The organism is Pseudomonas sp. GW821-FHT09C08 (genome assembly GCF_059418125.1).
In genome coordinates, this window is sequence record NZ_JBWKPG010000004.1 from 373113 (window position 1) to 485505 (window position 112393).

The 112393-nt window shown below is 61.6% G+C and carries 110 protein-coding genes and 1 riboswitch (2 of these 111 only partly in view); of the genes, 76 read left to right on the forward strand and 34 right to left on the reverse strand.

What is annotated here, in order from left to right; genetic code table 11:
* Positions 1–970, forward strand: partial view of a GNAT family N-acetyltransferase gene (locus AC07OJ_RS16345; protein ID WP_282397832.1) — the 3' portion only. 155 nt of this gene lie to the left of the window's left edge; only the last 970 of its 1125 coding nucleotides appear in the window; its start codon lies beyond the left edge, outside the window; its stop codon occupies positions 968–970.
* A gap of 10 nt (positions 971–980) precedes the next feature.
* On the opposite strand, the gene aqpZ is transcribed toward AC07OJ_RS16345, so the two are convergent.
* The 5 genes from aqpZ to AC07OJ_RS16370 form a co-directional block, all read right to left on the reverse strand.
* Entirely contained in the window at positions 981–1682 is a 702-nt protein-coding gene (aqpZ, locus tag AC07OJ_RS16350; protein WP_065909644.1) for an aquaporin Z, read from the reverse strand.
* Positions 1683–1954: 272 nt separating this feature from the next.
* Positions 1955–3787, reverse strand: coding sequence for an ABC transporter ATP-binding protein (locus AC07OJ_RS16355; RefSeq protein ID WP_065909647.1), 1833 nt, complete (start codon positions 3785–3787; stop codon positions 1955–1957).
* An 82-nt stretch (positions 3788–3869) separates the two neighbouring features.
* The gene (locus AC07OJ_RS16360; RefSeq protein WP_065909649.1) at positions 3870–4433 is read right to left on the reverse strand and encodes a peptidylprolyl isomerase; all 564 of its coding nucleotides are present in this window, start codon (positions 4431–4433) and stop codon (positions 3870–3872) included.
* A 3-nt stretch (positions 4434–4436) separates the two neighbouring features.
* The gene (locus AC07OJ_RS16365; protein WP_213553478.1) at positions 4437–5240 is read right to left on the reverse strand and encodes an alpha/beta fold hydrolase; all 804 of its coding nucleotides are present in this window, start codon (positions 5238–5240) and stop codon (positions 4437–4439) included.
* A 14-nt stretch (positions 5241–5254) separates the two neighbouring features.
* Positions 5255–6178 carry a PA3225 family LysR-type transcriptional regulator gene (locus AC07OJ_RS16370; RefSeq protein ID WP_065909653.1) on the reverse strand — a complete coding sequence of 308 codons (924 nt, stop codon included), beginning with the start codon at positions 6176–6178 and terminating at the stop codon, positions 5255–5257.
* 49 nt (positions 6179–6227) lie between these two features.
* On the opposite strand from AC07OJ_RS16370, the gene AC07OJ_RS16375 reads away from it, so the two are divergent.
* The 3 genes from AC07OJ_RS16375 to AC07OJ_RS16385 all read left to right on the forward strand — a co-directional run bounded on the left by AC07OJ_RS16375 (position 6228) and on the right by AC07OJ_RS16385 (position 8362).
* Complete coding sequence (locus tag AC07OJ_RS16375) at positions 6228–6542, forward strand: 3-phosphoglycerate kinase (RefSeq protein WP_065909655.1); 315 nt, start codon at positions 6228–6230, stop codon at positions 6540–6542.
* 148 nt (positions 6543–6690) lie between these two features.
* Positions 6691–7290 (forward strand): FMN-dependent NADH-azoreductase, encoded by a 600-nt coding sequence (locus tag AC07OJ_RS16380; RefSeq protein ID WP_065909657.1) that lies wholly within the window; start codon positions 6691–6693, stop codon positions 7288–7290.
* A gap of 202 nt (positions 7291–7492) precedes the next feature.
* Entirely contained in the window at positions 7493–8362 is an 870-nt protein-coding gene (locus AC07OJ_RS16385; RefSeq protein WP_106802996.1) for a carboxylate/amino acid/amine transporter, read from the forward strand.
* On the opposite strand, the gene AC07OJ_RS16390 is transcribed toward AC07OJ_RS16385, so the two are convergent.
* On the reverse strand, positions 8359–9657 hold the full coding sequence (locus tag AC07OJ_RS16390) for a mechanosensitive ion channel family protein (RefSeq protein ID WP_495094818.1): 1299 nt from the start codon (positions 9655–9657) through the stop codon (positions 8359–8361). The two genes, AC07OJ_RS16385 and AC07OJ_RS16390, sit on opposite strands and share 4 nt — an antisense overlap.
* 193 nt (positions 9658–9850) lie before the next feature.
* Here AC07OJ_RS16390 and AC07OJ_RS16395 point away from each other — a divergent pair, with 193 nt between their 5' ends.
* Positions 9851–11197 (forward strand): DEAD/DEAH box helicase, encoded by a 1347-nt coding sequence (locus AC07OJ_RS16395; RefSeq protein ID WP_065909664.1) that lies wholly within the window; start codon positions 9851–9853, stop codon positions 11195–11197.
* A 49-nt stretch (positions 11198–11246) separates the two neighbouring features.
* Here AC07OJ_RS16395 and AC07OJ_RS16400 read toward each other — a convergent pair whose 3' ends face one another.
* Positions 11247–11522, reverse strand: a complete 276-nt coding sequence (locus AC07OJ_RS16400) for a hypothetical protein (protein WP_065909667.1) — start codon at positions 11520–11522, stop codon at positions 11247–11249.
* A 153-nt stretch (positions 11523–11675) separates the two neighbouring features.
* Between AC07OJ_RS16400 and AC07OJ_RS16405 the strand changes: the two genes are divergently transcribed.
* Positions 11676–12065, forward strand: a complete 390-nt coding sequence (locus AC07OJ_RS16405) for a transcriptional regulator (protein ID WP_495094819.1) — start codon at positions 11676–11678, stop codon at positions 12063–12065.
* A 639-nt stretch (positions 12066–12704) separates the two neighbouring features.
* Here AC07OJ_RS16405 and AC07OJ_RS16410 read toward each other — a convergent pair.
* The 3 genes from AC07OJ_RS16410 to AC07OJ_RS16420 form a co-directional block, all read right to left on the reverse strand.
* Positions 12705–13571 carry a DUF6279 family lipoprotein gene (locus AC07OJ_RS16410; protein WP_495094820.1) on the reverse strand — a complete coding sequence of 289 codons (867 nt, stop codon included), beginning with the start codon at positions 13569–13571 and terminating at the stop codon, positions 12705–12707.
* Positions 13572–13637: 66 nt separating this feature from the next.
* Positions 13638–14360, reverse strand: coding sequence for a TorF family putative porin (locus tag AC07OJ_RS16415; protein ID WP_495094821.1), 723 nt, complete (start codon positions 14358–14360; stop codon positions 13638–13640).
* Between the two features lie 207 nt (positions 14361–14567).
* Positions 14568–14747 carry a PFL_1563 family small protein gene (locus AC07OJ_RS16420; protein WP_003193095.1) on the reverse strand — a complete coding sequence of 60 codons (180 nt, stop codon included), beginning with the start codon at positions 14745–14747 and terminating at the stop codon, positions 14568–14570.
* Between the two features lie 324 nt (positions 14748–15071).
* Between AC07OJ_RS16420 and AC07OJ_RS16425 the strand changes: the two genes are divergently transcribed.
* From AC07OJ_RS16425 to AC07OJ_RS16435, 3 genes are all read left to right on the forward strand, one after another.
* Complete coding sequence (locus tag AC07OJ_RS16425) at positions 15072–15908, forward strand: CvfB family protein (RefSeq protein WP_034099624.1); 837 nt, start codon at positions 15072–15074, stop codon at positions 15906–15908.
* 113 nt (positions 15909–16021) lie between these two features.
* Positions 16022–16420, forward strand: coding sequence for a DUF2177 family protein (locus tag AC07OJ_RS16430; protein ID WP_201145680.1), 399 nt, complete (start codon positions 16022–16024; stop codon positions 16418–16420).
* 196 nt (positions 16421–16616) lie between these two features.
* Positions 16617–18059, forward strand: coding sequence for an NCS1 family nucleobase:cation symporter-1 (locus AC07OJ_RS16435; RefSeq protein ID WP_495094822.1), 1443 nt, complete (start codon positions 16617–16619; stop codon positions 18057–18059).
* Here the strand turns inward: AC07OJ_RS16435 and AC07OJ_RS16440 are convergent.
* Positions 17971–19179, reverse strand: coding sequence for an MFS transporter (locus AC07OJ_RS16440; RefSeq protein WP_495094823.1), 1209 nt, complete (start codon positions 19177–19179; stop codon positions 17971–17973). The two genes, AC07OJ_RS16435 and AC07OJ_RS16440, sit on opposite strands and share 89 nt — an antisense overlap.
* Before the next feature lie 103 nt (positions 19180–19282).
* On the opposite strand from AC07OJ_RS16440, the gene ptrR reads away from it, so the two are divergent.
* The 3 genes from ptrR (at position 19283) to AC07OJ_RS16455 (ending at position 23043) form a co-directional block, all read left to right on the forward strand.
* Positions 19283–20176 carry a putrescine utilization regulator PtrR gene (ptrR, locus tag AC07OJ_RS16445; protein WP_065909679.1) on the forward strand — a complete coding sequence of 298 codons (894 nt, stop codon included), beginning with the start codon at positions 19283–19285 and terminating at the stop codon, positions 20174–20176.
* Positions 20177–20318: 142 nt separating this feature from the next.
* Entirely contained in the window at positions 20319–20441 is a 123-nt protein-coding gene (locus tag AC07OJ_RS16450) for a PA1414 family protein (RefSeq protein ID WP_003193089.1), read from the forward strand.
* Positions 20442–20943: 502 nt separating this feature from the next.
* On the forward strand, positions 20944–23043 hold the full coding sequence (locus tag AC07OJ_RS16455; protein WP_213553250.1) for an FAD-dependent oxidoreductase: 2100 nt from the start codon (positions 20944–20946) through the stop codon (positions 23041–23043).
* A 63-nt stretch (positions 23044–23106) separates the two neighbouring features.
* On the opposite strand, the gene AC07OJ_RS16460 is transcribed toward AC07OJ_RS16455, so the two are convergent.
* The 4 genes from AC07OJ_RS16460 to speB are packed head-to-tail and all read right to left on the reverse strand — an operon-like array spanning position 23107 to position 27422.
* Complete coding sequence (locus AC07OJ_RS16460) at positions 23107–24489, reverse strand: sodium:solute symporter family protein (protein WP_106803006.1); 1383 nt, start codon at positions 24487–24489, stop codon at positions 23107–23109.
* Positions 24490–24513: 24 nt separating this feature from the next.
* Positions 24514–26028: a purine-cytosine permease family protein gene (locus AC07OJ_RS16465; RefSeq protein ID WP_106803007.1), complete on the reverse strand. Its 1515-nt coding sequence runs from the start codon at positions 26026–26028 to the stop codon at positions 24514–24516.
* 21 nt (positions 26029–26049) lie between these two features.
* Positions 26050–26472 carry a YybH family protein gene (locus AC07OJ_RS16470; RefSeq protein WP_106803008.1) on the reverse strand — a complete coding sequence of 141 codons (423 nt, stop codon included), beginning with the start codon at positions 26470–26472 and terminating at the stop codon, positions 26050–26052.
* On the reverse strand, positions 26472–27422 hold the full coding sequence (gene speB, locus AC07OJ_RS16475; protein WP_065909690.1) for an agmatinase: 951 nt from the start codon (positions 27420–27422) through the stop codon (positions 26472–26474). Before speB ends, AC07OJ_RS16470 begins: the two co-directional genes overlap by 1 nt.
* 488 nt (positions 27423–27910) lie before the next feature.
* On the opposite strand from speB, the gene AC07OJ_RS16480 reads away from it, so the two are divergent.
* From AC07OJ_RS16480 to AC07OJ_RS16510, 7 genes are all read left to right on the forward strand, one after another.
* Positions 27911–28804, forward strand: coding sequence for a LysR family transcriptional regulator (locus tag AC07OJ_RS16480; protein ID WP_017134867.1), 894 nt, complete (start codon positions 27911–27913; stop codon positions 28802–28804).
* Between the two features lie 5 nt (positions 28805–28809).
* The gene (locus AC07OJ_RS16485) at positions 28810–29415 is read left to right on the forward strand and encodes a tRNA-uridine aminocarboxypropyltransferase (protein WP_495094824.1); all 606 of its coding nucleotides are present in this window, start codon (positions 28810–28812) and stop codon (positions 29413–29415) included.
* Positions 29416–29588: 173 nt separating this feature from the next.
* A complete protein-coding gene (gene cysM, locus AC07OJ_RS16490) occupies positions 29589–30491 on the forward strand; it encodes a cysteine synthase CysM (RefSeq protein WP_065909693.1) in 903 nt (300 codons plus the stop codon).
* Positions 30491–31843 carry a 23S rRNA (uracil(1939)-C(5))-methyltransferase RlmD gene (gene rlmD, locus AC07OJ_RS16495; RefSeq protein ID WP_495094825.1) on the forward strand — a complete coding sequence of 451 codons (1353 nt, stop codon included), beginning with the start codon at positions 30491–30493 and terminating at the stop codon, positions 31841–31843. Before cysM ends, rlmD begins: the two co-directional genes overlap by 1 nt.
* 122 nt (positions 31844–31965) lie before the next feature.
* Positions 31966–34209, forward strand: coding sequence for a GTP diphosphokinase (gene relA / locus AC07OJ_RS16500; protein ID WP_065909697.1), 2244 nt, complete (start codon positions 31966–31968; stop codon positions 34207–34209).
* A 161-nt stretch (positions 34210–34370) separates the two neighbouring features.
* Complete coding sequence (mazG, locus tag AC07OJ_RS16505) at positions 34371–35204, forward strand: nucleoside triphosphate pyrophosphohydrolase (RefSeq protein ID WP_495094826.1); 834 nt, start codon at positions 34371–34373, stop codon at positions 35202–35204.
* A 25-nt stretch (positions 35205–35229) separates the two neighbouring features.
* Positions 35230–35775 carry a DUF2058 domain-containing protein gene (locus AC07OJ_RS16510; RefSeq protein ID WP_010208656.1) on the forward strand — a complete coding sequence of 182 codons (546 nt, stop codon included), beginning with the start codon at positions 35230–35232 and terminating at the stop codon, positions 35773–35775.
* Between the two features lie 633 nt (positions 35776–36408).
* On the opposite strand, the gene AC07OJ_RS16515 is transcribed toward AC07OJ_RS16510, so the two are convergent.
* The 4 genes from AC07OJ_RS16515 to purM form a co-directional block, all read right to left on the reverse strand.
* Positions 36409–36597, reverse strand: coding sequence for a hypothetical protein (locus AC07OJ_RS16515; RefSeq protein WP_065909702.1), 189 nt, complete (start codon positions 36595–36597; stop codon positions 36409–36411).
* Between the two features lie 307 nt (positions 36598–36904).
* Positions 36905–37618, reverse strand: coding sequence for a DUF3108 domain-containing protein (locus AC07OJ_RS16520; RefSeq protein WP_065909705.1), 714 nt, complete (start codon positions 37616–37618; stop codon positions 36905–36907).
* 8 nt (positions 37619–37626) lie between these two features.
* Complete coding sequence (gene purN / locus AC07OJ_RS16525; protein WP_065909707.1) at positions 37627–38277, reverse strand: phosphoribosylglycinamide formyltransferase; 651 nt, start codon at positions 38275–38277, stop codon at positions 37627–37629.
* Positions 38277–39335 (reverse strand): phosphoribosylformylglycinamidine cyclo-ligase, encoded by a 1059-nt coding sequence (gene purM, locus AC07OJ_RS16530; RefSeq protein ID WP_005790182.1) that lies wholly within the window; start codon positions 39333–39335, stop codon positions 38277–38279. The genes purN and purM overlap by 1 nt, the downstream gene beginning before the upstream one ends.
* A gap of 356 nt (positions 39336–39691) precedes the next feature.
* On the opposite strand from purM, the gene AC07OJ_RS16535 reads away from it, so the two are divergent.
* From AC07OJ_RS16535 to AC07OJ_RS16555, 5 genes are all read left to right on the forward strand, one after another.
* Positions 39692–40732 carry a DUF2066 domain-containing protein gene (locus AC07OJ_RS16535; protein ID WP_495094827.1) on the forward strand — a complete coding sequence of 347 codons (1041 nt, stop codon included), beginning with the start codon at positions 39692–39694 and terminating at the stop codon, positions 40730–40732.
* A 43-nt stretch (positions 40733–40775) separates the two neighbouring features.
* Positions 40776–41849, forward strand: a complete 1074-nt coding sequence (locus tag AC07OJ_RS16540) for an AI-2E family transporter (RefSeq protein ID WP_065909713.1) — start codon at positions 40776–40778, stop codon at positions 41847–41849.
* 203 nt (positions 41850–42052) lie between these two features.
* Positions 42053–42757: a DnaA regulatory inactivator Hda gene (gene hda, locus AC07OJ_RS16545; protein WP_058422138.1), complete on the forward strand. Its 705-nt coding sequence runs from the start codon at positions 42053–42055 to the stop codon at positions 42755–42757.
* Positions 42758–42970: 213 nt separating this feature from the next.
* Positions 42971–43600, forward strand: a complete 630-nt coding sequence (locus AC07OJ_RS16550; RefSeq protein ID WP_065909715.1) for a C40 family peptidase — start codon at positions 42971–42973, stop codon at positions 43598–43600.
* A gap of 144 nt (positions 43601–43744) precedes the next feature.
* Positions 43745–44284 carry a C40 family peptidase gene (locus tag AC07OJ_RS16555; protein WP_025855819.1) on the forward strand — a complete coding sequence of 180 codons (540 nt, stop codon included), beginning with the start codon at positions 43745–43747 and terminating at the stop codon, positions 44282–44284.
* A gap of 43 nt (positions 44285–44327) precedes the next feature.
* On the opposite strand, the gene AC07OJ_RS16560 is transcribed toward AC07OJ_RS16555, so the two are convergent.
* On the reverse strand, positions 44328–45641 hold the full coding sequence (locus AC07OJ_RS16560) for a PQQ-dependent sugar dehydrogenase (protein WP_495094828.1): 1314 nt from the start codon (positions 45639–45641) through the stop codon (positions 44328–44330).
* Positions 45642–45740: 99 nt separating this feature from the next.
* A riboswitch (cobalamin riboswitch) is annotated at positions 45741–46004 on the forward strand.
* Positions 46005–46083: 79 nt separating this feature from the next.
* On the opposite strand from AC07OJ_RS16560, the gene cobO reads away from it, so the two are divergent.
* The 14 genes from cobO to AC07OJ_RS16630 all read left to right on the forward strand — a co-directional run bounded on the left by cobO (position 46084) and on the right by AC07OJ_RS16630 (position 57488).
* Positions 46084–46695 carry a cob(I)yrinic acid a,c-diamide adenosyltransferase gene (gene cobO / locus AC07OJ_RS16565; RefSeq protein WP_010208674.1) on the forward strand — a complete coding sequence of 204 codons (612 nt, stop codon included), beginning with the start codon at positions 46084–46086 and terminating at the stop codon, positions 46693–46695.
* The gene (locus AC07OJ_RS16570) at positions 46692–48083 is read left to right on the forward strand and encodes a cobyrinic acid a,c-diamide synthase CobB (protein WP_495094829.1); all 1392 of its coding nucleotides are present in this window, start codon (positions 46692–46694) and stop codon (positions 48081–48083) included. The genes cobO and AC07OJ_RS16570 overlap by 4 nt, the downstream gene beginning before the upstream one ends.
* Entirely contained in the window at positions 48080–48730 is a 651-nt protein-coding gene (gene bluB / locus AC07OJ_RS16575) for a 5,6-dimethylbenzimidazole synthase (RefSeq protein WP_201145671.1), read from the forward strand. The genes AC07OJ_RS16570 and bluB overlap by 4 nt, the downstream gene beginning before the upstream one ends.
* A complete protein-coding gene (cbiB, locus tag AC07OJ_RS16580; RefSeq protein ID WP_065909723.1) occupies positions 48727–49635 on the forward strand; it encodes an adenosylcobinamide-phosphate synthase CbiB in 909 nt (302 codons plus the stop codon). The genes bluB and cbiB overlap by 4 nt, the downstream gene beginning before the upstream one ends.
* Positions 49628–50617: a threonine-phosphate decarboxylase CobD gene (gene cobD, locus AC07OJ_RS16585; protein ID WP_495094830.1), complete on the forward strand. Its 990-nt coding sequence runs from the start codon at positions 49628–49630 to the stop codon at positions 50615–50617. The genes cbiB and cobD overlap by 8 nt, the downstream gene beginning before the upstream one ends.
* Positions 50614–52065 (forward strand): cobyric acid synthase, encoded by a 1452-nt coding sequence (locus AC07OJ_RS16590; protein WP_495094831.1) that lies wholly within the window; start codon positions 50614–50616, stop codon positions 52063–52065. Before cobD ends, AC07OJ_RS16590 begins: the two co-directional genes overlap by 4 nt.
* A 127-nt stretch (positions 52066–52192) precedes the next feature.
* On the forward strand, positions 52193–52714 hold the full coding sequence (gene cobU, locus AC07OJ_RS16595) for a bifunctional adenosylcobinamide kinase/adenosylcobinamide-phosphate guanylyltransferase (protein ID WP_495094832.1): 522 nt from the start codon (positions 52193–52195) through the stop codon (positions 52712–52714).
* Positions 52711–53766 (forward strand): nicotinate-nucleotide--dimethylbenzimidazole phosphoribosyltransferase, encoded by a 1056-nt coding sequence (cobT, locus tag AC07OJ_RS16600; protein ID WP_282397006.1) that lies wholly within the window; start codon positions 52711–52713, stop codon positions 53764–53766. The genes cobU and cobT overlap by 4 nt, the downstream gene beginning before the upstream one ends.
* A complete protein-coding gene (gene cobC / locus AC07OJ_RS16605) occupies positions 53763–54338 on the forward strand; it encodes an alpha-ribazole phosphatase family protein (protein ID WP_065909730.1) in 576 nt (191 codons plus the stop codon). Before cobT ends, cobC begins: the two co-directional genes overlap by 4 nt.
* A 2-nt stretch (positions 54339–54340) precedes the next feature.
* On the forward strand, positions 54341–55069 hold the full coding sequence (locus tag AC07OJ_RS16610; RefSeq protein WP_065909731.1) for an adenosylcobinamide-GDP ribazoletransferase: 729 nt from the start codon (positions 54341–54343) through the stop codon (positions 55067–55069).
* 42 nt (positions 55070–55111) lie between these two features.
* Positions 55112–55516, forward strand: coding sequence for a MarR family winged helix-turn-helix transcriptional regulator (locus AC07OJ_RS16615; protein WP_065909733.1), 405 nt, complete (start codon positions 55112–55114; stop codon positions 55514–55516).
* A gap of 63 nt (positions 55517–55579) precedes the next feature.
* A complete protein-coding gene (locus AC07OJ_RS16620) occupies positions 55580–56779 on the forward strand; it encodes an MFS transporter (RefSeq protein ID WP_162946160.1) in 1200 nt (399 codons plus the stop codon).
* Positions 56776–56898 (forward strand): hypothetical protein, encoded by a 123-nt coding sequence (locus AC07OJ_RS16625; protein ID WP_256595067.1) that lies wholly within the window; start codon positions 56776–56778, stop codon positions 56896–56898. Before AC07OJ_RS16620 ends, AC07OJ_RS16625 begins: the two co-directional genes overlap by 4 nt.
* A 35-nt stretch (positions 56899–56933) precedes the next feature.
* Positions 56934–57488 carry a glutathione peroxidase gene (locus AC07OJ_RS16630; RefSeq protein ID WP_495094833.1) on the forward strand — a complete coding sequence of 185 codons (555 nt, stop codon included), beginning with the start codon at positions 56934–56936 and terminating at the stop codon, positions 57486–57488.
* 65 nt (positions 57489–57553) lie between these two features.
* Here the strand turns inward: AC07OJ_RS16630 and AC07OJ_RS16635 are convergent, their stop codons facing one another.
* The 4 genes from AC07OJ_RS16635 to AC07OJ_RS16650 form a co-directional block, all read right to left on the reverse strand.
* Entirely contained in the window at positions 57554–58858 is a 1305-nt protein-coding gene (locus AC07OJ_RS16635) for an OmpP1/FadL family transporter (protein ID WP_495094834.1), read from the reverse strand.
* 146 nt (positions 58859–59004) lie between these two features.
* On the reverse strand, positions 59005–59487 hold the full coding sequence (locus AC07OJ_RS16640) for a hypothetical protein (protein ID WP_065909741.1): 483 nt from the start codon (positions 59485–59487) through the stop codon (positions 59005–59007).
* 281 nt (positions 59488–59768) lie between these two features.
* Positions 59769–59990, reverse strand: coding sequence for a hypothetical protein (locus tag AC07OJ_RS16645; protein WP_024076751.1), 222 nt, complete (start codon positions 59988–59990; stop codon positions 59769–59771).
* Positions 59991–60433: 443 nt separating this feature from the next.
* A complete protein-coding gene (locus AC07OJ_RS16650; protein WP_065909743.1) occupies positions 60434–60739 on the reverse strand; it encodes a hypothetical protein in 306 nt (101 codons plus the stop codon).
* 456 nt (positions 60740–61195) lie between these two features.
* On the opposite strand from AC07OJ_RS16650, the gene AC07OJ_RS16655 reads away from it, so the two are divergent.
* Both AC07OJ_RS16655 and AC07OJ_RS16660 read left to right on the forward strand, forming a co-directional pair.
* Entirely contained in the window at positions 61196–61519 is a 324-nt protein-coding gene (locus AC07OJ_RS16655; RefSeq protein WP_065909744.1) for an SEL1-like repeat protein, read from the forward strand.
* 175 nt (positions 61520–61694) lie between these two features.
* Positions 61695–63059, forward strand: a complete 1365-nt coding sequence (locus AC07OJ_RS16660) for a DNA recombination protein RmuC (RefSeq protein ID WP_495094933.1) — start codon at positions 61695–61697, stop codon at positions 63057–63059.
* Positions 63060–63149: 90 nt separating this feature from the next.
* Here AC07OJ_RS16660 and AC07OJ_RS16665 read toward each other — a convergent pair whose 3' ends face one another.
* The 3 genes from AC07OJ_RS16665 to AC07OJ_RS16675 form a co-directional block, all read right to left on the reverse strand.
* Positions 63150–66620 carry a hybrid sensor histidine kinase/response regulator gene (locus tag AC07OJ_RS16665; protein ID WP_213553269.1) on the reverse strand — a complete coding sequence of 1157 codons (3471 nt, stop codon included), beginning with the start codon at positions 66618–66620 and terminating at the stop codon, positions 63150–63152.
* A gap of 119 nt (positions 66621–66739) precedes the next feature.
* Positions 66740–67123, reverse strand: coding sequence for a YbaN family protein (locus tag AC07OJ_RS16670; protein ID WP_065909749.1), 384 nt, complete (start codon positions 67121–67123; stop codon positions 66740–66742).
* 20 nt (positions 67124–67143) lie between these two features.
* On the reverse strand, positions 67144–67731 hold the full coding sequence (locus AC07OJ_RS16675) for a UPF0149 family protein (protein ID WP_065909751.1): 588 nt from the start codon (positions 67729–67731) through the stop codon (positions 67144–67146).
* Between the two features lie 275 nt (positions 67732–68006).
* Between AC07OJ_RS16675 and recQ the strand changes: the two genes are divergently transcribed.
* Both recQ and AC07OJ_RS16685 read left to right on the forward strand, forming a co-directional pair.
* Entirely contained in the window at positions 68007–70133 is a 2127-nt protein-coding gene (recQ, locus tag AC07OJ_RS16680) for a DNA helicase RecQ (RefSeq protein ID WP_065909753.1), read from the forward strand.
* Positions 70134–70254: 121 nt separating this feature from the next.
* Positions 70255–70689 carry a MarR family transcriptional regulator gene (locus AC07OJ_RS16685; RefSeq protein ID WP_065909756.1) on the forward strand — a complete coding sequence of 145 codons (435 nt, stop codon included), beginning with the start codon at positions 70255–70257 and terminating at the stop codon, positions 70687–70689.
* A gap of 112 nt (positions 70690–70801) precedes the next feature.
* On the opposite strand, the gene AC07OJ_RS16690 is transcribed toward AC07OJ_RS16685, so the two are convergent.
* The gene (locus AC07OJ_RS16690; protein ID WP_495094835.1) at positions 70802–72991 is read right to left on the reverse strand and encodes a patatin-like phospholipase family protein; all 2190 of its coding nucleotides are present in this window, start codon (positions 72989–72991) and stop codon (positions 70802–70804) included.
* 84 nt (positions 72992–73075) lie between these two features.
* Here AC07OJ_RS16690 and AC07OJ_RS16695 point away from each other — a divergent pair, with 84 nt between their 5' ends.
* Entirely contained in the window at positions 73076–73363 is a 288-nt protein-coding gene (locus tag AC07OJ_RS16695; protein WP_065909760.1) for an Rdx family protein, read from the forward strand.
* A gap of 39 nt (positions 73364–73402) precedes the next feature.
* On the opposite strand, the gene AC07OJ_RS16700 is transcribed toward AC07OJ_RS16695, so the two are convergent.
* The 3 genes from AC07OJ_RS16700 to AC07OJ_RS16710 all read right to left on the reverse strand — a co-directional run bounded on the left by AC07OJ_RS16700 (position 73403) and on the right by AC07OJ_RS16710 (position 75541).
* On the reverse strand, positions 73403–73684 hold the full coding sequence (locus tag AC07OJ_RS16700; RefSeq protein WP_106803027.1) for a hypothetical protein: 282 nt from the start codon (positions 73682–73684) through the stop codon (positions 73403–73405).
* 128 nt (positions 73685–73812) lie between these two features.
* A complete protein-coding gene (locus tag AC07OJ_RS16705; RefSeq protein ID WP_065909764.1) occupies positions 73813–74697 on the reverse strand; it encodes a DMT family transporter in 885 nt (294 codons plus the stop codon).
* Between the two features lie 82 nt (positions 74698–74779).
* A complete protein-coding gene (locus tag AC07OJ_RS16710) occupies positions 74780–75541 on the reverse strand; it encodes a helix-turn-helix transcriptional regulator (protein WP_065909766.1) in 762 nt (253 codons plus the stop codon).
* Between the two features lie 137 nt (positions 75542–75678).
* Between AC07OJ_RS16710 and AC07OJ_RS16715 the strand changes: the two genes are divergently transcribed.
* Positions 75679–76488, forward strand: a complete 810-nt coding sequence (locus AC07OJ_RS16715; RefSeq protein WP_017134916.1) for a UDP-2,3-diacylglucosamine diphosphatase — start codon at positions 75679–75681, stop codon at positions 76486–76488.
* Positions 76489–76612: 124 nt separating this feature from the next.
* Here AC07OJ_RS16715 and AC07OJ_RS16720 read toward each other — a convergent pair whose 3' ends face one another.
* The 3 genes from AC07OJ_RS16720 to phhA form a co-directional block, all read right to left on the reverse strand.
* Positions 76613–77806, reverse strand: coding sequence for an amino acid aminotransferase (locus AC07OJ_RS16720; protein WP_065909770.1), 1194 nt, complete (start codon positions 77804–77806; stop codon positions 76613–76615).
* Positions 77806–78162 carry a 4a-hydroxytetrahydrobiopterin dehydratase gene (locus AC07OJ_RS16725; RefSeq protein ID WP_010208721.1) on the reverse strand — a complete coding sequence of 119 codons (357 nt, stop codon included), beginning with the start codon at positions 78160–78162 and terminating at the stop codon, positions 77806–77808. The genes AC07OJ_RS16720 and AC07OJ_RS16725 overlap by 1 nt, the downstream gene beginning before the upstream one ends.
* A 97-nt stretch (positions 78163–78259) precedes the next feature.
* Complete coding sequence (gene phhA, locus AC07OJ_RS16730) at positions 78260–79051, reverse strand: phenylalanine 4-monooxygenase (protein WP_120449348.1); 792 nt, start codon at positions 79049–79051, stop codon at positions 78260–78262.
* Between the two features lie 256 nt (positions 79052–79307).
* Here phhA and AC07OJ_RS16735 point away from each other — a divergent pair, with 256 nt between their 5' ends.
* The 32 genes from AC07OJ_RS16735 to fliP all read left to right on the forward strand — a co-directional run.
* Positions 79308–80870, forward strand: coding sequence for a sigma-54-dependent transcriptional regulator (locus AC07OJ_RS16735; RefSeq protein WP_495094836.1), 1563 nt, complete (start codon positions 79308–79310; stop codon positions 80868–80870).
* Positions 80871–81181: 311 nt separating this feature from the next.
* Entirely contained in the window at positions 81182–81922 is a 741-nt protein-coding gene (locus AC07OJ_RS16740) for a flagellar basal body rod protein FlgF (RefSeq protein ID WP_065909780.1), read from the forward strand.
* 60 nt (positions 81923–81982) lie between these two features.
* Positions 81983–82768 (forward strand): flagellar basal-body rod protein FlgG, encoded by a 786-nt coding sequence (flgG, locus tag AC07OJ_RS16745; RefSeq protein WP_005790105.1) that lies wholly within the window; start codon positions 81983–81985, stop codon positions 82766–82768.
* Positions 82769–82821: 53 nt separating this feature from the next.
* Positions 82822–83517: a flagellar basal body L-ring protein FlgH gene (gene flgH, locus AC07OJ_RS16750; protein ID WP_003214607.1), complete on the forward strand. Its 696-nt coding sequence runs from the start codon at positions 82822–82824 to the stop codon at positions 83515–83517.
* A 27-nt stretch (positions 83518–83544) separates the two neighbouring features.
* Positions 83545–84633 (forward strand): flagellar basal body P-ring protein FlgI, encoded by a 1089-nt coding sequence (locus tag AC07OJ_RS16755; RefSeq protein ID WP_033901075.1) that lies wholly within the window; start codon positions 83545–83547, stop codon positions 84631–84633.
* A 4-nt stretch (positions 84634–84637) separates the two neighbouring features.
* Entirely contained in the window at positions 84638–85903 is a 1266-nt protein-coding gene (gene flgJ / locus AC07OJ_RS16760) for a flagellar assembly peptidoglycan hydrolase FlgJ (protein ID WP_065909782.1), read from the forward strand.
* Between the two features lie 10 nt (positions 85904–85913).
* Positions 85914–87968 (forward strand): flagellar hook-associated protein FlgK, encoded by a 2055-nt coding sequence (flgK, locus tag AC07OJ_RS16765; protein ID WP_495094837.1) that lies wholly within the window; start codon positions 85914–85916, stop codon positions 87966–87968.
* A gap of 14 nt (positions 87969–87982) precedes the next feature.
* Positions 87983–89614, forward strand: a complete 1632-nt coding sequence (locus tag AC07OJ_RS16770; protein WP_106803033.1) for a flagellar hook-associated protein 3 — start codon at positions 87983–87985, stop codon at positions 89612–89614.
* Between the two features lie 275 nt (positions 89615–89889).
* The gene (locus AC07OJ_RS16775) at positions 89890–90819 is read left to right on the forward strand and encodes a ketoacyl-ACP synthase III (RefSeq protein ID WP_065909788.1); all 930 of its coding nucleotides are present in this window, start codon (positions 89890–89892) and stop codon (positions 90817–90819) included.
* 264 nt (positions 90820–91083) lie between these two features.
* Positions 91084–92559 carry a flagellin N-terminal helical domain-containing protein gene (locus AC07OJ_RS16780; RefSeq protein WP_065909790.1) on the forward strand — a complete coding sequence of 492 codons (1476 nt, stop codon included), beginning with the start codon at positions 91084–91086 and terminating at the stop codon, positions 92557–92559.
* Between the two features lie 74 nt (positions 92560–92633).
* On the forward strand, positions 92634–92984 hold the full coding sequence (locus tag AC07OJ_RS16785; protein WP_065909792.1) for a flagellar protein FlaG: 351 nt from the start codon (positions 92634–92636) through the stop codon (positions 92982–92984).
* A gap of 80 nt (positions 92985–93064) precedes the next feature.
* A complete protein-coding gene (gene fliD / locus AC07OJ_RS16790; RefSeq protein ID WP_065909793.1) occupies positions 93065–94468 on the forward strand; it encodes a flagellar filament capping protein FliD in 1404 nt (467 codons plus the stop codon).
* A 140-nt stretch (positions 94469–94608) separates the two neighbouring features.
* Positions 94609–95013 carry a flagellar export chaperone FliS gene (gene fliS, locus AC07OJ_RS16795; protein ID WP_065909795.1) on the forward strand — a complete coding sequence of 135 codons (405 nt, stop codon included), beginning with the start codon at positions 94609–94611 and terminating at the stop codon, positions 95011–95013.
* Between the two features lie 41 nt (positions 95014–95054).
* Positions 95055–95351, forward strand: coding sequence for a flagellar protein FliT (locus AC07OJ_RS16800; RefSeq protein ID WP_282397743.1), 297 nt, complete (start codon positions 95055–95057; stop codon positions 95349–95351).
* A 171-nt stretch (positions 95352–95522) separates the two neighbouring features.
* The gene (locus tag AC07OJ_RS16805; protein ID WP_065909797.1) at positions 95523–96998 is read left to right on the forward strand and encodes a sigma-54 dependent transcriptional regulator; all 1476 of its coding nucleotides are present in this window, start codon (positions 95523–95525) and stop codon (positions 96996–96998) included.
* 110 nt (positions 96999–97108) lie between these two features.
* Complete coding sequence (locus AC07OJ_RS16810; protein ID WP_106805615.1) at positions 97109–98320, forward strand: sensor histidine kinase; 1212 nt, start codon at positions 97109–97111, stop codon at positions 98318–98320.
* 6 nt (positions 98321–98326) lie between these two features.
* Complete coding sequence (locus AC07OJ_RS16815) at positions 98327–99703, forward strand: sigma-54-dependent transcriptional regulator (protein ID WP_495094838.1); 1377 nt, start codon at positions 98327–98329, stop codon at positions 99701–99703.
* A 132-nt stretch (positions 99704–99835) separates the two neighbouring features.
* The gene (gene fliE / locus AC07OJ_RS16820; RefSeq protein WP_065909800.1) at positions 99836–100165 is read left to right on the forward strand and encodes a flagellar hook-basal body complex protein FliE; all 330 of its coding nucleotides are present in this window, start codon (positions 99836–99838) and stop codon (positions 100163–100165) included.
* Positions 100166–100181: 16 nt separating this feature from the next.
* Positions 100182–101960, forward strand: a complete 1779-nt coding sequence (gene fliF, locus AC07OJ_RS16825; RefSeq protein WP_065909802.1) for a flagellar basal-body MS-ring/collar protein FliF — start codon at positions 100182–100184, stop codon at positions 101958–101960.
* Positions 101953–102972: a flagellar motor switch protein FliG gene (gene fliG, locus AC07OJ_RS16830; protein WP_010208743.1), complete on the forward strand. Its 1020-nt coding sequence runs from the start codon at positions 101953–101955 to the stop codon at positions 102970–102972. Before fliF ends, fliG begins: the two co-directional genes overlap by 8 nt.
* Positions 102973–102982: 10 nt before the next feature.
* Entirely contained in the window at positions 102983–103747 is a 765-nt protein-coding gene (fliH, locus tag AC07OJ_RS16835; RefSeq protein WP_495094839.1) for a flagellar assembly protein FliH, read from the forward strand.
* Complete coding sequence (gene fliI, locus AC07OJ_RS16840; protein ID WP_065909805.1) at positions 103737–105095, forward strand: flagellar protein export ATPase FliI; 1359 nt, start codon at positions 103737–103739, stop codon at positions 105093–105095. The genes fliH and fliI overlap by 11 nt, the downstream gene beginning before the upstream one ends.
* Positions 105096–105098: 3 nt before the next feature.
* The gene (fliJ, locus tag AC07OJ_RS16845) at positions 105099–105548 is read left to right on the forward strand and encodes a flagellar export protein FliJ (protein ID WP_065909807.1); all 450 of its coding nucleotides are present in this window, start codon (positions 105099–105101) and stop codon (positions 105546–105548) included.
* 170 nt (positions 105549–105718) lie between these two features.
* Complete coding sequence (locus AC07OJ_RS16850; RefSeq protein WP_106803036.1) at positions 105719–106024, forward strand: STAS domain-containing protein; 306 nt, start codon at positions 105719–105721, stop codon at positions 106022–106024.
* A complete protein-coding gene (locus tag AC07OJ_RS16855) occupies positions 106021–107739 on the forward strand; it encodes an ATP-binding SpoIIE family protein phosphatase (protein WP_065909809.1) in 1719 nt (572 codons plus the stop codon). The genes AC07OJ_RS16850 and AC07OJ_RS16855 overlap by 4 nt, the downstream gene beginning before the upstream one ends.
* Before the next feature lie 30 nt (positions 107740–107769).
* Positions 107770–108114 carry an Hpt domain-containing protein gene (locus tag AC07OJ_RS16860; RefSeq protein ID WP_213553289.1) on the forward strand — a complete coding sequence of 115 codons (345 nt, stop codon included), beginning with the start codon at positions 107770–107772 and terminating at the stop codon, positions 108112–108114.
* 144 nt (positions 108115–108258) lie between these two features.
* Complete coding sequence (locus tag AC07OJ_RS16865; RefSeq protein WP_065909814.1) at positions 108259–109599, forward strand: flagellar hook-length control protein FliK; 1341 nt, start codon at positions 108259–108261, stop codon at positions 109597–109599.
* Between the two features lie 222 nt (positions 109600–109821).
* Positions 109822–110322 (forward strand): flagellar basal body-associated protein FliL, encoded by a 501-nt coding sequence (gene fliL, locus AC07OJ_RS16870; RefSeq protein WP_065909816.1) that lies wholly within the window; start codon positions 109822–109824, stop codon positions 110320–110322.
* 9 nt (positions 110323–110331) lie between these two features.
* A complete protein-coding gene (fliM, locus tag AC07OJ_RS16875) occupies positions 110332–111300 on the forward strand; it encodes a flagellar motor switch protein FliM (protein ID WP_065909818.1) in 969 nt (322 codons plus the stop codon).
* A gap of 39 nt (positions 111301–111339) precedes the next feature.
* On the forward strand, positions 111340–111807 hold the full coding sequence (gene fliN / locus AC07OJ_RS16880; RefSeq protein WP_003214557.1) for a flagellar motor switch protein FliN: 468 nt from the start codon (positions 111340–111342) through the stop codon (positions 111805–111807).
* Between the two features lies 1 nt (position 111808).
* A complete protein-coding gene (fliO, locus tag AC07OJ_RS16885; RefSeq protein WP_065909820.1) occupies positions 111809–112249 on the forward strand; it encodes a flagellar biosynthetic protein FliO in 441 nt (146 codons plus the stop codon).
* On the forward strand, positions 112249–112393 hold the start of the coding sequence (gene fliP / locus AC07OJ_RS16890) for a flagellar type III secretion system pore protein FliP (protein WP_016976565.1). The gene runs 599 nt beyond the window's last position; only the first 145 of its 744 coding nucleotides appear in the window; the start codon lies at positions 112249–112251; the stop codon falls past the right edge of the window. The genes fliO and fliP overlap by 1 nt, the downstream gene beginning before the upstream one ends.

Below are 112393 nucleotides of genomic sequence, written 5' to 3' on the forward strand. Positions count from 1 at the left end.
CTTGTTGCACTGGGAGGGCGATCGGCTGGTGGCCGCTTTGCCCAGTTATCGCAAGTGGCATTCCTATGGCGAGTACGTGTTCGACCACGGCTGGGCGGATGCCTGTGAGCGGGCGGGCATCGACTATTACCCCAAGCTGCTGACGGCCGTGCCGTTCAGTCCGGTCAGCGGGCCGCGCCTGCTGGCGGCCAATGCCGAGGACGGGTTTGAGCTGCTCAACAGCCTGCCGGGCTATCTGGAAATCGAGGGCCTCTCCAGCGCCCATATCAATTTCACCGACGCGTTGGCCGATGATGCGCTGGCCCGGCAACCCGGCTGGTTGCAGCGCCTGGGGTGTCAGTTTCACTGGCAGAACCGTGGCTATCGCGACTTCCAGGATTTCCTCGACGCGCTCAGTTCGCGCAAGCGCAAACAGATGCGCAAAGAACGCGAACAGGTGGCGGGGCAGGGCATCGACTTCGAGTGGCTGCAAGGCCATGAGCTGAGCGAAGCGCAATGGGATTTTGTCTACGCCTGCTACGCCAATACCTACGCGGTACGCCGCCAATCGCCCTACCTGACCCGCGCGTTTTTCAGCCTGCTGGCCGAACGCATGCCCGAGGCGATCCGAGTGGTGCTGGCCAAGCAAGGTAGTCGCCCGGTGGCCATGGCCTTCAGCCTGATCGGTGGCGACAGCTTCTACGGCCGCTACTGGGGCTGCCTGGCCGAGTTTGATCGACTGCATTTCGAAACCTGTTTCTACCAGGGCATGGACTACGCCATTGCCCACGGTCTGCAACGCTTCGACGCCGGCGCCCAGGGCGAGCACAAGCTGATTCGCGGGTTCGAGCCGGTGATTACCCGCTCATGGCACTACTTGCGTCATCCGGGGTTGAAGAATGCGGTCGAGGACTTCCTGGCACGCGAACAGGTGGGAATCCTGGCGTATGCCGAAGAAGCAAGGTCAGCCCTGCCGTATCGGCAGGGCTGACCGGTTTGCCTTAAGCCGGTTCCTCCTTGCCCAGCCATCGATAGGCCACGCCGGCTATCGCAGCACCCAGCAATGGCGCGAGCCAGAACATCCACAACTGCTGGATCGCCCACCCGCCCACGATCAGCGCCGGGCCCGTACTGCGGGCCGGGTTGACCGAGGTGTTGGTCACGGGGATGGAGATCAGGTGGATCAAGGTCAAGGCCAGGCCAATGGCGATGGGCGCGAGGCCCTTGGGCGCGCGGTGGTCGGTGGCGCCGAGGATGATCAGCAGGAACATGGCTGTCATCACCAGCTCACAGACAAACCCCGCTGCCATTGAATAGCCGCCCGGCGAATGCTCGCCATAGCCGTTGGAGGCCAGGCCCGACGCGAGTTCAAACCCCGGTTTGCCGCTGGCAATGAAATACAGCAAGGCGGCGGCGAGTGTGCCGCCAATGACTTGAGCCACGATGTACGCCGGTAACTCCCTGGCCGGAAATCTTCCGCCCACGACCAGCCCCACCGAGACCGCCGGGTTGAGGTGACAACCACTGATGTGCCCGATGGCGACTGCCATGGTCAGCACCGTGAGCCCGAACGCCAGGGCCACCCCCAACAATCCGATCCCGACTGCAGGAAACGCTGCGGCCAACACCGCACTCCCGCAACCGCCCAACACCAGCCAAAACGTACCTAACCCCTCTGTGACTGAACGCTTGAACAAAGACATGCAACCCGTCCTTGATAGATCGCTCTACCCAATCCGTAAATCAGTGATGCTCCCTGCAGATTTACTTCAGCGCCCGTCTGGGCACTGCTCTGAAGTACAGCACGGATACGGCACAAATCCAGGCGAAAAAAAAGCGCCAGCCCTTTGAAACAGAGGGCTGGCGCCGTTTTAACCTGAGTCGGCTTGCCGGTGATGGCGCCCTCAAACACCTCGGTGATCTTTTGGGCCTCATCCCGGCAAGCCGGTTCCTACGGGGAGTTAACGGTGTTGTCTCAGTCGATGCCGACAAAACCGCCGGTCTGGTGCTGCCACAACCGCGCATACAACCCGCCATGGGCCAGCAGTTCGGCATGGCTGCCACTTTCGGCAATCTGGCCTTTCTCCAGCACCACCAGGCGGTCCATGCGCGCGATGGTCGACAACCGGTGCGCAATCGCAATCACCGTCTTGCCTTGCATCAGGGTCTCCAGGCTTTCCTGGATCGCCGCTTCCACTTCCGAGTCAAGCGCTGAGGTGGCTTCGTCCATGATCAGAATCGGCGCATCCTTGAGCAACACGCGCGCAATCGCAATGCGCTGGCGTTGTCCGCCCGAGAGTTTGACCCCGCGCTCACCCACATGTGCATCCAGCCCGGTGCGGCCTTCGGAGTCGGACAGCAGCGGGATGAATTCATCGGCCCGCGCCTTGCGCACGGCGGCCCAGAGTTCTTCATCGGTGGCGTCCGGCTTGCCATACCGCAGGTTGTCGCGGATCGAGCGGTGCAGCAGCGAGGTGTCCTGGGTGATCATGCCGATCTGTTCGCGCAGGGTTTCCTGGGCCACCTCGGCGATGTCCTGGCCATCGATCAGGATGCGCCCGCCTTGCAGGTCGTACAGGCGCAGCAGCAAGTTGACCAGGGTCGATTTGCCCGCGCCGGAAGGGCCGATCAAGCCGATTTTCTCCCCGGCCTTGATGGTCAGGTTCAGGCCGCCAATGATCCCGCTCTTCTTGCCGTAGTGAAAATCCACCTGCTCGAAGCGCACTTCGCCGTGCGGCACGCTCAGGCGCGGGGCCTGGTCACGGTCGATTACGGCGAGCGGTTGGGCGATGGTCTTCAGGCCGTCCTGCACCATGCCGATGTTTTCGAAAATACCGTTGACCACCCACATGATCCAGCCGGACATGTTGACGATCCGAATCACCAGGCCGGTGGCCAGGGCGATGGCGCCCACGGAGATCAGCGACTGGGTCCACAGCCACAGGGCCAGGCCGGTGGTGGTGACGATCAGCAGGCCGTTCATGGTGGTGATCACCACGTCCATGCTGGTGACCACGCGGCTGGCCAGCTGGGTTTTTTCGGTCTGCTCGATGATCGCTTCCTTGGCGTATTCCTGCTCGTATTGAGTGTGCGCGAACAGCTTCAGGGTGGTGATGTTGGTGTAGCCGTCGACGATGCGGCCCATCAGCTTGGAGCGCGCCTCGGATGAGATCACCGAGCGTTCCTTCACCCGTGGCACGAAGTAGCGCAGCGCCAGGCTGTAGCCGATGATCCAGGTCACCAGCGGGATCATCAGGCGCCAGTCGGCCTCGGCAAACAGCACCAGGGAGCTGATGGCGTAGATCGCCACGTGCCAGATCGCATCGACCGCCGCCACGGCGGAGTCGCGCAGGGAATTGCCGGTCTGCATGATGCGCTGGGCGATGCGCCCGGCGAAGTCGTTCTGGAAGAAATTCAGGCTCTGCTTGAGCACATAGCTATGGTTCTGCCAGCGAATCAGGCTGGTCATGCCCGGGCTGATGGTCTGGTGTACCAGCAGGTCATGCAGGGCGCCGAAGATCGGGCGCAGCAGCAGGGCGACCACGGCCATCCAGATCAGCTCGGTGCTGTGCAGCTGGAAGAAGTTCGCCGGCGGCGTGCCTTGGGCCAGGTCGATGATGCGGCTCAGGTAGCTGAACAGCGCGACTTCGATCAGCGCACCGATCAGGCCCACCACCAGCAATGCGGCAAAACTTGGCCACACCTGGCGCAGGTAGTAGAGGTAGAAGGGCAGGACTTTATCGGGAGGGGCGGCGCTGGGCGCGTCGCGGAAAATATCGATCAGCTTTTCAAAACGACGATAGAGCATTAGGTTGACGCCCGCCTGGCGGGCTCTCCTGTTCAAATGCGCGCGCCGCCTCGTGGGCCGCGCGCGGAACTACCTGCAGACCTCAGTCGATGCGCTTGGCCGACTTGATCAGGACAGGATCGATTGGCACGTTCTGCATGCCTTGTTTGGTGGTGGTCTGCGAGTTGACGATGATGTCGACTACGTCCATGCCCTTGACCACTTTGGCGAATACGGCGTAACCGGCATCGCGGCCTGGGTCGAGGAAGGCATTGTCGGCCACGTTGATGAAGAACTGGCTGGTGGCCGAGTTCGGGTCATTGGTACGCGCCATGGACAAGGTGCCACGCACGTTATGCAGGCCGTTGCTGGCTTCGTTCTTGATCGGGGCTTCGGTCGGCTTTTGCGACATCGACTGGGTAAAGCCACCACCCTGAACCATGAAGCCCGGGATCACACGGTGGAAAATCGTGTTGGTGTAGAAGCCCTTGTCGACATAGGCCAGGAAGTTCTTGGTACTGATCGGCGCCTTGACCGGGTCCAGTTCGATTTCAATCTCGCCGTTGGTGGTGGTGATCAGCACGTGAGGCGCCTTGGCGGGCTCGGCGGCCATCAGGTTGGCAGCGAACAGAACGGAACCGGCAAAGAAGGCGATTTTTTTCAGCATGGGTCAGTGATCCTGGGTAGTGGTTTCGACTGTCTCTAGAAAATCGAGCAGGGTGGTATTAAAGACTTCGGGTTGATCCAAGGGCGTGGCATGGCGTGAATCTTCGATCACCACCAGCCGCGCATCGGGCAGCAGTTTTACATAGTTTTCTTTGTGCGCCACGGGGGTGTAGTCGTGGTCGGCGCTGATGACCAGGGTTGGACAGGTAATTCTCGAAAGTCGTTCCTGTACGCCCCAGCCCACAATCGCATCGAAGCTGGCGAGATAAGCACGTTTGTCGTTTTTTGCCCAGCGTTCGGCCATCTTGCGCCGCAGGTCGGCCTGTTCCGGCTTGGGGAACAACCGGTCGCCGAGGGCCTTGCCGATGGTCGCGAGGCTGAGCACCCGGGCGAGCGTCCAGCGCTTGGCCCACCACCCGTATTCCTGGAGACTGCGCACCTTGACCTCGGGCGCGCTGTTGACGATGCACAGGCTCTTGACCCGTGCGGGTTCGTCCACCGCAAGTTGAAACGCGATCATGCCACCCATGGACAGCCCCACCACGTGCGCGGCGGGCAGGTCCAGATGCTCGATGAGCGCGAGCAGGTCGTTGGTGAAGCCCTGGATGCTGTAGCGCTCGCGGGGTTTGTCCGAACGGCCGTGGCCACGTACATCCACCACGATCAGCCGATAGTGGCGGGCCAGCACCGGGACCTGCAGCTCCCAATCCTGGCTGCTGGAGCCCAGGCCGTGGATCAGGATCAGCGGGCTGCCGCGACCGTATTGCGCGTAGTGCAGGTTGCATCCTTCATGTTCGAACCAGGCCATGGGTGAACTCCGTTTCAGGCTTGCTGGGGGGCCGCGAACGGTGCGTCCAGCGGCGCAGTGTCAAAGGTGCGCAGCAGTTCCACGAGGATCTGCGTGGCCGGGCCCAAGGGTTTGTCTTTGTTCGAGTAGAGGTAGAACGTCGGGTTGCGGCTCCCGCCCTTTTCCAGGGGCAGTTGCTTGAGCAGGCCCTCCTTGAGCTCGCGCTCGATCAGGTGGCGGGGCAACCAGGCAAAGCCCAGGCCGCTGCTGACGAACGTGGCGGCGGTGGCCAGGCTGCCGACGGTCCAGCGCTGTTCGGCGCCGAGCCAACCTACATCCCGCGGTTGCTGGCGGCCGGAATCGCGGATCACCACCTGCATCTGGCTTTCGAGGTCCTGGAAGCTCAGTTCGCGGTTGAGCCGATGCAGGGGGTGATCGGGGTGAGCCACGGCGATGAATTCCACGTCGCTCATTTCCGTGCCCAGGTAACCCGGGATGATGAACCCACTGATGGCCAGGTCGGCCATGCCATCGAGCAACAGTTCTTCAACGCCCGACAGCACCTCTTCGCGCAGTCGCACGCGGCAACCGCGACTCTGCGGCATAAAGGCGGTGAGGGCACGGACCAGGCGCGCGTTGGGGTAAGCAGCGTCCACCACCAGGCGGACCTCGGCCTCCCAGCCCTGTTCCATGTGGTGGGCGAGGTCTTCCAATTGGCTGGCGTTTTTCACCAGTTGCCGGGAGCGGCGCAACAGCACTTCTCCGGCGTCGGTGAGCACCGCCTTGCGCCCATCGATGCGCAGCAAGGGCACGCCGAGCTGGTCTTGCATGCGGGCCACGGTGTAGCTCACCGAGGACTGCGAACGGTGCAGCGCTTCAGCCGCCTGGGCGAAGCCGCCGTGGTCGACCACGGCCTGCAGCGTGCGCCATTGATCGAGGGTAACGCGGGGCGCTTTCAAGATGGGCTCCTCTTGTCCTAAGCTGACAGTCCTTATTGGAGACTGCCGAATGAGAAAATTCTGTTGCGTGTTGCTGGCACTGCTGCCGATGACCGCGTTTGCCTACCCCATCGACGTGACTAAAAAGATCAATGGGGTACAAATCGATTACACCGCTTCCGATGTGGACGGCGACATCAGCTCGATCCAGCTCAATAACTACGGCACCCAGGATGCCGTGTGTTCGGTAACCTTCACCAACGGTCCGGAGTCCCCACGTCGCCGTACGGTGACGGTGCCCGCCGGCAAAAGCACCAACACCACGGTCAAGTTCAACCGCGCCATCATCAAGATGCGAATCGCCTTGGACTGTGCGCCGAAATAAAGCAGCAGAGCAGGTCGACAGGACCACTGCACATATAAACAAATTTATAGATGGGTTATAGCAGTTTTTTGCGCTTTTTAATCGAATGAGCCCTGGTTAACCTTTTCTCCATCGCCTTACAGCATTTACAGATGGAGCCTACGAAGCCATGTCCAATGTTCTGATCATCGAAAGCAGCGCTCGCCAGCAGGATTCGATTTCCCGCCAACTGACCCGCCAGTTCATCAGCCAATGGCAGGCCGCCCATCCGGCAGACCAGATCACCGTGCGCGACGTGGCCCTCAACCCGGTTCCGCACCTGGACGCCAACCTGCTCGGCGGCTGGATGAAGCCTGCCGAGCAGCGCAACGACGATGAGCAGGTGTCGCTCGACCGCTCCGATGAATTGACCCACGAATTACTCGCCGCCGATGTGCTGGTGATGGCTGCGCCGATGTACAACTTCGCCATCCCAAGCACCCTCAAGGCCTGGCTGGACCACGTGTTGCGCGCCGGTGTGACCTTCAAGTACACCGCTACCGGCCCGCAGGGTTTGCTCACCGGCAAGCGCGCGATAGTGTTGACCGCTCGCGGCGGCATCCACACCGGCGCCAGCTCCGATCACCAGGAACCGTACCTGCGCCAGGTCATGGCGTTTATCGGGATTCACGACGTGACCTTCATCCACGCCGAAGGAGTGAACCTGAGCGGGGACTTCCAGGAAAAGGGCATCAACCACGCCAAGGCCTTGTTGGCACAGGTGGCCTGATCCGTTAATCGCCAGATAATCGCGCGGTGTTTATCTAGTGCCACGCAAACCCTTCAAGTACGCGTAACGAACCTCCCTTTGCACTTTTGCTCCTGAGTGCTCCTGCCCGACTGACGCTTTAGCGAGGTCGGGTTTTTTTTGCCTTGAGTTTCGTCAATCGCCGAAAACCTTTAATGTCCCGCCCATTCGAAACGAGGCGCGCATGGGCTATCTACTGGTTGTCACCCTGATTCAGGCTTTTTCCTTCAGCTTGATCGGCGAATACCTCGCCGGTCACGTCGACAGCTACTTCGCGGTGCTGGTGCGCGTGGTGCTGGCCGGGCTGGTGTTTATCCCACTGACCCGCTGGCGCTCGGTGGAGCCGGCCTTCATGCGTGGCATGCTGCTGATCGGCGCCTTGCAGTTTGGCGTGACCTACGTGTGCCTGTACCTGAGCTTTCGCGTGCTGACGGTGCCGGAGGTGCTGCTGTTCACCATCCTCACGCCGCTGCATGTGACCCTGATCGAAGACGCCCTCAACCGCCGCTTCAATCCCTGGGCGCTGATCGCCGCGCTGGTGGCGGTAGCGGGCGCGGCGGTGATTCGTTTCGACCAGATCACGCCGCACTTCCTCATGGGCTTTTTGCTGCTGCAATTGGCCAACTTCACCTACGCCGCCGGGCAGGTGATGTACAAGCACCTGGTGGCGCGTTATCCGAGCGATCTGCCGCACTACCGACGTTTCGGTTATTTCTACGTGGGAGCGCTGCTGGTAGTGCTGCCGGCATTCCTGCTGTTCGGCAAAGCCGACTTCCTCCCCGACGCACCGCTGCAGTGGGGCGTGCTGGTGTTCCTCGGGTTGGTCAGCACTGCGCTGGGCATGTACTGGTGGAACAAGGGCGCCTGCCTGGTGCAGGGCGGCACCCTGGCGGTGATGAACAACCTCCATGTGCCGGTGGGCCTGCTGCTGAATTTGCTGATCTGGAACCAGCATGAGCCGCTGGGACGGCTGGCGTTGGGCGGGCTGGTGATCGTGGGGGCGGTGTGGATCAGTCGGTTGGGCGTAAAACCGCCCAACCGCTCCATGGCTTAAATCGCGCGACTTTCCGGGGCCGGCAAATGGCTGGCCCCCAGCACCGCCGGCAACATCCCCGCGCGCAAATCACTGCCACTCGGCTGTTGATACAGGCTCAAGCCAAACTCCGGCAGCACGGCCAGCAGGTAATCGAAGATATCCCCCTGGATCCGCTCGTAATCCGCCCACGCGGTGGTGCGGGTAAAGCAGTAGATCTCCAGCGGCACGCCCTGGGCGGTGGTCTGCATCTGGCGAACCATGCAGGTCATGTTCGGCTGGATGTCCGGGTGGCTTTTCAGATAGGCCAGGGCGTAGGCGCGAAAGGTGCCGAGGTTGGTCATGCGGCGGCGGTTGGCCGACAGTTGCGCGCTGTTGCCCTGGGCTTCGTTCCAGGCCTTGAGTTCAGCTTGCTTGCGCCCGATGTAGTCGGTGAGCAGGTGCACCTGGGTCATGCGCAGTTCTTCATCGTCACGCAGGAAGCGCACGCCGCTGGCGTCGATAAACAAGCTGCGCTTGATCCGCCGCCCGCCGGAAGCCTGCATGCCGCGCCAGTTCTTGAACGACTCGGACATCAGGCGCCAGGTGGGAATCGAGACGATGGTCTTGTCGAAGTTCTGCACCTTGACCGTGTGCAGGGTGATGTCCACCACGTCACCGTCGGCGCCGACCTGGGGCATTTCGATCCAGTCGCCGACGCGCAGCATGTCGTTGCTGGTCAGTTGCACGCTGGCGACGAACGACAGCAGCGTGTCCTTGTACACCAACAGGATCACCGCCGACATCGCACCCAGGCCCGACAGCAGCAACAGCGGCGAGCGGTCGATCAGGGTGGCGACGATGATGATTGCGCCGAACACGAACAGCACCATTTTCGCCAGTTGCACGTAGCCCTTGATCGAGCGGGTGCGGGCGTGTTCGGTGCGCGCGTAGATGTCCAGCAGTGCACTGAGCAGCGCGCTGATCGCCAGCACCAGGAACAGGATGGTCAGCGCCAGGGCCACGTTGCCGATGAACAGGATGGCGGTCTTGCTCAGGTCCGGCACCAGGTACAGGCCGAACTGGATCACCAGCGACGGCGTCATCTGCGCCAGGCGGTGGAAGACTTTGTTGTGCCGCAGGTCGTTGAGCCAGTGCAGCGCCGGCTGCCGGCCGAGCAATTTGACGGCGTGGAGGATGAGGTAGCGCGCCACCCGTCCGAGCAGCAGCGCCACTACCAGCAACACCAGCAAGCCCAGGCTGGCGTGCAGCAGCGGGTGTTGATCGAGGGCGCCCCAGAGGTCCTGGGCGTTGAGCCAGAGCTGTTTGATATCCATGGGTGAAACCGATTCTTCTGTAAGACAAGACGAGGCGATTAGAGCATTTAAGTGCAACAAAGTTGATGTTCCGGACAAATGCCCTGACAAAAAAGCAGCTGATTAGCACCGTTCGCGTAAAGACACTCGGTTTGGACGCCCGAAACCGGTACCCTATGCAGCTGATTTTTTGTATTTCTTCGAGGTAGCACCCGTGTTTTCCCAATTCGCCCTGCACGAACGCCTGCTCAAAGCCGTGGCCGAGCTTAAATTTGTCGAGCCTACGCCTGTGCAAGCAGCGGCCATCCCGCTCGCGCTCGAAGGGCGTGACCTGCGGGTGACGGCTCAAACCGGGAGTGGCAAGACCGCCGCTTTCGTCCTGCCGATTCTTCACCGTCTGATCGGCCCGGCCAAAGTCCGCGTCAGCATCAAGACCCTGATCCTGCTGCCGACCCGCGAGCTGGCCCAGCAGACCTTGAAGGAAGTGGAACGCTTCTCGCAGTTCACCTTCATCAAGTCCGGCCTGATCACCGGTGGCGAAGACTTCAAGGTCCAGGCCGCCATGCTGCGCAAGGTGCCGGACATCTTGATCGGCACCCCGGGCCGCATGATCGAGCAACTGAATGCCGGCAACCTCGACCTCAAGGAAGTCGAAGTGCTGGTACTCGACGAAGCCGACCGCATGCTCGACATGGGCTTTGCCGACGACGTGCAGCGTCTGGTCGGCGAATGCGTCAACCGCCAGCAGACCATGCTGTTCTCCGCCACCACCGGCGGTTCGACCCTGCGCGACATGGTCGCCAAGGTCCTGAACAATCCTGAGCATCTGCAAGTCAACAACGTCAGCGACCTGAACGCGACCACGCGCCAGCAGATCGTCACCGCCGACCACAATGTGCACAAAGAGCAGATTCTCAACTGGCTGCTGGCCAACGAGACCTACCAGAAAGCCATTGTGTTCACCAACACCCGTGCAGCGGCCGACCGTATCTACGGTCGCCTGGTGGCCCAGGATTACAAAGCGTTCGTGCTGCACGGCGAAAAAGACCAGAAAGACCGCAAGCTAGCCATCGACCGCCTGAAGGCCGGTGGCGTGAAGATCCTGGTGGCCACCGATGTCGCGGCTCGCGGCCTGGACGTGGACGGCCTGGACATGGTCATCAACTTCGACATGCCCCGCAGCGGCGACGAGTACGTGCACCGTATTGGCCGTACCGGGCGTGCCGGCAACGATGGCCTGGCGATCTCGCTGATCTGCCACGGCGACTGGAACCTGATGTCGAGCATCGAGCGCTACCTCAAGCAGTCGTTCGAGCGCCGTACCATCAAGGAGGTCAAAGGCACCTACACCGGGCCGAAGAAGGTCAAGGCGTCGGGCAAGGCCGTGGGCGTGAAGAAGAAAAAGACCGACGCCAAGGGCGACAAGAAAAAGGCCGGTGCCAAGTCGCCGACCAAGCGCAAGATTGCCAACCGCCCGAAGACCGACAACCTGTCGTTGGTCAGCAAGGACGGCATGGCACCCCTCAAGCGCCGCAAGCCAGAAGCACCGGCTGCTGAGTGATTCAGGGCTGATATGAAAAAACCGGACAATGTCCGGTTTTTTTATGCCTTCAGTTTTTCGCCTTGGCGGCGGCTTCCTTCAATTCTTTCAAGCGGGCGTCGATCAGCTGGCACTTGTCGGGGAACTCCGCGCTTTCCGTGTCCAGGTTCATTTTCTGCAATTCATCATTCATTTCCTTGGCCTTGGTCGGGTTCTGCTCGGTGAGCTTGGCCACTTCCTGGGCGAGTTGCTCGCGCTTGGCGGTGGCCTCTTCGGGCGTGCAGGCCCAGGCGGGCAGGGCGGTCAGGAGCGTGGCGGCGATGGCCAGGTTCATCAGGGTTTTCATGGGGGACCTCCTTGGCGGTTATGCTCAGTTGAGGGGGCGAACGTCTGGAAAGTTCAGAGAAATCACGCCCGTCCGGTCGGCTGAACGGCGAGTGGCGTGGCGTGTCACACCTTTAGACGGGCTACTTTCCTTAGGCCTGCAGGAGGAATCAGGATGACGACTTACAACTGGGATTTGATCGAACGTCTGCTGCATGAAGTGCAGAACGGCGAAGGCAGCTTTGCCCCGCGCAAATATGCCGAGCAGGAAGCCGCCGAGAAGGCCACGGCGGGCGAATTCACGGGCAATCTGGATGCGCTGAAAAAGACCGCTGCCGATTACGAAGCGCTGCTGTTCAAGCGAGGGTTTATTGAGTCGCGGCCTGAGGAGGAGGGCGGCAATGGTGAGAATTTCATCCTGACCGCGCTCGGCGCGCAACTGCTGGCGCTGATCGACAGCTCGATACCCGGCAATGATCACCCGCGCCAGGTGCTCGATGAGCAAGCGGATGCGCTGGACCCGGCAACGTTTGCCGAGGTGGCTTCGAAGGCCCAGATTGCCTGAGCGGCCAACGTGCGGATTTGTCCTCGAAAGAGGTGTGTCAGTCGATATTTCAGTGACTGATACGCCGCCTTCGCGGGCAAGCCGGCTCCCACATTTTTGATCGTGCTTTCGAGTTGGGATCTGGTTCGTTTCGCCAACATTCGCGCTGGCGATACAACTCGGTTTAGCCTTTAAATACATCCCGAATGTGGGAGCGGGCTTGTTCGCGAATACGGTGTGTCAGTCAACGAATATGCGGGCTGATCCACCGCCTTCGCGAGCAAGCCCGCTCCCACATTTTTGATCGCGCTTCCGAATTGGGATTTGGTTAGGTTCGCCAACATTCGCGCTGCTGGTACAACTCGGTTTAGCCTTGAAATACATCCCAAATGTGGGAGCGGGCTTGCTCGCGAATACGGTGTGTCAGTCAACGAATATGCGGGCTGATCCACCGCCTTCGCGAGCAAACCCACTGCCACATTTTTGATCGCGGTGAAGCCTGGGGTTTGGCGGCGTGGCTGGAATAGTCGGGCCTTGCACCGCAGGCGTGGACAACGCCTCTCTCCCTGTGGGAGCGGGCTTGCTCGCGAATACGGTGTGTCAGTCAACGAAGATGTTGGCTGATCCACCGCCTTCGCGAGCACACCAGCTGCCACATTTCTAGCTCGCAGCACCCTTCAGGCATTTGAGCGCCTTGAAGTCACTGCGCACGCCGTCGATTTTTTGCCTCAGCTTCAGTCGCTGCTGCACGGTGCTCTCAGCCATCAGGTCGACAATCAAGCTGCGCGCAGCCGCTTCGGTCTGGGCATAGGCCGTGCGGTATTGCGGGGTCCACAGGCTTTCGCGATCTACCAGCAGTTGCTGCATTTTCTGCGGGAAGTCGGGGCTCTGGCGCTGCTTCACCGCTTCGATAAATTGCGCCTGCCAATGCGCGCGGTTGCCGATCCATTCCTGGTTTTGTTCACCCAGGGCGATGGACCAGGCGGTCACGCGATTCTGCTGGCTGGCACTCAGCGGGCCCATCCAGGCGTCCAGGCGCTTGCTCATGCGTTGGGCGCGTTCCTTGATCTGCTGCTCAAGCGGCGGCTTGAGGTACTCGTCCTGACGCTTGCGCAGGTCTTTGGCCAGCGCATCGTTCATGTCCTTGACCTGTTGGTCGTCCAGCCCCTTGAGCAGTTCGATGGCCGACGGGGTAATCTCGCGGGCGACATCGGCAATGGCCTGTTTGGCTTCGGCGGTACGCGTCTGCAAAGCGGCGTCGGTGACCTGGTTGGTGTCGACCATCTGCTGCAGGCGGTCCAGCCAATCCAGGTAACCCGGCAGTTGCGTGGTGCAGTGCCAGGCCAGGTGTTCCTTGAGTTTGTCGTTGAACCAGGTCTTCTGCCCGGCATTCATGTCCAGGTAGTCGTTGAGGGTCCACGGGATGATGACGTCGAGGTTGCGATAGGCCAGGCCCACGCGATTGCAGCCGGCGAGCACCAGGCTCAGGGTCAGCAATACCACCAGTAGTTTGAGCCGACGCAGCATGGGCGGGTCCTTGCGCTGAGGGGGTTAGTGCATGTGAACCCGCGGCAGGCGCGACAGTTCAGCCCGTCAATAAAACGACCGCGCGGCCTTCAAGGTCAACAGGCCGTCGCATTGCGAGTTGTGTCCGGAGTACGCCGAGCAGTCGCCGCCGCTGAGGCTGGAGTCGCTGTAGATCAGGTTCAGGTCCACGCCCATCCACTGGCGGGAGAACTGTACCGACCAGTCGCTGAACGTGCTGATGGAGCCGCCCTCCACCGAGACCGGGGTGCCCAACTGATGGGTGGTGTATTTCATGCTCACACCGATGCCGAACGGCTGCGTGCCGCCGAGGTCGGCGAACAGCGTGCTGTCCTGGCGGTCCGGATCATTGCTGAACGACGCACCGAAGCGGTTGCCCAGCAGGTTCAGGCCACCGTAGAACTCCTGACTGTCGAGAGGGCTGAGCTTGGGATAGCTGTAATGGATCAGGCCCACTTCATAACCCAGGGTCTGGTCGAAGGGGTGTTTGAAGCCCATGTACGAGTCGACCTCAAGATTGCTGGTCGAGGACAGTCCCATGTTCGGCGAAAACTGGCCGACATACAGGCCGCTGTCGTGGCTCAGGTCCAGCCCGCCGTGGAACGAGTCGCTGCCGGGAGAAGTCGGCTTGACCAGGCCCTGTGCCATGCTGCGGGTAGGTGTGGTGCCCAATTTGAGGTCGAAGTCGCCCAGGTCGCGCTGGAAGATCTGCGCTTCGGCGAGGGGGCTGGCGGCCAGGGCTGCGACCAGGAAAATGCAGGGTTTGAACATGCTTCACTCCGTGAAAAGCGAGGAGCAGTGACGAAGAAAGTCGGGGAGATGCCCGTGCTAGACGTGTGCAAGCATACCGGCGAATGCCAGGAGCTGAGCCCCGTTCGTCGATTGGCGCGAGATTGAGTGTGTTTAAGAGGGAATTTGCGGCTCTAGTCCTAGCGCCTTGATGGCAAGGCGCTTAGGGACCAGGTGTGTTGCGCGGTGTTACTTTTTACCCAGGCTGATCTGCTTGGACGGGCCGAAAGTCTGGCCGCTGACGCCCTTGGCAATTTGCTGGATTTCGCCACCGGACTTGAGGAAAGCAGCAATCTGGCTGTTGATCGATTCGCTGGTTTCAACGGCGGGAGCTGGCTTTGCTTTGCTGTTGGATGCTTTTACGCGCATGGCGGCCACTAACCTGTAGAAAATTAACTTGGCCAGGCATCGTACAGGAAATACTTGACAATTGCTTGGCAAATATCCCCCGGGAATAAGTCGTGAGGCGGGAAATGCGCAAACTTGGTTTTTGAATTAACCCCCTAACTTACTGTTTTAACTGGAAACCAGTGGGCTGTGAGGCGTGACGGGCGCGCCGAAATTCAGCCGAATGATCGGACGAGCGGGGCGGTGCCAGTAGAACGCCACGCACGCCGCGATTTTTCAGGCGCGCGCGCGCGTGGCGAGCGCAACTCGCGTAGAATGCCGCCCACGCAATGAGGGTATTTGGAAATGGCTTTAGTCGGGCGCTACAACAGCTTGCAAGTAGTTAAACACACGAACTTCGGTTTGTACCTGGACGGTGCGCAAGACGGTGAGATCCTCTTGCCTAATCGGTACATCCCCAAAGATATTCCCAGTGAAGATGAAGACTGGCTTAACGTTTTCATTTATCTGGACAGCGATGACAAACTTATCGCCACGACCGAAAAACCCAAAGTTCAAGTTGGCGAGTTTGCCAGTTTGAAAGTTGTTGAAGTCAACAGTATCGGCGTGTTCCTCGACTGGGGCTTGCCCAAGGATCTGTTGCTGCCGTATTCGGAAGAAAAACGCCAGTTGAGCGCCGGTGAATACTGCGTGGTGCATGTTTATCTCGACAAACACACCAAGCGCATTACCGCCACTGCGCGGCTTGATCGCTACCTCGACAAGACGCCTGCCAACTACCAGGTGGGCCAGGAAGTCGACCTGCTGGTCGCAGAAGCCACCGACATGGGCTTCAAGGCGATCATCAACAACAAGCATTGGGGCTTGATCCACAAGAACGAAGTGTTCAAGTTCCTGCGCCCGGGCAAGGAAGAGAAAGGCTTTATCAAAGAGATCCGCGCCGATGGCAACATCAGCCTGAGCCTGCAGCCGGTCGGCCAGGAAGCGGCGTCCAGCCTCAACTCCAAGATCCTCGCCAAGTTGCGTGAAAACAATGGCACCCTGCCGGTCAGCGACAAGAGCGACCCGGCGGTGATCAGCAACTTGTTCGGCGTGAGCAAGGGCAACTTCAAGAAAGCCATCGGTGCGCTCTACAAGCAGGGCCAGATCGTGATTCATGCGGATCGCATTGAACTAAGCTGAGTGCGATTTGCTCTCCTGTAGGCGCCGGCTTGCCGGCGATGAGGCCAGTGGCCTTTAAGGTGTTTCCTCACACGCCGTCGCTGGCCAGCCAGCGCCTACAGAAGGTCACTGCAATGTCCAAACGATCGCTGTTCGCCTACCTCGGCACGTTGTTCGCGTTTCTCGTCCTTGACGGTCTTTGGCTCGGCGTCCTGATGGGCCCGACCTACAAATCCTTGCTGGGCCCGCTGATGCTTGATCAGCCGCGCCTGTTGCCCGCGGTGCTGTTTTACCTCCTTTATGCCCTCGGTTGTGTCGTCTTCGTGGTCTTGCCCAGCGCCAGCTGGCAACGCGCCGCGCGCCTTGGCGCCTTGCTTGGGCTGGTCGCCTACGGCACCTATGACCTGAGCAATTGGGCCACGCTGCACGGCTGGTCGGCCGCTCTTGCGATCATGGACATGGCGTGGGGCACCTTCCTGACGGCGGCCTGCTGCACCGTGGGATACCTGTGTGCACATCGAGTGCACCAATGATTGTGTACAGGATTTACGTGCACCGTTACTGAGCGAAACCCAGTCGCGAACCGCTGATAAACCCCTTTGGAACGCCGTCACACAGGGATTGTGTGCCATTGGCATGTATTCTGCTGAATGCCTCGTATACAAACTATGCCGCCTTCCGTATGCACCCGCTACGGTAGCGCAGGCAGGTATTTCGAGGAGCCCAGCGATGACCGAACACTTGCCCAAAGGCTACAGCCCACGCCTGTACAACCAGGACCTGGGGCCGCTGCCGCAGAAGTGGACCTGGTACAACATTTTTGCCTTCTGGATGAGTGACGTGCACAGCGTCGGCGGCTACGTGTTCGCTGCCAGCCTGTTCGCGTTGGGGTTGGCCAGTTGGCAGGTCTTGATTGCCTTGCTCGCCGGCATCTGCATCGTGCAATTGATCGCCAACCTGGTGGCCAAACCGAGCCAGCAAGCGGCAGTGCCTTATCCGGTGATCTGCCGGCTGGCCTTTGGCGTATTCGGAGCGAATATTCCCGCGGTGATTCGCGGCCTGATCGCCGTGGCCTGGTACGGGATTCAGACGTACCTGGCGTCGAGTGCCTTGATCATCGTGGTGCTGCGCTTTTTCCCACAGATGGCGGTGTATGCAGAGCCGCATTTCGCAGGCTTGTCGTACTTGGGCTGGTTTGGTTTCCTCAGCCTGTGGGTGCTGCAGGCAGCGGTCTTCTGGGCCGGCATGGAGTCGATTCGCCGCTTCATCGACTGGGCCGGTCCGGTGGTCTACGCGGTGATGTTTGCCCTGGCTGGATGGATTGTGTGGAAGGCCGGCTGGGCGAATATCAGCTTCACCCTGGCAGAAAAGTCGCTGTCGGGCTGGCAGGCGTTCGGTCAGGTGATCGTGGCGACGGCGCTGGTGGTGTCGTACTTTTCCGGGCCGACCCTGAATTTTGGCGACTTCAGCCGTTACTGCCGCAGCATGCGCGACGTGCGGCGCGGCAACTTCTGGGGGCTGCCGGTGAATTTCCTGGCGTTTTCCCTGGTCACCGTGGTGATCGTCTCGGGCACTTTGCCGGTGTTTGGTGAAATGCTCCATGACCCGATCGCGACGGTTTCGCGCATCGATAACAGCATGGCGGTGTTGCTGGGCGCCTTTGCCTTTGTCACGGCGACCATCGGCATCAATATCGTCGCCAACTTCGTCTCCCCGGCGTTTGACTTCGCCAACGTCGCACCGAGCAAAATCAGCTGGCGCGCCGGCGGGATGATCGCGGCCGTGGCATCGATCTTCATCACCCCCTGGAACTTGTTCAACAACCCGCTGATGATTCACTACACCCTGGACATCCTCGCCGCCTTCATCGGGCCGTTGTTCGGGATTCTGTTGGTGGATTTCTACCTGATCAAAAAGCAGAAGATCGATGTCGATGCGCTGTTCGATGACAGCCCAGGCGGGCGCTATTACTTCGACGGCGGTGTGAATGGGACGGCGGTCAAGGCGCTGGTGCCGGCGACGCTGGTGGGCGTCGCGATCACCTTCACCCCGGCGTTGCAGGGCATGGCCAATTTTGCCTGGTTTACCGGATGCTTCCTGGGTGGGCTGTTTTTCCTGGTGTTGTCGCGGCGCGAACAGGTGCGAGTGCCTGCGCCGATGGTTGCCGGCTGACCAACACCCCGCCCGCTACCAGCAGGCCCGCACCGGCGACTACCAGCGCCGGTTGCAGGCCGCCGCTGAGTTGGCTGCTGACCGACGCCAGCAATGGCCCGCTCAGTTGGCCGATCGCAAAGCTCGCGGTCAACAGCCCGGTGCTGCGCTGGTAGCCGTGGGGGGCGACTTCGCGCAAGCGCGCCATCACCAACTGCATGCACGCCAGGAACGGCCCGCCGCACAGCAGTACGCCCAGCGCCAACCCCCAGCCATTGCCCAGCAGGCAGGCGAACACCCCGGCCGCTTGCAACCACAGGGTCGCCATCAACCAGCGACGGGTGGTGTGCGGGTCCTTGCGGCGCAGGCTCGCGGCCACCACGCCAATCGCCGCGGCCAGGCCAAAGCAGGGCCAGAACAGATCGGCCTGCCAGGCGCCCTTGAATTGCGCGCTGGCCATCTGTGACAGAAACGTCGCCGGAATGATGTAGCCCAGGCCGTACAGCACGTAGATCCAGCACAGGTGCGTGATGCTGCCATTACTGGCCACCTCGGTATGGCTGGAAACGGGCGCGCTGGCGGCGGAAGGCTTGGGCAAAAACGGCAGGATGGCCAGCAGCATCACCAATGCCACCCCGCCATACACCAGCCACAGCGTTGCGGAGTTTTGGCCCAGCAGGTTCGAGCCCAGCGCCAGCAACCCGGTCAGCAGAATCCCCAGCCCCGGCCCGGCAAACACCAGGGCCCCGGGGCGTGGGCGGCCGGCGGCAATCGCCAGCGGCTGGCTCAGGCTGGTGATCATCACCAGCGCCCAGGCGCTTGCCACACCCGTGCCGAAACGCAGCAGCAGGTGCGGCCAGAACCCGTGGGCCCAGTACGACGCCAGCGTCAGCAGCACACACAGCCACAGCCCGCCGTACAAGCGACCGCGTACGTGGTGATGGCTGCGCGCGAAGATCGAATCCACCGCGCCGACAAAGTAGCCCAGGTAATTGGCGGCAGCGATCAGTCCGGCGCCGGTCAAGTCGATCTGCCCCTCGCTGAGCAGATGCGGCATTTGCGGGGTGAGGGCGAAGCGACCGATGCCCATCGCCATCATCAAGGCGACAAAGCTGGCAAGTAAGCGGATCAAAGGGGACATGGTCAGGTTTCCTGCGGGTCAGCGAATACCCTCAGGCTAAAGCGGATTGACTTTCTGTAAAAATGAATAATAGTGAGTAACTTGTTCAGTTTTGGAGAAAGGTATGGAGTTCAGTCAATTGCGCATCTTCCAGGCCGTGGCGGAAGAGGGCTCCATCACGCGGGCGGCTGACCGGTTGCACCGGGTGCCGTCAAACCTGTCTACGCGCCTCAAGCAAATGGAGGAGCAGCTCGGCGTAGAGCTGTTCGTGCGCGAGCGCCAGCGTTTGCAGCTTTCTCCTGCAGGTAAAGTGTTGTTGGACTACAGCACGCGCCTGCTGGCTCTGCATGATGAAGCCCATGGCGCCGTGCAAGGCGGGCAGCCGGCGGGTGATTTTGTACTCGGCAGCATGTACAGCACGGCTGCCGTGCATTTGCCGAAGCTGCTCGCGCGTTATCACAAGGCTTACCCGATGGTGAACCTGCAGGTGCAATCGGCGCCCAGTGGCGAGTTGCTTGAAGGTCTGATTACCGGTCGCCTGGATGCTGCATTTGTGGACGGCCCGATCACGATCGCCACGCTGGACGGCGTGGCCTTGTGTGAAGAGCGCCTGGTGCTGATTTGCGAAGCCGACCATCCGCCAGTGCGCGGGCCGCAGGATGTCGCCGGCCGCGCAGTGTTCACCTTCCGACGCAGTTGCGCCTACCGGGCGCGGTTGGAAACTTGGTTTTCCCACGAGCGCGTGGCCATGGGTCGGGCGATTGAGATCGAATCCTATCAAGGCATGCTCGCCTGCGTGATCGCAGGCTCCGGCGTGGCGCTGATGTCTGAATCCATGCTCGACAGCCTGCCGGGCAAGGACAGCGTGTCCGTTCATCCGCTGACAGGGCCTTTCGCCACTGCTACCACTTGGCTGATGTGGCGAAAGGGTATGCTCGGCGCTAACCTCAATGCGTGGATTGACCTGCAGCAAGAGGGCAAGGCCGAGTTCCTGCCGGACACGCGCGCAATCGCTTGAACGATCTGTCAGGATTTTGATCAATCCAGTAATAGTTCGTTGTGGTTTCGTTCAAGCAATACGTAGGACTTCGGGCTACTATCAGTGTAGGAAAGGGCGACAGAACTTGCGCCTACCAGCATTACCCTCAAAGGGGGCAACCATGAAAGAGAAAATCCAGAACTGGCTCCACGACCTCGGTGTTGCACTGGGCTTGATCGAGCCGCCACTGCAGCCGGTGCCGATCCGCACCGACGATGAGCAGCGTCGTCCACGTCGCAGGTAATCTCCGGTCGCAACAGGATTAAAAGTGGGAGCGGGCTTGCTCGCGAATACAGTGTGTCAGTTAAGGTTAATATTGACTGACCCACCGTATTCGCGAGCAAGCCCGCTCCCACAGTTGTTTGTGTTAGGCGCAGACTACGGTCGTGATATCTGACGCCGCATCTGCCCAACAATGCGCACTAAGGCCAGTCGCACCGCCCTCCGCTTGAGCCACTATCGCCTCAGGCTTGCATAACCGCACCTCCCCTCATCACACATCCGCCCAAATGACCTGAGCATTTGTACGGATGACAACGCCTGGTTCCAGGAAACGCCTGCTGGGTCGCTCCACGATCATTCGGGTAAGTAGTCCAAGCGCATGCATGTCAATCAGGCTTTTGACGTTTAAGTGTCGGAATAAGGCTACTTGTTCATCGGAATCGGCTGGCTTATTCAATTCAAAAGATGAGCGTAGGTTGCGTTATGTGAGGCATTAGTCAGTCAGAATTGTTGGAGACAACGCTATGAGGCCCTCTTCCATTCCGCCAGTCGCCACGTCACTCATCGCCATCACCGGAAATATTCTCCATATCGCACCGGTATCGAGAGCCTGGAAGGCCCATGCACCCAGCAACGTAGTGTTCCTCCCCCCGACATTGACCAAACAGGACCTGCTGATACAGATCGGCCTCCTCAGCCCAGTGGCGATTGTTGTCGGGGATCAAGCGATCGATGCCGACGTCATTGCCCAATGGCGCATCTCTCATCCATTTGGCGACCTCCATTTGCTCCGCAGAGGTACGAGCTTGGATAAGGTGCGACTGGATCTTTGCGGCTCCAACGACATTCGCGTGATCAATACGCCAGGGGTTAACGCGCCGCATGTCGCTGCCTATATTGCGCGCTGGCTGACCATGGCCGACGGCTCCCTGCCTCGTGACATCTGCGTACTGGGATACGGCAATGTGGGTAGAGAGCTGGTCGAGTTGTTGCTTGATCGAGATCCGGATGTTCGGATCAAGGTATTGGATCGACACGGACGAGCACCGGACACTTTCGGCAATGCCTGTTCCGACACCAGAGTGTCCTTTGGCGTGGACTGGTTTGAAGCGCTGGAGGGGAGCCGTGCTGTGGCGATATGTGTGCCCCTGAACGATGAGTCGATGCATCGCATTGATTGCGCCCTCATTCAATGTCTGCACAGGCAAGCTCGCCTTGTGTGTGTCGCCAAGCCGGATGTCTTCAGTGATGACGCTTTGCAGGCCCTGGCAACGGCTGACGACATCCAACTGGTCCTGGACTACGGGTTTGAGACGTTGGATGCCTTTCGAGTGCGCGCACAGGTGCTCGGTTGCACTGTCTCCAAATGGCGCAAACCGGCGACGCTGACTACCCAGGCGGCAACTACCGAAGCCTGCCATTGCGATCTTGACTATGCCGTCTCGATTCAACTCAGCTTGACCGCCTTGCGCGGCCTTGTCAGGCGCAAACTTGCCCACTCGTTAATGATCCCCACGCAGCGGGCAGAAGCCGACGCGCCGCGCGTGTCGATTATCGGCAGGGGCATCAATGGTCTGTTTCAGGCCGTGATGTTCCGCTTGGCCAATTATCAGGTGTCAGTCTACGGAGGAAATCAGCAAAGCGATGGGGCCAGTCATAAGCAAGTGAACATGCGCCATCTGTCAGCCACGGAGACGACTGCAAAGCCGCTAGGTAACGATTATCTGACACCTGGAAATCAGTATTTGACGGTTGAGTGCAATCGCGCGGGCATTGAGCTGTTTGAAAAGCTCCTGGTCGATAACCCTTCGCTGGCACGATTCGCACGGTCGCGGCTGGTGCGAGCCTACATGGACGACGCCAGTGAAGTAGAAGTCGCGATCCGCGAGCAACGCGATATCGAAAAAAGGCCTTGGCCGAGTGGCAAGCCGGGATGTGAGCTTGCAGAGATCACTCCACTGCAATTCCAGACAAGTTATGGCGTCCCTGGGATTGGTCGGGCTCTTGAGGTATCGGGCTACGATCTGGAATTTGTACAGCTAAGGGATGAGATAGTGGCGCTATTGGCGCGCTCTGGGGTTCAGTTCCTACCCCGGCATCTAAGCTCGATCCAAATTGCTGACTTAAGCAGGGAACACTTCGTCGTCACTGCAATGGGAGTCGAGCAAGAAGAAGTCATTGCGATCATTGGCTGGTTTTTTAAGATGAGCGCTGTTGGTAATGAAGCTGTCGGACTTCGCGGACTCAAGCTGCAGTACGATCTGCCCATTGGCGTAATGAATTGCCGCTTGGACGGGGACTTCATTCTTGTCTCCGGCGGGCAGGTTCCGCCCGATTCCACGCCCGAGTACAAGGCGCAGATACTGGCGGCATGTCAGGCCGCCGTTTCTCGTCACTTTCCAAAGTCCTATCGCAGGGCGATCGAAAATGGTGACTTGCAAATTATTGAATGTGCGAGGCCCGGGACTGCGGATGGGCTATCAATCGTTTATTGCGCCGCCTACAACCTAATTGCGGCCGGAGGGACTTATGCCGGGGGAACGACACAGGGATTGGTCTGGGCCTCTCTGGTCCAGGAAATCATCCTGACAAAAGCGCCTGTCGTTTCGGCAATGTATCAATAAAAAAACGGGCGCGACATCCGACGTCGCGCCCGCTGAAGAAACCGCTCTAAATTCCGCTGTATCTCAAACCGCGCTGGCCGTCACACCCGCTGGCCGGCGCGACAACAAACTCACCAGCACGAAGCTCACCAGCCCTACCGCCAGGCTGTAGTAGATCGGCGTGTTGGCATCCAAGCCATCCTTGATCATGAACACCAGCGCTGTCACAAAGCCCAGGGTCATGGACGTAATCGCCCCCGAGGTGGTCGCGCGTTTCCAGAAGATCGCACCGATCAGCGGGATCAGCATGCCGCCCACCAACAGGTTGTAGGCCAGGGTCAGGGCGCTGATCACATCGCTCACCACCAGCGCGATACCCAGCACGGCAATGCCGGTCAGCATCGTGAAGAGGCGGTTGATGCTCAGGCTCGACTGCTTGCCACCGCGCAGGCGCGGCAGCAGGTCTTCGGTCAGCACGGTAGAGGCGGCCAGCAGGCCGGCGCTGGCGGTGGACATCATCGCTGCCAGTGCAGCGGCGATCACCAGGCCACGAATGCCGTCCGGCAGCGACATTTTGACGATGGCCGCAAAGGCGTTGTTGACGTTGTCCAGGTCCGGAATCAGCACATGGGCGGCCATGCCGATCAGTGCACAGGCCAAGCCGTAGAGGATGCAGTAGAAGCCGGCGAACGTACCTGCGTACTTGGCGACCTTTTCGTCACGGGCGGTGAATACTCGTTGCCAGATGTCCTGGCCGATCAGGATGCCGAAGAAGTAGATCATGAAGTAGGTAATGATCGTGTCCCAGCCGATCGCGGTGAAGCTGAAGCTGGATGCCGGCAGCTTGGCCACCAGTTCATCCCAGCCGCCCACGCGGTAGAGGCAGATCGGCAGCAGGATAAACATCAGGCCGACGGTCTTGATCACGAATTGCACGATGTCGGTTAGGGTCAGCGACCACATGCCGCCGATGGTCGAGTACACCACCACCACGCCACCACCAAGCAGCACCGAGATCCAGAACGGCAGGCCGAACAGCACCTGCAGCACCGTGCCGATAGCCAGGATCGAGGTCACGCCGATCATCAGCGCGTAGGCCAGCATGATCACCGCACTGGCCTGGCGGGCCATGGGGTTGTAGCGTTTTTCCAGGACCTGGGTCACGGTGAAGATCTTCAGCTTCAGCAGCGGCTTGGCCAGGAACAGGTTCAGCGCAATGATGCCCATGCCCAGCGCGGCACACAGCCAGAAGCCGGAGATGCCGTGCACGTAACCCAGGCGCACGGTGCCGACGGTGGACGCCCCGCCCAACACTGTGGCGGCCATGGTGCCCATGTACAGCGACGGGCCCAGGTTGCGGCCAGCCACCAGGTAGTCTTCGTGGGTCTTGGCGCGGCGCATGCCGTAATAGCCGAGCACGAGCATGCCGGCGGCGTAGATGAGTACGACGAATAAATCCAAAGCCATGACGGCGGTTCTCCGATTATTTTTTTAGGCTATTGAGGCGCTTTTTGTGGCGGGGGAGCTTGCTCCCGTGGGGCTGTGCAGCAGCTCCCTGGGGCCATAAACGGCCGCTGGTTCCGGGAACACACGCAGCAAGGTCAGGTACACCACCGAAGCCAGTCCCAGCGTCACCGGCAGGCTGATATCAATCCCGTCGGCCAGGTTGCCCAGCGGCCCGACAAACTGCCCAGGCAGGTTGACGAAGCACAGGCCGACCAGCGCGCTCGGGATCCAGGCCCCCAGCCCGCGCCAGTTCCAGCCATGGCTGAACCAGTAGCGGCCGCCGGTTTCACCGCGGGTGAAGACCTGCAGGTCATCCGGGCAGTAGAAGCCGCGACGCACGATCAGGCCGATGATCATCATCACCATCCACGGCGTGGTGCAGGTGATGATCAGCACGGCGAAGGTCGACACGCTCTGCACCAGGTTGGCGGCGAAACGTCCGATAAAGATGAAGGCAATCGACATCACCCCGATCAGCAGCGTGGCCTTGACCCGCGACAGCAGGCGCGGGAACACGCTGGACATGTCCAGCCCCGTGCCATACAGCGAGGTAGTGCCGGTGGACATGCCGCCGATCACCGCGATCAGGCACACCGGCAGGAAGAACCAGCTGGGCGCAACCGCCAGCAGGCCGCCGACGTAGTTGTTGGCCGCGATGTAGTCCGGTGCCTTGACCGCCACGATGGTCGCGGTGGCCAGGCCGAACAGGAACGGGATCAGCGTGGCGATCTGCGCGAGGACCACCGCCAGCATGATGCGCATTTTCGGCGTCTCACGCGGGATGTAGCGCGACCAGTCGCCGAGGAATGCACCGAAGGAAATCGGGTTGCTCATGGCTACCAGCGCGGCGCCGATGAAGGCCGCCCAGAACCCGGCCTGGCCCATGGCGACGGTGCCGGCGAAGTGGCTGTCGAAGGCCGGCGCGAAGGCGAAGATCCCCAGCAGGAACAACAGGCTCGCCGCCCACACCGCGATGCGGTTGACCCACAGCATGAAGCGAAAGCCGTAGATGCAGACGGTGAGGACGAGCAGCGCAAACAGCCCGTAGGCCAGGCCCAGGGTCAGGTCAGTTTCAGGCAAGCCCACCAGGCGTTTCGCACCGCCTACCAGCGCATCGCCTGAACTCCACACCGACAGTGAGAAGAACGCAATCGCCGTCAGCAGCGACAGGAACGAGCCGACAATCCGCCCGTGCACACCAAAGTGCGCACCGGAAGACACGGCGTTGTTGGTGCCATTGATCGGCCCGAACAGGCCCATCGGCGCCAGGATCAGCGCACCCACCAGCACGCCCAGCACGATCGCCCAGACTCCGGCCTGGAACGACAAGCCGAACAACACCGGAAAGGCACCCAGCACGGCGGTGGCAAAGGTATTGGCACCGCCGAAGATCAGTCGAAACAGATCCTTGGGGCCGGCGGTACGCTCGTGGTCCGGGATCTGTTCGACCCCGTTGGTTTCTATTTTGCGAATACTGTTTTCGTTGTTTTTATTATTCATGATCTGCTCCGATCACATTGGCTAATGGGGCGGCAGCCCTTCCGGCATAGCGGACAAATGTTCGTGACAGGCCAGCCACAGGCCTTGTTGTTCTGCGCCAGACCCTTGCCGTTTGAAGACAATGGTCTCGCGTTCCTGGCTATGAAATTGCTCCCCGTTCATGCGCAACTCGGTGGCCACGTCATGAATAAATATCGCCACGTCACCCTGCAGGCTGACGAAGGCATTGCTCGAGGTGCAGGACAGCACCTCGAATCCCTCGTCCCGACGCCAGCTGTCCCACAACGCCTGGTAGGCATCGCGACTGAGCAGCGGCTGAGGGAGGGTGTAGAACACAAAGCTGGCATCGTGGGTGAACGCGCCGAAATAGGCCTCGCGGTCATTGCGCGCGAAGGCCGCCACCAGATCGGCGGCGGCAGTCAGTACCTCGGCTTGCGCGCTCATCAGCGGTGCGCCACGCCGGGCAGTACGCAGAGCATCTCGTACAGCAGGTTGGCGCCCAGCAACGAGGTGTTGCCGGTGGTGTCGTAGGGCGGCGAAACTTCTACCAGATCGCAACCAATCAGGTCGAGGCCCTGGCAGCCACGGATGATCTCGATGGCCTGGATGGTGGTCAGCCCGCCGATTTCCGGGGTGCCGGTGCCGGGCGCCCAGGCCGGGTCGATGCCATCGATATCGAAGCTCAGGTACACCGGGCCGCCGCCGACTTTCTCACGCACTTCGGCCATCAATGGCGCGAGAGAGTGGTGCCAGCATTCTTCGGCCTGGACCACACGGAAGCCCTGTTTGCGGCTCCAGTTGAAGTCTTCGGCGGTGTAGCCCTGGGCACGCAGGCCGATCTGCACCACGCGGTCGCAATCGAGCAGGCCTTCTTCCACGGCGCGGCGGAAAGTGGTGCCGTGGGCGATTTTCTCGCCGAACATATGGTCGTTGACGTCGGCGTGGGCATCGATGTGCACCAGCCCGACCTTGCCGTGTTTCTTGTGGATCGCCCGCAGGATCGGCAGGGTGATGGTGTGGTCGCCGCCGAGCGTCAGCGGGATCACGTCGTGCTCGAGGATCTCATCGTAGGCTTCTTCGATGATGCGCACGGCGTCGAGCAGGTTGAAGGTGTTGATCGCCACATCACCGATATCCGCCACCGACAGCGAGTCGAACGGTGCGGCGCCGGTGGCCATGTTGTACGGGCGGATCATCACGGACTCGGCGCGGATTTCACGCGGCCCGAAGCGGGTGCCGGCGCGCAGCGAGGTGCCGATGTCCAGGGGCACGCCAACGAAGGCGGCATCCAGGCCCTTGGCCGTTTGCAGGTGGGGAAGACGCATCATGGTGGCGATGCCGGCGAAGCGCGGCATTTCGTTGCCGCCCAGTGGTTGGTGGAAAATCTTGTCCACGGGATTGCCTCATCGTTGTTTTGTTTATTAGAGACCGATTCTGCGAAAAGCCCGGGACGGGAAGAATCGGCAGGGGCAAATACTTAGTTCAGATTTTTCTAAACTAATGCCAGCAGGTAGACTGTGATGAGCAGGTTCTCTGTGATGAGCGGGGGTTCTGTTGTGAGCGGGCTTTCTGTGGTGATCAGGTTTTCTGTGGTGAGCAGGCTTGTTGTGGTGAGCAGGCTTGCCCTGCGTTGGGGGGCGAAGCAGCCCCCAGAACACACTGTGGTTTTCCAGAAGTAATGAGTCGTCAGGTTTCGGGGCCGCTGCGCGGCCCAACGCAGGGCAAGCCTGCTCGCCACAATAAGCTTGTGCAACACAACAGGCCTGTGCAACACAACAAGCCTGTGCAACACAACAAGCCTGTGCAACACAACAAGCCTCTGCAACACGACAAGCCTGTGCACCAAAACTAGCCCGCTTGCCACGAGACACCCGGAGACCCGATGGCCAACGCCTTGCCCGACCTGAAACTCCTGCGCATCTTTGTCAGCGTCGTGCGCCACCAGGGGTTTGCCAACGCGCAGCACGAACTCAACCTGTCCACCTCGGCCATCTCGACCTATATGAGCCAGTTGGAAAGCGCACTGGGCCTGGTGCTGTGCCATCGTGGCCGGGGCGGGTTCAGCCTGACCAGCAAAGGCGAGTTGTTTCATCAGGAAACCTTGCGTCTATTGGGCGAGCTGGAAGGCTTCGAGCAATACGCCGCCGCGCTCAAGGGCGAGCTGCGCGGTACGCTCAAGCTGGGCGTGCTCGACTCCACCGTCAGCGACAAGGCCCTGCCGTTCGCCGAAGTGATCGGCGCCTACAGCCTCGAGCATCCGGCGGTGCACCTGCACCTGTCGGTGATGAGCCCGTACGAACTGCAGCTCGGCGTGCAGGACAACCGCCTGGACCTGGCCATCGGCGCCTTTTCCAACCGCATGAGCGGGCTGATCTACATGCCGCTGTACCGTGAGCAGCACTGGTTGTATTGCAGTACCCGGCATCCGCTGTTCAACGAGCGACGCATCCCCGAACAGGTGATCACCCAGCAACGCATGGTCGGACGCGGCTACTGGAGCCAGGCCGAGCTGGCGCGCCATGGCTTCAAGCACAGCGCGGCGACCGTGGAAAGTATGGAGGCGCAACTGATCCTGGTGCTGTCCGGTGCCTACATCGGCTATCTGCCCGAGCACTACGCCCAGGCCTGGGCCGACAAGGGCGACCTGCGCGTCCTGTTGCCGGCCACCTTCGGCTACCAGGCGCCGTTCTCGATGATCATGCGCCGCGGTCGCAGCCGCGAACCGCTGATCCAGACTTTCCGCGATCTGCTCAAAGCTCAGCTCAACCAGGCCTGATAATCATGTCCAGACCCCAATGCCCCACCTGCCTGAGGCCCGCCACTCACTGCCTGTGTGCGCTGATCCCGAGCCTCGACAGCCGCACGCGGGTGTTGCTGTTGCAGCATCCGAGTGAGGTCAACCATGCGCTGAACACTGCGCGGCTGGCGGCGTTGGGGTTGAACAACGCGCAGTTGGTCGTGGGTGAGGTATTCGACGACCTGTCGACATTATTGAACCCGCCCGGCTATCAGGCGCGGTTGCTGTTTCCGGCTGACGATGCCCAGCCGTTGCAAGCCTACGCGTCTGGGGATCAACCGCTGTTGCTGGTAGTCCCCGACGGCACGTGGCGCAAGGCGCGCAAGCTGCTGCACCTCAATCCGTTGCTGGCGGCGTTGCCAAGGGTGACGCTGGCCGAAGGCGCGGTTTCCCGCTATCGATTGCGCAAGGCGCCGGGGCCGGGTGCGCTGTCGACGGTCGAGGCGATTATGCAGGCGTTACAGGTGCTGGAGGCGCCAACCTCCTTCGAACCGTTGCTCAAACCTTTTGAAGCGTTGATCGAGGGGCAGATTGCGGCGATGGGGGAGGAGGTGTTTCGCAAGAATCATGGCGACGGACAGGGCGGGTAGGCTATTGACCGGGGCGCGGCCATCGCCGGCGAGCCCGCACATTTCCTGTAGGCGCGCGTCCACACAGTGCGTGCTTATTCCTTTACGCCATAAGCACCGCACTTTGCGTGATATGGCCCGCCAGCCTTTCCCGGTATGATGTTCGCCCCCGCAGTCTGGATTGCGAATACGCCATGACCTTGCAGTACCCTACAATCGCCGATTGCGTCGGCAACACGCCCCTGGTCCGCTTGCAACGCATGGCGGGTGAAACCAGCAATACCCTGTTGCTCAAGCTCGAAGGCAACAACCCGGCCGGGTCGGTAAAAGACCGCCCGGCGCTGTCGATGATCACCCGCGCCGAGTTGCGTGGGCAGATCCAGCCCGGCGACACCCTGATCGAAGCCACTTCCGGCAACACCGGGATCGCCTTGGCCATGGCCGCCGCGATCAAGGGCTACAAGATGGTCCTGATCATGCCCGACAACGGCAGCGCGGAGCGCAAGGCAGCGATGACCGCCTATGGCGCCGAGCTGATCCTGGTCACCCAGGAAGAAGGCATGGAAGGCGCGCGTGACCTCGCCGAGCGCATGGCCGCCGAAGGTCGTGGCCTGGTGTTGGACCAGTTTGCCAACGGCGATAACCCCGAGGCGCACTACACCTCCACCGGTCCGGAAATCTGGCGCCAGACCCAGGGCACCATCACCCATTTCGTCAGTTCGATGGGCACCACCGGCACCATCATGGGCAATTCGCGCTACCTCAAGGAGCAGAACCCCGACATCCAGATCATCGGCCTGCAACCGATGGAAGGCTCGGCCATCCCCGGCATCCGCCGCTGGCCCGAAGAGTACCTGCCGAAGATCTACAACTCGACGCGCGTGGATCGCATCATCGACATGGCCCAGCGTGAAGCCGAAGACACCACCCGCCGCCTGGCGCGTGAAGAAGGCATCTTCTGCGGCGTGTCCTCCGGTGGCGCGGTGGCGGGCATGTTGCGCCTGTCCCGGGAAGTGGAAAACGCGGTGATCGTCGCGATCATCTGTGACCGAGGCGACCGCTACCTGTCGACCGGCATCTTCGACGCGCCCAACTGATGGCCAAGCACGAGAGAGGCCTGCGCTTCCAACCGACGGGCGGCAGCCGGGCCCCACAGATTCCCGTGGGCAAGAAACAGCGCCTGACCATCGAGCGCCTGGCCAACGATGGCCGTGGCATCGTGTTCTTTGAAGGTCGCACCTGGTTCGTCAACGGCGCGCTCGCCGGCGAAGAGGTTGAAGCGCGGGTGTTGGGCGCCCATGGCAAAGTGGTCGAGGCGCGCACCGAAAGAGTCTTCAAGGCCAGCGAACTGCGCCGCCCTGCGCCGTGCGCGCACTTCGGCCGCTGCGGTGGCTGCAGCGTGCAGCACCTGCCCCATGACGAACAACTTGCCCTGAAACAGCGCATGCTCGCCGAGCAGCTGTCCCGCGTGGCGGCGGTCGAACCGCTGGAGTGGGTAGCCCCGTTGAGCGGGCCGGAATTCGGCTACCGGCGCCGCGCCCGCGTGGCTGTGCGCTGGGATGCCAAGGCGAAAAAACTCGAGGTGGGTTTCCGCGCTGTGGCCAGCCAGGACATCATTGCCATCGATGATTGCCCGGTGCTGGTACAGGCCTTGCAGCCGATCATGCAGCGCCTGCCCAACATGCTGCGCCGCCTGAGCAAGCCACAGGCCCTGGGCCATGTGGAGCTGTTCAGTGGCTCGTCCGTCGCCGTGCTGCTGCGGCATATGGCGCCGTTGTCGGATGCGGATCTGCTGATCCTGAAAGAATTCTGCGCGTTCCATGAAGCCCAATTGTGGCTGCATGGCGAGGGCCAGCCGGAACCCGTCGAGGCTGATCTGCCACTCGGTTTTCGACTCGACGCATGGGACTTGGAGCTGGCGTACCGGCCAGGGGATTTTGTCCAGGTCAACGCCGGCGTCAACGAGGCGATGGTCGCCCAGGCCCTGGAATGGCTGGCGCCACAACCCGACGAGCGGGTGCTGGATCTGTTTTGCGGCCTGGGCAACTTCGCCCTGCCACTGGCGCGCCAGGTGCGTGAAGTGGTGGCGGTGGAAGGCGTGCAAACCATGGTGGACCGCGCGGCACTCAACGCCGTCAGCAACAATTTGCATAATGTGCAGTTTTTTCAGGCCGATTTGTCCCAGCCTTTGACTGACGCGGAATGGGCCAAACAGGGCTTTTCTGCGGTACTCTTGGACCCACCCCGTGACGGTGCCCTGGAGGTTGTGCGCAAGCTCGCCACCCTTGGGGCCAAGCGCCTGGTGTATGTGTCCTGCAACCCGGCCACGCTGGCGCGGGACACGGTTGAGTTGGTCAAGCAAGGCTACCGGCTAAAACGTGCCGGGATCCTCGACATGTTTCCGCAAACAGCGCATGTCGAGGCCATGGCGTTATTTGAGGCGGGCTAGGATGCCCGTTTAATCCGACTGGCCTGCATTCTCCAAGGCCTGTGATCTGCCAGGGAGTCTGCAGTAAAAGGTCGGCGATGATATTGGCGCACCGAAGGTGCGTCGTAGGGAAGGTAAGCAAGATGGTACAGGTGAGAGCACACCAGCCGATCAACACCGACGGCAGTATCAATCTCGAGGCATGGCTGGATCATGCCATCAGTGTCGACCCGGCACTGGACCGTGAAGCCTTGAAAGCAGCCTGCGAGTTCGCTCGTGAGTCTGAACAGCAAGACAATGCGGCCAAGAACCTGTGGGCCGAAGGCACTTCAAGCTTTCGCACCGGGTTGGAAATCGCCGAGATCCTCGCCGATCTCAAGCTGGACCAGGATTCGCTGATCGCCGCCGTGCTCTATCGCGGCGTGCGTGAAGGGCACATTCCGTTGCCGACGGTCAGCCAGCGCTTCGGCGCGGTGGTGGCCAAACTGATCGACGGCGTGCTGCGCATGGCTGCCATCAGTGCCAGCCTGAGCCCGCGCCAGTCGATGGTGCTGGGCACCCAGGGCCAGGTCGAAAACCTGCGCAAGATGCTGGTGGCGATGGTCGACGACGTGCGCGTCGCCCTGATCAAGCTGGCCGAACGCACCTGCGCGATCCGTGCGGTAAAGACCGCTGACGACGAAAAGCGCAACCGCGTGGCCCGCGAGGTGTTCGACATCTACGCGCCACTGGCGCACCGCCTGGGCATCGGCCATATCAAGTGGGAGCTGGAGGACCTGTCCTTCCGCTACCTCGAACCCGATCAATACAAACAGATCGCCACCCTGCTGCACGAGCGGCGCCTCGACCGTGAGCGCTTCATCACCGACGTGATGGGCCAGCTGCGTTCCGAGCTGCAGGCCACCGGTGTGGATGCCGACATCAGCGGCCGCGCCAAACACATCTATTCCATCTGGCGCAAAATGCAGCGCAAGGGCCTGGCCTTCAGCCAGATCTACGACGTGCGTGCGGTGCGCGTGCTGGTGCCGGAAATGCGCGATTGCTACACCGCGCTCGGCATCGTCCACACCCTGTGGCGGCACATTCCCAAGGAATTCGACGACTACATCGCCAACCCCAAGGAAAACGGCTATCGCTCGCTGCACACGGCGGTGATCGGCCCCGAGGGCAAGGTGCTGGAAGTGCAGATCCGCACCCACGCCATGCACGAAGAGGCGGAGCTGGGGGTGTGCGCGCACTGGCGCTACAAGGGCACCGACGTCAAGGCCGGGTCCAACCAGTACGAAGAGAAAATCTCCTGGCTGCGCCAGGTGCTGGAATGGCACGAAGAGCTTGGCGACATCGGCGGCCTGGCGGAACAGCTGCGGGTGGATATCGAGCCGGACCGGGTCTACATCTTCACTCCCGACGGCCACGCCATCGACCTGCCCAAGGGCGCCACGCCGCTGGACTTTGCGTACCGCGTACACACCGAGATCGGCCACAACTGCCGTGGCGCCAAGATCAACGGGCGTATCGTGCCGCTCAACTACAGCCTGCAGACCGGCGAACAGGTCGAGATCATCACCAGCAAGCATGGCACGCCGAGCCGCGACTGGTTGAACCCGAACCTGGGCTACATCACCACGTCGCGGGCGCGGGCGAAGATTGTCCACTGGTTCAAGCTGCAGGCGCGCGACCAGAACGTCGCCGCCGGCAAGACCCTGCTCGAACGCGAACTGGCGCGCCTGGGCCTGCCGCAGGTGGACTTCGACAAGTTGGCCGAAAAAGCCAACATGAAGATCGCCGAAGACATGTTCGCCGCCCTCGGTGCCGGCGACCTGCGCCTGGCGCAGCTGGTCAACCTGGCCCAGCAACTGGTCGAGCCGGAACGCGGCAACGAGCAGCTGGAGCTGATCCCGCGCAAGGCCACGGGCTACAAGCCGGGCAAGCGCGGCGATATCCAGATCCAGGGCGTGGGCAACCTGCTGACCCAGATGGCCGGCTGCTGCCAGCCTCTGCCAGGCGATGCCATTGTCGGCTACATCACCCAGGGCCGTGGCGTGAGCATTCACCGCCAGGACTGCGCCTCGGTGCTGCAGTTGGGCGGGCGCGAGCCGGAGCGGATCATCCAGGTCAGCTGGGGCCCGGTGCCGGTGCTCACCTACCCGGTGGACATCGTGATCCGCGCCTACGACCGGTCCGGTCTGCTGCGTGACGTTTCGCAAGTGCTGCTCAACGAGCGGATCAACGTATTGGCGGTCAACACCCGCTCGAATAAAGAGGACAACACCGCGTTGATGTCCCTGACCATCGAGATCCCGGGACTGGATGCGCTGGGGCGGTTGCTGGGGCGGATTTCCCAGTTGCCGAACATCATTGAAACCCGGCGTAATCGCACCCCGTAATGCGGTCTGAAAATGTATAAGGGCTGCTGTCTGTGGGAGCCGGGCTTGCCCGCGATGCAGGCGACTCGGTCTGACTGACAGACCGAGTGGAGGCCATCGCAGGCAAGCCAGCTCCCACAGTAGATTTTCAGCGGTTCCAGACAATGGGCAGAGATTGACTGATGTATTCACTTGAAGACCTGCTGCACCTCATGAAGCGCCTGCGGGACCCGCAATACGGCTGCCCGTGGGACCTCAAGCAAACCTACGCAACCATCGTCCCGCACACCCTGGAAGAAGCCTACGAAGTCGCCGACGCCATCGAGCGCGGGGATTTCGATCACCTGCAGGGCGAGCTGGGTGACCTGTTGTTCCAGGTGGTGTATTACAGCCAGCTGGCGCGCGAAGAAGGGCGCTTCGAATTTGCCGGGGTGATCGACAGCATCACCCGCAAGTTGATCCGTCGCCATCCGCATGTGTTCCCGACCGGTGATTTGTACGCGCCGCTGGATATTCCGCAGTTAAGCGAGGAGCAGGTCAAGGAGCGCTGGGAGCAGATCAAGGCCGAGGAGCGCGCGGAAAAATCCGACGCACCGGAGCAGCTCTCGCTGCTGGACGATGTGCCGACCGCGTTGCCATCGTTGTCGCGTGCCGCCAAATTGCAGAAGCGCGCCAGCCAGGTCGGGTTCGATTGGCCATCGGCCTTGCCGGTGGTCGACAACGTGCGCGAAGAGCTGGATGAAGTGCTCGAAGCCATGGCCGATAACGACCCGGTGGCTATCGCCGACGAGGTCGGTGACCTGCTGTTTGCGGCAGTCAACCTGGCCCGTCATCTCAAGGTCGACCCCGAAACCGCGCTGCGTGGCGCCAACGCCAAGTTCGAACGCCGTTTCCGATTTATCGAACAGGCATTGCGCGACACGCACCAACCCATAGAAGATTGCACCCTCGAAGAGTTGGACGCCCTGTGGGGCGAAGCCAAACGTCAGGAAAAGAATGTGTCCAGCTGCGGTTGAGCAGTTGCCTAAGTGAGTAAGCACCATGAGCCTTTCCCTTCGCGACCAGTTGCTCAAAGCAGGTCTGGTCAACCAAAAGCAGGCCAAGCAGGTCGGCAAAGAGAAACAGAAACAGCAGCGCCTGGTCCACAAGGGCCAGATCGAGGCCGATGATACCCAGGCTCGCCTGGCTGCCGAGGCGCAGGCCGAGAAGGTCAAGCGCGACCAGGAGCTGAACCGCCAGCAGCAGGAAAAAGCCGAGGCCAAGGCCCGCACGGCCCAGGTCAAGCAACTGATCGAGACCTCGCGCCTGCCCAAGCTGACCACCGAGGACTACTACAACTTCGTGGATGACAAGAAGGTCAAGCGCCTGTCGGTCAACACATTGATGCGCAACAAGCTGAGCAACGGCTCCCTGGCCATCGTGCACCACGGCGGCGGCTACGAGGTGATCCCGCGCGAGGCCGCCCTGAAGATCCAGGAACGCGCCCCGGAGCGTATCGTGCAGCTCAACATCCTCACCGAAAGCCAGGTGCCGGACGAGGATGATCCGTACGCCGCGTACCAGATCCCTGACGATCTGATGTGGTAAGGGGTCAAAGCATTGCAATGACCCGATTGTGAGGAGCTGCAGCGTCGCCGTGGCACACAGGCTTGTGAGAATGGCAGGCGTGTCGTGGCAAGCAGGCTTGAGAGGATGACAGGCGTGTCGTGGCAAGCAGGCTTGTCAGGGTGACAGGTGTGTCGTGGCAAGCAGGCTTGTCAGGGTGACAGGTGTGTCGTGGCAAGCAGGCTTGTCAGGATGGCAGGTGTGTCGTGGCAAGCAGGCTTGTCAGGGTCACAGGTGTGTCGTGGCAAGCAGGCTTGTGAGGATGACAGGAGTGTCGTGGCAAGCAGGCTCGTCAGAGTGACAGGTGTGTCGTGGCAAGCAGACTTGTCAGGGTGACAGGTGTGTCGTGGCAAGCAGGCTTGTGAGGATGACAGGAGTGTCGTGGCAAGCAGGTTTGTCAGAGTGACAGGTGTGTCGTGGCAAGCAGGCTTGTCAGAGTGACAGGTGTGTTGTGGCGAGCAGGCTTGCCCTGCGTTGGGGTGCGAAGCGCCCCCAAAAAAAACCAAGCCCAAAAAAACCAAGCCAACAAAACACAAACCCCGCTCAAAAGGCGGGGTTTTTGTTTATAGGCACCCCAGCTGCGTGGGGCTGGGATGCCTACAGGATTTCAGAGTCTCAGGAGCCTTGCGCCTGGCTTCTCATTTCAAGGGCTTCAAGCTCGTTTTTATAATTATGAGCGTCGCTCTCATTGTGAAACATGCCGACCAACATATCTTGTTGGTGTACATCCCAGATGTGAATCCCATGGCCCAGTGCTTCGTGGGACATATGTTCGTCGTCGCGTTCAGTTACTTTTACAGTCATCTGCTTGCTCCAATCTCTGGTGGATCTGCGGCAAGTCGTCGCAGGCCTTTGTTATATGTTTTGTTAGCTTGCTAAGTAAACCGATTTTGCACGCAACAAATCATTGCGCAAAACGCAACAGTGCTGCAGGCCGCGAAAACCGCGACATTGCGCCGCAGGGTGCTGAGTTATATGACAAAAGTTTCATGTTCGAGTGAGGCTTTTTAGCCCTTTATTGGCCTCGCCGGCGATGGCGTTCTACGAGCCGCCACACATCCAAGGCGAAAAAAAGCCCCGCATTCGCGAGGCTCTTTGTTCCATCTACCGATCAGCTACCTTTGACAGCCTTGCCGTCAACGGTACCGTCCTGCAGCATGATGTTGTATTCCTTGCCGTCGGTCTCGACCTGGCGCAGGGCAACGAGGATGCCACCCTGGTCCTTGGCAAACCACATCTGGGTGATGCGCTTGCTCTGCGTCGGGTCACGCACGCGCTCGACCTTGATCGCGTCGATGGAGCCGACCTTGGTCTGGACCTTTTCCGGGCCGATCACGCGGAAGTCGTAGGTGTCGACGTCAGTGCCTTCCACCACGTTGTAGCTCATGCTCTTCTTGCCCGCTGCCACGTCGCGCTGCAGCGCCAACTGGTAGGTGGACTTGTCAAGCATGCCGCTTTGCAAGGGCACATTGACCGGGTCCTTGTTCTCGAAACCGGTGACTTTCTTGGCCGCCTGGTCGAAGTCCAGGTTGATCTTCTTGGCCTTGCCCAGGCCGCCGCGCTCGAAGGTGTAGCTCTTCGGTTGCAGGGCATCCTTGTCAAACTGGATCACGCTGGTTTCGGTCAGGCTGGCGATCATCATGGAAGCCTTGAAATTCAAGGTCCAGGTGCCGTCGCCGTTCTTGGTCAGGCTGCGCTCAGCCGAACCACTCATGGGCAACTGTTTCCAGTCGGCGGTGTAGCTCGCGGAGAAAGGGTGAAGGTCTGCTGCTTGCACGGCAGGCAAGGCGAACAGCGCAAAAGCGAAGAGCAAGGCGCGACGCATAAAATCTCCTAGGTTCGAATCAAGTGGCCGCTGGCCGCAAGTAACTGACCGTCCAATAATGCACCCTGGTCGCCAAGAATCAACCGCCCCTCGGCAAACCAGCGAACCGCCAGCGGGTAAATCCTGTGTTCCTGGGTGTGAACCCGTTGCGCAAGCGTCTGCGCCGAGTCGTCAGACTCTACCGGAACCACTGCCTGTACGACCAGAGGCCCGCCATCGAGTTCCTCGGTGACGAAGTGCACACTGCAGCCATGCTCGCTGTCACCGGCGTCGAGTGCGCGCTGGTGCGTGTGCATGCCTTTGTACTTGGGGAGCAGGGAAGGGTGGATATTGAGCAGGCGCCCTTCGTAGTGCCGCACGAAATCCGCGCTGAGGATGCGCATGAAGCCGGCGAGTACCACAAGTTTGGGGTTGAAAGCGTCGATCAGGTCGACCAGGGCACTGTCGAAGGCCTCGCGGCCTTCGAAAGCCTTGTGATCCAGGGAGCGGGTTTCGATGCCCGCGTCCCTGGCGCGTTGCAGGCCGTAGGCGTCGCTGCGGTTGGAGATCACCGCAGCGATGCGCACCGGGCTGTCGCCGGTGCGCGTGCTGTCGATCAGGGCCTGCAAGTTACTGCCGGTGCCGGAAAGCAGCACCACGACATCACAGGTCTGGGACATCAATGCGCCTTGAGGTTCTTCAGTTCAACCTGGGCTGCGCCTTCCGGGGCAGTGGCGATCTGGCCGATGACCCATGGCTGCTCGCCGGCTTCACGCAGTACATTCAGCGCGGTTTCCACGTGCTCTTGTGCCACGCAGATGACCATGCCCACGCCGCAGTTCAGCACGCGGTGCATTTCGGTTTCGTTGACGTTGCCTTTCTCTTGCAGCCAGTCGAACACTGCAGGACGCTGCCAGCTGGCCACGTCGACGATTGCCTGGGCACCTTTTGGCAGCACGCGCGGGATGTTGTCCAGCAGGCCGCCGCCGGTGATGTGGGCCATGGCCTTGACCGCGCCAGTGTCCTTGATCAGCTTGAGCAGTGGCTTGACGTAGATGCGCGTCGGGGCCATCAGCAGGTCGGTCAGTGGCTTGCCGTCGAGCTGGATGTTCTCGATATCGGCGCCGGACACTTCGATGATCTTGCGGATCAGCGAGTAGCCGTTGGAGTGCGGGCCGGAAGAAGGCAGGGCGAGCAGGGCGTCACCCGCGGCGACTTTGGAGCCGTCGATGATCTCGGCTTTTTCCACGACGCCGACGCAGAAGCCGGCCAGGTCGTAGTCTTCGCCTTCGTACATGCCTGGCATTTCAGCGGTTTCGCCGCCGACCAGAGAGCAACCCGACAGTTCGCAGCCGGCGCCGATGCCGGTGACTACCTGGGTGGCGGTCTCGACGTTGAGCTTGCCGGTGGCGTAGTAGTCCAGGAAGAACAACGGCTCGGCGCCGCACACCACCAGGTCGTTGACGCACATGGCCACCAGGTCGATGCCGATGCTGTCGTGCTTGTTCAGGTTCAGCGCCAGGCGCAGCTTGGTGCCCACGCCGTCGGTGCCGGAAACCAGCACAGGCTGCTTGTAGCCGGCCGGGATTTCGCAGAGGGCGCCAAAACCGCCCAGGCCGCCCATGACTTCGGGGCGCGCAGTGCGCTTGGCGACGCTCTTGATGCGTTCGACCAATGCTTCACCGGCGTCGATGTCTACACCGGCGTCCTTGTAGCTCAGGGAGGGTTGCTTGCTCATGATCCAGGCCTTTAGGGGGGATTTCTGGGTAACGACCGAGCGGGCAGGGGCTTTTGAACAGCGGCCCAGCCGTTGACGGTCTGCGAAGGCGCGCGATTTTATCAGGCTTGAGGGGCAGCGGCCATCCTCGGGCCGACGGGCAGGGCTGCATATCTGAAAAAAGCCGGTTAAAAAAATGCTAATCGGGTCTGCCATGCTGCGTATTAAGGTATAGCCTTTAATCCGCTATCGTTATGACAGTACGAAAACTTACCGAGACCCTGTGAATGTTTTACCGGTCGCTGTGGTCACAGCCTTGCCAAGCCGAGTTCACGCGGTCTGTTCCAGCCGCTAAATTTGTCGTTCGGGAATCTTCCATGCGTCTGTGTAAATTCTTTTTTGTGGGCTGCCTGTCTTGGGTCAGCCTGGCGAGTCATGCCGAAACCCTCAATGGTCTTTATCAAGTACTTGAACCGGTCAGCAGTCAGTCCCCGCAGGAGCGCGACCAGGCCACCCAGCGCGCCGTGCAGACGCTGGTGATCCGCCTCACCGGCGATGCCAAGGCCGCCGATGGCCCGGGCCTGGCGGCGGTGCGCAAGGATCCGCAGCAAATCATCAGTCAATACGGCTACGACGCCGGCCCGCCGGAAAGCCTGCAAGTCGATTTCGACCCAGTCAGCACCGATCGCGCCCTGCGTGACGCCGGCCTGTCGATCTGGGGCAGCAATCGGCCCTCGATCCTCGGTTGGTGGCTGAACGACTCCACCGAAGGCAGCAGCCTGGTGGGTGATGGTCAGACTATCGCCCAGGCGCTGCGCCGTGCGGCACAACACCGTGGCTTGCCGTTGCGCCTGCCGCTGGGCGATCTGGATGAGCAGGTCGTTGCCACCGCGCCGAACCTTGAAAGCGCCGATGCCACGCCATTGCGCGCCGCTTCCGAACGCTACGGCGCCGATGCCTTGCTCGCCGTGCACGCGCGCCAGGAAGGCAATCAGTGGCAGGCCAAATGGCGCCTGTGGCTGGGCGACAAGAGCGATCAGGGCACTGCGCAAGGCGCCGACACCGCCGCCGTGGCCGATGCGGTGATGTTGGCCGTCAGCCAGAAGCTGGCGCCGCGTTTTGCGGTCAAGCCCGGTGCGAGCGCCGAACAACTGTTGGAAGTGCAGGGCATGAACCTGGAGCGCTACGCGGCCCTGGGTCATCTGCTCGAGCCGTTTGGTGGCCATCCGCTGCGGGTGGATGGCAATCGCATTGTGTATCGCGTCAACGGCAGCGCCGACCAGTTGCGTACCCAGTTGAGCCTGGCCAAGTTGCAGGAGGTGCCGGCCGGCGAGGCGCCTATGCAGCAGCCAGTGGGTGATGGCACCCAGCCGGCGCCCGCTCCTGAGCCGCAGGCGCAGCTGCGTTTTCGCTGGTAAACGTTCTTCCTTTATATAGAAGCAAAGACAGATGGAGTGGTTTATGGCGGATACGCGTCGTTGGGTGTGGCTTGGCGGGCTGGTCCTGCTGTGCGCTTTTGTATTCTTGCTGCATTCGATCCTGACGCCGTTCCTGGTGGCGTTGCTGCTCGCCTATCTGTTCGATCCCGTGGTGGATCGCCTGGAAAAAGCCGGACTGTCGCGGACCCTGGGCGTGGTGACGGTGTTTGCCCTGTTCACGTTGATCATCACTGCATTGGTGCTGGTGCTGGTGCCGATGCTGGCCAAGCAACTGTTTCGCTTGTACGAGCTGGCGCCGCAAATGCTTGACTGGCTGCAACACACGGCGATGCCGTGGGTGCAGACCAAGCTGGGGTTGGCGGATGGCTTCTGGAAGTTCGACAAGGTCAAGGCTGCGATCAGCGAGCACATGGGCCAGACCACCGACATTGTCGGGGTGGTGCTCAGTCAGGCCACCGCATCCAGCCTGGCGCTGATCGGCTGGCTGACCAACCTGGTGTTGATCCCGGTGGTGGCGTTCTACCTGCTGCGCGACTGGGACATTATGATGGCCAAGATCCGCAGCCTGCTGCCACGCAACCGCGAAGAGCGCATCGTGGCCCTGGCTGGCGAATGCCATGAGGTGCTGGGGGCCTTCGTACGGGGGCAGTTGCTGGTGATGCTGGCCCTGGGGATCATCTACGCGGCAGGCTTGATGGCGATCGGCCTGGAGCTGGGCCTGTTGATCGGCCTGATCGCCGGCCTGGCGGCTATCGTGCCGTACATGGGTTTTGTGATCGGGATCGGCGCGGCGCTGGTTGCCGGGTTGTTCCAGTTTGGCGGCGACCTGTACCCGATGCTGGGGATTGTCGCGGTGTTCATGGTTGGCCAGGCCCTGGAAGGCATGGTGCTCACGCCGTTGCTGGTGGGCGACCGGATCGGCCTGCACCCGGTGGCGGTGATCTTTGCGATCCTGGCGGGCGGTGAGCTGTTCGGTTTTACCGGCATCCTGCTGGCGCTGCCGGTGGCGGCGGTGATCATGGTGCTGGTGCGCCATGTGCACGATCTGTACAAGGATTCGGATGCGTATACCGGGGTCGAAGACCCGGACCTGTAACCGTTTCATCACAAACCCGGCCTGAGCCGGGTTTGTTGTTTCTGGGGGCAGGGCGTCAAACAATCTGCGAAAAACCGCCAAGTTAACGCAAACCTTTGATTTTGCTTGTGGTCTGCTGCATTGTGCGCCCGGCGTCACGGGTATAAACTTTGCAAACTTTACACAGAGGCCACTAACGGTTCGTTTGGAGCCGTTCAGTCAGCATGAAACCGATTCAGCTGCCCTTGGGTGTGCGTCTGCGTGATGACGCCACCTTTATCAACTACTACCCAGGCGCCAATGCCGCTGCACTCGGCTATGTCGAGCGGCTCTGCGAAGCCGACGCCGGGTGGACCGAAAGCCTGATCTATCTGTGGGGCAAGCACGGCGTAGGGCGTACCCACCTGTTGCAGGCCGCATGCCTGCGTTTCGAGCAGATGGGCGAGCCGGCGGTGTACCTGCCATTGGCAGAGTTGATGGACCGCGGTATCGGCATCTTCGACCACCTCGAGCAATACGAGCTGGTGTGCCTGGACGACCTGCAGGCGATTGCCGGCAAGGCGGAGTGGGAAGAAGCGCTGTTTCATCTGTTCAACCGCCTGCGCGACAGTGGCCGGCGCCTGCTGATCGCCGCCTCGACGTCGCCGCGTGAATTGCCGGTGAAGCTGGCAGACCTCAAGTCGCGCCTGACCCTGGCGTTGATCTTCCAGATGCGCCCCCTGTCCGACGAAGACAAATTGCGTGCCCTGCAGTTGCGCGCATCCCGTCGCGGCCTGCACCTGACCGACGAGGTCGGACACTTCATTCTGACTCGCGGTACGCGCAGCATGAGCGCGTTGTTCGATTTGCTCGAACAGCTCGACCAGGCCTCTTTGCAAGCCCAGCGCAAGCTGACCATTCCCTTCCTCAAGGAAACCCTTGGCTGGTAGCCGGCCCTTTGTTTTCAGGACTTTCGGCAATTTCCAGGCGTCAGAAAACCCGCGTTTGGGCCGTTTTGGCCACGCGAAAGGCGGGTAAGGGGTGTTAAGGGCTTAGATGTCATAGTCCAAACAAGAAGTCACATAGATCACGATTGAATTTGCAAATCGATGTGATAGAAGGCATAGTCTCGACTTCTTTACATATCAGCCACGGTCGTGCCCATGCTAAATCGCTTCGCACCCCTCGTGCCTCTCGCACTCGTTACCCTGTTGTTTGGTTGCGCCTCCCACCCTCAACAGGTGGCAGAACAGCAAAAACCACAGGTTCAAAATCAGGCAAAATTCGTTGCTGCACAGTCTTCCACTGTTTATGAGGAAGAAGTGGCAACTGAAAAGGAACTGGCCGACTTCGCCGGCAACAAGCCTTACCAGCTTCCAGTCCTCGCCGACAGTATCCTCGAACGCGGCATGTCCCTGATCGGTACCCGTTACCGTTTCGGCGGTACCTCTGAAGCCGGTTTCGACTGCAGCGGCTTCATCGGTTATCTGTTTCGTGAAGAAGCTGGCATGAACCTGCCACGCTCCACGCGCGAAATGATCAACGTGAATGCACCGTTGGTCGCACGCAACAACCTCAAGCCCGGTGATCTGCTTTTCTTCAGTACAGCGGGTCGTGGTCGCGTCAGCCATGCCGGTATCTACCTGGGCGATAACCAGTTTATCCACTCCAGCAGCCGTCGCAGTGGCGGTGTTCGAGTCGACAACCTGGGTGACAGCTACTGGAGCAAAACCTTCATCGAAGCCAAGCGCGCACTCGCCATGGCCCCGACGACGGTTACCGCTAGCAAGTAAACTTAAAGTGATACTTGAAGTTTGACGTGTAAGCGCTAGAATCCCTGGATATTGTTGGAATCCGTTCGCGCGAGCTTTGCTTGCGCGTTCTGGTTTTCAGCGTTCGGCAGCGAAAGCCGCATCCAGACCAGGATTGTTCTGCACATGTCGACCTCGGCCCGCCTGATTCTCATTGTTTGCGCCGCGCTGCTCAGCGCCTGCGCCAGCCGTCCACCGCCGCCCGCTCCCGTAGCGGTGAAACCCAAGCCGGTGTTCAACTACTCCACACAGAATTTTTCGCCTGCTGCCGAAGATGTGCTCTTCCGTGCCTTGGGCCTGGTTGGCACGCCTTATCGATGGGGCGGCAACACGCCGGACTCAGGGTTTGACTGCAGTGGCTTGATCGGCTTTGTGTTTCGCGATGCGGCCGGTATTTCCCTGCCGCGTACCACCCGTGAGCTGATCGTGATGCGCGCGCAGGATGTCAGCGAGCAGAACCTGCAAACCGGCGACCTGTTGTTCTTCGCCACCGGTGGCGGTTCCCAGGTCAGCCACGCCGGGATCTATGTGGGAGAGGGCCGCTTCGTGCACGCGCCACAGACCGGCGGTACGGTAAAGCTGGATACCTTGTCCAAGGCGTATTGGCAGAATGCCTACCTGAGTGCCAAGCGCGTATTGCCAGGCAATCTGGCGCGTAACCCCTGACGGACCGTATCACTGTAGGAGCCGGCAAGCCGGCTCCTACCCATCATTTAGCGGCCGACACCCGCCACACCTTGTTCCCCACATCATCTGCCACCAGCAAACCCCCCTGCTGATCAATCACCACGCCCACCGGCCGGCCCATGGCTTTCTCATCCTTGTCGAGGAAACCGGTCAGCACGTCCACGGGCTGCCCCTTGGGCTGGCCAGCCTCGAACGGGACGAAGATCACCTTGTAGCCACTGTGCGGCTTGCGGTTCCACGACCCATGCTGGCCGATGAACGCGCCGTTGCTGAACTGGGCGGGCAGTTTGCTGCCCTCGGCAAACGTCAATCCCAGGGAGGCGGTGTGCGGGCCCACTGCATAATCCGGCGCGATCGCCTTGGCGACCAAGTCCAGGTTCTGCGGGCTGACGCGCACGTCCACATGCTGCCCGTAGTAGCTGAAGGGCCAGCCATAGAATGCGCCGTCCTTGACTGAGGTGATGTAGTCCGGCACCAGGTCGCTGCCGATTTCATCGCGTTCGTTCACTGCCGTCCACAGCTTGCCGCTTTGTGGTTCCCAGGCCATGCCGTTGGGGTTGCGCAGGCCGGAGGCGAAGATGCGGTGCTCGCCGCTGGCACGATCGACTTCCCAGATGGCCGCCCGGCCTTGTTCCGCTTCCAGGCCGTTTTCACCGACATTGCTGTTGGAACCGACGCTCACATACAGTTTGCTGCCGTCCTTGCTCGCCACCACGTTCTTGGTCCAGTGGTGATTGATGCTGCCGCCCGGCAGGTCGACGACTTTGGTGCCGGCCTCCTTGATCGCGGTTTCACCCGGTTGATAGGGGAAGCGCAACAGCTTGTCCGAGTCGGCCACGTACAGATCATTACCGACCAGAGTCATGCCAAACGGCGAATTGAGGTTTTCCAGGAACACCGTGCGCGTTTCGGCGACGCCATCGTGGTCGGCGTCACGCAGCAAGGTGATGCGGTTCGGGCTCGGCACAGCGGCGCCGGCACGGCCCATGACTTTCTCCATGACCCAGCCGCGAATACCCTTGGCGTCATCCGGCTTGGGTGGCGCGTTGGTTTCCGCCACCAGCACGTCGCCATTGGGCAATACATACAGCCAGCGCGGATGGTCCAGGCCTTCGGCGAACGCCGCCACCTGGGTGCCGGCAGCGGCGGTGGGCTTGGCGCCGTCCGGCCAGCCAATCGCCGGGGCGATATTCACGGTCGGGATCAGGGTCTTGTTTGGCTCCGGCAACTTGGGCGACGGCCCGGTGCCATCGGAGACCTGCAAGGTAGAGCTTTCCCCGCAGGCAGCGAGGGTGCCGGCGAGCATGATAAGCAGGGCGAGTCTGGTTTTGTGCATGGTGTTCTCCTTAATACCTGTAAGGGTAGAGGAGGCCGGCCGTAGGATGGTTCAAGTGCAAGGCCAGCTTTAATTGACGCTCCACCCCCAACCCACTAACCTTCGCGGCTTGTTCCAGGTGCTCTGTGACCCATGGGTCGACGGAGTGAAACAGGGAAGCCGGTGAGTGAGCGCACTTGTACACAGTGCTGCCGCGATTCCGGCGCTGCCCCCGCAACGGTAAATGAGTCAAGACGGTGCTTTTTGCCACTGTATCGCGTGCGATATGGGAAGGCGCGCTGTCGGCCTGTCCGAGTGCTCTCTTTATAAAGAGCCAGGGCGCCACTCATGAGTCCGGAGACCGGCCTGGTTCATCCAACAGCATCACGGTGGGCGATGCTTGGCTGTCTGTTTATCCTTTTTCCTGCCCGCCGTTTTTGTCCAGCCCCAACGGAGAGCTGCCATGACCGATTCCCCCGACCGCGACGAACGCCACCTGGCGCGCATGCTGCGCAAAAAAGCCGTGATCGATGAGCGCATCGCCAACTCCCCCAACGAATGCGGCCTGCTGCTGGTGCTCACCGGCAACGGCAAAGGCAAGAGCAGTTCGGCATTCGGCATGCTCGCCCGCGCCATGGGCCACGGCATGCAGTGCGGGGTGGTGCAGTTCATCAAGGGGCGCAACAGCACCGGTGAAGAGTTGTTCTTCCGCCGCTTTCCCGAGCAGGTGCGTTTTCATGTGATGGGCGAAGGCTTTACCTGGGAAACCCAGGACCGCCAGCGCGATATCGCCGCCGCCGAAGCCGCGTGGGCGGTGTCGCGCGAGTTGCTGCAAGACCCGTCCATCGGCCTGGTGGTGCTGGACGAGCTGAACATCGCCCTCAAGCACGGCTATCTCGACCTCGACCAGGTACTCAGCGACCTGCAGGCGCGCCCGCCAATGCAGCACGTGGTGGTGACTGGCCGTGGCGCTAAGCCCGAGTTGATCGAAATGGGCGACACCGTCACCGAGATGGGCATGCTCAAGCACGCGTTCCAGGCCGGTATCAAGGCACAGAAGGGCGTCGAACTTTGAATCAGCCCCGTCATTGCCCGGCTGTCTTGATCGCCGCACCGGCGTCCGGCCAGGGCAAAACCACCGTCACCGCCGCGCTCGCCCGTTTGCACCGCAATCTGGGGCGCAAAGTCCGCGTGTTCAAATGCGGCCCGGACTTTCTTGATCCGATGATCCACGAGCGCGCCAGTGGTGCGCCGGTGTATCAATTGGACATGTGGATGGTGGGCGAGCAGGAAAGTCGCCGCCTGTTGTGGGAAGCCGCCGCTGAGGCCGACCTGATCCTCATCGAAGGGGTGATGGGGCTGTTCGACGGCACGCCGTCCAGCGCCGACCTGGCGCGGCATTTCGGCGTGCCGGTATTGGGTGTGATCGACGGCACTGCGATGGCGCAGACGTTTGGCGCCCTGGCCTTGGGCCTCGCGCGTTATCAGCCGGATTTGCCGTTCGCGGGCGTGCTGGCCAATCGCGTCGGCACCTTGCGCCATGCGCAACTCCTCGAAGGCAGTCTCACCGAAGGCCTGCGCTGGTATGGCGCGCTGTCCCGTGAAACCGGGATCGAACTGCCGAGCCGCCACCTGGGGCTGGTGCAAGCCAGCGAGCTGAATGACCTCGACCTGCGCCTGGATGCTGCTGCGCAGGCACTGGGCAGCAGTTGTGAAGTTGCCTTGCCGCCGCCGGTGACCTTCGCCGCCCCCGAAGTGATCGAGGCCGAGCCGTTGCTGGCCGGTGTGCGCATTGCGGTGGCCCGTGACGAAGCGTTTGCCTTCACCTACGGTGCCAGCCTCGACCTGTTGCGGGCGATGGGCGCCGAGCTGCGCTTTTTCTCGCCGATCCATGACCGCGAATTGCCTGACGCCGACAGTCTGTATCTGCCCGGCGGCTATCCGGAACTGCACCACCAGGCGCTGTCGGAAAATACCTCGATGCTCGATGCCATCCGCGCCCATCACGCGGCCGGCAAACCCTTGCTCGCTGAATGTGGCGGCATGCTCTACCTGCTGGACTCGCTGACCGACGTCGACGGCACCCGCGCCGAACTGGTCGGCCTGCTGCAGGGCGATGCGGTGATGCAAAAGAAACTTGCGGCCCTGGCCCTGCAAAACGTCGAGCTGCCGGAAGGCGTGCTGCGTGGGCACACTTATCACCATTCCCTGACCAGCACCGAGTGGCAGCCGATTGCCCGTGGCGTCAGCCCCAATGGTGGGCGCGGCGCCGAGGCGGTGTTCCGACAAGGGCGTATGACCGCGTCCTACGTGCACTTCTATTTCCCGTCCAACCCGAGGGCGGTGGCGGCCTTGTTTGCGCCCGACCCTGAGGTGGCCAGCGCCGGCAAGCCGGCTCCCACCATTGACCGCGTTGAATCCCCATCCACTGTGGGAGCGGGCTTGCCCCCGATGCGGCCATGACCGACAACGCCTTCCCCCAGGCCGACCGCGACGCCGTCTACCGCGCCATCGCCGAGCGCCGCGACATGCGCCACTTCAGCGGCGGCAGCGTGGCCCCCGAGTTGCTGCACCGCTTGCTCCAGGCTGCACACCAGGCGCCGAGTGTCGGGCTGATGCAGCCGTGGCGCTTTATCCGCATCAGCGACCGCCAACTGCGTGGGCAGATCCAGCAATTGGTGGAAGAAGAACGCGTGCGCACTGCCGAGGCGTTGGGCGAGCGTTCCGATGAGTTCATGAAACTCAAGGTCGAAGGCATCCATGACTGCGCCGAAGTGCTGGTGGCAGCGCTGATGGATGATCGCGAGCGGCATATCTTCGGCCGGCGCACCTTGCCGGAAATGGACATGGCCTCGCTGTCCTGTGCGATCCAGAACCTGTGGCTGGCGGCTCGCGTCGAAGGGCTGGGCATGGGCTGGGTCTCGCTGTTCGAGCCCCAGGCCCTGGCCGACCTGCTGGGCCTGCCGCCCGGCGCGAAACCCCTGGCGGTGTTGTGCCTGGGGCCGGTGGCCGAGTTCTATCCGGCACCGATGTTGCAGCTCGAAGGCTGGACCGAACCACGGCCGCTGAGTGACATGTTGTATGAGAATGTGTGGGGAGTGAGTCAATGAGTGTGGCCTTGCTGTGTGTCGCCGCAGTGGCGCTGGATGCGCTGCTGGGTGAACCCAGGCGCTGGCATCCGCTGGTGGCGTTCGGCAATTTTGCCGGGCGTATCGAGCAACGTTTCAACAGCGGTGGCCGTGGCTGGCGCAGCCATGGGGTGACCGCGTGGTTTATCGCGGTGGTGCCGCTGACCCTGCTGGCGACCGCCCTGTCGTGGGCGCCGTATATCGGCTGGGTGCTGGAGATCCTCGCGCTGTACTGTGCCCTCGGCATGCGCAGCCTTGGCGAACACGTGATCCCGGTGGCCCAGGCGCTGCGCAGCGATGACCTGGAAGAAGCCCGCCAGCGCGTGAGCTACCTGGTCAGCCGCCAGACCAGTGAACTGGATCGCACCGAAGTTGCCCGCGCCGCCACTGAGTCGGTACTCGAAAACGGCAGCGATGCGGTGTTTGCCGCGCTGTTCTGGTTCGTCGTTGCCGGCGTGCCGGGCGTGGTGCTTTACCGCCTCAGCAACACCCTCGACGCGATGTGGGGCTATCGCAACGAACGCTTCGAACGCTTCGGCTGGGCTGCGGCAAAAATCGACGATCTGCTGAACTACATTCCGGCACGTCTGGTGGCGTTGACCTACGCAGTGCTGGGCAAAACCCGCCTGGCGCTCAAATGCTGGCGTACCCAGGGCCCGACGTGGGACAGCCCCAACGCTGGCCCGGTGATGGCCGCCGGTGCTGGCGCCTTGGGCGTGGAGCTGGGCGGCGCGGCGATCTACCACGGCGAGGTGCATCAACGGCCGCCACTGGGCGAAGGCCCGGCGGCGGATGCCGATTCCATCGACCGGGGCTGGCAACTGGTGCAGCGCGGCGTATGGTTATGGCTGCTGATCCTATGTGCGGGGGCGCAATTCTATGCTTGAACACGGTGGCCGGCTGCGCAAGGCGGCGATGCAGTACGGGATTGCCGAGGCTGATTGGCTCGACCTCTCCAGCGGCCTGGCGCCGTGGCCCTGGCCAATCCCCGAGATCCCGCTGCGAGCCTGGGCGCGCCTGCCGGAAACCGACGACGGCCTGGAGCAGGCCGCCAGCGAGTATTACGGCGCTGCGCATCTGTTGCCGGTGGCCGGTTCCCAGGCGGCGATCCAGCTGCTGCCGCGCTTGCGCCGTGCGGGCAAGGTCGGCGTGTTGTCGCCGTGCTATGCCGAACACGCCGAAGCCTGGCGCCGCGCCGGTTATGTGGTGCGCGAGGTGCAGGAGCAGGAAGTCGACTTCTTCCTTGATGGCCTCGACGTGCTGGTGGTGGTCAATCCCAACAATCCCACCGGCCTGAGCCTGGCGCCGCAACGCCTGCTCGACTGGCACACCCGGCTGGCCCAGCGCGGCGGTTGGCTGGTGGTGGACGAAGCGTTCATGGATGTCACCCCGCAACTGAGCCTGGCCAGCCAGGCCCATCAGGTCGGTTTGATCGTGCTGCGCTCATTCGGCAAGTTTTTCGGCCTGGCCGGTGTGCGCCTGGGCTTCGTGCTGGCCGAACGCAAACTGCTCAAGCTGCTCGCCGAACAGGTCGGGCCCTGGGCCGTCAGCGGGCCGACGCGCGTGCTGGGCCAGGCCTGCCTGCGCGACACCGCCGGGCACGCGCGACAACGTGCGCACTGCATCGAGGCTGGCCAGCGCCTCTACGCCTTGCTCAAGCGCCATGGTTTCCAGCCCCAGGGCGGCTGCGCGCTGTTTCAATGGCTGATCACACCGCATGCCGAGCGCATGCACGAATTCATGGCCCAGCGCGGCATTCTGCTGCGCCTGTTTGTCCACGACAGCAGCCTGCGCTTTGGCTTGCCCGACACCGAGGCGGACTGGCTGCGCCTCGACGAGGCCCTGGGCGCCTACAAGGAAGCTGCATGACTACGCTGATGGTGCAAGGCACCACCTCCGACGCCGGTAAAAGTACCCTGGTGACCGCGCTGTGCCGTTGGCTGGTGCGCCAAGGCGTGGGGGTGGCGCCGTTCAAGCCGCAGAACATGGCGCTCAACAGTGCCGTGACCGCCGAGGGTGGCGAAATCGGCCGCGCCCAGGCGGTGCAGGCGCAGGCTGCCAACCTCGCACCCCACACCGACATGAACCCGGTGCTGCTCAAACCCAACAGCGACACCGGCTCCCAGGTGATCATCCACGGCCGCGCCGTGACCAGCATGAACGCCGTGGCCTACCACGACTACAAAGCCATCGCGATGCAAGCGGTGCTGGCCTCCCACGCGCGGTTGAGCGAACGCTTCCCGGTGGTGATGGTCGAGGGCGCGGGCTCGCCGGCGGAAATCAACCTGCGCGCCAATGACATCGCCAACATGGGGTTCGCCGAGGCGGTGGACTGCCCGGTGCTGCTGATCGCCGACATCAATCGCGGCGGCGTGTTCGCCCATCTGGTCGGCACCCTGGAACTGCTGTCCCCGAGCGAACAGGCGCGGGTCAAGGGTTTCATCATCAACCGTTTTCGCGGCGACATCAGGCTGTTGCAACCGGGCCTGGATTGGCTCGAAGCACGCACCGGCAAACCGGTGGTGGGCGTGTTGCCCTACGTGATGGACCTGCACCTGGAAGCCGAAGACGGCATCGACCAGCGCCAGATCGACAAGGCCGCGCAAGTGCTCAAGGTGGTGGTGCCGGTACTGCCGCGCATCAGCAATCACACGGATTTCGACCCGTTGCGCCTGCACCCCCAGGTGGATTTGCAGTTCATCGGGCCGGGCCAGCCGATCCCAGCCGCCGACCTGATCATCCTCCCAGGCTCGAAAAGCGTGCGCAGTGACCTTGCCTACCTGCGCGCCAATGGTTGGGACAGCGCCGTGGCCCGGCATTTGCGCTACGGCGGCAAAGTGCTGGGGATTTGCGGTGGCCTGCAGATGCTCGGGGAGCAGGTGCATGACCCGCTGGGCCTCGAAGGGCCGGCCGGCTCCAGCCCTGGCCTGGGGCTGCTGGCATTCAGCACGACGTTGGAAGAAGAGAAGCAATTGCGCAATGTGCGCGGGCGTTTGTTGCTGGAGAACGCCGAGGTCAGTGGCTATGAAATTCACGCGGGCGTGACGTCCGGCGACGCGCTGTCGACCGCCGCGGTCCTGCTCGATGACGGCCGCAGTGATGGCGCGCAAAGTGCCGACGGGCAGATTCTTGGCACTTACCTGCATGGCCTGTTCGAGACGCCGGCGGCGTGCAGCGCCTTGCTGCGCTGGGCCGGCTTGCAGGATGTGCAGGAGGTGGATTACCACGCCCTGCGCGAGCGCGATATCGAGCGGTTGGCCGACTTGGTGGAAAACCATCTGGATACCGAACTGCTGCGCACGCTATGTGGGATTTGACGGTGCGCACGCACTCTCCCTGTCGGCGCTGGCTAGGCACCTCGTTGAATCAGCAAACCCCGGTTGGCGCCATCGCAGGCAAACCCGTGCCCACAGTTGAGCGGGTGGTAAATAGAGGGAGTGTCCCATGCACCAACTGATTCTCGGCGGCGCTCGCTCCGGCAAAAGCCGCCTGGCGGAAAAGCTCGCCGCTGACAGCGCGTTGCCCGTCATCTACATCGCCACCAGCCAGCCGCTGGACGGTGAAATGAACGCGCGCGTGGCCCTGCATCGCCAGCGCCGCCCCGACCAATGGGGCTTGATCGAAGAACCCGTAGAACTGGCGCGGGTGCTGCGCGAAAATGCCGCGCCGGATCGTTGCCTGCTGGTGGATTGCCTGACGCTGTGGCTGACCAATCTGCTGATGCTCGAAGACGCCGACCGCCTGGCGTTCGAGCGCGATCAATTGCTGGAAACCCTGGCCGCGCTGCCGGGGCAGATCATTTTTGTCAGCAACGAGACCGGATTGGGTGTCGTGCCGCTGGGCGAATTGACTCGCCGCTATGTGGATGAAGCCGGTTGGCTGCATCAAGCTTTGGCCGAGCGGTGTCAGCGTGTGGTCCTGACGGTTGCCGGCCTGCCCCTGACTTTGAAAGGTACTGCGATATGACTGACACCTGGTGGCTCAACCCCTGTAAGGCGATTGACGCTCAAGCGCATGAACAAGCCTTGGCACGCCAGCAACAATTGACCAAGCCGGCGGGCTCCCTTGGCCAGCTCGAAGCGCTGGCGGTGCAATTGGCCGGCCTGCAGGGCCAGGTCAAACCCTCGGTCGAGCAGCTATGGATTGCGATTTTTGCCGGTGATCACGGTGTGGTAGCCGAAGGCGTGTCGGCGTTTCCCCAGGAAGTGACCGGGCAGATGCTGCTCAATTTCGTCAGCGGCGGCGCGGCGATCAGCGTATTGGCGCGGCAGTTGGAGGCGCAACTGGAAGTGGTCGACCTCGGCACCGTCACGCCGTCGCTGGATTTGCCCGGGGTTCGTCACTTGAACCTCGGCGCGGGCACGGCCAACTTCGTCAACGGCCCGGCAATGACCGCAGCCCAAGGGCGCCTGGCCCTGCAGGCCGGGCGTGAGAGTGTGTTGCGCGCGCGCGAAAGCGGCGCACAGCTGTTTATCGGCGGCGAGATGGGCATCGGCAACACCACTGCCGCCAGTGCACTGGCGTGTGCCTTGCTCGATTGCCAGGTCAGTGACCTGACCGGGCCGGGCACCGGGCTGAATGCCCAGGGCGTCAGTCACAAGGTGGCGGTGATCGAGCGCGCGCTGGCCGTGCATGCCGGGCAGCGCGGTGATGCGTTGCAAACCCTGTTCAACCTGGGCGGCTTTGAGATCGCGGCGCTGGTGGGCGCCTATCTGGCCTGTGCCCAGGAAGGCATCGTGGTGCTGGTCGACGGGTTTATCTGCAGCGTCGCTGCACTGGTTGCCACGCGGTTGAATCCGGCCTGTCGCGAGTGGTTGCTGTTTGGCCATCGTGGCGCCGAGCCGGGCCATCGTCATGTGCTGCAGAGCCTCGACGCGCAGCCCTTGCTGGAACTCGGCCTGCGCTTGGGCGAGGGCAGTGGGGCGGCGCTGGCGGTGCCGTTGCTGCGCCTGGCGTGTGCGTTGCACGGGCAGATGGCGACCTTCGCCGAAGCGGCCGTGGCAGACCGCCCCGCATGAATCTGCACCTGGACCTGTTGCGTCACGGCGAAACCGAACTGGGCGGCGGCCTGCGCGGCAGCCTGGACGATGCACTGACTGCCCAGGGGTGGGAGCAGATGCGCGCCGCCGTCGAGGCGCGCGGGCCGTGGGACCGCTTGATCAGCTCGCCGCTGCAACGCTGTGCGCGCTTTGCCGATGAGCTGGGCGCGCGCCTCAATGTGCCGGTCAGCCTCGAAAAAGATCTGCAGGAGCTGCATTTCGGTGCCTGGGAAGGCCAGAGCGCGGCGGCGTTGATGGAAACCGATGCCGAAGGATTGGGGCTGTTCTGGGCCGATCCCTACAGCTTCACACCGCCGGAGGGGGAGCGTGTCAGCGATTTTTCCGACCGTGTCCTGGGCGCCGTCTCACGCTTGCACCAAGCCTATGCTGGCCAACGGGTGCTGTTGATCAGCCACGGTGGTGTGATGCGCCTGCTGTTGGCCCGGGCGCGGGGATTGCCCCGGGAGCAGTTGCTGAACGTCGAGGTCGGGCACGGTGGATTGTTCAGTCTGCAGGTCGCGGCTGACGGCGTATTGAAGGAAGTGGATTGAGCATGTTGCCCTTCTGGATTGCCCTGCAATTTCTCAGCAGTCTGCCGATTCGCCTGCCGGGCATGCCGCAACCTCAGGAGCTGGGACGTTCGCTGCTGTTTTATCCGCTGGTTGGCCTGTTATTCGGCGTGCTGTTGTGGGCGCTGAATTCGGCGCTGATGGGCGCACCGCTGTTGCTGCACGCCGCGTTGCTGCTGACTGTTTGGGTGCTGCTCAGTGGCGGCCTGCACCTGGACGGCCTGGCGGACAGCGCCGACGCCTGGCTGGGTGGCTTCGGCGATCGCGAGCGTACCCTTGCCATCATGAAAGACCCGCGTAGCGGACCGATTGCCGTGGTCACTCTCGGCCTGGTGTTGCTGCTCAAGTTCACTGCGTTGGTGGCCTTGATTGAACAGCACAATGGCGCGGCGCTGATCCTGGCACCCCTGATCGGCCGGGCGTCGATGCTGGCGTTGTTCCTCACCACGCGTTACGTGCGTGCCGGGGGATTGGGCCAGGCGCTGTCGGATCACTTGCCGCGCATCGTCGGCCAGCAGGTGCTGATCCTGAGTGGCTTGGCATGCCTCCTGGTCGGAGGTTTCAGTGGCGGGATCGCGGTGTTGCTGGCGGCCCTGTGCTTTGTCGGCCTGCGCCAGCTGATGATCAACCGCCTGGGTGGCACCACCGGCGACACGGCGGGCGCGTTGCTGGAGCTGCTGGAAGTCGCGGTATTGGTCGGCCTGGCGCTGTAACACTTTCTTGCATTTCCTTAATCGCGGGTATATACACGTTCCATGCTTGCCTCCCAATGTTTATGTACCAACCTGCGACGTGCCGCCCGTGGCGTCAGCAGGCATTACGACGGCGCTCTCGACGGCTTCGGGATCAACGTCGCCCAGTATTCTCTGCTGTGCAACCTGCAGCGCCTTGATCAACCGAGCATTTCCAGCCTGGCGGAAGCCATGGGCCTGGATCGCAGTACGTTGGGGCGCAACCTGCGGGTGCTGGAAGGCGAGGGCCTGGTGCAGTTGGTCGAGGGCGATGACCTGCGCAACCGCCTGGTGCTGTTGACCACAGCCGGTGAGGAGCGACTGGCCGCAGCGTTACCCGCCTGGGAAGCGGCGCAACAGAAATTGATCAATCAACTCGGCGCGGAAAAACGCGAAACCTTGTTGGCCTTGCTGGATGAACTCGCCTGACGGCGGGTTTGTTCGACTACAAGCGGGTATATACCCGCGAACGGAGAATAAGAAATGACCTCGATGTGGCGCACCAGTGGCTGGATTCTTGTAGGAAGTGCGCTGATCCTGGCGTTGTCATTGGGTGTGCGGCACGGTTTCGGCCTGTTCCTGGCGCCGATGAGCAGCGAATTTGGCTGGGGCCGTGAGACCTTTGCCTTTGCCATCGCCTTGCAGAACCTGATCTGGGGTCTGGCGCAGCCGTTCACCGGCGCGCTGGCCGACCGCTTCGGCGCGACCAAGGCAGTGTTTGTCGGCGGTGTACTGTACGCCGCGGGCCTGGTGCTGATGGGCATGTCGGATTCGGCGTGGTCGTTGTCGCTGAGTGCCGGCCTGTTGATTGGTATCGGCCTGTCCGGCACCTCGTTCTCGGTGATCCTGGGTGTGGTCGGGCGCGCCGTGGCGCCGGAAAAACGCAGCATGGCCATGGGCATTGCCAGCGCTGCCGGCTCGTTCGGCCAGTTCGCCATGGTGCCAGGCACCCTGGGCCTGATCAGTTGGTTGGGCTGGTCGGCAGCGCTGCTGGCGCTGGGCTTGATGGTGGCGTTGATCCTGCCGCTGGTGGCGATGCTCAAGGACCGCCCGCTGCCGGTAGTGGCCGGCCAGCAAACCCTGCGTGAAGCGCTCAAGGAGGCCTGCTCGCACTCGGGTTTCTGGCTGCTGGCCTTCGGCTTTTTCGTCTGCGGTTTCCAGGTGGTATTTATTGGTGTGCACCTGCCGGCCTATCTGGTCGACCAGCACTTGCCGGCCACGGTGGGCACCACGGTGCTGGCACTGATCGGCCTGTTCAATATCTTCGGCACCTACACCGCCGGCTGGCTGGGCGGGCGCATGTCCAAGCCACGCCTGCTGACGGGCCTGTACTTGCTGCGCGCCGTGGTGATCGTGTGGTTCCTGTGGGCACCGGTCACTGAAGTCACGGCTTACCTCTTCGGCATGGCCATGGGCTTTTTGTGGTTGTCCACGGTGCCACTGACCAATGGCACGGTCGCCACGCTGTTTGGGGTGCGCAACCTCTCGATGCTCGGCGGGATCGTATTCCTGTTCCACCAGCTCGGCTCGTTCCTCGGCGGCTGGTTGGGCGGGGTGGTCTATGATCGAACCGGCAACTACGATTTGATCTGGCAGGTAGCAATTCTCTTGAGCCTGCTCGCCGCGGCCCTCAACTGGCCGGTGCGTGAGCGACCAGTGGCGCGCTTGCAGGCGCAGATGGAGGCGGCATGAGTTTCAACGGGTATTGGCTCGTCGGGGCTGGGACGGTGGCACTGCTGTTGCTGCTGGCGTGGTGGGGCTGGCAACGCGGTGGCCTGGCGTTGATGCAACTGGGTATGTCGATCTGTTAAGTTCGTGGTCTGAACTCTTTAAAGGACTTTTCGACATGCAGATGCGCTGGCTTGCAGTTCCCGTGCTGATGGCTGCTTTTGGCGGTGTGGCGATGGCCGCCGATTGCCCACCGTTGCTCGAAGGCCAATTACCCAAGTTGCGCGCCAAGGAATCCATCGACCTGTGCCAGCGCTTTGCCGGCAAGCCCTTGGTGATCGTCAATACTGCGAGTTTCTGTGGGTTTGCCCCGCAATTCAAAGGCCTTGAGGCCTTGTACCAGCGCTACAAGGGTGAAGGGCTGGAGGTCATTGGCGTACCGTCCGATGACTTCAAGCAGGAGGCCAAGACCGGCGAGGAAACCGCCAAGGTCTGCTATGTGAATTACGGCGTGACCTTTACCATGACCGAGCCACAGAAGGTCAAGGGGCCGGACGCGGTGCACTTGTTCAAGGTGCTGGCACAGCAGACCGACGCGCCGCCGAAGTGGAATTTCTACAAATATGTGGTCGATCGCCAGGGCAAGGTGATTGCCAATTTCTCCAGCCTGACCAAGCCGGACAGTCCGGAGCTGATCAAGGCGGTAGAGGAGGCAATCGCTTCTAAGCCCTGATCAGCGGCCACTAAAAAGCCCCGCCTCCTTCGCAGGAGAGCGGGGCTTTTTTATGCGGCGTTGAATCAGAACTTGTACGTTACACCCAAGCCGAAACCGTTGGCGCTGTTTTCGTACTTGGAAGCGTAGGTCTGGCCCAGCGCGTTCTGTTTGTTAACTTTGACAGGCTCTTCCTTCAGGTAGGAATAAGCCAGGTCGACGGTCATGTTGTCCATTACCGCGTAACCCAAGCCGACACTGAAGATGGTCCGGTCACCGGTAGGAATACGCGGCGAACGGTCAGTGTTGTTGGTTGGCGACTGGTCGAATGTCAGGCCGGTACGCAGTACCACTTGCTTGGTGATCTGGTACGAAGTACCCAGGGCGTAGGCCCAGGTGTCGTGCCAGTTCTGTGGCTCGGTGATCTTGCCGACGATCTGAGGCGCCAGGCCGCCACCGTTAGCTGCCGTGACACCTTCGTTGTTGACAGTGATGTCTTTCAGGCGGCTCCAGCGAGTCCAGGTAGCACCGCCATACACCTTCCAGGCATCGCTCAGGTCTTGGGTGACCGAGGCATCCCAGGATTCAGGGGTGTCAACTTTCAGCGAGGCATCGTAACGGGCGCCAATCAGGTAGGGCGCTGGAACTCGCGCTCCTGGCGTGACTTCGGTGTGGCCTTCGAGCTTGTATTTCACTTTCGAGTGGTAAGTCAGACCTACACGAGTGGTGTCGGTGGCTTGCACGAGGATACCGGCGTTGAAGCCGATAGCGGTGTCGTCGCCCTTGACTTTGATTTTGGCGTCGCCGGTGCCAGCCAGGCCTGGAAGTGGCACAAAGCCCAGGTTTGGCTGCGATTCCAGGGTGCCGTCGATACGGTTAATAGTTGGGCCGAAACCGATCGAGACTTTGTCATTGAAGGCGTAGCTGACGGTCGGCTGGAAGGTGATAACCGACACTTCGCTCTTGCTGCCAAACGCACGACCTTGGAAACCACTTTCGTAGTCGGTCTTCAGGCCGAACGGCGCGTAGACACCGAAGCCGATTGCCCACTGGTCATTGAGTTTGTTGGTGTAGAAACCAAAGGGGACTGCGGTGAAAGGCACCATATCGCCTTTGTTACTGCCGCTGGAGCGGCCGCTGGCATCTTTGATATCAGTCGAAGCATCAATCGCTGCAACGCCACCCGTAATCTGCTGGCCTTCAAGGCGAGCCATACCGGCAGGGTTACCATAAACGGTGCTTGCGTTATCGGCAGAAGAAGAGCGACCTGCGAAACCTGTACCCATCCCGGCGACATCTTGTTCGTTAAGGGCGAAGCCGCTTGCGAAGATGCTGGAAGAGGCCATGGCAACGGCGAGGCTAAGTGTGGTCTTGAGCATTACTTTTTTCATTATTAGAACTCCGTGGTGATCACCGCTGCGGAAAGTAACAATAATTTTAAGATCGCGCTATAGGCTGAAATGCAGGAGATAGAGCGGTTTTGTAGGACAATCCGACCAAAATTCGCGATTTTTGGCGAATCTTGCAAAATGCCCGGTCAGCAAACCACGTGATTCATGGGTGAAACACAGGTTTGCCAGGCTTGAGTGAAATCACGCAGCCGTCCTTGTGGATGAAAAATTTCTTTCCAGATACGCGCCATGGCCAAGACATCACCCGGTTCCGGCAGTGCCGGACGGTGCTGTTCCACCAGTAGCCAGGCGATGGCCGTGGCGTAACGCAGGTTGACCGTCAGCTCAAGCTGGGGTGCGCTGAGAAACGCGTGTTGGCTGGCGAGCCCGCGTACCAGGCTGGCGCGTTCCGGGTCCAGCGCCAGGTAGTTGTCCCATAAGGCGCGGTGGCGGGGTTCGGTGATGCTGTACAGGCCGTGGCCGCGGCGGTCGTGCAAGGCGGAGCCGAGCTCCGATTGACTGGCGGCGATGCCCAGCAGCAGGGACTCAGCCGTTTGATCGTGTCGGCCCAGGTACATCAACGTCGGCCGGATCACATAACGACACAATTCGCTGGCGGCGATACCCATACAAGCCTCAATCCGTGGAAGTGGGCGACGGGCCTGAGAAGGGTGGGGGCTTGGCAGCAGTGGATCGGATCTCAGGCGCGTCGCAAGCGGATCATGCCGCTTGAGTTGAAGTGTAGTGTCATATTTGTGATGTAAAGGACTGTTTTTAAAACATCTTCGCTATGCAGTTATAACGGTTATATCTATTTGAACTTAGTGCAAAAGCTCAATGGCCGAATTCCGGGCAATAAAAAACCCTGTTTTTCAGACAGGGTTTTTGGTGTTTCAGCGACTCGGGTCGATCAGGCAACCAGTGCCTGACGGGTACGCTCGATCACGGCCTGCAGCGGTTCTGCGCTGGAGTATTGATCGGGGTACAGGCGTTCGCTGTGACGAGCGATGCCGTGTTCGTTGACCAGGGTGAAGCTGAAGCAGCCTTTGCGAGCGGCCATGATCAGGCAGTTCATTGGAGCAAAAGCGTTGGTGAGGGTGCGAATGGCATCCTGAGTGTGGATAGTCGACATATTATTGGTGTTCCTACAAATGACACGGTTAAGAACCGTGCAACGTTAAAACGTTCCAGTGACGTTGATCACCATTGATCGAACGAAGAACCCGACTGGAACAAAGCAGCCAGTTTGAAGCGCTGATAAGTTAGGCGCGCTTGGGCTGGCAGGTAGGTACTTAGGAGGGCAGGCAACACAACAGGGGCAAAGGTTCTGGGCCCGGGGTGAAGATCCTGATCAATTTGCAGGTTGGTTCGGTCAGAGTATTGAGACTTCGCGACACCCTTTGCTTGTTCAAAGGCAGTGTCGTCGCAAGTGATACCTGGAAACCATCGAGGTGGTCGATCCCGTGTTGTTCAGGGGAGTTGTTCGACCAGAATTGACTTTCAGCTTGGTACTAACGCCGCGGATAGTAACGGATTGAAACAGGGAAGGGAAGTGTGCTAGCCAAAAAACTCCAATCAGGCGCTCAGCAGGCCACGGTAGACCAGCACCGTGATCGCCGCCGCCAGCGAGCAACCCAGGGCATAGGCCGCCAATGTCAGGCGCATGGACCGACCGGTCTCGATCACGTTGATCACATCGCCCATGTCATCGATGCGACCTTCACCCAGTTCGATGCACAGGCACACGGCCGTGAAGGCGGCCGACAGCAGAATGGCAATGGCAAACAAGGCGCCGTCCGGCGACGGCAGGGCCGCGTTGATTCCCAGGGAAAGGGCGCAGATCGCCAGTAACAGCAGCGCGAACAGCAGAATGCCTTTCATCGACCCACCCACTGTTGTGCTGTCGGTCGGGCAGTGTGGCGAGCGCGGAAAGTTTTGAAAAGTCCCGACCTGGCCTGTCGGTAACATTTTTGGCGGCGGTCGCTTCAAAAAACGCCGGCGATATAACCAATGGATGGGTACTTGTGCACATTAGTTGCCGCATGTGTAACCGCGCTGTCAACTGCTTCGCTCGGCCGCCATTTGCCTGCAATGGAAATTTAAGTCAATGAAAAATCTGGCTTTTTTTTATTGGTGAAAAAATCGTCAGTTTGACTGCGGCCCCCATTCCATGGGGCTTTGCGCGAGTTAAAGGGGGGTTGTCCACTGAGTTATCCACAGCTTCTGTGGATTGTCCCGAGCGCTTGCTCTAGAACGGGCGTGCAGGGTTTTTTCAGCTTTACCTGTACGAAAAAAAGAGTAGAGTGGCGCGCCTTCCGTTCTGTCCCACAGTGCTTTATGAAGTTTCGCTCAGTATCACCTTCTGTTACCGATACCCCTCAGACTGTTACCGCACCCAAGCGTTTCTCTATGAAAGTTGCCTTGTGGTTGCTCGACAGTCCACGCCTGGGTCACAACACCAACGTCAAACACTTTGCCGGACGTTTGCTCAAGCAGCCTGCCCGTGAAGGTGTGGTCGCGGCACAGAGCCGCCTGGGCCAATTGATGTGCCGTGAATGCGGCAACGCCCGCGACCGTCGCATTGGCCACGATCTGTTGCGCCTGGCCGCCCGCGCGGGCGACCGCCGCGCCCAACGCGAACTCGGCCAGGTCGAAGACTGAGCTGTCCTCCAGCCCTGTGCTTGGTTAACCTTGCTCTTTTTCGGTAATGGCAGAAATGGCTATGGTTTTTGACTGGACCAGTATCGCCCTGGGCCTAGCGGGTGCCGCAGTGCCTTTATTGGCGGTGTGCTGGCAGATTCAGCGACGACTGACTGCGCGCATGGCCGGTTGGGAGCTGCTCGAAGAGCGCCTGGCCACTGCGCAACTGGCCCAGGAAGGCCTCGCCGCCCAGCTGGATGCCAGTCGCGACGAGATCAGCGACTTGAGCCAGGCCAACGCCGCCAAGCAGGCCGACCTGGCCGCCGTCCGCCGCGAAGTCGAGCTGCTGCAGATCGACCGCGACAACGCTCGCGATGCGGCCCACGCCTGGAACCTCGACCGCAGCGCCAAGGAAACCGAATTGCGTCGCCTCGATGCGCTGGCAGCGGCCTTGCGCGCCGAACTGCGCGAGCAACAGGACAGCCATCAGCAGCGCCTCGCCGACCTTCAGGGCTCACGCGACGAGCTGCGTGCGCAGTTCGCCGAGCTGGCCGGCAAGATCTTCGATGAACGCGAGCAGCGCTTTGCCGAAACCAGCCAGGAGCGCCTGGGCCAATTGCTCGACCCGCTCAAGGAGCGCATCCAGTCGTTCGAAAAACGCGTGGAAGAAAGCTATCAGAACGAGGCGCGCGAGCGCTTTTCCCTGGCCAAGGAGCTTGAGCGCCTGCAGCAATTGAACCTGCGTCTGTCAGACGAAGCCACCAACCTGACCCGCGCACTCAAGGGCCAGAAAACCCAGGGCAACTGGGGCGAACTGATCCTTGAGCGGGTGCTGGAGCACGCCGGCCTGGAGAAGGGCCGCGAGTACCAGACCCAGGTCAGTCTCAAGGGCCCGGATGGCGAGCGTTTCCAGCCTGATGTACTGATCATGTTGCCCGGTGACAAGCAGGTGGTGGTCGATTCCAAGGTCAGCCTGACCGCGTATCAGCAATTCGTCGCCGCCGATGATGAAGTGATCGGCCAGGCAGCGCTGAAGCAGCACGTGCTGTCGCTGCGCAATCATGTCAAAGGCTTGGCCAGCAAGGATTACAAACGCCTGGAGGGCCTGCACAGCCTGGACTTTGTCCTGCTGTTCGTGCCCATCGAAGCGGCATTTTCGGCGGCGCTGCAGGCCGAACCCAACCTGTTCCAGGAAGCTTTCGACCGGCATATCGTCATCGTCAGCCCGACGACGTTGCTCGCCACCCTGCGGGTGATCGACAGCCTGTGGAAGCAGGAACGCCAAAGCCAGAATGCCCGGGAGATCGCCGAGCGTGCGGGATGGCTGTACGACAAGTTTGTACTGTTTATCCAGGACCTGGATGAAGTGGGCAACCGTCTGCAGCAGTTGGACAAGGCTTACAGTGCTGCGCGGAACAAGCTGACAGATGGACGCGGAAACCTGGTCAGCCGCACCGAGCAATTAAGACTGCTCGGTGCGCGTGCCAGTAAAAGCTTGCCGGCCGATCTGCTGGAGCGGGCGATGACCGACTCCGACGGTGTGGCGCACCTGCCCGAGTGATTGCTGGCGATGGCGTCGGTAAAATCGGCGCCACGCTGGAGGCCCGCTTCGCCGGCAAGCCGGCTCCTACAGGGGACCGAGTCGGGCCGGTTACAGCGGTAGGTGCCGGCTCAGCAGCGCGCGCAACGCCGCAGGCTTGACCGGCTTGGCCAGGTAATCCAACCCTGCCGCATGCACCTGGGCGACCATCTCCGGGCGGCCATCGGCGCTGATCACCACGCCTGGAATCGGCTCCGCCAGTTGCGCTCGCAGCCATCCCATCAGTTCGGTGCCGGTTTCGCCATGGTCGAGGTGGTAGTCCACCAAGGCCAGTTGCGGGCGCACGCCCTCGGCGAGCAGCGCTGCGCATTGTGCCTGGTCGGTGGCGGTCCACACCTCGCAGCCCCAGCGCGTCAGCAGGCTGCGCATGCCGATCAGGATGCTTTCTTCATTATCCACGCACAGTACCTGCGCGCCGCTCAGCGGCAGGCCGTTTTCCGGCGCAGCCTTGATCTGCGGGCTGGCCTGGTTGCGCGCCAGCGGCACGCGCACACTGAACACGCTGCCCTTGCCTGGCCAGGAGCGCACGCTCAATCGGTGATCGAGCACCCGGCACAGGCCGTCGGCGATCGCCAGGCCCAGCCCCAGGCCTTTTTCAGCACGGGTCTGGTGGCTGTCCAGGCGTTTGAATTCTTCGAAGATCACTTTCTGTTTGTCCAGCGGGATGCCGGGCCCTCGGTCCCACACTTCCAGGCACAGTTCGCCCTTGCGACGGCGAACGCCAAGCAGCACCGGGCCGTCGGCATAGCGGAAAGCGTTGGTCAGGAAATTCTGCAAAATCCGCCGCAGCAACTTGATATCACTGTCCACCCGCAATCGGCTGCCACGCAGTCGGAAGCGCAAGCCCTGCTCGTGGGCCAGCGCCTTGAATTCGGCGCCGAGGGTATCGAACAGCTCGTTGAGCACGAACGGCTGGCGTTGTGGATTGATCTTGCCGTTTTCCAGGCGCGAGATATCCAGCAAATCGCTGATCAAGTCTTCGGCGGAGCGCAGCGAACTGTCCAGGTGTTGCACCAGTTGCCGCGCTTCACTCGACAGGCCGTCGTGCTGGTGGGAGAGGGCGGCGGAGAACAGGCGCGCGGCGTTCAACGGCTGCATCAAGTCATGACTGACGGCGGCAAGAAAGCGTGTCTTCGACTGGCTGGCAGACTCGGCCACACCCTTGGCGTCGGTGAGCGCCACATTCAGTTGCGACAGCTCATGGGTACGCTCGGTGACCCGTTGCTCCAGGCCCTCGTTGGCTTCAGTGAGGGCCTGTTCGGCTTCGCGGAACGCAGTAATGTCGGTAAAACTCATGACGAAACCGCCACCGGGCATCGGGTTGCCAATCAGCTCGATCACCCGCCCGTTCGGGAACAAGCGTTCGGACGTGTGCGCGCGGCCCTGGCGCATCCAGTGCAGACGGCGCGCCACATGCACCTCGGCCTCGCCTGGGCCACACAAGCCGCGCTCGGCGTTGTAGCGGATGATGTCGGCAATCGGCCGCCCCACGCTGATCAGCCCGTCCGGGTAGTTGAACAGCTCCAGGTAGCGGCGGTTCCAGGCCACCAGCTTGAGGGACTGGTCCACCACGCTGATGCCCTGGGTGATGTTCTCGATGGCGCCCTGCAGCAGTGCCCGGTTGAATTGCAGCACTTCGGAGGCTTCGTCGGCGATCCGTACCACGTCCTCCAGTTGCATTTCGCGCCCTTCGATGGCGGCTTTCACCACCGCCCGCGTCGACGATGCACCGAGTACACCTGCCAGCAATCGCTCGGTGTGAGCGATCCAGTCGTTGTCGGCATTCTGGTTGGGGTTGAAGCCTTTGCCCTGCCGGTAGGCAAAGCGGATAAAGCTCTGCTGGGCCCGCTCATCCCCGACGAAGCGCGCGGCCAAACTGAGCAGGTCGCTGATTTGTACCGAGAGCATCGAACGGGCGCTGGCGCGTTGGCTGATTTCCTGGCCAATGAAGCGTCCGGCCTGCCAGTGTTCCGATACGCGCGTGCGCGACAGCATCGACACCCACACAAACAGCGTGAAGTTACCCGCCAGCGAGAACACGGTGCCCAAGGTCAATGACGTCACGGACAAACCCAGCGGGTGCGAATGCATCCACGTCAGCCCAGGGAAAAGGCTGAGGGACCAGCCCAGGCTTTTCGCCGTCACCGGTAGGACCAGGGTGTAGAACCACAGGAAGGTGCCCGCCGCCAATCCGGCAAATACGCCGCGCCGGTTCGCCTGTTTCCAATACAGCGCACCGAGCATCGCCGGCGCCAATTGGGTCACGGCGGCAAAGGCGATCTGGCCGATGGTCGCCAGGCTGGCACTCGAGCCGAGCAAGCGGTAGCTGACATACGCCAGCAGCAGGATGATCACGATGCTGACCCGGCGCACCGACAGCATCCAGTGGCGGAACACTTCGAACGGCCGCTCGGCACTGGAGCGACGCAGCAACCACGGCAGCAGCATGTCGTTGGAGACCATGGTCGACAGCGCGATGCTCGCCACGATCACCATGCCGGTGGCCGCCGACGCACCGCCGATAAACGCCAGTACGGCGAGGGCCGGATGGGCTTCGGCGAGTGGCAGGCTGATGACATAGGAGTCCGGCATCACCGAGCCGGGCAGCATCATTTTGCCGCCGAGGGCGATAGGGATCACAAACAGGGCGGCGAGGATCAGGTAGGCCGGGAACACCCATTTGGCCAGGCGCAGGTCCTGCGGGTCGATATTCTCGACCACGGTGACGTGGAATTGCCGCGGCAAGCAGATGATCGCCATCATCGCCACGCCGGTCTGTACCACCATCGATGGCCAGTTGACGGTTTCTTTCCAGTATTCCTCCAGCCTCGGCGCGAGCATGGCCTGGCTGAACAAGTCGCCGAAACCGTCGTACAGGCCGTAGGTCACGAACGCGCCGACGGCGAGAAACGCGAACAGCTTGACCAGCGATTCAAAGGCAATCGCCAGCACCATGCCACGGTGGTGCTCCGTGGCGTCGAGGTTGCGCGTACCGAAGACGATGGTGAACAGCGCGAGCACCAGCGACACGATCAGTGCCGTGTCCTGGGCGCGGGTGCCCGTGGTGTCGGCACCCGCACCGATCAGCAGGTTGACGCCCAGCACGATGCCTTTGAGTTGCAGGGCGATATAGGGTAGCACGCCAACCAGGCAGATCAGTGCCACGACCACGGCCAGCGATTGGGATTTCCCGTAGCGTGCGGCGATAAAGTCGGCGATCGAGGTAATGTTTTCCTGCTTGCTGATCAGAATCATCTTCTGCAGCACCCAGGGTGCCAGCACCAGCAGCAGCACGGGTCCCAGGTAGATCGGTAAAAACGCCCACAACTGTTCGGCGGCCTGGCCTACGGCGCCGAAGAACGTCCAGCTGGTGCAGTAGACCGCCAGCGACAGGCTATACACCCACGCGCGCATGCGCGGTGGCAGCGGCGCACGGCGGCGGTCACCGTAGAAGGCGATGGCAAACATAATGGCCATATAGGCCAGGGCAACGGCGGCGATCAGCCCGCTGGACAGCGTCATGGTAACTCCGAGCATAAGAACACCCAGGCATTCCAGGCCCGGTTGGACAGTCTCGCATGATGCCTGGGGTTAGTCAGTGTCGACCAAGGTCGTGTGGGCGCTAATGTCGCAGGCAGTGATCAACGTGGCGGCAGGGTTTTCTGGCGCAGGATGTAGATCGTCACCAGCACGGCGCTGGTCAGCATGAAACCACGGGCCCACGGCAGCGGTACCAGGTAGCAGGAGACACCGATGCTCAGCCACATCAAGCCAATGGCGTAGACCTTGCCTTTGAGCGGGATGCCATTGCCGTCCAGGTAGTCCTTGATCCACGGACCCAGGCGCGGGTGTTCCACCAGCCAGTGGTAGAAACGCGGGGAGCTTCGGGCGAAGCAGGCGGCGGCGAGCAGCAGGAAGGGCGTGGTCGGCAGCACCGGCAGGAAGATGCCGATGACGCCCAACGCTACGCTGAGCCAGCCGATGGCCAGCAGCAGGTAGCGCAGGAGCAGCGAGCGATTGCCCATGGGTGTCACGGGCAACTGACTCAGTGGTGACGTGGCTTGAGGATCGCCGGTTTTTCGTCAGGGGCGTTGCACAGCAGGTACAGCGCGGTCAGTGCTTCGGGGATCTGTACGATCATGTCGTCCATCAGGTTGGCGTCGGCGGCGATGTCGGAGAATTCCGGCTGATCGTCGAACAGGCCCGAACCGACCATGATCGGCAGCAGCATTTCGCTGACTTCTTCCTCGGCGGTTTCGAACCAGGCGGCTTCGCGCAGGAACACACCTTCCATGAAACCGATGCACCAGCCGCGCAGGTCGGAGTCATCCGGCTCTTCGCCCAGGTCCAGGTCGCACGGCAACTCGAATTCCTCGTCGGAGGCCAACTGGCGACCGATATGGGCCTTGAGGGCGAGCAGGGTCGATTCGATTTCTTCACGCTGGGCCGCGTCGGTGTAGTGCGGCTCTTCGGCGAACAAGGCGTCGATCCACTCACGGTCCGGCACGGCCTCGGAGCAGATGGACAGGGCGGTCAGGTAGCCGTGGGCGGCCACGTAGTCCAGCGCCTCGTCATGCAGCTCATCGGCGTCGAGGAAGGCTTGCAGGCGGGTTAGTTGCTCAGCGAAGGACATTGAAGGGCTACCTTGGGAATAAACGATGCTGAATTCTAGGCTTTCTTGAGCGCCCAGGCCAGCTGCAAGGCATATTTGCCGGGTTTTAGAGACGGGCGTCTATTCGTCAGTCGCGCCCTTTGCCGAGTGTCGCTCGGGTATACTGCCGCGTTTTGTGATGCCCCTGCAGGTTAGGCGCCCGTCCGCGAAAACTTCGCTTACGGATTATTCTCCGTGAAAACGTATTTTTTCGGCCAGCCTGTACAGAGGGATTTCGGCACTATTTGGAGTTTTACATGCTCGAGCAGGCTCAACGCGTCCTCAAGGACATCTTCGGCTACGACAGTTTTCGTGGCCGCCAGGGTGCGATCATTGAGCGCGTGGCCAGTGGCGGTGACGCGCTGGTCCTGATGCCTACCGGCGGCGGCAAATCGTTGTGCTTCCAGGTACCGGCGCTGTTGCGCAACGGCCTGGCCGTGGTGGTGTCGCCGCTGATCGCGTTGATGGACGACCAGGTGGCGACCCTCGAAGAACTTGGCGTCGCCGCCGCCTCCCTGAACTCCACCCTCAGCGCCGAGCAGCAGCGCGACCTGGCCGCCCGCATCAAGCGTGGTGAAGTCAAGATGCTCTACCTGGCCCCCGAGCGCCTGGTGCAGCCGCGCATGCTGGCGTTTTTGCAGAGCCTGGAAATCGCGCTGTTTGCCATCGATGAAGCCCACTGCGTGTCGCAATGGGGGCATGATTTCCGTCGCGAGTATCTGCAGCTGGGCCAATTGGCGGAGCTGTTTCCTGACGTGCCGCGCATCGCCCTGACCGCCACCGCCGACAAGCGCACCCGCGAAGAGATCGTCGAGCGCCTGCATTTGCAGAATGCCGAGCGCTTCCTCTCGAGCTTCGACCGCCCGAACATCTTCTACCGCATCGTACCCAAGGAGCAGCCGCGCAAGCAGTTGCTGGCGTTCCTCTCCGAGCGGCGCAGCGATGCGGGCATCGTGTACTGCCTGTCGCGCAAGAAGGTCGATGAGGTCGCCGCGTTCCTCTGCGAACAAGGCTACCCGGCGCTGCCCTATCACGCCGGCCTGCCGAATGATTTGCGTGCCTACCACCAGAAGCGCTTCCTCAACGAGGAAGGCCTGATCATGGTGGCGACCATCGCGTTCGGCATGGGCATCGATAAATCCAACGTGCGCTTCGTGGCACACATGGATCTGCCCAAGTCCCTCGAGGCGTATTACCAGGAAACCGGACGTGCCGGCCGTGATGGCCTGCCGGCCGATGCCTGGATGGTCTATGGCCTGCAAGATGTGGTGATGCTCAAGCAGATGCTGCAGAACTCCGAAGGCGATGAGCGCCACAAGCGCCTGGAGCAGCACAAGCTCGACGCCATGCTCTCGCTGTGTGAAGAAACCCGCTGCCGTCGCCAGACGCTGCTGGCGTACTTCGACGAGGATATGCCCGAGCCGTGCGGCCACTGCGACAACTGCGTCGACGGCGTGCAGACCTGGGACGCCACCGAGCCTGCGCGCCAGGCGTTGTCGGCGATCTACCGCACCGGCCAACGCTACGGCGTCGGTCACCTGGTGGATGTGCTGCTGGGCAAGGACAACGAAAAGGTGCGCAGCTTCGGCCACGAGAAACTGTCGGTCTACGGCGTCGGCAAGGCCCGCGCCGAGGGCGAGTGGCGCTCGCTGTTCCGGCAGATGGTCGCGCGCGGCCTGGTGGATATCGACCTGGAAGGCTATGGCGGGCTGCGCCTCAACGACAGTTGCCGGCCATTGCTCAAGGGCGAAGTGAGCCTGGAGCTGCGACGCGACCTCAAGCCGCAGACCACCGCCAAGAGCAGTACCAGCCAGGCCAGCCAACTGGTGCGCGGCGAAGAGCGCGAGCAGTGGGAAGCCTTGCGCACCCTGCGGCGCAAACTGGCACAGGAACACAGTGTGCCGCCGTACGTTATTTTCCCCGACTCGACCCTGCTGGAAATGCTGCGCGAGCAGCCGACCACGATGGCCGAAATGGCGCGGGTCAGCGGTGTCGGCGCGCGCAAGCTGGAGCGTTACGGCCAGGCCTTCCTCGAAGTGCTCGGCGGCCAGGCCGAAGCCCCCAAGGAAGTTGCCGATATTCGCCACGAACTGATCAGCCTGGCGCGCGCCGGGATGACTCCGATCCAGATCGCCGGCCAGCTGCAATGCTCGGAAAAAAATGTGTACACCTTGCTGGCCGAGTCCATCGGCAAGCAACAGTTGTCGCTGGAGCAGGCGCTGGATTTGCCGGAGGATCTGCTCGGTGAAATCCAGGATGCCTTCCTCGACGGAGAAGGCGAATTGCCACCGGTTGCCGAGATCGCGCCGCTGTTTACCGGGCGTGTTCCGGAGGGCGTTTTGTACTGCGTACGCGCTGCTTTGCAGTCTGAATTCGAAATTTAGTGCGTTGATTATGACAATGTAACGAATCAGTACATAGCAACTCTTGCCTACTGGCATGGCTCATGCTTAGCTGACTAATAATTAGCCACACTTTATTTTCAGTCTAAACCATGAGTTTTTTATGCCGTTAACCGATCAACACCGTTTTGGCATGCAACTGGCGCAAATGTCCCGAGGTTGGCGCGCCGAGTTGGACCGCCGTCTGGCGGGGCTGGGCCTGTCCCAGGCGCGCTGGCTGGTGCTGCTGCACCTGGCCCGTTTCCAGGACGCGCCGACGCAACGCGAGCTGGCGCAAAGCGTCGGCGTCGAAGGGCCGACACTCGCACGCTTGCTCGACAGCCTGGAAGGCCAGGGTTTGGTGCAACGCCAAGCCGTCGTGGAAGATCGTCGTGCCAAACGCATTCTGCTGTGTGACACCGCCCGCCCCCTGATCGAACAGATCGAAACCATCGCCACCGCCCTGCGCCATGAGTTGTTTGTGGGTGTGGACGAAGCTGACTTGAGCGTGTGCATGCGCGTGCATGGGCACATCCTGGCAAACCTGGAAAAGTCCTGACCTCCAGAAACGACAGCCCCCGTAGGAGTCGGCTTGCCGGCGATGAGGCCCTGGAGCCATGCAGCGAATATCGCTGCCATCGCCGGCAAGCCGGGCGCCTGTGAAGTGCGTGTCAGAATGTCTGCCCGAGGTTCAGGTACACCGCTTTCTGATTGTCATCGTTGAACCCGTAGCTGAAATTCAGCGGCCCCAACGGTGTGTCAAAGCCGAGGAAAATACTCGCCGCGTTGATATAGCCACTGTCGAACTCATTGTCGTTGTTCCACGCCCGGCCGCGTTCCAGCGACGCCCCCAGGTACAGCGGGAAATCCAGCGGCAGGTACGAGCGCGGCGTCAGCCTGCGGTAGTACACGGCACGCATCAGGCTGATGTTCTGCCCCGAGATCGCATCCTGGCGAAAGCCCGATAGCTGCCGTGCACCGCCGAGCAGGAAGCTGGAAATCACCACGTCCGAATCATCCAGGGTGCGCCCGTAGCGACCGCCCAGCACCAGCGTGTCCGGGCCGTGGCTCATGGCCTTGTCCAGCTTGAATTCCCATTGGCGATAGCGCTGGTCCGAGCCCAGCCCCGGTTCGAATTCGCGGTAGGCCAGGCCGATGTCTTCGCCGGTATGCGGGAAGTACACGTTGTCCAGGGAATCGAAGGAGTACTTCAGTTCATAGAAGCCTTCGCTGAAGCTCACGCTGGGCAAGCTGCGATCGCCGATGCGCACATCGGCCTTGCCCCAGGCTTCGCCGACGCCGAAGCGGATCTCGCCGCTGTTGCCGATCTGGCGCCCCACGTTCAGGCCGAAGCCGTAGCGTTCCAGGCGGTATTCGGAGATCGGGTCGTTGTCCAGGATCAGTTCGACGTTCTGTGCCTGGGCACTCAGGTAGGGGGCGACGAAGTAGCGCGAACCGGTGTCCATCGGCTGGTAGAACTCGCTGTACAGCTCCTGGCGATCACCGATCTGCACGCGCGTCAGCCATTCGGCGCCGAGGCGGTTGATGCCATTCATGCGGTAGCTGGCGCCGAGGTTGAAGGCGCTGTCGCCGCGCATGTCGTCCGACAGGCTCAGGCCCAGGCGCAGGTAGTCGGTGCCGCTGCGCTTGCCGCGTGCGCTGATCACCAGGGTGTTGTCCTGGCCTTTCTTGACTACGCGGTACTGCACCTGCTCGAAGTAATCCAGGCCGTACAGGGTGCCCATGTCCGTTTGCAGGCGACCCAGGTTCAGCGGCTCGCCCAGGGGTTGGCGGATGTAGTAGCGGATCACGTCGTCGCTGACTTTCGAGTCGTTCTCCACGTTGATCGCGGTGATGACCGGGGTGCGCTCACCCGGCGTGCGCGCGGCCACCAGCTGCGGGTCGATCGGCTCGGCCGGGCGCAGGTGCGCCAGGCGCACATCGAGGGCACGGGTGGCGCGGTAGCCGGCGTCGATCATGTCCTTGGCCCGGCCGAAGTCGGTCACGCCATAGGCGGCCAGCGGCGGCTGGATCAGCACATCCTTGGGGTGCAGGGCCTTGAGTTGTTCTTCGGAGTTGCGTCGGGTCATCAGGGTGATGGACTGGTTGAGCACGTCCACCACCGTGGCCAGTTGCTTACGCGAGCGCAGCGGGGTGCCGATATCCACGACGATAGCGATGTCGACGCCCATCTCCCGCGCCACGTCCAGCGGGATGTTGTCAGTCATGCCGCCGTCCACCAGCAGCCGGCCGTCCAGTTCCACCGGGGCGAACACCGCCGGGATCGACATGCTGGCGCGGATCACCTGGGGCAGGTGGCCTTTGCTGAACACCACCTTTTCACCGGTGGTGATGTCGGTGGCCACGGCGCGAAAGGGGATCGGCAGCTTGTCGAAATTACGCGTATTGCTGCTGTGGGCGAACATGCTTTCCAGCAGCAGCGCCAGGTTCTGGCCCTGGATCACCCCGAGGGGCAGGCCGAGGCTGCCGTCATCGCGAAAGCTCAGTTTCTGCTTGACCAGGAAATCGCGGTCATCCTGCTTGCGCCGGAACGGCACGTCTTCACGCGGTGGCGCGTCGGACAGGGCCTGCTGCCAGTCGATGCCGAGCGCGAGCTTTTCCAGCTCGTCGATCTTGTAGCCCGATGCATACAGGCCGCCGATGACGGCACCCATGCTGGTGCCGGCAATCGCATCGATATGGATGCCTTGTTCTTCCAGTGCCTTGAGCACGCCGATGTGGGCGAGGCCACGGGCGGCGCCGCCGGACAGCACCAGGCCGATTTTCGGGCGTGGCGTTTCGAGGGCGTCGGCGAGAAGAGGGAGCAGGCACAGGAACAGGCAGGACAACAGGCGGCGCATCATGAATCTCGAGGCTGGGCGATAAAGGCCGGTATTATAGCCACCCGATCCGCCGAGCCCGTTACGTCAGGAGCCTCTCAAATTATGTCCGCTGATAAACCCGAGATCGTCATCACCTATTGCACCCAGTGCCAGTGGCTGCTGCGCGCCGCATGGCTGGCGCAGGAACTGTTGAGTACGTTTGCCGATGACTTGGGCAAAGTGTCGCTGGAGCCGGCCACGGGCGGGGCGTTTCGCATCACCTGCGAGGGCGTGCAGATCTGGGAGCGCAAGGCGGACGGGGGCTTCCCCGAGGCCAAGGTGCTCAAGCAGCGCGTGCGCGACCAGATCGACCCACAGCGCGACCTCGGGCACAACGAGCGCAAGCCCTGACAGTCACCGCCACTGCAGGACGGTGACTGGTGCCGGCAGCTATTTGGCGGCCATTTTGCTTTTGATGAAGCCTACGACCCAGGTCAGCACCAGGCCGCCGATACCGCCACCGAGGATATTGCCGCCGACTGCCGCGACATCCAGCGCTTCGCCGCTGCTGGTGCCGGTCAGTGCCGCGACTATCTGGCCCAGTACCAGTCCGCCCACGCCGCCGATCAGTGTATTGAGCCCGGTGCCCAGGCCCTCTTTGGTCATGCCGGCGATGTTGCCGCCGATGGCGCCGCTGATGATCTGCACCAGCAAGCTGATGAACATTTCCATGATGAAACCCCTGCATAGCGTTAATCGAGTGACCTCTCGCTTGCAGCAACTTCAAGCATCAGGGCTGTCGTCGAGGAGTCTTTATCCGTTGAACGACGACAGACTGTTGCGGATGACCAGAGTATAGATCAGGCACTCGCTGCGGGCTGTTTGGCTTGGCTGGCGCTGCCCATCAACCCGGACAGCACGATGGCGACGATGATCAGCGCGCCGCCCATCAGCATGCGCAGTGTCGGGGTTTCGGCGAACAGCAGCCAGGCCACGGTGATGCCGTACACCGGTTCCATGGCAAATACCACGGAGGCGGTGCGCGCCTTGATCACCGCGAGGCTGGCGACGAACAGGCTGTGGGCCAGGCCGGTGCAGAACACGCCGAGCAGGCCGATCCATAGCCAGTCCAGCGCACGAACCTCGGCCAACCCCGGAGCCGCCACGGGCAGCAGGCAGGCCGCGACTACCAGGTTCTGGCACAGCGCCGCCTGCACCGCCGGAATCCGCCCGGAGCTGGCGCGATTGTTCAGCGACAGCAACGAGAACAGCAACCCCGAGACGATCCCCCAGAGCAGGCCGCCGGTGGCTTCGCTGGCGAGATTGAAATCCGGTGTCACCAGCACCAGGCCGACGGTGACCAGCGCCACCAGCAGCACTTCATTGGCGCGAATGCGCTCGCGGAAGATCAGCCCTTCGAGGATCACGGTAAACGCCGGGAACGCGGTGAACCCCAGCGTTGCCACGGCCACGCCAGCCACCTTGACCGCGATGAAAAATGTCACCCAATGCGCTGCGAGCAGCACGCCGCTGATCACCAGCCGGCGCCAGTCGCGCAACGCCAGGCGCTTCCAGGTGGTGTTGCTGGCAAAGCGTGCAAACACTGCCAACGCCAGCACCGCAAACGCGGCACGGCCGAACACGATGATGGCGGGTGAAGCGGCCGCCAGTTTGCCGAATACGCCGGTGAGGCCAAACATCAGTGCGCCGATATGCAGGGCGCCGAGGGCTGAGCGGGGAGTCATTGCGATCCTTGAAACCAACGGGAGTGACAGGCTCGCAGTCTAGAGGGTTGCGGGCGAGGGTGTCTGTCGTGGGGCTCGCGATTTATAGCGCAGGACTCTCGCCCACGCGCAAGGCGGTGGGGGAAGCGCCAAATTCACGCAGCATCGCCGCCGCGAAGGCACTCTGCGACGCATAGCCGACGCGCGCGGCTATCTCGCCGATCGCCAGTGGCGTCTCGCGCAGCAGGCCCAGGGCCTTGTGCAGGCGGCGGCTGCGGATGTAGTCCATCGGCGTCTGCCCACACTCGGCGACGAATCGCGCGTGCAGGCGCGCCACCGACAGCTCGGCGATACGGGCCAGATCGGCGACTTGCAGCGGGTGCGCCACGTGTCGCTCGATATGCGCATTGAACGCCGCATACGGCAGGCGTCGGCCCGGCAACGGTGGCGCGAGGGAATGATTGAGGCTGGCCAGCAGCAACACCGCGCCCTGCTGGACGATCAGCGGATCGTCCACCGGGCTGTGCGCCAGCCATTGCACCAGTTGATGTTGCCGCGAGTCGAGGGCCAGGCGCGCGGGCTGGTCGAGCAGGCGGCGGCTGGCGTCCGCATGCTCGCCCAGGGATTGCAGCAGCCAATGTTCGGTGGGCACATCCAGCACCAGGCACCGGCTGCCATCACGACTGCCGCACGCGTGGTGAGCGGAGAAGGGCAGCACCATCACGCTGCTTTCGCGCACCTGGCTGCCACGGCCATCCACTTCCAGGTCCAGGTGCCCGGACAGGCCGAACACCAACTGCGCGTGGTCATGGCTGTGGGCGAGCGGCGCTTCGAGGTAGTGGCGTAGCGTGAGGGCGGCTCTCATCGCGGTCTCCAGGGTTGCAGCGTGCCAGTCTACAACGCTTTGCGGCGCGCCGGCGCTGTCATCAGAGTGACGCACGACTGTCATGGGCTATTAATCGCCAGGGCGCAAGCTCGCGAAAACACCGTCGAGGGATGCCCATGACCAGTGCCGAGTTCGCCAAGCCCAGCCGCAAGCAGCGGGTTCGTACCCTGTGGATTTCTGATGTGCACCTGGGCACTCGGGATTGCCAGGCCGAACATTTGTCGCAGTTCCTCAAGGGGTATCACGCCGACAAGGTGTACCTGGTCGGCGATATCATCGATGGTTGGAAAATGCGCGGTGGCATGTATTGGCCGCAGGCCCATACCAACGTGATCCGCCGCCTGTTGACCATGGCCAAGCGCGGTACCGAAGTGATCTACGTCACCGGCAACCACGACGAATTCCTGCGCCGCTATTCCAAGCTGATCCTGGGCAACATCCAACTGGTGGACGAGGCCGTGCATGTCACCGCCGATGGTCGTCATTTGCTGGTGATCCATGGCGACCAGTTCGATGTGATCACCCGGTATCACCGCTGGCTGGCGTTCCTCGGCGACTCGGCCTACGAGTTCACCCTCACCCTGAACCGCTGGCTCAATCACTGGCGTGCGCGTTATGGCTATGGCTACTGGTCGTTGTCGGCGTACCTCAAGCACAAGGTCAAGACCGCGGTGAGTTTCATCAGTGATTTCGAAGAGGCCATCGCCCATGAAGTGACCAAGCGCGAGCTGCACGGCGTGGTGTGTGGGCATATCCACCATGCGGAGATTCGCAAGGTGGGCGAGGTGGACTACCTCAACTGTGGGGATTGGGTGGAGTCGTGCACGGCGTTGATCGAGCACTGGGATGGGAGTATCGAGTTGTATCGGTTGGCGGATGCGCAGGCGAAAGAGGCACTGCTCAAGGCTGAAATGGTGGCGGGCTAAGGGCCCGACACCTTCCACCTGTTGGCGCTGGCGTGCCGGCGATAGCGGTGTTCAGTCAGCTTGTTCAGTGACTGATACACCGACATCGCAGGCACGCCAGCTCCTATAGTTTGAGTCGGTGTCGTCAGTTGGAGACGTCGGCGATGGCTTCGGCCAGCAGCGTCAGGCGCGTGGCATCGATGCCCGCGACGTTAGCCCGGCCCGAACTCACCATGTACACGCTGTGTTTCTCCCGCAGCTGTTTCACCTGCTCGGCACTCAGGCCGGTATAGGAAAACATCCCGCGCTGTGTGCCGATGTGCGCGAACCGCGCCGACAGGCCATGGGGCGCCAATGCTTCTACCAGCCCGGAACGCAGGTGTGCAATGCGTGAACGCATGGCTTCGACCTCGTCGCTCCAGCGTTTTTTCAGCTCGGCATCCCCCAGGATCGTCGCGACCACCGCCGCGCCATGATCCGGCGGCGTCGACCAGAGGTTGCGTGCGATATTCGCCAGTTGGCTGCGCACATCCGTCAGCTTCTCGGCATCCGCCGCGCACACGATCAACGCGCCGACGCGGTCGCTGTACAGGCCGAAGTTCTTCGAGCAGGAGCTGGTGACCAGGACTTCCGGCAACTCGGCCGCAAACAGGCGCACCGCCCAGGCATCCTGCTCCAGGCCGTCGCCGAAGCCCTGGTAGGCGAAGTCGATCAGCGGCAGCAGTTGGCGCTCGCGCACGATCTGCAGGACCTGGCGCCAGTCATCCTGGGACAGGTCGAAACCCGTCGGGTTGTGGCAGCAGGCGTGCAGCAGCACCACGTCGCCCTTGGGGATGGTAGCGAGGGTCGCCAGCATCGCCGCCACATCCAGGCGGTTGTCGGTGCCCACGTAAGGATAATGACTGACCTTGAGGCCGGCCTTGGCGAAGATGGTTTCGTGGATCGGCCAGGTCGGGTTGCTCAACCACACGCCACGGCCGGGCAGGCTGTGGGCGATGAAGTCGGCACTCAGGCGCAAGGCACCGGTGCCGCCCGGCGTCTGGGTCGCACCGGCGCGGCGGGCGTGGATCAGGGCCGAATCGGCGCCGAGCACCAAGGCGCTGATCAGCGTGCCGAAGGCCGCGTTGCCATGGCCGCCGATGTAGGTCTTGGTGGTCTGGGTGTCGACCAGGCGCTGCTCGGCGAGCTTCACCGAGTGCGGAATCGGCGTCAGGCCCTGGTCGTCCTTGTACACGCCCACGCCGAGGTCGAATTTGTTCGGGTTGGGGTCCTGGGCGTACAGGTCCATCAGCCCGAGGATCGGGTCGCCGGGCACACGGCCAATGGCATCGAAGTGCATTACTTGCGGCCCTCGGCGTCCTTGGCCACTTCGTCGGTGCGCGCGGCCATGATGAAGTCATTGCGGTGCAGGCCCTTGATGGAGTGGCTCCACCAGGTCACGGTGACCTTGCCCCATTCGGTCAGCAGGCCTGGGTGATGGCCTTCGGCTTCGGAGATTTCACCCATGGCGTTGGTGAAGGCCAGGGCAAACTTGAAGTTCTTGAACAGGAAGACCTTCTCCAGTTGCATCACGCCGTCGCGCACTTCGATGTTCCAGTCGGGAATCTGCTTGAGCAGCACCGGCAGTTCTTCATCGCTGACTTGTGGAGCGTCGGCGCGGCAGGCTTCGCAATGGGCTTGGTTCAAGGTGGTCATGGGGGTGTCCTGAATTCGAATGTATGAAGGTCAGTAGCGTTACCCTAAAGCAACGCGCGGCCAGGGAACAGACTCACCTGGCCTCAAGATGTAAGGTTCAAGCAGCCTTGGGCTTTGGCGGGAATTTCGGTGCATGCAGACCCAGCTGCATCCCGCGTTCGACCATGCCCATGATGTCTTCCTGCGCCACGTCGAACAGGCGCTTCAGGTCCGGCAGCACGAAGTACAACGGCTGCAGGATGTCGATGCGGTACGGCGTGCGCATTGCTTCCAGTGGGTCGAAGGCTTGGTGCTCGGGCTCGGACGACAGGCTGTACACCGTCTCCTTGGGCGACGACAAAATGCCGCCACCGTAGATGCGCAGGCCGGCGGGCGTATCCACCAGGCCGAACTCGATGGTCATCCAGTACAGGCGCGCCAGGTACACGCGCTGCTCTTTGGTGGCCGCCAGGCCGAGCTTGCCGTAGGTGTGGGTGAATTCGGCGAACCAGGGGTTGGTCAGCAACGGGCAGTGACCAAAGATCTCGTGGAAAATATCCGGCTCTTGCAGGTAGTCCAGCTCTTCACGGGTACGAATAAAGGTCGCCACCGGGAACTGCTTGTTGGCGAGCAATTCGAAAAAGGTCTGGAAGGGGATCAGTGCGGGGACGCGGGCGACTTGCCAGCCTGTGGTCTCGGCCAGCACTTTATTGATCTCGCCCAATTGCGGAATGCGGTCCAGTGGCAGGCCGAGCTTGTCGATGCCGTCCAGGTATTCCTGGCAGGCACGGCCTTCGATCACTTTCAACTGGCGCGTGATCAGGGTGTTCCACACCGCGTGTTCTTCCGGCGGATAGTGGATAAAACCTTGCGCATCGGGCTCGCGGGCCACGTATTGCGTCTGCTTCATACGGCTCTCCTGCTAGGCATTCGTTCTTGTTATGTCCTGCGATGCCTCTATTGATACCGAGGCGCGGCGCCGATGCCATCCACCCGCGGCAGCTATCTGTAGGAAAATTTACCGAATTGTGTAAAGTATTCGTTACGCTTATGGGCCGGTGGCGTCGGCGGGCTGTAAAAAGGGCGGTGACTGTCACATAATCTTGACGACTATCTGCGCCCAGCGGCAAAAAGACGCGGCGCCTCCCCACTCTTCGGGCCTTTTCATGCGTATCAAAGTGCACTGCCAGAACCGCATCGGCATCCTGCGGGACATCCTCAACCTGCTGGTGGAATATGGCGTCAACGTCGCCAAGGGCGAGGTCGGCGGCGAGCATGGCAACGCCATCTACCTGTATTGCCCGAACCTGGTGAACATGCAGTTCCAGGCGTTGCGCCCGCAGTTCGAGGCGATTGCCGGGGTGTTTGGCGTCAAGCGGGTCGGGCTGATGCCCAGCGAGCGGCGGCATATGGAGCTCAATGCCTTGCTCGGCGCCCTGGAGTTTCCGGTGTTGTCGATCGACATGGGCGGTTCCATTGTCGCCGCCAACCGTGCTGCGGCGCAGTTGCTCGGGGTGCGGGTGGATGAGGTGCCGGGGATTCCGCTGTCGCGCTACGCCGAAGACTTCGACTTGCCCGAGTTGGTGCGCGCGAGCAAGTCGCGGATCAATGGCCTGCGGGTCAAGGTCAAGGGTGACGTGTTCCTGGCGGACATCGCGCCGCTGCAATCTTCCGAGCATGATGACAGCGAGGCCATGGCCGGGGCCGTGCTGACCCTGCACCGCGCCGACCGCGTGGGCGAGCGTATCTACAATGTGCGCAAGCAAGAGCTGCGCGGCTTCGACAGTATTTTCCAAAGCTCCAAGGTCATGGCCGCGGTGGTGCGTGAAGCCCGGCGTATGGCGCCGCTGGATGCGCCTCTATTAATAGAAGGCGAAACCGGCACCGGCAAAGAGCTGCTGGCGCGTGCCTGTCACCTGGCCAGCCCACGCGGGCAGTCGCCGCTGATGGCGCTCAATTGCGCCGGTCTGCCGGAGTCCATGGCCGAGACCGAACTGTTCGGCTACGGTCCCGGTGCGTTTGAAGGTGCGCGGGCCGAGGGCAAGCTCGGGCTGCTGGAGTTGACGGCGGGCGGTACGCTGTTTCTCGATGGTGTCGGTGAAATGAGCGCGCGGTTGCAGGTGAAATTGCTGCGCTTTCTGCAGGACGGTTGCTTTCGCCGGGTCGGCAGTGATGAAGAGGTGTACCTGGATGTGCGCGTGATCTGCGCCACCCAGGTGGATTTGTCCGAGCTGTGTGCCCGGGGCGAATTCCGCCAGGACCTGTATCACCGCCTCAATGTATTGTCCCTGCATATCCCGCCGCTGCGCGAATGCCTGGATGGCCTGGCGCCGCTGGTCGAGCACTTTCTCGATCAGGCCAGCCGCCAGATTGGCTGCCCGCTGCCCAAGCTGGCGCCTGCCGCGATGGATCGCCTGAGCCACTACCACTGGCCGGGCAACGTGCGGCAGCTGGAAAACGTGCTGTTCCAGGCGGTGTCGTTGTGCGAGGGCGGCACGGTCAAGGCTGAGCATATTCGCTTGCCGGATTACGGCGTGCGTCAGCCGCTTGGCGATTTCTCCCTGGAGGGCGGCTTGGAAGAGATCGTTGGACGCTTTGAGAAGGCGGTACTGGAAAGCCTGTATACCGAGCATTCCAGCAGCCGGCAACTGGGCAAGCGCCTGGGGGTGTCCCACACCACCATCGCCAATAAGTTACGCGATTACGAAATTCTCAAGACCGACAAGTAACTACCTGACGCAACTGGGTCAAAATGTGGGAGCGGGCTTGCTCGCGAATGCGGTGGATCAGTCACCTTATGTGCTGGCTGACACAGCGCCTTCGCGAGCAAGCCCGCTCCCTCATTTGATTGTGTCGTTGCCGTAAGCGGCATAAGTCCGCCGTTTTTTCGACTCTTACTCACCGCCCATTTCCCGTCACCCAGCCGCAAACCCTTGCCCTGCCTGGTCTTTCCCTCATTTTAAAAAGTTGGTTCGCAAATTGCTTAAGCCTCATCAGTACAGCGGTGGGCGGCAAGCGTCCGTCAGAAAGAGGAAAGAGCGTGGACAAGTACCTTTATGTGGCAATGACCGGCGCCAGCCAGAATGCTCTGGCGCAGAAGGCCCATGCCAACAACCTGGCGAACATTTCCACCAATGGTTTCCAACGCGACCTGGAGCAGGCGCGTTCGATGCCGGTGTTTGGTGACAGCTTTCCGGCGCGCGCCTTTGCCATGACCGAGCGCCCAGCCACCGACTTCAGCCCCGGCGCGATGATCGAAACCGGTCGCGACCTTGATGTGGCCGTCAACGGCAACGGCTGGTTGGCCGTGCAGACCCCGGACGGCAGCGAAGCCTACGTACGCAGCGCCAGCATGAACGTCGATGCATTGGGCGTGCTGCGGGCCGGCAACGGTATGCCGGTGATGGGCAATGGTGGTCCGATCGCCGTGCCGCCGCAGCAAAAAATCGAAGTGGGTTCCGACGGCACCATCAGCATCCGCGCCATGGGCGAAGGCCCGCGTGTGATGGCCGAAGTGGACCGCATCAAGCTGGTCCAGCCGGACCTCAAGAATATGAATAAAGGCCTGGACGGCACCATCCACACCAAGGATGGCCAGCCGGCCCAGGCCGACGCGAACGTGACCCTGACCTCGGGTTTCCTGCAGGCGAGCAACGTGAATGCGGTGGAAGAAATGACCGCAGTGCTGGCGCTTTCCAAGCAGTTCGAGCTGCACATCAAGATGATGAACAGCGCTAAAGAAGACGATCAGGCCATGACTCGCGTCATGCAGATGAGCTGATAACAGCCCTAACTAATTTGTGATGCGGCGCCAACAAACAGGCGCACGAAGGAGAACAGCATGCTTCCGGCTCTATGGGTTGCCAAAACAGGTCTGTCCGCCCAGGACACCAACCTGACCACCATTTCCAACAACTTGGCCAACGTGTCGACCACGGGTTTCAAACGTGACCGTGCCGAGTTCCAGGACTTGCTCTATCAGATCAAGAAACAGCCGGGCGCCCAGTCGACCCAGGACAGCGAGCTGCCGTCGGGCCTGCAACTGGGTACCGGTGTGCAGATCGTCGGCACCCAGAAGAACTTCAGCGCCGGTAACCTGCAGCAGACCGGCCAACCGCTGGACATGGCCATCAACGGCCGTGGCTTCTTCCAGATCCTGCAGCCGGATGGCACTACTTCCTACACCCGTGACGGTACTTTCCACCTGGACTCCAACGGCCAGATCGTGACGGCCAACGGTTTTGCCCTGGAGCCGGCTGTGGTCGTCCCAGCGGATGCCAAGACCTTCACCGTCGGCAACGACGGCACCGTATCGATCACCGTCGCCGGCAACCCGGCGTCGCAAGTGATCGGCAACCTGCAGACCGCCGACTTCATCAACCCGGCCGGCCTGCAGGCCATGGGGAACAACCTGTTCCTGGAAACCGCCTCCAGCGGCGCGCCGCAAATCGGCACCCCTGGCCTCAACGGTTTCGGCACCACGCTGCAAAGCACCCTGGAAACTTCCAACGTGAGCACGGTTGAGGAGATGGTCAACATGATCACCACCCAGCGCGCCTACGAGATGAACTCCAAGGTGATTTCCACCGCCGACCAGATGCTTTCGTTCGTAACGCAGAATCTGTAATCAAGTCTATGGGGCGCTCTTGAGGGCGCCTGCAACACCGTGAGGTAAGGGTCATGAATCGCTATGTTTCCGTTCTGGCATTGAGTGGGATTGCCGTGCTCGCGGGCTGTGTCGCCCCGACGCCAAAACCCAATGACCCGTACTACGCGCCGGTGTTGCCACGCACGCCGCTGCCGGCGGCGGCCAACAATGGCTCGATCTACCAGGCCGGTTTCGAACAGAACCTGTACAGCGACCGCAAGGCGTTCCGCGTGGGTGACATCATCACCATCACCCTGAACGAGAAGACCCAGGCCAGCAAGAATGCCAACTCGCAGATCGGCAAGACCAGCAAGACCAGCATTGGCCTGACTTCGCTGTTCGGCGGCGTGCCCAACACCAACAACCCGTTGGGCAGCGGTGACCTGAGCCTTGACGCCGGCTACAGCGGCGACCGTGCCACCAACGGCAAGAGCGCGGCAGGGCAGGGCAACAGCCTGACCGGCTCGATCACCGTGACCGTGGCTGACGTGTTGCCCAACGGCATCATCGCCGTACGGGGTGAAAAGTGGATGACCCTCAACACCGGCGATGAGCTGGTGCGCATCGCCGGCATGGTCCGCGCCGATGATATTTCCACCGACAACACCGTGCCGTCGACGCGGATTGCCGATGCGCGCATTACCTACTCGGGTACGGGTTCGTTTGCTGATGCGAGTCAGCCGGGCTGGTTCGACCGTTTCTTCCTTAGCCCGCTGTTCCCTTTCTAGGTGGCCACTTTGAAACTCAAACAGCTGATGGCGGCGGCACTCCTGCTGTCCCTGAGCGCCGTCGCCCAGGCCGAACGCCTGAAGGACATCGCCAGTATTTCCGGCGTGCGTTCCAACCAGTTGATCGGCTACGGCCTGGTGGTGGGGCTCAATGGCACGGGTGACCAGACCACCCAGACCCCGTTCACCTTGCAGACCTTCAACAACATGCTCTCGCAGTTCGGCATCAAGGTGCCGGCGGGCTCAGGCAACGTGCAGCTCAAGAACGTCGCTGCCGTATCGATCAGTGCCGACTTGCCGGCGTTTTCCAAGCCGGGCCAGGTGGTAGACATCACCGTGTCGTCCATCGGTAACTCGAAAAGCCTGCGTGGCGGCACCCTGTTGATGACGCCCCTGAAGGGTATCGACGGCAACGTCTACGCCATCGCCCAGGGCAACCTGGTGGTCGGCGGTTTTGATGCCGAAGGTCGCGACGGTTCGAAGATCACCGTCAACGTGCCGTCGGCCGGGCGTATTCCCGGGGGCGCCACGGTCGAGCGGACCGTGCCGAGTGGTTTCAACCAGGGCAACAGCCTGACCCTGAACCTCAATCGCTCCGACTTCACCACCGCCAAGCGCGTGGTCGACAAGATCAACGACATGCTCGGTCCTGGCGTGGCCCAGGCCATCGACGGCGGCTCGATCCGCGTCACCGCGCCGCTCGACCCAAGCCAGCGCGTCGACTACCTGTCGATCCTGGAAAACCTGGAAGTCGATCCGGGCCAGGCCGTGGCCAAGGTCATCATCAACTCGCGGACCGGCACCATTGTGATCGGCCAGAACGTCAAGGTCTCGCCAGCGGCAGTGACCCACGGCAGCCTGACCGTGACCATCACCGAAGACCCTATCGTCAGCCAGCCTGGCCCGTTGTCCAACGGCCAGACCGCAGTGGTACCGCGTTCGCGCGTCAATGCCCAGCAAGAAGCCAAGCCGATGTTCAAGTTCGGCCCCGGCACCACCCTGGATGAGATTGTCCGCGCGGTGAACCAGGTGGGCGCAGCCCCCGGCGACTTGATGGCGATCCTCGAAGCACTGAAACAGGCCGGCGCCTTGCAAGCCGACCTGATCGTGATCTGAGGCCATGGCCATGGATATGCGCAAGAGCGGGATCAGCAGCACGGCGGACTCGGGGTCCTACTCCGACCTGAACCGGCTTAACCAGCTCAAGGTCGGTGACGACAAGAACAGCGAAGGCAACATGCGCAAAGTGGCGCAGGAGTTCGAGTCGCTGTTCTTGAGCGAGATGCTCAAGTCGATGCGTTCGGCCACTGAAGCGCTGGGCAAGGACAACCCGCTGAACACCCCGGCAGCCAAGCAGTATCAGGAAATGTACGACCAGCAACTGGCGGTCTCGATGTCCCGCGAGGGCGGTGGTATCGGCCTGGCCGACGTGCTGATGCGCCAGATGCAGAAGAACAAGCCGGTGGACGCCCAGGCGGCCACCTTGCAGGGCCCGGCGGCAGCCGAGCCGGTGAAGAAAGCCGCAGTGCCAACCGAGATTGCCGCCGGCACCCAGGCCGAAGGTCCGCTGGGCCGTTCCAATGGCCAGCGCCCACTCTGGGCTTACCGCGTGGCGGTCCCCGAGGGCGCCAGCGCGCATGCCAACGATATGGAGTTGATGAACCAGCGCCGTATCGCCTTGCCGAGCAAACTGACCGATCGCCTGCTGGCCGGCATCGTGCCGAGCACCGACGCAACCACCGTGGCCCAGGCCGCGCCGCTGCGTAACAGCGCGGCTGCCGACAACGTTATCAACAGCAGCGCACGCACCTTTGCCGTGCCCAGCGGGCGCATGCAGGTGTACGGCCGCGCCGTCGCCCAGCCACCGTTGGCGCCGGCGAAGAAGGCCTTCAGCTCGCAGGATGAATTTGTCGCGACCATGTTGCCGATGGCCAAGGCGGCCGCCGCGCGTATTGGCGTCGACCCCAAATACCTGGTGGCCCAGGCCGCCCTGGAAACCGGTTGGGGCAAGTCGGTGATGCGCGCCGAAGACGGCAGCAGCAGCCACAACCTGTTCGGCATCAAGGCCGGCCAGAGTTGGCAAGGCGGCCAGGCGCGCGCAATCACCAGCGAGTTTCGGGATGGGGCGATGGTCAAGGAGACGGCACAGTTCCGTTCCTACAATTCCTACCAGGACAGCTTCCATGACCTGGTGACATTGCTGCAAAGCAATGATCGCTATAAAGAAGTTGTGAAGTCGGCCGACAACCCGGAACAGTTTGTACGCGAGTTGCAAAAAGCCGGATACGCAACCGATCCGGACTACGCCAGCAAGATTTCGCAGATCGCCAAAACGATGAACAGTTACCAGAACTACGCTGCCGCTGGCGCAACCACACATTTATAAGGTCTGAACCATGAGTTTGCTCAGTATCGGGATGTCAGGGCTTAACGCCGCTCAAGGATCGTTGTCGGTCTTGAGTAATAACATTGCCAACGCCAATACCGCGGGCTATTCGCGTCAGCAGACCACCCAGAGCGCCAATGCGTCGAACCCGTACGGCGGCGTGTTTATCGGCAGCGGTACGACCCTGGCTGACGTGCGTCGGGTGTACAACGAGTACCTGGACACCGCCTACCAGAACAGCACCGCGCTCAATAGCGATGCCGCGGCTTACCTGGACCAGGTCAGTGCCGTCGACAAGACGCTGTCGGACAAGACCACCGGCATGTCGGCCGTGCTCAGTTCGTTCTTCGCTGCCGTGCAGACGGCGTCGGCCAACCCCAACGATACGTCGGCCCGCCAGATTCTGCTCACCAACGCCCAGACCTTGAGCAACCGGTTCAACTCGATCTCCAACCAGTTGGGCCAGCAGAAAGAAACCATCAACAGCCAGCTGACCTCGATGGCCGACCAGGTCAATCAGCTGACGTCGTCGATTGCTTCCCTGAACAAGCAGATCAACCAGGTCCAGGGTTCGTCGAACACCACGCCGGCCAACCTGCTGGATGCGCGTGCCGAGGCCGTGCGCTCGCTGAACGAGTTGATTGGCGTGACCGCCAGCGAGAAAAACGGCGTGTTCAGTGTCAGCACCGGCAGCGGTCAATCGCTGGTGCTGGGTGACCAGTCCAACACGATTTCTGCAGTACCGAGCAAAGGCGACACCAGCCAATACACGATCCAGCTCAACATGGCCGGGAACACCGCCGTCGACCTGGGCAACGTGATCAGCGGCGGCAGCATCGGCGGCCTGTTGCGCTATCGCAGCGACGTGCTGATGCCGGCGATCAACGACCTGGGTCGGATTGCAATCGTCACCGCCGACGCGATCAACAGCCAGTTGGGCCAGGGCGTGGACCTCAACGGTGAGTTCGGCGCCTCGATGTTCAAGGACATCAACAACGCGGCGTCCGTCGCCCTGCGCAGCCAGGCGGCACAAGGCAACACGGGTGACTCCAGCCTGGGCGTGACGATTGCGGACAGCAGCAAGCTGACCAATTTCGACTACAAGGTCTCGTTCAACGATGGCACCAACCTCAACAAGGTCACCGTGCTGCGTTCCGACGGCAAGGCCATGGGTACCTACGATCTGAGCGCCACGCCGCCGCCGGTAATCGACGGGGTTACCCTGACGATCAAGAACGGCGCGGCCGGGGTAAAAGAGGGTGACAGCTTCAAGGTCAGCCCGACCGCCAACGGCGCCAAGGAAATCGGCACCGTGCTGACCGACCCGAGCAAGATCGCGTTTGCCGCGCCGTTGCAGGGCGAGGCCGGCAAGAGCAACCAGGGCACCGGCACGTTTACGCCACCGACCCTGACGGTGCCCATCGACATCGAGGGCGGGGCTGACGCCGCGCAGCTGCGCGTCGGCATCGCCAACTCGATGCCGGTGAAAATGGTATTCGGCGACAAAGCCGCCGATGGCACCCAGAGCTACACCCTGAGTAACGCCAAGGGTGAGCCTATCGGCACGGGCACTATCGTTCCGGGCCAAGCCAACAAGATCACTATCAATGTGCCGATGCGCGATGCCAGCGGCACATTGCTCGATCCGGCCAAGAGCTTCAGCTTCGACACCACCGTGGCCGGTTCGCCGACCAGCGGTGACAGCACCTCGTTCTCGTTCAATGCCACCGGCAAGTCCGACAACCGCAACGCCCAGGCGCTGATCGGTCTGCAGACCAAGGCGACCGTCGGTGTTGGGGCGGATGGCAGTGGCGGGCTCAGCCTGGTGGGGGCCAACAGCAAGTTGGTGTCGACCGTCGGCGCCAAGGCCGCTGCAGCCACCACCGACACCACGGCTACCACCGCGCTGTTGACGGCCAACAAGAACGCGCGCAACTCGGTGTCCCAGGTCAACCTGGACGAAGAGGCGGGCGACATGATCAAGTTCCAGCAGTACTACACCGCGTCGTCGCAGATCATCAAGGCTGCGCAAGAAACCTTCAGTACGCTGATCAATAGTCTTTAAGGGAGCCTGGGACGATGCGCATTTCTACACAGCAGTACTTCGACACCAGTGCCACGCGCTATACGGATAACTACTCCAGCGTGGTCAAGGCGCAGCAGCAGGCGAGCTCCGGCGTGCGTGTGCAAACCGCCGCGGATGATCCCGTTGCCGCCCAGCGCCTGCTGATGCTGCAACAGCAGAAAGACATGCTGGCCCAGTTCAGCGGCAATATCACCAGCATTCAAAATACGCTGACCAACGAAGAAAGCGTCCTGACTGCGATCAGTAACACGATCCAGGCCGGTAGCCAGCTGGCACTGCGCGCCGGTGGCGTGACCAGTGATGCCGACCGCAAGTCGATTGCGGTCGAGGTGGGCGCGCTTGAAGATCAACTGCTGGGCTTGCTCAACAGCAAGGATTCGGCGGGCAACTACCTGTTCTCCGGCTCCAAGACCGATACACCGCCGTACTCGCGCAACAACGATGGCACTTATAGCTATCAGGGCGACGAAAACGAGCTGAGCCTGCAAGTCTCCGAGACGCTCAATGTGCGCACCGGCGACACCGGCAAGACCATCCTCGAAGGGGCGGTCAACACCAGTCGTACCCAGTCCAATTACCTCGCACCTGCGACTGCGCCTGTGCCGCCGGCGATTTCGCCGCCGCTGGTGGATGATCACAAGGTCGCGATTTCGGCGGGCCTGGTGGGTTCGGGCATCGACTACACCAAGCAGTTCGCCGATGGCCAGCCGTACAAGGTGACCTTTACCAGCAGCACCCAGTACGTGGTGACGGACAAGGACAACAACAACATTACCTCGCAGCTGCCAGGTAATGGCACGTTCGATTCCACCAAGGAAGGCAGTGCCAGCATCAACATCCGCGGGGTGAAGTTCGATATCACCGTCGACCTCACCGATACCGCCACCGGGCCTGATGCCGATGCGCTGGTCGCCGGGCGCGAATTCAGCCTGAGCGCCAAGCCGGACGCCTTCAACACCTCGCGCACCCCGAGCAACACCTCGTCGGCGCAATTGACCAATGGCCAGGTCAGCAGCGCGGCCGGCTACGCCAGTACCTTTCCGAACAGCGGTGTGTTGATCAAGTTCGATGACACTGACGCGACGGCTTACAAAGTCTATGCCCAGCCGTACACCGCCAACAGCAAGTCGATTGGCGAGGGCGTGATCAACGCGGGCACTCCACCGGCTCCGAACACGATCACCGCGGCGGGGGTCACCTTCGAGGTGAGCGGCACGCCGAATGTTGGCGATCAGTTCTCAATCGGCAACAGCACCCAGAAAACCCAGAACGCCCTCGACACCCTGGGCCAACTGCGCCAGGCCCTGCAACAGCCGGCAGACGGTATCCCGGGCGCGCGGGTCAAGCTCCAGGACGCCTTGAACGCGGCGGTCGCCAACCTGACCAGTTCGTCCGACCAGGTCGACAACGTGCGCGGTTCCATCGGCGCGCGGCAGAACGCGCTGACGGTGCAGGCCAGCGAAAACACCAGCGTCGGCCTGGCCAATACCAGCACCATGAGTGCGCTGGCCAACGTCGACATGGGCGAGGCGGCGATCAACCTGACCTTGCAGCAAACCATGCTGGAAGCCTCGCAACTGGCGTTTGTGAAAGTCTCGCAGTTGAGCCTGTTCAACAAGATGTAAGCGCTGGCATGTCAAGCGGCCCAGCCTGGAAACAGGCTGGGCCGTTGTCGTTTCTGGGATTTAATTGTTTGAAGGTTTTGCATAAAGCACACAAAATTGAGTGACCTGTGAGTCATAAAGCGCATCTTCACTGTATCGTGTGAAAAGGATAAGTCGTCACAGGGTCCGTGCGGGGCGGCTTTCAGCGAGATTTTTATGGGGTTATCCCCTTTATTGTCAGCACCCCAGGCGTGGTCCGGGGGTGTTCTCCAGCTATTTAGTATTGGGAAGCCACAATGATTGGCATAAAAAGCATCGCCAGTTACGTGCCGGCAGACGGGATCGATAACTACGCCCAGGGTGCCAAATTCGCCAAGGATGAAGAGTTCATCATTGGCAAGATCGGCTCGGCCTTCCTGCCGCGCAAGGAAGCGGCGCAGGAAACCTCTGACCTGTGTGTCGAGGCGGTCAACGCTTTGTTTGCCAACAACCCGGATTTGAAGCGCGAGTCCATCGACGCGCTGATCGTCGTCACCCAGAACGGCGATGAAGAGGGCCTGCCCCACACTGCCGCCATCGTCCAGGACAAACTGGGCCTGCCGACTCACGTCGCCGCCTTTGATATCTCCCTGGGCTGCTCCGGCTATGTCTACGGCATCTACGCGATGAAGGGCTTCATGGAAGCCGCCGGCCTGAAAAACGGCCTGCTGATCACCGCCGACCCGTATTCGAAGATCGTCGACCCGGAAGACCGCAACACCACCATGCTGTTCGGTGATGCCGCCACCGCTACCTGGATGGGCGAAGACGCACCGTGGTTGCTCGGCAAGTCCAAGTTCGGCACCGACGGTTCCGGCGCGCCGCACCTGAAGGTCAGCGATGGCGTGTTCTTCATGAATGGTCGCCAGGTGTTCAACTTCGCCTTGCTCAAGGTGCCGGCGCATTTGCACGAGCTGCTCGATGAGTCGCAGCTCAAGGCCGATGACATCGATGCATTCTGTATTCACCAGGGCAGTGCGGCGATTGTCGACGCCGTAGCGCGTCGTTTCGAAGATGCGCCGGTCGACAAGTTCATCAAGGACATGGTCGAGACCGGCAACACCGTGTCGTCGAGCATTCCGCTGCTGTTGGAAAAGCACGTGATGGACGCTACCTGGAAACGCGTGGCCATCAGCGGTTTCGGGGTTGGCCTGTCGTGGGGTTCGGCGATTCTCTATCGCCCGTGACGCTTTAATAGCGACAAACAAAAACGCCGATGATCGAAAGATCATCGGCGTTTTTTATTTGGCGCCAGAAAAGCCAATGTTTGTTGGGTTTTGTGCAGGCGTAAACCCTTGAATTGCAAGGGGTGGCACGGCGCCAGTAAAAAAAATCAAAAAAATCCTCAAGCAACCGGCTACCACGACGATAACTATTACGTAGGTTCTCAGGCCACACCCGGCGGTTGCCAGGGCCGGAAGCCGCAGTATCCATCCAACGAGGATTTCGTCATGGCTTTAACAGTAAACACCAACATTGCTTCGATCACTACTCAGGGCAACCTGAACAAAGCTGGCGGCGCCCTGGCCACTTCCATGCAGCGCCTGTCTTCCGGCCTGCGTATCAACAGCGCTAAAGACGACGCTGCCGGCCTGCAGATCGCTAACCGCCTGACCAGCCAAATCAACGGCCTGGGCCAAGCAGTAAAAAACGTGAACGACGGTATCTCCATCGCTCAGACCGCTGAAGGCGCGATGCAGGCTTCGACCGACATCCTGCAGAAAATGCGTACCCTGGCTCTGTCCTCCGCTACTGGCTCCCTCAGCGCTGACGACCGTAAGTCGAACAACGACGAATACCAGGCTCTGACTTCGGAACTGACCCGTATCTCCAACACCACCACCTTCGGTGGCCAGAAGCTGCTGGACGGTTCGTACGGTACCAAAGCTATCCAGGTTGGCGCCAACGCCAACGAAACCATCAACCTGAGCCTGGAAAACGTTGCGGCCAACAAAATTGGTTCGCAGCAGGTTAAAAGTTCTGACGTTGCTATCACCGAGAAAGGTTTGGCTGCAGGCGACATTACTGTAACAGGTAACGGCCAGACCAAAACCGTAAGCTACCTTGAAGGCGCTTCCGCAAAAAGCATCGCTGCCCAGCTCAATGGTTCGATCGGTGGCCTGACTGCAAGCGCCAGCACCGAAGTCAAACTGAAGGTTGATACCACTAAGACCACTGGTGCTACACCTCCTGCTTCTGCCAACTTCAAGCTCACCGTTGGTGATGGCAAAGAAGTAAGCTTCATCGGTGTTACTGATAACGCCAGCCTGGCTGACCAGCTGAAATCCAACTCCGCTAAACTGGGTATCAGCGTCAACTACGATGAAGTTAACGACACCCTGGAAATCAAATCCGATTCTGGCGAGAACCTGGTATTTGGTGCTGGTACCGGCGCTGACGCTGTTTCGGTTAACGCCAAAAACGGTAAGGGTGAGTACACGTTCGATACCGCTACTCCACCTGCTGAGAAGTTCACTGCCCTGTCTGCTACCGTAGCATCTACCGTTACCGGTCAGGTATCGCTTGATTCGGCTAAAGGCTACTCCCTGGCTGCCGGTACTGCTGATGGTGTAACTGGTCTGTTCGGTAAAGCCAGCGTTGTGGCAGAGAAGACCACCATCTCTGACACCACCGTGACCGACGCTTCTTCTGCCCAGAACGCCCTGGCTGTAATCGACAAGGCCATCGGCACCATCGACAGCGTTCGTTCGGGCCTGGGTGCTACCCAGAACCGTCTGACTACCACTGCAGACAACCTGCAGAACATTCAGAAGAACTCCACCGCTGCACGTTCCACCGTTCAGGACGTCGACTTCGCTTCCGAAACCGCCGAACTGACCAAGCAACAAACCCTGCAGTCGGCTTCCACCGCGATCCTGTCGCAGGCTAACCAGCTGCCATCCGCTGTACTGAAACTGCTTCAGTAATCCCAGCGCTTGGTAACTAACGGAAGGGCGCGTCTACGTGCCCTTCCGTTTTTTCGGTTTAGAGGAGATTGGACATGGACATGAGTGTAAAGCTGAACCAGTCTTATCCGCCGGTTGCACCTCAGAGCGCGCCTGTTCAGGTGGCAGCCGACAAAAGCACCACCCAAGTCCAGGAAGCCCCCGCCATCGGCAAACAGCCTGAGCGTGCGGACCTGGAAAAAGCGGTAACCGATATTCGCGAATTCGTACAAGCTGCCCAGCGCAGCCTGGATTTTTCCATTGATGACACGACTCACCGTGTGGTGGTCAAGGTCATCAATACCGACAATGGTGAAGTGATTCGCCAGATTCCGTCGGAAACGGCATTGAAACTGGCACAGAGCCTCTCCAGCGCAAGCCACGTGTTGTTTGACGACAAGGCTTGAGCTGGCATGAAACTTGTTGCTGAGTTGTCTTGAGGCGTAATAAGTCAAGATAACGGCAGCCACCGAACAGGAGATAGATGATGGCGGGTTCAACGGTAAGTGGTATCGGTTCGAACATCGATACGCAAGCGATCGTGACATCCTTGGTCAACGCCGAAAAGGTGCCCAAGCAGACGCAGATCAATACCGCGTCCCAGAAGGCGACCACCACGCTGTCTTCGATCGGCAAGATTCAGGCGGCGCTGGATGCGTTTCGTGGTGCGCTGGATACTATGACGGCGAGTTCCAGCTTCACGGGTTTGACCGGTTCGTCCTCGGATGAAAAAGTTGCGACCATGACGGCGAGCAACACGGCTTCCAACGGCAGCTTTCGGTTGATTGTCAGTCAGCTTGCACAGGCCTCGAAGCTGTCGACCCAAAACTTCAAGGGCGGCACATCGACGGTGGTGAATACCACTGACAAGCCGACGACATTGACTATCAGCCAGTCCGGCAAGAACTACGACGTCAGTATCCCCGTTGGCGCAACCTTGCAGCAGGTGCGTGACTCGATCAATACCCAGTTCGGCACATCGGGTTTGAGTGCGAACATCCAAACCGACTCCAACGGCTCGCGGTTGATCCTGACCTCGACCACCATGGGCACGGGATCGGACCTGAAGTTGTCGGGTAATTCGGGATTGGACACTGGCTCGACGGTCGTTGATAAACCATTGGATGCGCTGTACACCATTGACGGCGTTGCGTCTGTTTCCAAAACCAACAACATCGAAGGCGCGTTGAGCGGCGTGAATATCAAGTTGGTATCGGTTTCGGCGCTCAAGACTGCGGGGGATACCAGTACAAACCCTGAGCGAAACGCGACCCTCATCACCGTCAGCACCAACAACACCGCGCTCAAGTCTGGGGTCAAGGGTTTCATCGACACCTACAACGCCCTGATCACCGCCATGAACGCCGAAACAAAGGTCACCACCAACCTCGATGGCAGCACCACGGGGGCGACCCTGACGGGCGACTCCACCATGCGTTCGCTCCAGGCGGCGATTCGTAATGAGTTCAACGCGCTGTCGGGCACTGGTCAGTTCAAGTCCCTGGCTCAATTCGGTGTGGTCACCAACTCGAGCACCAGTCTGCTGAGCATCGACGACAAAAAGTGGGACGCCGCGGTAAAAACCAACGCTGCCGATATCAACAGCATGTTCACCGGCCCAAGCGGCATGCTGGCGCGCATGAAAAGCGCCACCGACGACTACGCCAAGTCCACCACCGGCATCCTGGCAACGCGCTCCACCTCGTTGTCTGACACGCTCAAGGACCTGACCAAGCAACAGTCCTCCCTGGACGAGCGCATGGACCTGCTGACCAAGAGCCTCTCGGACAAGTACAACGCCATGGACACCCTGGTTGCCCAGTTGCGCCAGCAAAGCACCAGTGTGATGACCACGCTCAATGCGCTGAACAACCCAAAGACCAATAGTTGATCGCTGCGAATAAAAAAAGGCCAGGCAACCTGCCTGGCCTTTTTTTATCGAGAGACGACTGGCGCTAAAGCTTTTTGCGAACCCGTCGACATATTGGTTACTGAAACCCTTTTCGCTGTCGCCTGTCACGAGGTAGAAACATGAATCCCATGAGAGCCCTTCGCCAATACCAGAAGGTCAATTCCCATGCTCAGATCTCCGAAGCCAGCCCTCATCGCCTGGTGCAGATGCTGATGGAAGGCGGGCTGGACCGCATGGCCCAGGCCAAAGGTGCGCTGGCGCGTGGTGACATCGCACAGAAGGGCCTGATGCTCGGCAAGGCTATCGATATCGTGATCGGGCTGCGTGACGGCCTGGATGCAGAAAAAAGTGATAACCCGGCTTACGTCCAGCAGTTGGAAAGTCTGTACGCGTACATGACCAACCGCTTGATGGAGGCGAACCTGCATAACGACGCCGACATGATCGACGAAGTGGCGCGTTTGTTGATTACCGTGAAAGAAGGCTGGGATGCCATCGCCGCGCCACAGGCTGTAACCGAGTAAGGCGCAGCAGAGAAGGGCCTGAGGGCCTTGAGGACTATGTGATGAGCCAAGCACTGCAACGCATTGATGAAACCCGTGAGGCGCTGATGGGCGCGCTGGCGGACCGTAACTGGGACGCGATTGGCGAGCTCGACATGGGGTGTCGCGACGTGATCGAGCAGGTGCTCAGTGAGGCGCCGGTCGACGAGAATGCGTTGCGTGAGAAGCTTGAGAGCCTGCTCGCGGTTTACCAGCAATTGCTTGAGGTGACGACGGGCGAGCGGCAGGCGATTTTCGAAGAGATGTCGCAGATCAACCAAGCGAAAAATGCGTCAAAGGTTTACCATCTGTTCGGCTGAATGAGCTCAGTTAATCCGAACGGCGCGTCATATATTTGACTGTGCCAGCATTTTTGACTTAACTAGTGCTGTTTTCAGATTTCAGACGTCTAGTAAGGCATGAAGTCTTACAGGCGTCTCGATTGCCCTCACTCTTGGGGCAGAGCGTTTTACTAGGGAAGTTGCTATTGCATGTGGCGTGAAACCAAAATTCTGCTGATTGATGACGATAGCGTCCGCCGCCGCGATTTAGCGGTGATTTTGAATTTTCTTGGCGAAGAAAATTTGCCCTGCGGCAGCCATGATTGGCAGCAGGCGGTCAGCTCATTGTCATCGAGCCGTGAAGTCATTTGTGTGCTGATCGGGACGGTGAACGCTCCTGGCGCTGTTTTGGGCTTGTTAAAGACACTGTCAACCTGGGATGAGTTCCTTCCGGTGTTGCTGATGGGCGATATTTCTTCCATCGACCTGCCTGAAGACCAGCGCCGCCGCGTGCTGTCCACCCTGGAAATGCCGCCCAGCTACAGCAAATTGCTCGACTCCCTGCACCGTGCCCAGGTCTATCGCGAGATGTATGACCAGGCGCGCGAGCGCGGTCGCCACCGCGAACCCAACCTGTTCCGCAGCCTCGTCGGCACCAGCCGTGCGATCCAGCACGTGCGCCAGATGATGCAGCAAGTGGCCGACACCGACGCCAGCGTGCTGATCCTCGGCGAGTCGGGCACCGGCAAGGAAGTGGTCGCGCGCAACCTGCACTATCACTCCAAGCGCCGCGACGGGCCTTTTGTGCCGGTCAACTGCGGGGCGATTCCGGCCGAGCTGCTGGAAAGCGAATTGTTCGGCCATGAGAAGGGCGCCTTTACCGGGGCGATCACCAGCCGTGCCGGGCGTTTCGAACTGGCCAACGGCGGCACGCTGTTCCTCGACGAAATCGGCGACATGCCGCTGCCGATGCAGGTCAAGCTGCTGCGCGTGCTGCAGGAACGTACCTTCGAGCGCGTGGGCAGCAACAAGACCCAAAGCGTCGACGTGCGCATCATCGCGGCCACCCACAAGAACCTCGAAAGCATGATCGAGGTGGGCAGCTTCCGCGAAGACTTGTACTACCGCCTCAACGTATTCCCGATCGAGATGGCCCCGCTGCGCGAGCGCGTGGAAGACATCCCGCTGCTGATGAACGAACTGATCTCGCGCATGGAACACGAAAAGCGCGGCTCGATCCGTTTCAACTCGGCGGCGATCATGTCCCTGTGCCGCCACGGCTGGCCGGGTAACGTCCGCGAGCTGGCCAACCTGGTGGAGCGCATGGCGATCATGCACCCCTACGGCGTGATCGGCGTGGTCGAGTTGCCGAAGAAATTCCGCTACGTCGACGATGAAGACGAGCAACTGGTCGACAGCCTGCGCAGTGACATGGAAGAGCGGGTCGCCATCAACGGCCACACCCCGGACTTCGGCTCCACCGCCATGCTGCCGCCCGAAGGCCTTGATCTCAAGGACTACCTCGGCAACCTCGAACAGGGGCTGATCCAGCAGGCGTTGGACGACGCCAATGGCATCGTCGCACGGGCTGCCGAGCGCCTGCGCATCCGCCGAACCACCCTGGTTGAGAAGATGCGCAAGTACGGCATGAGCCGCAAAGAAGGTGATGAACAGGCGGATGATTGACGCCTGTTTTCCAAACCGCTGAAATTTCAGCGGTTTTTTTTCGGCACAACTATTGCTACAGCCCTCGCAACGTTCCGTTTAACTGACGGTCAGCCAAGCGAGAGAGCATGATGCCCCACGCCGCCCAACTATCTTCGGTCCCTGTCCTGCAGGGGCCTGCCCCGTCTGTAGAAGAACTCAGCCGCAATGGCCTGGAGCAGGCCTTTTCGCTGTTCAACCAGATGTCGAGCCAATTGACTGACTCCTACAGCCTGCTGGAAGCCCGGGTCTCCGAGCTTAAAGGCGAGCTGGCGGTGGTCAGTGCCCAGCGCATGGAAGAGCTGGCCGAGAAAGAGCGCCTGGCCAACCGTCTGCAAAACCTGCTGTCGCTGTTGCCGGGCGGCGTGATCGTGATCGACGATCAGGGCCGTGTGCGCGAAGCCAACCCGGCGGCCTGCGACATGCTCGGCCTGCCGCTGGAAGGTGAGTTGTGGCGCCATGTCATCACGCGCTGCTTTGCGCCGCGCGAAGACGACGGCCACGAAATCTCCCTGAAGGACGGGCGCCGCTTGTCCATTGCCACCCGTTCCCTGGATGCGGAGCCGGGCCAGCTGGTGCTGCTCAACGACCTGACCGAAACCCGTCACCTGCAAGACCAGCTGGCGCGCCACGAGCGTTTGTCGTCGCTGGGGCGGATGGTCGCTTCTTTGGCGCATCAGATCCGCACGCCCCTGTCGGCGGCGTTGATCTACGCCAGTCATTTGACTGATGAGCAATTGCCCGCTGCCACCCACCAGCGATTTGCCGGGCGCCTCAAGGAGCGCTTGCACGAGTTGGAGCACCAGGTGCGCGACATGCTGGTGTTTGCCCGTGGCGAATTGCCGCTGACTGACCGCATCACTCCGGCCGCGCTGATGCAGGCCCTGCAGGCTGCAGCCGCCACGCATATTCAAGACGTCCAGGTGCGCTGGCAGTGCGACAGCCACCTCGGTGAGCTGCTGTGCAACCGCGACACCCTGGTCGGCTCGCTGCTCAACCTGATCGAAAACGCCACCCAGGCCAGTGGCCCCGGCGCGCGCCTCAAGGTGCACCTGTACAGCCGCGAGCAAACCCTGCGCCTGTGCATCAGCGACAGCGGCAGCGGTATCGACCCGGTCGTATTGCAGCGCCTGGGCGAGCCGTTTTTTACCACCAAGACCAACGGTACCGGCCTCGGCCTGACCGTGGTCAAGGCGGTGGCACGTGCCCATCAGGGAGAATTGCAACTGCACTCCCGAGTCGGGCGTGGCACCTGTGCATTGATGACCTTGCCGCTGTTTTCATGCGCGGCAGGCGCGGAGTAAAAAGTAATGGCTATCAAGGTTCTGTTGGTGGAAGACGATCGCGCCCTGCGTGAAGCATTGGCTGACACGCTGTTGCTGGCGGGCCATGACTACCGGGCGGTCGGTTCTGCCGAGGACGCCTTGGAGGCGGTCGAGCAGGAAACCTTCAGCCTGGTGGTCAGCGACGTGAACATGCCCGGCATGGACGGCCACCAGTTGCTCGGCCTGCTGCGTGCGCGCCAGCCGCAACTGCCGGTGTTGCTGATGACCGCCCATGGCGCCGTTGAGCGCGCGGTGGATGCAATGCGCCAGGGCGCGGCGGATTACCTGGTCAAGCCTTTCGAACCCAAGGCCCTGATCGAGCTGGTGGCGCGGCATGCACTGGGCGTGATCACGGCCAGTGACGGCGAGGGCCCGATTGCCTTCGAACCGGCCAGTGCGCAGTTGCTGGAACTGGCGGCCCGCGTGGCGCGCAGCGATTCGACCGTGTTGATTTCCGGCGAGTCCGGTACCGGTAAAGAGGTGCTGGCGCGCTATATCCACCAGCAATCGACGCGCGCCAAACAACCGTTCATCGCCATCAACTGTGCAGCGATCCCCGACAACATGCTCGAAGCCACGCTGTTCGGCCACGAAAAGGGCTCCTTTACCGGCGCCATCGCGGCCCAGGCGGGCAAGTTCGAGCAGGCGGACGGCGGCACCATTCTGCTCGATGAGATCTCGGAGATGCCCCTGGGCCTGCAGGCCAAGCTGCTGCGGGTGCTGCAGGAGCGTGAAGTGGAACGTGTGGGCGCGCGCAAGCCGATCCAGCTGGATATCCGCGTGGTAGCCACCACCAACCGAGACCTTGCCGGTGAAGTGGCGGCGGGGCGCTTCCGTGAGGATCTGTTCTACCGCCTCTCGGTGTTTCCGCTGGCCTGGCGTCCGTTGCGCGAACGCCCGGCGGATATCATTCCACTGGCCGAGCGCCTGCTGAACAACCACGTCAAAAAAATGAAGCATGCCCAGGCGCGGCTCTCGGCCGAGGCCCAGGCGTGCCTGATCGGCTATCCATGGCCGGGCAACGTGCGCGAATTGGACAACGCCATCCAGCGCGCGCTGATTTTGCAGCAGGGCGGCTTGATCCAGCCCCAGGATTTCTGCCTGGCCATGGGCAGTGGTGCGGCGCCGCTTCCGACCCTGGCGCCGGTGCCGGTAGTCGCCGAAACCGAGACCGCCGGGGCCCTGGGCGACGACCTGCGTCGCCGCGAATTCCAGATGATCATCGACACCCTGCGTGCCGAGCGCGGCCGCCGCAAGGAAGCCGCCGAACGCCTGGGGATCAGCCCACGCACGCTGCGCTACAAGCTGGCACAGATGCGCGACGCCGGGATGGATGTCGAGGCTTATCTTTTCGCCACCTGATCGGTAACAAGGCGGACAAGCTTTGTCGCCTTTTCTTACGAGTTGCTACAGAGCTGGCACCCTTGTTGCTACCTCCCCTAGTAATTGCTGCGTAGTGTCAAAAATTTGCGGGTTGTCGGGAGAGAGAAGGTCATGAGCCAGGGTATTGAGTTCAATCGGTTGATGTTGGATATGCGCTCCATGCAAATGGATGCCATGGCTCAACCGAAATCCGTCGCGCCAGCGCCGGAATTGGGCCAAAGCAGCTTCGCCGACATGCTCGGCAAAGCCATCAACAAAGTCAGTGATACCCAGCAAGCCTCCAACCAGTTGGCCAATGCGTTCGAGATCGGCAAAAGCGGCGTGGACCTCACCGATGTGATGGTCGCCTCGCAAAAGGCCAGCGTCTCGTTCCAGGCCCTGACCCAAGTGCGTAACAAGCTGGTTCAAGCCTACCAAGACATCATGCAGATGCCGGTTTAAGGACGAGATTTAAGTCATGGCAGAAGCAGTCGTGGACAACGTACCCGCCAAGGCAGACGGCAAGCCGCCGCTGTTTGGCCTGTCGTTCCTGGAAAACCTCTCGGAAATGACCATGTTGCGTCAGGTGGGCCTGATGGTCGGCCTGGCTGCCAGCGTGGCGATTGGTTTTGCCGTGGTGTTGTGGTCGCAGCAACCCGATTACCGGCCGCTGTACGGCAGCCTGGCGGGCATGGATTCCAAGCAGATCATGGAAACCCTGTCGGCTGCCGACATTTCCTACACTGTGGAGCCCAACTCCGGCGCTCTGCTGGTCAAGGCCGACGACGTGGCCCGGGCGCGGATGAAACTCGCGGCGGCTGGCGTGACCCCGTCCGACAGCAACATCGGTTTTGAAATCCTCGACAAGGACCAGGGCCTGGGGACCAGCCAGTTCATGGAAGCCACTCGCTATCGTCGTGGCCTCGAAGGCGAACTCGCCCGCACCATCTCCAGCCTCAACAACGTCAAGGGCGCCCGCGTGCACTTGGCCATTCCGAAAAGCTCGGTGTTTGTGCGCGATGAGCGCAAGCCAAGCGCCTCGGTACTGGTCGAACTGTTTTCCGGCCGCTCCCTGGAGCCTGGTCAGGTCCTGGCGATCATCAATCTGGTGGCCACCAGCGTTCCTGAATTGAGCAAGTCGCAAATCACTGTGGTCGACCAGAAGGGCAACCTGCTGTCCGACCAGGCTGAAAACTCCGCGCTGACCCAGGCCGGCAAGCAGTTCGACTACAGCCGCCGCATGGAAAGCATGCTCACCCAGCGTGTGCATAACATCCTGCAACCGGTGCTGGGCAACGACCGCTACAAGGCTGAAGTGTCTGCCGATGTGGACTTCAGCGCCGTCGAGTCGACCTCCGAGCAGTTCAACCCTGACCAGCCGGCCTTGCGCAGCGAGCAGTCGACCAGCGAACAACGCACCGCCAGCAATGGCCCGCAAGGTGTGCCGGGTGCCCTGAGCAACCAGCCACCGGCACCGGCAACCGCGCCGCAAACCACCGGTGGCGCGGCCGCGACTGCTGGTGCAGTGCAACCTGGGCAGCCGCTGCTGGACGCCAACGGCCAGCAGATCATGGACCCGGCCACCGGCCAGCCGATGCTCGCCCCTTACCCGGCGGACAAGCGTAACCAGTCCACCAAGAACTTCGAACTCGACCGTTCCATCAGCCACACCAAGCAGCAGCAGGGCCGTGTCAATCGCCTGTCGGTGTCGGTGGTGGTCGATGACCAGGTCAAGGTCAACCCGGCTGACGGTGCGGTTACCCGTGCGCCCTGGAGCGCCGACGAATTGGCGCGCTTCACTCGCCTGGTGCAGGACGCCGTCGGTTTTGACGCCAGCCGTGGCGACAGCGTCAGCGTGATCAACATGCCGTTCTCCGCCGAGCGTGGCGAAGTGATCGCCGACCCGGCGTTCTACACGCAGCCGTGGTTCTGGGACATCGTCAAGCAAGTGCTGGGTGTGTTGTTCATCCTGGTGCTGGTGTTCGGCGTGCTGCGTCCGGTGCTCAACAACATCACCGGCAACGGCAAGAAACAACTCGCGGCCTTCGGTGGCAGCGACGTCGAGTTGGGTGGCATGGGCGGCCTGGATGGCGAACTGGCCAACGACCGCGTCAGCCTCGGAGGCCCGCAAAGCATCCTGTTGCCAAGCCCGAGCGAAGGCTATGACGCTCAGCTGAATGCAATCAAGAGTCTGGTGGCAGAAGACCCGGGCCGTGTGGCCCAGGTCGTGAAAGAGTGGATCAACGCAGATGAGTGATAATCGAGCCGCTGTTGCCAAGCTCACCAAGGTCGACAAAGCCGCTGTATTGCTGCTGTCGCTGGGTGAAACCGACGCCGCCCAAGTGCTGCGCCACATGGGCCCTAAAGAAGTCCAGCGGGTTGGCGTGGCCATGGCGCAGATGCGCAATGTGCACCGTGAGCAGGTCGAGCAGGTGATGAGTGAGTTCGTCGAGATCGTCGGCGACCAGACCAGCCTGGGCGTCGGCTCCGACAGCTACATCCGCAAGATGCTCACCTCGGCCCTGGGCGAAGACAAGGCCAACGGCCTGATCGACCGCATCCTGCTGGGTGGCAACACCAGCGGCCTCGACAGCCTCAAATGGATGGAGCCGCGCGCCGTCGCCGACGTGATCCGCTATGAGCACCCGCAGATCCAGGCGATCGTCGTGGCGTACCTCGACCCGGACCAGGCCGGTGAAGTGCTTGGCCACTTCGACCATAAGGTGCGCCTGGACATCATCCTGCGCGTGTCGTCGCTGAACACCGTGCAGCCGGCGGCCTTGAAAGAACTCAACACGATTCTCGAGAAGCAGTTCTCGGGCAACTCGAATGCCTCGCGGACCACCTTGGGCGGTATCAAGCGCGCGGCCGACATCATGAACTTCCTCGACAGCTCGGTCGAAGGCCAGTTGATGGACTCGATCCGCGAGATCGACGACACCCTGTCCGGCCAGATCGAAGACCTCATGTTCGTGTTCAACAACCTCTCCGATGTCGACGACCGTGGCATCCAGGCGCTGCTGCGCGAGGTGTCCTCCGACGTGCTGGTGCTGGCGCTCAAGGGCTCCGACGAGAACGTCAAGGAGAAGATCTTCAAGAACATGTCCAAGCGTGCTTCCGAGCTGCTGCGCGACGACCTCGAGGCCAAGGGCCCGGTGCGCGTCAGCGACGTGGAAACTGCGCAGAAAGAGATCCTCACCATTGCCCGCCGTATGGCCGAAGCCGGAGAAATCGTTCTCGGCGGGAAGGGCGGCGAAGAAATGATTTAAGGCGCCACTCATGTCGAACAAAGATGGGGCTCCCAGCGATCTGATTCGCGCGCGGGATGTCGGCGGGTTCGACATCTGGTCGTTGCCCAGCTTCGATCCGCATGTGCCGGAGCCCGAGCCGGAACCGGTGGAAGAGCCGCCTGCGGAAATGGAAGAAGTGCCGCTGGAAGAAGTCCAGCCACTGACCCTGGAAGAGTTGGAGAGCATCCGCCAGGAGGCCTACAACGAAGGGTTTTCCGCCGGTGAAAAAGATGGTTTTCGCAGCACCACCCTCAAGGTGCGCCAGGAGGCCGAGGCGGCGCTCGCCGTCAAGCTGGCCAGCCTGGAGCGCTTGATGGGCGGCTTGTTCGACCCCATCGCCGAGCAGGATTCGCAGATCGAGAAAGCCATGGTCGGCCTGGTGGAGCATATCGCCCGCCAGGTGATCCAGCGTGAGCTGGTGCTCGATTCCAGCCACATCGAAAGCGTGATGCGCGAAGCGCTCAAGTTGCTGCCGCTGGGCGTCGGCAATGTGCGGCTGTACATCAACCCGCAGGATTTCGAACAGGTCAAGGCCCTGCGCGAGCGCCATGAAGAAACCTGGCGCATCGTCGAGGACGCCTCCCTGCAGCCAGGGGGTTGCCGCGTCGAGACCGAGCACAGCCGCATCGATGCGACGGTGGAAACCCGTATCAGCCAGATCATGGCCAAGCTGTTCGACCAACTCCACGAACAAGTCCTGCACCCGGCCGATCCTGACCTGAGTGTGGACCTGGACGCCCCTGATGCGCCTTGATCGCACCAGCTTCGCCAAACGCCTGGGTGGCTATGCCGAAGCCACTGAGTTGGCTGGCCAGCCGATCCTCGAAGGGCGCCTGTTGCGCATGGTCGGCCTGACCCTGGAGGCCGAGGGCCTGCGCGCGGCCATGGGCAGCCGCTGCCTGGTGATCAACGACGACAGCTACCACCCGGTGCAGGTCGAAGCCGAAGTCATGGGCTTTTCCGGCAGCAAGATTTTCCTGATGCCCGTCGGCAGCCTGGCCGGCATCGCCCCCGGTGCCCGCGTGGTGCCGTTGGCTGATACCGGTCGCCTGCCCATGGGCATGAGCATGCTCGGCCGCGTGCTCGACGGCGCCGGTCGCGCGCTGGACGGCAAGGGCGGGATGAAGGCCGAAGACTGGGTGCCGATGGACGGCCCGACCATCAACCCGCTGAACCGCAACCCGATCAGCGTGCCGCTGGACGTGGGCATTCGCAGCATCAACGGATTATTGACGGTCGGTCGCGGCCAGCGTCTGGGCCTGTTCGCCGGTACCGGCGTGGGTAAGTCGGTGTTGCTCGGCATGATGACCCGCTTTACCGAGGCCGACATCATTGTGGTGGGGCTGATCGGCGAGCGGGGTCGTGAGGTCAAGGAATTCATCGAGCACAGCCTCGGTGAAGAAGGCCTCAAGCGCTCGGTGGTGGTCGCGTCCCCGGCCGACGATGCACCGCTGATGCGTTTGCGCGCCGCGATGTATTGCACGCGCATCGCCGAATATTTTCGCGACAAGGGCAAGAACGTCCTGTTGCTGATGGACTCGCTCACGCGTTTTGCCCAGGCCCAGCGGGAAATCGCCCTGGCCATCGGTGAGCCGCCGGCCACCAAGGGCTATCCGCCGTCGGTGTTTGCCAAGCTGCCCAAGTTGGTGGAGCGCGCCGGTAATGCCGAAGCCGGTGGGGGCTCGATCACCGCGTTCTACACGGTGTTGTCCGAAGGCGATGACCAGCAGGACCCGATTGCCGACTCGGCGCGGGGTGTACTCGACGGCCACATCGTACTGTCGCGGCGCCTGGCGGAAGAGGGGCACTATCCGGCCATCGACATCGAGGCGTCGATCAGCCGGGTGATGCCTGCCGTGGTCACGCCGGAGCACATGGCGCGCGCGCAGCATTTCAAACAGTTGTGGTCGCGCTACCAGCAGAGCCGCGACCTGATCAGTGTCGGCGCCTATGTCGCCGGTGGTGATCGCGAGACCGACCTGGCGATCGCCCTGCAACCGCAGTTGGTGACCTACCTGCGCCAGGGCCTCAACGACAAGATCAGCATGGGTGAAAGCGAAGCGCACCTGGGCTCGATCTTCGCCCCGGCGCCAGGCGGCTAAGCCATGGCCAGCACGCGTTCCTCACGTCTGGCCCCGGTGGTGGACATGGCCGAAAAGGCCGAGAAAACCGCCGTGCAGCGCCTGGGGTATTTCCAGGGCCAGGTGCGTCTGGCGGAAAGCAAGCTGGGCGACCTCGAGCGTTTTCGCAGCGAGTACCAGCAGCAATGGATCGAACGCGGCAGCAAAGGCGTTTCCGGCCAGTGGCTGATGGGCTACCAGGGCTTTCTCAACCAGTTGGAAACCGCCGTCGGCCAACAGCGCCAGAGCCTGGCCTGGCACCAGAACAATCTCGATAAAGCCCGCGAGAGCTGGCAAGCGGCGTTTGCGCGGGTCGAAGGCCTGCGCAAACTGGTGCAGCGCTACATCGACGAGGCGCGGGCCATCGAAGACAAGCGTGAGCAGAAGCTGCTCGACGAACTGTCCCAGCGTCTGCCGCGTCAATCCCAATTCTAAAAATGTGGCAGCGGGCCTGCTCGCGAAGGCGGTATGTCAGTTTGCATCTGTGGTGCTGGCAGGCTGCTTTCGCGAGCAAATCCGCTCGCGCATTTGATTCGCCGTGTTGCTCAGATCCGCTTCGCCTGCTAAACCTTGTTGCACATTGCCAATGACAAGGAAGCAGTCGTATGTCAGTCGAGTCAGAAGTATCCCTGGATGGGACGAAATTGACGATTACCATCAAGGGGCGGTTCGATTTCGGTAGCCACCAAGCCTTTCGTGATGCCTACGAGCGATTTTACAAAGTGCCCGAGATCTACGTGGTGGACTTGAAGCACACCACTTATATGGACAGCTCGGCCCTGGGCATGCTCCTGCTGCTGCGTGACCATGCCGGTGGCGATAACGCCGAGGTTCAGGTGATCAACAGTAATTCTGACGTGCGCAAGATCCTCGCCATTTCCAACTTCGACAAATTGTTCGACCTCACTTGAGCGTCCTGGCCCCGGTTCCTGAAGCGCTGAGCATATTGATCGCCGAAGACAGCGCCGCCGACCTGTTGTTGCTGTCGACGATCATCCGACGTCAGGGCCATCAGGTACTGACCGCCACCAACGGCGCGCAAGCGGTTGAGGTGTTCGCCCGCGAGCGTCCGCAGCTGGTGCTGATGGATGCGCTGATGCCGGTGATGGATGGCTTTGAGGCGGCCCGCCGCATCAAGCAACTGGCCGGCGAGGCGCTGGTGCCGATTATCTTCCTCACCTCCCTGCGCGAAAGCGAAGCGCTGGCCCAATGCCTGGATGCCGGCGGTGACGACTTCCTGCCCAAGCCCTACAACCAACTGATCCTGGCCGCGAAGATCAACGCCATGGACCGCCTGCGCCGGTTGCAGGCCACCGTGTTGCAGCAGCGCGACCTGATCGCCAGGCACCACGACTATCTATTGCATGAGCAGCGGGTCGCCAAGGCCGTGTTCGACAAGGTCGCCCATTCCGGCTGCATCAATGCCGCGCCGAACATTCGCTACCTGCAATCGCCCTATGCGTTGTTCAACGGTGACTTGCTGCTGGCGGCCTACACGCCGTCCGGCGACATGCACGTGCTGCTCGGCGACTTCACCGGCCACGGCCTGCCGGCAGCGGTGGGCGCGATGCCGCTGGCGGAAGTGTTCTACGGCATGACCGCCAAGGGCTATGGCCTGGCGCAGACCCTGCGCGAGATGAACGCCAAGCTCAAGCGCATCCTGCCGGTGGACATGTTCTGCTGCGCCACCCTGTTGTGCCTGAGCACGCAGCGCCGCGTGGTGGAGGTATGGAACGGCGGCATGCCCGATGGCTATGTGCATGAAGTCGCCAGTGGCCAGCGCACGCCGCTGCAGTCGCGGCATTTGCCGTTGGGCGTGCTTTCGGCCGACGCTTTTGATGATCGCACCGAAGTCTGGCCCATGGCCTTGGGCGACCGCGTGTTCCTGCTGTCCGATGGTGTGCTGGACACCGCTGACGCGAATGATCAATTGTTTGGCGCCGAGCGTTTGCAGCAGGTGTTCGCCGCCAATCGCGAGCCGGATCGGCTGTTCGAGGACATTGAACAGGCGCTGGCGGCCTTTCGCGGCGAGGCGCGGGATGACGTGAGCATGGTGGAAATCACCCTGCAGCCCGGCCAGTCGTTGCGCGCGACCGGGCCATTGTATGCCGACAGCGGCCAGTCGTGCCCGCTGGATTGGTCGGTGAGTTTCGAGTTTCGCGCCGAAACCCTCAAGCGCTACAACCCGTTGCCCTACCTGCTGCAACTGTTGCTGGAGATCCACGGCCTGCGTGAGCAGAGCGGGGCGCTCTACAGCGTGATGGCCGAGCTGTATTCCAACGCGCTGGAGCATGGCGTGCTGGGCCTGGACTCGCGGCTCAAGCGCGATGCCCAGGGGTTTACCGAGTATTACCGCCAGCGCAACGATCGCCTGGCGCAGCTGAACAGCGGTTATGTACGCGTGCACGTGCAGGTGGTGCCCACCGAAGCGGGCGGCAAGATGACCTTGCGCCTGGAAGACAGCGGGCCGGGGTTCGACGTCGAACAGGTGCTGGCCCGCCCGTTGGATATCGACCGTCTGTCCGGCCGCGGGCTGAGCCTGGTGCGCCAGTTGAGCAGCGATGTACGCTGGTCCGATGGCGGGCGCAGTGTCTGCGTGGAGTTTTGCTGGGGGGCTCTGGCATAATCCGCCGATTCTTGATCAAGGAGCGAGCAAGTGGTTGATATTCATCTGGACCCTGACGTGTTGTCGGGTTTGCAGGAAGTCATGGAAGGCGAGTACCCCAAGCTGCTCGATACCTTTCTCGATGATTCCCAGAAGCGCGTCGAAGCCCTGCGCAAGGCCCGCGACGACGCCAAGGCGCTGGGGCGCATCGCCCATAGCTTCAAGGGCAGCAGCGGCAACCTCGGCGCGGTGCGCCTGGCGCAGTTGTGCCAGCGGCTGGAGGTCGAGTCGGTTGAGTCCTCGGCGGACCTGGGGGCGCTGGTGGATCAGATTGATCATGAGTTTGCGTTGGTGAAGCCGTTGTATGAGACCGAGCGGCAGCGGTTTGGCGTGTAGTTGGGGGGTGTACGTATCCATCAGCCGTTACCTGAATAACGGATAGGTACACAACAAAAACAAAGCCAAGTAAAACCTGGCCCGACTCTTGCTCTATCTCCCGATACTGCATCCCCGATCCCCATGCAGTGGAGACCTTTACCTATGCCAGTCGCCCCGAATTCGCTCCTTCAGGCTGCCCCCGCGGCCAAGCCTCAAGCGTCCGCCGCCCCGCAGCCGGTTGTGGATGCGGACCCACGGGACAAGGGCCCTGGCTTCGCACAGGTGTTCGCCAACCAAGGCGCCAAGCCCGCGATCAAGGCCGACGACAACTCGGCCAAGCCCACACGGGACAAGCCTTCCGACAACTCTGCCAAGCCTGTCGCCAGCAGCGACAAGCCTGCCGCCAGCACGCCAGCGGTTGCCGATAGCGGCAATACCTTGCCTGCCACGCCGCCGGCCAAGTCCGATGACAGTGCCAGCACCGATGACGACGCGCCGGTCGATCCGACCCTGGTGCAGCAGCCCCCGACCGACCCGGTGGTCGATCCGGCGTTGATTGCCACGGTCACGCCGGTGGTTGTGCCGGTACCGGTGCAAACCCCGGCACCGGCGGCTGCCGCCCAGGACGACAGTGCCCAGCCGGTGGTTGCGGCGCCGATCGCGGCCACCGAGGAAGCCAAGCCGGCGTTTGACCCCGAGGCCGATCCACTGGATGCGATGCCGGCCGTGCGCCTGGCGATGGAGCAGGGCGGGCATGTGTCGGCCAGCAGCCAGGCACCGGCAAAAACCGCCCCGGCGCCGACCCAGGACCAGCCGACGGCTGCGCAGAACTTTGCCGCCGGCCTGGCCAACATGGTCGACCAGCAAGCCACCAAGGACAGCACTGACTCCGGCGGCGAGAAGGCCTTCAGCGGGCTGATCGAAGGCGGTCTCAAGGACCTCAAGGAAGCCAGCAGCGACACGCGCGTCGATGACTTCGCCAATCGCCTTGCCGCGCTGACCCAGGCCGCCACGCCGAAAACCGCCAATGCGCTGCCGCCCACGACCAATGCGCCGCTGGCCATGCACCAGAGCGGCTGGACCGACGAAATCGTCAACCGCGTGATGTACCTCTCCAGCGCCAACCTCAAGTCGGCAGAGATCCAGTTGCAGCCGGCCGAACTCGGCCGCCTGGACATCAAGGTCAACATGACGGCCGACCAGCAGGCCCAGGTCAACTTCATGAGCGCCCACCCGGTGGTGCGTGAAGCGCTGGAAAGCCAGTCCGGCCGCCTGCGGGAGATGTTCGCCCAGCAAGGCATGGGCCAGGTCGACGTCAACGTGTCCGACCAGTCCCGTGGCCAGGAGCAGCAGCAACAGCAGGCCCAGACCCGTGGCGTGAGTGGCACGGGTGGGCGCGGCGGCGACAACGGCGACAATGCCAGTCACGGCGATGTGGCTGAGGCCGTCGCGCCGGTGACGTCTACCGTGATCGGCTCCAGCGCCGTCGACTACTACGCCTGATCCTGAGCCTGGCACAGGCCAAAATGTGGGAGCGGGCTTGCTCGCGAAGGCGGTGTGTCAGTTTGCATGTGTGCTGACTGACACATGCTTTCGCGAGCAAGCCCGCTCCCACATTTGATTTGCAGTGTTCTCTCTTCCTGAATTACCAGACAACTCTGGCATAACACTTGCTCTTGCCTTTCCGTAGATCTATGAATCCCCGAATAGTGACGGATTATTGGCATGGCGAAGAGCGACGACGCAGCAAAAGCACCCGCAGGCAAAGGAAAGCTCAAGCTTATCCTGTTGATAGTCCTGGGCCTGCTCCTGGCCATCGGCGCCTCGGTGGGTGGCACCTGGTACATCATGCACAGCAGTGCAAGCAAACCGGCACCCGCCGCCGAAACCGCCAGTAACGTCAAGCAACCGGCAATCTTCGAGCCGATGCTCCCGGCCTTTGTCGCCAACTTCAACCAGAACGGGCGTCAACGCTACCTGCAGGTGAGCATCACCTTGCTGGCGCGTAACCAGGCGGACCTGGATGCCCTCAAGGTGCATATGCCGGTGATCCGCAACAACCTGGTGATGCTGTTCTCCGGACAGAGCTTCGACACCCTGGCCACCCCGGTGGGCCAGGAAATGCTGCGCCAGAAGGTCACTGCCAGCGTGCAGGAAGTGGCCCAGAAAGAGCTCGGCAAAGTGGTGGTCGAACAGGCGCTCTTCACTAACTTCGTATTGCAGTAGGATCACGACATGGCCGTGCAAGACCTGCTGTCCCAGGATGAAATCGACGCGCTGCTGCATGGCGTGGACGATGGTCTGGTACAGACCGAAATGGCTGCCGAACCCGGCAGCGTCAAAAGTTATGACCTCACAAGCCAGGATCGCATCGTCCGTGGACGCATGCCGACCCTGGAAATGATCAACGAGCGTTTTGCCCGCTACACCCGTATCAGCATGTTCAACATGCTGCGCCGCTCGGCGGACGTGGCGGTGGGCGGCGTGCAGGTGATGAAGTTCGGTGAATACGTGCACTCGCTGTACGTGCCCACCAGCCTCAACCTGGTCAAGATCAAGCCGCTGCGCGGCACCGCGCTGTTCATCCTCGACGCCAAGCTGGTGTTCAAGCTGGTGGACAACTTCTTCGGCGGCGACGGCCGTCACGCCAAGATCGAAGGCCGTGAATTCACCCCGACCGAACTGCGGGTGGTGCGCATGGTGCTGGAGCAAGCCTTCATCGACTTGAAGGAAGCCTGGCAGGCGATCATGGAAGTCAATTTCGAGTACATCAACTCGGAAGTGAACCCGGCCATGGCCAACATCGTCGGCCCCAGTGAGGCCATCGTGGTGTCGACCTTCCACATCGAACTCGATGGCGGTGGCGGCGACCTGCACGTGACCATGCCGTACTCGATGATCGAACCGGTGCGCGAGATGCTCGATGCGGGCTTCCAGTCCGACCTCGACGACCAGGACGAACGCTGGGTCAAGGCCCTGCGCGAAGACCTGCTCGACGTCGACGTGCCCCTGAGCGCCACCGTGGCCCGTCGCCAGTTGCGTCTGCGAGATATTTTGCACATGCAGCCGGGGGACGTGATCCCGGTCGAATTGCCGGAAGAAATGATCATGCGCGCCAATGGCGTGCCGTCGTTCAAGGTCAAGCTGGGGTCCCACAAGGGCAACCTGGCTTTGCAAGTGGTTGAGCCGATCAACCGTCGCTGATCCCTAATTTATGAATGTTTGCTCCGCCGAGGACATGTAATGGCTACCGAACACGAAAACACTTCCGCCGAAGACCAGGCCCTGGCTGACGAATGGGCAGCTGCCCTGGAAGAAACCGGCGATGTTGGCCAGGACGATATCGACGCACTGCTGGCGGCCGACGCGGCCACCGCACCGGTCGGCAATCGCCTGCCGATGGAAGAATTCGGCAGCGTGCCGAAGAACAACGACCCGGTGACCCTCGATGGCCCGAACCTGGATGTGATCCTCGACATCCCGGTCTCGATCTCGATGGAAGTCGGCAGCACCGAAATCAACATCCGCAACCTGCTGCAGCTCAACCAGGGCTCGGTGATCGAGCTCGACCGCCTGGCCGGTGAGCCCCTGGACGTGCTGGTCAACGGCACGCTGATCGCCCACGGCGAAGTGGTGGTGGTCAACGAGAAGTTCGGCATCCGCCTGACCGACGTGATCAGCCCGAGCGAACGCATCAAGAAGTTGCGCTGAGATGAAGTATTCGATGGCGGGACTGTTGTCGGCGCTGCCATTGAGCGCCCTGGCGGCTGAGCCGGTCGCGCAGGCGGCGGCTGCGGCGCCAGTGGTGAGCAGCGGCATCGGCGGCCAGTTGACCCAGTTGGTATTGGGGTTGTTGCTGGTGGTCGGGCTGATCTTCGTGCTGGCCTGGCTGATGCGCCGCGTGCAGAACGTCGGGCCGGGCAACGCCCAGGTGATCGAAATGATCGGCTCGCGCGCCCTCGGCCCGCGTGATCGGCTGGTGCTGGTGCAGGTCGGTGGGGAACAGATCCTGCTGGGCCTCACCCCCGGCCGCATCACCCCGTTGCATGTGCTCAAGACGCCGGTGGACGTGGCCCAGACCCAGGCCACCACACCGGAATTCGCCCAGCGCCTGATGGAGTTGCTGGGCAAGGATCAGAAGGATAAGAAGTAATGCGCGTTTTGTTGACGCTCATGCTGTTGCTGGCCGCGCCACTGGCGTTCGGCGCCGACCCGTTGTCGATCCCGGCGATTACGCTGGGCACCAACGCGGCGGGGGCCCAGGAGTATTCGGTCAGTCTGCAGATCCTGCTGATCA

Bases quoted from the DNA above. Each gene is read 5' to 3' on its own strand.
- AC07OJ_RS16360 (WP_065909649.1), bottom strand. From the start codon at position 4,433: ATGCTGAAAAAAATCGCCTTCTTTGCCGGTTCCGTTCTGTTCGCTGCC.
- ptrR (WP_065909679.1), top strand. From the start codon at position 19,283: ATGGAGTTCAGTCAATTGCGCATCTTCCAGGCCGTGGCGGAAGAGGGC.
- fliJ (WP_065909807.1), top strand. From the start codon at position 105,099: ATGGCCAGCACGCGTTCCTCACGTCTGGCCCCGGTGGTGGACATGGCC.
- AC07OJ_RS16725 (WP_010208721.1), bottom strand. From the start codon at position 78,162: ATGACCACCTTGAACCAAGCCCATTGCGAAGCCTGCCGCGCCGACGCT.
- AC07OJ_RS16850 (WP_106803036.1), top strand. From the start codon at position 105,719: ATGTCAGTCGAGTCAGAAGTATCCCTGGATGGGACGAAATTGACGATT.
- fliH (WP_495094839.1), top strand. From the start codon at position 102,983: ATGTCGAACAAAGATGGGGCTCCCAGCGATCTGATTCGCGCGCGGGAT.
- AC07OJ_RS16420 (WP_003193095.1), bottom strand. From the start codon at position 14,747: ATGCGCGTAAAAGCATCCAACAGCAAAGCAAAGCCAGCTCCCGCCGTT.
- AC07OJ_RS16455 (WP_213553250.1), top strand. From the start codon at position 20,944: ATGAGGCCCTCTTCCATTCCGCCAGTCGCCACGTCACTCATCGCCATC.
- AC07OJ_RS16540 (WP_065909713.1), top strand. From the start codon at position 40,776: ATGGCGGATACGCGTCGTTGGGTGTGGCTTGGCGGGCTGGTCCTGCTG.
- AC07OJ_RS16560 (WP_495094828.1), bottom strand. From the start codon at position 45,641: ATGCACAAAACCAGACTCGCCCTGCTTATCATGCTCGCCGGCACCCTC.
- AC07OJ_RS16460 (WP_106803006.1), bottom strand. From the start codon at position 24,489: ATGGCTTTGGATTTATTCGTCGTACTCATCTACGCCGCCGGCATGCTC.
- fliL (WP_065909816.1), top strand. From the start codon at position 109,822: ATGGCGAAGAGCGACGACGCAGCAAAAGCACCCGCAGGCAAAGGAAAG.
- AC07OJ_RS16615 (WP_065909733.1), top strand. From the start codon at position 55,112: ATGCTTGCCTCCCAATGTTTATGTACCAACCTGCGACGTGCCGCCCGT.
- AC07OJ_RS16755 (WP_033901075.1), top strand. From the start codon at position 83,545: ATGGCGGCGGCACTCCTGCTGTCCCTGAGCGCCGTCGCCCAGGCCGAA.
- AC07OJ_RS16390 (WP_495094818.1), bottom strand. From the start codon at position 9,657: ATGGATATCAAACAGCTCTGGCTCAACGCCCAGGACCTCTGGGGCGCC.
- AC07OJ_RS16670 (WP_065909749.1), bottom strand. From the start codon at position 67,123: ATGGGCAATCGCTCGCTGCTCCTGCGCTACCTGCTGCTGGCCATCGGC.
- cobU (WP_495094832.1), top strand. From the start codon at position 52,193: ATGCACCAACTGATTCTCGGCGGCGCTCGCTCCGGCAAAAGCCGCCTG.
- bluB (WP_201145671.1), top strand. From the start codon at position 48,080: ATGACCGACAACGCCTTCCCCCAGGCCGACCGCGACGCCGTCTACCGC.
- AC07OJ_RS16715 (WP_017134916.1), top strand. From the start codon at position 75,679: ATGACCAGTGCCGAGTTCGCCAAGCCCAGCCGCAAGCAGCGGGTTCGT.
- AC07OJ_RS16480 (WP_017134867.1), top strand. From the start codon at position 27,911: ATGGCCAACGCCTTGCCCGACCTGAAACTCCTGCGCATCTTTGTCAGC.
- AC07OJ_RS16695 (WP_065909760.1), top strand. From the start codon at position 73,076: ATGTCCGCTGATAAACCCGAGATCGTCATCACCTATTGCACCCAGTGC.
- AC07OJ_RS16520 (WP_065909705.1), bottom strand. From the start codon at position 37,618: ATGCGTCGCGCCTTGCTCTTCGCTTTTGCGCTGTTCGCCTTGCCTGCC.
- AC07OJ_RS16775 (WP_065909788.1), top strand. From the start codon at position 89,890: ATGATTGGCATAAAAAGCATCGCCAGTTACGTGCCGGCAGACGGGATC.
- AC07OJ_RS16620 (WP_162946160.1), top strand. From the start codon at position 55,580: ATGTGGCGCACCAGTGGCTGGATTCTTGTAGGAAGTGCGCTGATCCTG.
- cobO (WP_010208674.1), top strand. From the start codon at position 46,084: ATGACCGATTCCCCCGACCGCGACGAACGCCACCTGGCGCGCATGCTG.
- AC07OJ_RS16810 (WP_106805615.1), top strand. From the start codon at position 97,109: ATGCCCCACGCCGCCCAACTATCTTCGGTCCCTGTCCTGCAGGGGCCT.
- AC07OJ_RS16655 (WP_065909744.1), top strand. From the start codon at position 61,196: ATGAAGTTTCGCTCAGTATCACCTTCTGTTACCGATACCCCTCAGACT.
- fliM (WP_065909818.1), top strand. From the start codon at position 110,332: ATGGCCGTGCAAGACCTGCTGTCCCAGGATGAAATCGACGCGCTGCTG.
- AC07OJ_RS16720 (WP_065909770.1), bottom strand. From the start codon at position 77,806: ATGCACTTCGATGCCATTGGCCGTGTGCCCGGCGACCCGATCCTCGGG.
- purN (WP_065909707.1), bottom strand. From the start codon at position 38,277: ATGTCCCAGACCTGTGATGTCGTGGTGCTGCTTTCCGGCACCGGCAGT.
- AC07OJ_RS16510 (WP_010208656.1), top strand. From the start codon at position 35,230: ATGAGCCTTTCCCTTCGCGACCAGTTGCTCAAAGCAGGTCTGGTCAAC.
- AC07OJ_RS16450 (WP_003193089.1), top strand. From the start codon at position 20,319: ATGAAAGAGAAAATCCAGAACTGGCTCCACGACCTCGGTGTTGCACTG.
- AC07OJ_RS16590 (WP_495094831.1), top strand. From the start codon at position 50,614: ATGACTACGCTGATGGTGCAAGGCACCACCTCCGACGCCGGTAAAAGT.
- cobC (WP_065909730.1), top strand. From the start codon at position 53,763: ATGAATCTGCACCTGGACCTGTTGCGTCACGGCGAAACCGAACTGGGC.
- cobD (WP_495094830.1), top strand. From the start codon at position 49,628: ATGCTTGAACACGGTGGCCGGCTGCGCAAGGCGGCGATGCAGTACGGG.
- AC07OJ_RS16435 (WP_495094822.1), top strand. From the start codon at position 16,617: ATGACCGAACACTTGCCCAAAGGCTACAGCCCACGCCTGTACAACCAG.
- AC07OJ_RS16430 (WP_201145680.1), top strand. From the start codon at position 16,022: ATGTCCAAACGATCGCTGTTCGCCTACCTCGGCACGTTGTTCGCGTTT.
- AC07OJ_RS16385 (WP_106802996.1), top strand. From the start codon at position 7,493: ATGGGCTATCTACTGGTTGTCACCCTGATTCAGGCTTTTTCCTTCAGC.
- recQ (WP_065909753.1), top strand. From the start codon at position 68,007: ATGCTCGAGCAGGCTCAACGCGTCCTCAAGGACATCTTCGGCTACGAC.
- AC07OJ_RS16675 (WP_065909751.1), bottom strand. From the start codon at position 67,731: ATGTCCTTCGCTGAGCAACTAACCCGCCTGCAAGCCTTCCTCGACGCC.
- AC07OJ_RS16690 (WP_495094835.1), bottom strand. From the start codon at position 72,991: ATGCGCCGCCTGTTGTCCTGCCTGTTCCTGTGCCTGCTCCCTCTTCTC.
- AC07OJ_RS16800 (WP_282397743.1), top strand. From the start codon at position 95,055: ATGAGCCAAGCACTGCAACGCATTGATGAAACCCGTGAGGCGCTGATG.
- AC07OJ_RS16515 (WP_065909702.1), bottom strand. From the start codon at position 36,597: ATGACTGTAAAAGTAACTGAACGCGACGACGAACATATGTCCCACGAA.
- AC07OJ_RS16375 (WP_065909655.1), top strand. From the start codon at position 6,228: ATGAGAAAATTCTGTTGCGTGTTGCTGGCACTGCTGCCGATGACCGCG.
- AC07OJ_RS16355 (WP_065909647.1), bottom strand. From the start codon at position 3,787: ATGCTCTATCGTCGTTTTGAAAAGCTGATCGATATTTTCCGCGACGCG.
- relA (WP_065909697.1), top strand. From the start codon at position 31,966: ATGGTACAGGTGAGAGCACACCAGCCGATCAACACCGACGGCAGTATC.
- AC07OJ_RS16780 (WP_065909790.1), top strand. From the start codon at position 91,084: ATGGCTTTAACAGTAAACACCAACATTGCTTCGATCACTACTCAGGGC.
- AC07OJ_RS16470 (WP_106803008.1), bottom strand. From the start codon at position 26,472: ATGAGCGCGCAAGCCGAGGTACTGACTGCCGCCGCCGATCTGGTGGCG.
- cysM (WP_065909693.1), top strand. From the start codon at position 29,589: ATGACCTTGCAGTACCCTACAATCGCCGATTGCGTCGGCAACACGCCC.
- AC07OJ_RS16665 (WP_213553269.1), bottom strand. From the start codon at position 66,620: ATGACGCTGTCCAGCGGGCTGATCGCCGCCGTTGCCCTGGCCTATATG.
- fliO (WP_065909820.1), top strand. From the start codon at position 111,809: ATGAAGTATTCGATGGCGGGACTGTTGTCGGCGCTGCCATTGAGCGCC.
- AC07OJ_RS16425 (WP_034099624.1), top strand. From the start codon at position 15,072: ATGGCTTTAGTCGGGCGCTACAACAGCTTGCAAGTAGTTAAACACACG.
- AC07OJ_RS16770 (WP_106803033.1), top strand. From the start codon at position 87,983: ATGCGCATTTCTACACAGCAGTACTTCGACACCAGTGCCACGCGCTAT.
- AC07OJ_RS16640 (WP_065909741.1), bottom strand. From the start codon at position 59,487: ATGGGTATCGCCGCCAGCGAATTGTGTCGTTATGTGATCCGGCCGACG.
- purM (WP_005790182.1), bottom strand. From the start codon at position 39,335: ATGAGCAAGCAACCCTCCCTGAGCTACAAGGACGCCGGTGTAGACATC.
- flgK (WP_495094837.1), top strand. From the start codon at position 85,914: ATGAGTTTGCTCAGTATCGGGATGTCAGGGCTTAACGCCGCTCAAGGA.
- AC07OJ_RS16550 (WP_065909715.1), top strand. From the start codon at position 42,971: ATGCTAAATCGCTTCGCACCCCTCGTGCCTCTCGCACTCGTTACCCTG.
- AC07OJ_RS16400 (WP_065909667.1), bottom strand. From the start codon at position 11,522: ATGAAAACCCTGATGAACCTGGCCATCGCCGCCACGCTCCTGACCGCC.
- AC07OJ_RS16630 (WP_495094833.1), top strand. From the start codon at position 56,934: ATGCAGATGCGCTGGCTTGCAGTTCCCGTGCTGATGGCTGCTTTTGGC.
- AC07OJ_RS16410 (WP_495094820.1), bottom strand. From the start codon at position 13,571: ATGCTGCGTCGGCTCAAACTACTGGTGGTATTGCTGACCCTGAGCCTG.
- AC07OJ_RS16805 (WP_065909797.1), top strand. From the start codon at position 95,523: ATGTGGCGTGAAACCAAAATTCTGCTGATTGATGACGATAGCGTCCGC.
- AC07OJ_RS16635 (WP_495094834.1), bottom strand. From the start codon at position 58,858: ATGAAAAAAGTAATGCTCAAGACCACACTTAGCCTCGCCGTTGCCATG.
- mazG (WP_495094826.1), top strand. From the start codon at position 34,371: ATGTATTCACTTGAAGACCTGCTGCACCTCATGAAGCGCCTGCGGGAC.
- aqpZ (WP_065909644.1), bottom strand. From the start codon at position 1,682: ATGTCTTTGTTCAAGCGTTCAGTCACAGAGGGGTTAGGTACGTTTTGG.
- AC07OJ_RS16735 (WP_495094836.1), top strand. From the start codon at position 79,308: ATGCGTATCAAAGTGCACTGCCAGAACCGCATCGGCATCCTGCGGGAC.
- AC07OJ_RS16700 (WP_106803027.1), bottom strand. From the start codon at position 73,684: ATGGAAATGTTCATCAGCTTGCTGGTGCAGATCATCAGCGGCGCCATC.
- fliG (WP_010208743.1), top strand. From the start codon at position 101,953: ATGAGTGATAATCGAGCCGCTGTTGCCAAGCTCACCAAGGTCGACAAA.
- flgG (WP_005790105.1), top strand. From the start codon at position 81,983: ATGCTTCCGGCTCTATGGGTTGCCAAAACAGGTCTGTCCGCCCAGGAC.
- AC07OJ_RS16465 (WP_106803007.1), bottom strand. From the start codon at position 26,028: ATGAATAATAAAAACAACGAAAACAGTATTCGCAAAATAGAAACCAAC.
- phhA (WP_120449348.1), bottom strand. From the start codon at position 79,051: ATGAAGCAGACGCAATACGTGGCCCGCGAGCCCGATGCGCAAGGTTTT.
- AC07OJ_RS16645 (WP_024076751.1), bottom strand. From the start codon at position 59,990: ATGTCGACTATCCACACTCAGGATGCCATTCGCACCCTCACCAACGCT.
- AC07OJ_RS16535 (WP_495094827.1), top strand. From the start codon at position 39,692: ATGCGTCTGTGTAAATTCTTTTTTGTGGGCTGCCTGTCTTGGGTCAGC.
- AC07OJ_RS16405 (WP_495094819.1), top strand. From the start codon at position 11,676: ATGACGACTTACAACTGGGATTTGATCGAACGTCTGCTGCATGAAGTG.
- rlmD (WP_495094825.1), top strand. From the start codon at position 30,491: ATGGCCAAGCACGAGAGAGGCCTGCGCTTCCAACCGACGGGCGGCAGC.
- AC07OJ_RS16785 (WP_065909792.1), top strand. From the start codon at position 92,634: ATGGACATGAGTGTAAAGCTGAACCAGTCTTATCCGCCGGTTGCACCT.
- fliI (WP_065909805.1), top strand. From the start codon at position 103,737: ATGCGCCTTGATCGCACCAGCTTCGCCAAACGCCTGGGTGGCTATGCC.
- AC07OJ_RS16705 (WP_065909764.1), bottom strand. From the start codon at position 74,697: ATGACTCCCCGCTCAGCCCTCGGCGCCCTGCATATCGGCGCACTGATG.
- AC07OJ_RS16685 (WP_065909756.1), top strand. From the start codon at position 70,255: ATGCCGTTAACCGATCAACACCGTTTTGGCATGCAACTGGCGCAAATG.
- cobT (WP_282397006.1), top strand. From the start codon at position 52,711: ATGACTGACACCTGGTGGCTCAACCCCTGTAAGGCGATTGACGCTCAA.
- AC07OJ_RS16440 (WP_495094823.1), bottom strand. From the start codon at position 19,179: ATGTCCCCTTTGATCCGCTTACTTGCCAGCTTTGTCGCCTTGATGATG.
- hda (WP_058422138.1), top strand. From the start codon at position 42,053: ATGAAACCGATTCAGCTGCCCTTGGGTGTGCGTCTGCGTGATGACGCC.
- AC07OJ_RS16865 (WP_065909814.1), top strand. From the start codon at position 108,259: ATGCCAGTCGCCCCGAATTCGCTCCTTCAGGCTGCCCCCGCGGCCAAG.
- AC07OJ_RS16555 (WP_025855819.1), top strand. From the start codon at position 43,745: ATGTCGACCTCGGCCCGCCTGATTCTCATTGTTTGCGCCGCGCTGCTC.
- AC07OJ_RS16485 (WP_495094824.1), top strand. From the start codon at position 28,810: ATGTCCAGACCCCAATGCCCCACCTGCCTGAGGCCCGCCACTCACTGC.
- fliD (WP_065909793.1), top strand. From the start codon at position 93,065: ATGGCGGGTTCAACGGTAAGTGGTATCGGTTCGAACATCGATACGCAA.
- flgH (WP_003214607.1), top strand. From the start codon at position 82,822: ATGAATCGCTATGTTTCCGTTCTGGCATTGAGTGGGATTGCCGTGCTC.
- AC07OJ_RS16610 (WP_065909731.1), top strand. From the start codon at position 54,341: ATGTTGCCCTTCTGGATTGCCCTGCAATTTCTCAGCAGTCTGCCGATT.
- AC07OJ_RS16815 (WP_495094838.1), top strand. From the start codon at position 98,327: ATGGCTATCAAGGTTCTGTTGGTGGAAGACGATCGCGCCCTGCGTGAA.
- AC07OJ_RS16380 (WP_065909657.1), top strand. From the start codon at position 6,691: ATGTCCAATGTTCTGATCATCGAAAGCAGCGCTCGCCAGCAGGATTCG.
- cbiB (WP_065909723.1), top strand. From the start codon at position 48,727: ATGAGTGTGGCCTTGCTGTGTGTCGCCGCAGTGGCGCTGGATGCGCTG.
- fliS (WP_065909795.1), top strand. From the start codon at position 94,609: ATGAATCCCATGAGAGCCCTTCGCCAATACCAGAAGGTCAATTCCCAT.
- AC07OJ_RS16650 (WP_065909743.1), bottom strand. From the start codon at position 60,739: ATGAAAGGCATTCTGCTGTTCGCGCTGCTGTTACTGGCGATCTGCGCC.
- AC07OJ_RS16365 (WP_213553478.1), bottom strand. From the start codon at position 5,240: ATGGCCTGGTTCGAACATGAAGGATGCAACCTGCACTACGCGCAATAC.
- fliF (WP_065909802.1), top strand. From the start codon at position 100,182: ATGGCAGAAGCAGTCGTGGACAACGTACCCGCCAAGGCAGACGGCAAG.
- flgJ (WP_065909782.1), top strand. From the start codon at position 84,638: ATGGCCATGGATATGCGCAAGAGCGGGATCAGCAGCACGGCGGACTCG.
- fliN (WP_003214557.1), top strand. From the start codon at position 111,340: ATGGCTACCGAACACGAAAACACTTCCGCCGAAGACCAGGCCCTGGCT.
- AC07OJ_RS16415 (WP_495094821.1), bottom strand. From the start codon at position 14,360: ATGTTCAAACCCTGCATTTTCCTGGTCGCAGCCCTGGCCGCCAGCCCC.
- fliE (WP_065909800.1), top strand. From the start codon at position 99,836: ATGAGCCAGGGTATTGAGTTCAATCGGTTGATGTTGGATATGCGCTCC.
- AC07OJ_RS16625 (WP_256595067.1), top strand. From the start codon at position 56,776: ATGAGTTTCAACGGGTATTGGCTCGTCGGGGCTGGGACGGTGGCACTG.
- AC07OJ_RS16710 (WP_065909766.1), bottom strand. From the start codon at position 75,541: ATGAGAGCCGCCCTCACGCTACGCCACTACCTCGAAGCGCCGCTCGCC.